At 30.3% G+C, this 115,343-nt stretch carries 113 protein-coding genes, 2 tRNA genes and 3 pseudogenes (1 of these 118 running past the window's edge); 43 read left to right on the top strand and 75 right to left on the bottom strand.

What is annotated here, in order from left to right; all coding sequences use genetic code 11:
- Window positions 1-743, top strand: the 3' portion of a protein-coding gene (gene rsmH, locus AJN70_RS06295) for a 16S rRNA (cytosine(1402)-N(4))-methyltransferase RsmH (protein WP_079396977.1). It extends 196 nt beyond the left edge of the window; the window shows 743 of its 939 coding nt (coding positions 197-939); the start codon falls outside the window, past its left edge; the stop codon is at window positions 741-743.
- Entirely contained in the window at window positions 743-1,681 is a 939-nt protein-coding gene (locus tag AJN70_RS06290) for a hypothetical protein (protein ID WP_004305554.1), read from the top strand. The genes rsmH and AJN70_RS06290 overlap by 1 nt, the downstream gene beginning before the upstream one ends.
- Here AJN70_RS06290 and AJN70_RS06285 read toward each other — a convergent pair.
- The 3 genes from AJN70_RS06285 to pta form a co-directional block, all read right to left on the bottom strand.
- Complete coding sequence (locus AJN70_RS06285) at window positions 1,669-2,160, bottom strand: hypothetical protein (RefSeq protein WP_002855147.1); 492 nt, start codon at window positions 2,158-2,160, stop codon at window positions 1,669-1,671. The two genes, AJN70_RS06290 and AJN70_RS06285, sit on opposite strands and share 13 nt — an antisense overlap.
- A 70-nt stretch (window positions 2,161-2,230) precedes the next feature.
- The gene (locus AJN70_RS06280) at window positions 2,231-3,418 is read right to left on the bottom strand and encodes an acetate kinase (protein ID WP_044778948.1); all 1,188 of its coding nucleotides are present in this window, start codon (window positions 3,416-3,418) and stop codon (window positions 2,231-2,233) included.
- A 13-nt stretch (window positions 3,419-3,431) separates the two neighbouring features.
- Complete coding sequence (gene pta / locus AJN70_RS06275; RefSeq protein ID WP_072225830.1) at window positions 3,432-4,937, bottom strand: phosphate acetyltransferase; 1,506 nt, start codon at window positions 4,935-4,937, stop codon at window positions 3,432-3,434.
- An 89-nt stretch (window positions 4,938-5,026) separates the two neighbouring features.
- Between pta and flgH the strand changes: the two genes are divergently transcribed.
- The gene (gene flgH, locus AJN70_RS06270) at window positions 5,027-5,725 is read left to right on the top strand and encodes a flagellar basal body L-ring protein FlgH (RefSeq protein WP_002861373.1); all 699 of its coding nucleotides are present in this window, start codon (window positions 5,027-5,029) and stop codon (window positions 5,723-5,725) included.
- Window positions 5,726-5,754: 29 nt separating this feature from the next.
- Here flgH and ispG read toward each other — a convergent pair whose 3' ends face one another.
- Window positions 5,755-6,828 carry a flavodoxin-dependent (E)-4-hydroxy-3-methylbut-2-enyl-diphosphate synthase gene (gene ispG / locus AJN70_RS06265; protein ID WP_002861372.1) on the bottom strand — a complete coding sequence of 358 codons (1,074 nt, stop codon included), beginning with the start codon at window positions 6,826-6,828 and terminating at the stop codon, window positions 5,755-5,757.
- A gap of 145 nt (window positions 6,829-6,973) precedes the next feature.
- On the opposite strand from ispG, the pseudogene AJN70_RS06260 reads away from it, so the two are divergent.
- Window positions 6,974-8,369: pseudogene (locus AJN70_RS06260) on the top strand (DUF2972 domain-containing protein).
- 9 nt (window positions 8,370-8,378) lie between these two features.
- Here AJN70_RS06260 and AJN70_RS06255 read toward each other — a convergent pair.
- Genes AJN70_RS06255 through AJN70_RS06240 form a run of 4 tightly spaced genes read right to left on the bottom strand, consistent with a single transcriptional unit; the run spans window position 8,379 to window position 11,110 of the window.
- Window positions 8,379-10,232, bottom strand: a complete 1,854-nt coding sequence (locus AJN70_RS06255) for a primosomal protein N' (RefSeq protein ID WP_004305540.1) — start codon at window positions 10,230-10,232, stop codon at window positions 8,379-8,381.
- Complete coding sequence (locus AJN70_RS06250; RefSeq protein WP_002893056.1) at window positions 10,214-10,651, bottom strand: prepilin-type N-terminal cleavage/methylation domain-containing protein; 438 nt, start codon at window positions 10,649-10,651, stop codon at window positions 10,214-10,216. Before AJN70_RS06250 ends, AJN70_RS06255 begins: the two co-directional genes overlap by 19 nt.
- A complete protein-coding gene (locus AJN70_RS06245) occupies window positions 10,648-10,890 on the bottom strand; it encodes a hypothetical protein (RefSeq protein WP_070295609.1) in 243 nt (80 codons plus the stop codon). The genes AJN70_RS06250 and AJN70_RS06245 overlap by 4 nt, the downstream gene beginning before the upstream one ends.
- Window positions 10,880-11,110, bottom strand: coding sequence for a hypothetical protein (locus AJN70_RS06240; protein WP_002852327.1), 231 nt, complete (start codon window positions 11,108-11,110; stop codon window positions 10,880-10,882). Before AJN70_RS06240 ends, AJN70_RS06245 begins: the two co-directional genes overlap by 11 nt.
- Window positions 11,111-11,263: 153 nt before the next feature.
- Here AJN70_RS06240 and uvrB point away from each other — a divergent pair, with 153 nt between their 5' ends.
- Window positions 11,264-13,237, top strand: a complete 1,974-nt coding sequence (gene uvrB, locus AJN70_RS06235) for an excinuclease ABC subunit UvrB (protein ID WP_002861369.1) — start codon at window positions 11,264-11,266, stop codon at window positions 13,235-13,237.
- Here the strand turns inward: uvrB and AJN70_RS06230 are convergent.
- From AJN70_RS06230 to AJN70_RS06190, 10 genes and pseudogenes are all read right to left on the bottom strand, one after another.
- Entirely contained in the window at window positions 13,232-15,163 is a 1,932-nt protein-coding gene (locus tag AJN70_RS06230; protein ID WP_002877682.1) for a sensor histidine kinase, read from the bottom strand. The genes uvrB and AJN70_RS06230 overlap by 6 nt on opposite strands.
- A gap of 2 nt (window positions 15,164-15,165) precedes the next feature.
- A complete protein-coding gene (gene kdpC, locus AJN70_RS06225; RefSeq protein WP_004305531.1) occupies window positions 15,166-15,774 on the bottom strand; it encodes a potassium-transporting ATPase subunit KdpC in 609 nt (202 codons plus the stop codon).
- Window position 15,775: 1 nt separating this feature from the next.
- A complete protein-coding gene (kdpB, locus tag AJN70_RS06220; RefSeq protein WP_002871324.1) occupies window positions 15,776-17,821 on the bottom strand; it encodes a potassium-transporting ATPase subunit KdpB in 2,046 nt (681 codons plus the stop codon).
- Window positions 17,822-17,830: 9 nt separating this feature from the next.
- Window positions 17,831-19,522 carry a potassium-transporting ATPase subunit KdpA gene (gene kdpA / locus AJN70_RS06215; protein WP_004305525.1) on the bottom strand — a complete coding sequence of 564 codons (1,692 nt, stop codon included), beginning with the start codon at window positions 19,520-19,522 and terminating at the stop codon, window positions 17,831-17,833.
- A 9-nt stretch (window positions 19,523-19,531) separates the two neighbouring features.
- Window positions 19,532-19,719 (bottom strand): annotated as a pseudogene (gene kdpF, locus AJN70_RS09380) (K(+)-transporting ATPase subunit F).
- Window positions 19,720-19,860: 141 nt separating this feature from the next.
- Complete coding sequence (locus tag AJN70_RS06210; RefSeq protein ID WP_004305519.1) at window positions 19,861-21,285, bottom strand: anaerobic C4-dicarboxylate transporter; 1,425 nt, start codon at window positions 21,283-21,285, stop codon at window positions 19,861-19,863.
- A gap of 165 nt (window positions 21,286-21,450) precedes the next feature.
- A complete protein-coding gene (locus AJN70_RS06205) occupies window positions 21,451-22,701 on the bottom strand; it encodes an RNA polymerase factor sigma-54 (RefSeq protein WP_053872598.1) in 1,251 nt (416 codons plus the stop codon).
- Window positions 22,701-23,429 (bottom strand): LPS export ABC transporter ATP-binding protein, encoded by a 729-nt coding sequence (gene lptB / locus AJN70_RS06200; RefSeq protein WP_002855252.1) that lies wholly within the window; start codon window positions 23,427-23,429, stop codon window positions 22,701-22,703. Before lptB ends, AJN70_RS06205 begins: the two co-directional genes overlap by 1 nt.
- The gene (tsaE, locus tag AJN70_RS06195) at window positions 23,422-23,829 is read right to left on the bottom strand and encodes a tRNA (adenosine(37)-N6)-threonylcarbamoyltransferase complex ATPase subunit type 1 TsaE (protein WP_002854905.1); all 408 of its coding nucleotides are present in this window, start codon (window positions 23,827-23,829) and stop codon (window positions 23,422-23,424) included. Before tsaE ends, lptB begins: the two co-directional genes overlap by 8 nt.
- A complete protein-coding gene (locus AJN70_RS06190; protein WP_070210754.1) occupies window positions 23,826-24,071 on the bottom strand; it encodes an RNA-binding S4 domain-containing protein in 246 nt (81 codons plus the stop codon). The genes tsaE and AJN70_RS06190 overlap by 4 nt, the downstream gene beginning before the upstream one ends.
- Before the next feature lie 154 nt (window positions 24,072-24,225).
- Here AJN70_RS06190 and AJN70_RS06185 point away from each other — a divergent pair, with 154 nt between their 5' ends.
- The 13 genes from AJN70_RS06185 (at window position 24,226) to AJN70_RS06130 (ending at window position 35,410) form a co-directional block, all read left to right on the top strand.
- Complete coding sequence (locus tag AJN70_RS06185; RefSeq protein ID WP_002861361.1) at window positions 24,226-25,446, top strand: argininosuccinate synthase; 1,221 nt, start codon at window positions 24,226-24,228, stop codon at window positions 25,444-25,446.
- Between the two features lie 12 nt (window positions 25,447-25,458).
- Window positions 25,459-25,902, top strand: a complete 444-nt coding sequence (rplI, locus tag AJN70_RS06180) for a 50S ribosomal protein L9 (protein WP_002781628.1) — start codon at window positions 25,459-25,461, stop codon at window positions 25,900-25,902.
- Window positions 25,902-26,444 carry an ATP-dependent protease subunit HslV gene (hslV, locus tag AJN70_RS06175; RefSeq protein ID WP_002776411.1) on the top strand — a complete coding sequence of 181 codons (543 nt, stop codon included), beginning with the start codon at window positions 25,902-25,904 and terminating at the stop codon, window positions 26,442-26,444. The genes rplI and hslV overlap by 1 nt, the downstream gene beginning before the upstream one ends.
- A complete protein-coding gene (hslU, locus tag AJN70_RS06170) occupies window positions 26,441-27,760 on the top strand; it encodes an ATP-dependent protease ATPase subunit HslU (RefSeq protein ID WP_004305504.1) in 1,320 nt (439 codons plus the stop codon). Before hslV ends, hslU begins: the two co-directional genes overlap by 4 nt.
- Window positions 27,757-28,632: a GTPase Era gene (gene era / locus AJN70_RS06165; RefSeq protein WP_004305501.1), complete on the top strand. Its 876-nt coding sequence runs from the start codon at window positions 27,757-27,759 to the stop codon at window positions 28,630-28,632. Before hslU ends, era begins: the two co-directional genes overlap by 4 nt.
- On the top strand, window positions 28,619-29,725 hold the full coding sequence (locus AJN70_RS06160; RefSeq protein ID WP_079264390.1) for a hypothetical protein: 1,107 nt from the start codon (window positions 28,619-28,621) through the stop codon (window positions 29,723-29,725). The genes era and AJN70_RS06160 overlap by 14 nt, the downstream gene beginning before the upstream one ends.
- Window positions 29,718-30,266: a hypothetical protein gene (locus tag AJN70_RS06155; RefSeq protein WP_004305497.1), complete on the top strand. Its 549-nt coding sequence runs from the start codon at window positions 29,718-29,720 to the stop codon at window positions 30,264-30,266. Before AJN70_RS06160 ends, AJN70_RS06155 begins: the two co-directional genes overlap by 8 nt.
- Window positions 30,267-30,391: 125 nt before the next feature.
- Window positions 30,392-30,673, top strand: a complete 282-nt coding sequence (locus AJN70_RS09625; protein WP_032599933.1) for a hypothetical protein — start codon at window positions 30,392-30,394, stop codon at window positions 30,671-30,673.
- An 8-nt stretch (window positions 30,674-30,681) separates the two neighbouring features.
- Entirely contained in the window at window positions 30,682-30,987 is a 306-nt protein-coding gene (locus AJN70_RS09870) for a peptide transporter (RefSeq protein WP_126253410.1), read from the top strand.
- Complete coding sequence (locus tag AJN70_RS09865; protein WP_083262322.1) at window positions 30,968-31,393, top strand: hypothetical protein; 426 nt, start codon at window positions 30,968-30,970, stop codon at window positions 31,391-31,393. The genes AJN70_RS09870 and AJN70_RS09865 overlap by 20 nt, the downstream gene beginning before the upstream one ends.
- 18 nt (window positions 31,394-31,411) lie before the next feature.
- Window positions 31,412-31,717 carry a hypothetical protein gene (locus tag AJN70_RS09860; protein ID WP_315940639.1) on the top strand — a complete coding sequence of 102 codons (306 nt, stop codon included), beginning with the start codon at window positions 31,412-31,414 and terminating at the stop codon, window positions 31,715-31,717.
- A gap of 315 nt (window positions 31,718-32,032) precedes the next feature.
- On the top strand, window positions 32,033-33,604 hold the full coding sequence (locus AJN70_RS06135) for a peptide MFS transporter (RefSeq protein WP_052794811.1): 1,572 nt from the start codon (window positions 32,033-32,035) through the stop codon (window positions 33,602-33,604).
- Window positions 33,605-33,619: 15 nt separating this feature from the next.
- Entirely contained in the window at window positions 33,620-35,410 is a 1,791-nt protein-coding gene (locus AJN70_RS06130; protein ID WP_070295608.1) for an aminopeptidase P family protein, read from the top strand.
- Window positions 35,411-35,532: 122 nt separating this feature from the next.
- Here the strand turns inward: AJN70_RS06130 and mrdA are convergent, their stop codons facing one another.
- The 12 genes from mrdA to AJN70_RS06070 form a co-directional block, all read right to left on the bottom strand.
- Window positions 35,533-37,338: a penicillin-binding protein 2 gene (gene mrdA / locus AJN70_RS06125; protein ID WP_002861350.1), complete on the bottom strand. Its 1,806-nt coding sequence runs from the start codon at window positions 37,336-37,338 to the stop codon at window positions 35,533-35,535.
- Complete coding sequence (locus tag AJN70_RS06120) at window positions 37,339-37,833, bottom strand: hypothetical protein (RefSeq protein ID WP_004305492.1); 495 nt, start codon at window positions 37,831-37,833, stop codon at window positions 37,339-37,341. It lies immediately after the preceding gene.
- Entirely contained in the window at window positions 37,830-38,426 is a 597-nt protein-coding gene (yihA, locus tag AJN70_RS06115; RefSeq protein ID WP_004305491.1) for a ribosome biogenesis GTP-binding protein YihA/YsxC, read from the bottom strand. The genes AJN70_RS06120 and yihA overlap by 4 nt, the downstream gene beginning before the upstream one ends.
- Complete coding sequence (locus AJN70_RS06110) at window positions 38,423-38,884, bottom strand: LptA/OstA family protein (RefSeq protein ID WP_002871339.1); 462 nt, start codon at window positions 38,882-38,884, stop codon at window positions 38,423-38,425. Before AJN70_RS06110 ends, yihA begins: the two co-directional genes overlap by 4 nt.
- On the bottom strand, window positions 38,866-39,381 hold the full coding sequence (locus AJN70_RS06105; RefSeq protein WP_004305490.1) for a hypothetical protein: 516 nt from the start codon (window positions 39,379-39,381) through the stop codon (window positions 38,866-38,868). Before AJN70_RS06105 ends, AJN70_RS06110 begins: the two co-directional genes overlap by 19 nt.
- Window positions 39,372-39,860 carry an HAD-IIIA family hydrolase gene (locus tag AJN70_RS06100; protein ID WP_002866504.1) on the bottom strand — a complete coding sequence of 163 codons (489 nt, stop codon included), beginning with the start codon at window positions 39,858-39,860 and terminating at the stop codon, window positions 39,372-39,374. The genes AJN70_RS06105 and AJN70_RS06100 overlap by 10 nt, the downstream gene beginning before the upstream one ends.
- A 5-nt stretch (window positions 39,861-39,865) precedes the next feature.
- Window positions 39,866-40,693, bottom strand: a complete 828-nt coding sequence (locus AJN70_RS06095) for a septal ring lytic transglycosylase RlpA family protein (RefSeq protein WP_070295607.1) — start codon at window positions 40,691-40,693, stop codon at window positions 39,866-39,868.
- Window positions 40,653-41,771, bottom strand: coding sequence for a lytic transglycosylase domain-containing protein (locus AJN70_RS06090; protein ID WP_002852087.1), 1,119 nt, complete (start codon window positions 41,769-41,771; stop codon window positions 40,653-40,655). The genes AJN70_RS06095 and AJN70_RS06090 overlap by 41 nt, the downstream gene beginning before the upstream one ends.
- Window positions 41,771-42,586, bottom strand: a complete 816-nt coding sequence (locus AJN70_RS06085; RefSeq protein WP_002876707.1) for a TatD family hydrolase — start codon at window positions 42,584-42,586, stop codon at window positions 41,771-41,773. The genes AJN70_RS06090 and AJN70_RS06085 overlap by 1 nt, the downstream gene beginning before the upstream one ends.
- The gene (gene cbrR / locus AJN70_RS06080) at window positions 42,577-43,821 is read right to left on the bottom strand and encodes a bile resistance response regulator CbrR (protein ID WP_002876704.1); all 1,245 of its coding nucleotides are present in this window, start codon (window positions 43,819-43,821) and stop codon (window positions 42,577-42,579) included. The genes AJN70_RS06085 and cbrR overlap by 10 nt, the downstream gene beginning before the upstream one ends.
- A gap of 102 nt (window positions 43,822-43,923) precedes the next feature.
- Window positions 43,924-45,447 (bottom strand): AAA family ATPase, encoded by a 1,524-nt coding sequence (locus AJN70_RS06075; RefSeq protein ID WP_002876701.1) that lies wholly within the window; start codon window positions 45,445-45,447, stop codon window positions 43,924-43,926.
- A complete protein-coding gene (locus AJN70_RS06070) occupies window positions 45,447-46,307 on the bottom strand; it encodes an NAD(+) kinase (RefSeq protein ID WP_002876698.1) in 861 nt (286 codons plus the stop codon). The genes AJN70_RS06075 and AJN70_RS06070 overlap by 1 nt, the downstream gene beginning before the upstream one ends.
- A gap of 90 nt (window positions 46,308-46,397) precedes the next feature.
- Between AJN70_RS06070 and aspS the strand changes: the two genes are divergently transcribed.
- From aspS to msrA, 4 genes are read left to right on the top strand one after another with little or no spacing between them, the layout of a single operon-like run.
- The gene (aspS, locus tag AJN70_RS06065) at window positions 46,398-48,149 is read left to right on the top strand and encodes an aspartate--tRNA ligase (protein WP_002854803.1); all 1,752 of its coding nucleotides are present in this window, start codon (window positions 46,398-46,400) and stop codon (window positions 48,147-48,149) included.
- Window positions 48,146-48,724: an adenylate kinase gene (locus AJN70_RS06060; protein ID WP_002855137.1), complete on the top strand. Its 579-nt coding sequence runs from the start codon at window positions 48,146-48,148 to the stop codon at window positions 48,722-48,724. Before aspS ends, AJN70_RS06060 begins: the two co-directional genes overlap by 4 nt.
- Window positions 48,725-48,733: 9 nt before the next feature.
- Window positions 48,734-49,252 carry an inorganic diphosphatase gene (gene ppa / locus AJN70_RS06055; protein ID WP_002855031.1) on the top strand — a complete coding sequence of 173 codons (519 nt, stop codon included), beginning with the start codon at window positions 48,734-48,736 and terminating at the stop codon, window positions 49,250-49,252.
- A 40-nt stretch (window positions 49,253-49,292) separates the two neighbouring features.
- Window positions 49,293-49,790 (top strand): peptide-methionine (S)-S-oxide reductase MsrA, encoded by a 498-nt coding sequence (gene msrA / locus AJN70_RS06050; protein WP_002876697.1) that lies wholly within the window; start codon window positions 49,293-49,295, stop codon window positions 49,788-49,790.
- Window positions 49,791-49,965: 175 nt separating this feature from the next.
- Here the strand turns inward: msrA and AJN70_RS06045 are convergent, their stop codons facing one another.
- Genes AJN70_RS06045 through ilvC form a run of 5 tightly spaced genes read right to left on the bottom strand, consistent with a single transcriptional unit; the run spans window position 49,966 to window position 54,085 of the window.
- A complete protein-coding gene (locus AJN70_RS06045; protein WP_083262324.1) occupies window positions 49,966-50,805 on the bottom strand; it encodes an RsmB/NOP family class I SAM-dependent RNA methyltransferase in 840 nt (279 codons plus the stop codon).
- A 28-nt stretch (window positions 50,806-50,833) separates the two neighbouring features.
- The gene (ruvX, locus tag AJN70_RS06040) at window positions 50,834-51,217 is read right to left on the bottom strand and encodes a Holliday junction resolvase RuvX (protein ID WP_002856861.1); all 384 of its coding nucleotides are present in this window, start codon (window positions 51,215-51,217) and stop codon (window positions 50,834-50,836) included.
- Window positions 51,214-51,987, bottom strand: coding sequence for a DNA-processing protein DprA (locus AJN70_RS06035; RefSeq protein ID WP_070295605.1), 774 nt, complete (start codon window positions 51,985-51,987; stop codon window positions 51,214-51,216). The genes ruvX and AJN70_RS06035 overlap by 4 nt, the downstream gene beginning before the upstream one ends.
- On the bottom strand, window positions 51,977-53,059 hold the full coding sequence (locus AJN70_RS06030; RefSeq protein WP_070295604.1) for a divergent polysaccharide deacetylase family protein: 1,083 nt from the start codon (window positions 53,057-53,059) through the stop codon (window positions 51,977-51,979). Before AJN70_RS06030 ends, AJN70_RS06035 begins: the two co-directional genes overlap by 11 nt.
- 3 nt (window positions 53,060-53,062) lie before the next feature.
- Window positions 53,063-54,085 (bottom strand): ketol-acid reductoisomerase, encoded by a 1,023-nt coding sequence (ilvC, locus tag AJN70_RS06025; RefSeq protein ID WP_002921147.1) that lies wholly within the window; start codon window positions 54,083-54,085, stop codon window positions 53,063-53,065.
- Between the two features lie 118 nt (window positions 54,086-54,203).
- Here ilvC and AJN70_RS06020 point away from each other — a divergent pair, with 118 nt between their 5' ends.
- From AJN70_RS06020 to AJN70_RS06010, 3 genes are all read left to right on the top strand, one after another.
- Window positions 54,204-56,138, top strand: a complete 1,935-nt coding sequence (locus AJN70_RS06020) for an RNB domain-containing ribonuclease (protein ID WP_057042592.1) — start codon at window positions 54,204-54,206, stop codon at window positions 56,136-56,138.
- On the top strand, window positions 56,131-57,096 hold the full coding sequence (holA, locus tag AJN70_RS06015; protein WP_002919844.1) for a DNA polymerase III subunit delta: 966 nt from the start codon (window positions 56,131-56,133) through the stop codon (window positions 57,094-57,096). Before AJN70_RS06020 ends, holA begins: the two co-directional genes overlap by 8 nt.
- A 92-nt stretch (window positions 57,097-57,188) precedes the next feature.
- Window positions 57,189-58,232: a type I restriction endonuclease gene (locus AJN70_RS06010; protein ID WP_002799865.1), complete on the top strand. Its 1,044-nt coding sequence runs from the start codon at window positions 57,189-57,191 to the stop codon at window positions 58,230-58,232.
- Window positions 58,233-58,253: 21 nt separating this feature from the next.
- On the opposite strand, the gene hypA is transcribed toward AJN70_RS06010, so the two are convergent.
- The 14 genes from hypA to AJN70_RS05940 all read right to left on the bottom strand — a co-directional run bounded on the left by hypA (window position 58,254) and on the right by AJN70_RS05940 (window position 73,666).
- Complete coding sequence (hypA, locus tag AJN70_RS06005; protein WP_002876687.1) at window positions 58,254-58,598, bottom strand: hydrogenase maturation nickel metallochaperone HypA; 345 nt, start codon at window positions 58,596-58,598, stop codon at window positions 58,254-58,256.
- Window positions 58,598-59,572 (bottom strand): hydrogenase expression/formation protein HypE, encoded by a 975-nt coding sequence (gene hypE, locus AJN70_RS06000; RefSeq protein ID WP_002787379.1) that lies wholly within the window; start codon window positions 59,570-59,572, stop codon window positions 58,598-58,600. Before hypE ends, hypA begins: the two co-directional genes overlap by 1 nt.
- The gene (gene hypD / locus AJN70_RS05995) at window positions 59,569-60,660 is read right to left on the bottom strand and encodes a hydrogenase formation protein HypD (RefSeq protein ID WP_002785902.1); all 1,092 of its coding nucleotides are present in this window, start codon (window positions 60,658-60,660) and stop codon (window positions 59,569-59,571) included. The genes hypE and hypD overlap by 4 nt, the downstream gene beginning before the upstream one ends.
- Window positions 60,644-60,925 (bottom strand): HypC/HybG/HupF family hydrogenase formation chaperone, encoded by a 282-nt coding sequence (locus tag AJN70_RS05990; RefSeq protein ID WP_002776342.1) that lies wholly within the window; start codon window positions 60,923-60,925, stop codon window positions 60,644-60,646. The genes hypD and AJN70_RS05990 overlap by 17 nt, the downstream gene beginning before the upstream one ends.
- The gene (hypB, locus tag AJN70_RS05985) at window positions 60,925-61,668 is read right to left on the bottom strand and encodes a hydrogenase nickel incorporation protein HypB (protein WP_002888492.1); all 744 of its coding nucleotides are present in this window, start codon (window positions 61,666-61,668) and stop codon (window positions 60,925-60,927) included. The genes AJN70_RS05990 and hypB overlap by 1 nt, the downstream gene beginning before the upstream one ends.
- 72 nt (window positions 61,669-61,740) lie before the next feature.
- Entirely contained in the window at window positions 61,741-63,927 is a 2,187-nt protein-coding gene (gene hypF, locus AJN70_RS05980) for a carbamoyltransferase HypF (protein WP_070295603.1), read from the bottom strand.
- Window positions 63,908-65,428 (bottom strand): hypothetical protein, encoded by a 1,521-nt coding sequence (locus AJN70_RS05975; protein ID WP_070295602.1) that lies wholly within the window; start codon window positions 65,426-65,428, stop codon window positions 63,908-63,910. The genes hypF and AJN70_RS05975 overlap by 20 nt, the downstream gene beginning before the upstream one ends.
- A 41-nt stretch (window positions 65,429-65,469) precedes the next feature.
- Complete coding sequence (locus tag AJN70_RS05970) at window positions 65,470-66,117, bottom strand: M48 family metallopeptidase (RefSeq protein ID WP_070295601.1); 648 nt, start codon at window positions 66,115-66,117, stop codon at window positions 65,470-65,472.
- Window positions 66,093-67,409: an MATE family efflux transporter gene (locus tag AJN70_RS05965; RefSeq protein WP_070293713.1), complete on the bottom strand. Its 1,317-nt coding sequence runs from the start codon at window positions 67,407-67,409 to the stop codon at window positions 66,093-66,095. The genes AJN70_RS05970 and AJN70_RS05965 overlap by 25 nt, the downstream gene beginning before the upstream one ends.
- A gap of 2 nt (window positions 67,410-67,411) precedes the next feature.
- Window positions 67,412-69,853, bottom strand: coding sequence for a hypothetical protein (locus AJN70_RS05960; protein WP_070295600.1), 2,442 nt, complete (start codon window positions 69,851-69,853; stop codon window positions 67,412-67,414).
- 71 nt (window positions 69,854-69,924) lie between these two features.
- Window positions 69,925-70,665: a phosphate ABC transporter ATP-binding protein PstB gene (gene pstB / locus AJN70_RS05955; protein ID WP_002776307.1), complete on the bottom strand. Its 741-nt coding sequence runs from the start codon at window positions 70,663-70,665 to the stop codon at window positions 69,925-69,927.
- Complete coding sequence (gene pstA / locus AJN70_RS05950) at window positions 70,662-71,750, bottom strand: phosphate ABC transporter permease PstA (protein WP_002892320.1); 1,089 nt, start codon at window positions 71,748-71,750, stop codon at window positions 70,662-70,664. Before pstA ends, pstB begins: the two co-directional genes overlap by 4 nt.
- On the bottom strand, window positions 71,747-72,661 hold the full coding sequence (pstC, locus tag AJN70_RS05945) for a phosphate ABC transporter permease subunit PstC (RefSeq protein WP_002776292.1): 915 nt from the start codon (window positions 72,659-72,661) through the stop codon (window positions 71,747-71,749). Before pstC ends, pstA begins: the two co-directional genes overlap by 4 nt.
- 9 nt (window positions 72,662-72,670) lie before the next feature.
- Complete coding sequence (locus AJN70_RS05940; protein ID WP_002892318.1) at window positions 72,671-73,666, bottom strand: substrate-binding domain-containing protein; 996 nt, start codon at window positions 73,664-73,666, stop codon at window positions 72,671-72,673.
- Between the two features lie 179 nt (window positions 73,667-73,845).
- On the opposite strand from AJN70_RS05940, the gene ctf reads away from it, so the two are divergent.
- From ctf to AJN70_RS05920, 4 genes are read left to right on the top strand one after another with little or no spacing between them, the layout of a single operon-like run.
- Window positions 73,846-74,349, top strand: a complete 504-nt coding sequence (gene ctf, locus AJN70_RS05935; RefSeq protein ID WP_002852256.1) for a non-heme ferritin — start codon at window positions 73,846-73,848, stop codon at window positions 74,347-74,349.
- A gap of 42 nt (window positions 74,350-74,391) precedes the next feature.
- A complete protein-coding gene (locus AJN70_RS05930; protein ID WP_002892316.1) occupies window positions 74,392-75,768 on the top strand; it encodes an MBOAT family O-acyltransferase in 1,377 nt (458 codons plus the stop codon).
- Window positions 75,769-76,779 (top strand): GDSL-type esterase/lipase family protein, encoded by a 1,011-nt coding sequence (locus tag AJN70_RS05925; RefSeq protein ID WP_022552253.1) that lies wholly within the window; start codon window positions 75,769-75,771, stop codon window positions 76,777-76,779.
- Window positions 76,766-77,944 (top strand): SGNH/GDSL hydrolase family protein, encoded by a 1,179-nt coding sequence (locus AJN70_RS05920; RefSeq protein ID WP_002859110.1) that lies wholly within the window; start codon window positions 76,766-76,768, stop codon window positions 77,942-77,944. Before AJN70_RS05925 ends, AJN70_RS05920 begins: the two co-directional genes overlap by 14 nt.
- Before the next feature lie 2 nt (window positions 77,945-77,946).
- Here the strand turns inward: AJN70_RS05920 and AJN70_RS05915 are convergent, their stop codons facing one another.
- The 5 genes from AJN70_RS05915 to ppk2 form a co-directional block, all read right to left on the bottom strand.
- Window positions 77,947-79,317 carry a TolC family protein gene (locus tag AJN70_RS05915; protein WP_070295599.1) on the bottom strand — a complete coding sequence of 457 codons (1,371 nt, stop codon included), beginning with the start codon at window positions 79,315-79,317 and terminating at the stop codon, window positions 77,947-77,949.
- A 1-nt stretch (window position 79,318) separates the two neighbouring features.
- Window positions 79,319-81,244, bottom strand: coding sequence for an ABC transporter permease (locus AJN70_RS05910; protein WP_002892309.1), 1,926 nt, complete (start codon window positions 81,242-81,244; stop codon window positions 79,319-79,321).
- Window positions 81,244-82,416, bottom strand: coding sequence for an efflux RND transporter periplasmic adaptor subunit (locus AJN70_RS05905; protein WP_002892307.1), 1,173 nt, complete (start codon window positions 82,414-82,416; stop codon window positions 81,244-81,246). The genes AJN70_RS05910 and AJN70_RS05905 overlap by 1 nt, the downstream gene beginning before the upstream one ends.
- A 78-nt stretch (window positions 82,417-82,494) precedes the next feature.
- Complete coding sequence (locus tag AJN70_RS05900; RefSeq protein ID WP_002892305.1) at window positions 82,495-83,685, bottom strand: M20 family metallopeptidase; 1,191 nt, start codon at window positions 83,683-83,685, stop codon at window positions 82,495-82,497.
- Between the two features lie 8 nt (window positions 83,686-83,693).
- Window positions 83,694-84,575: a polyphosphate kinase 2 gene (ppk2, locus tag AJN70_RS05895; RefSeq protein ID WP_052798510.1), complete on the bottom strand. Its 882-nt coding sequence runs from the start codon at window positions 84,573-84,575 to the stop codon at window positions 83,694-83,696.
- Between the two features lie 94 nt (window positions 84,576-84,669).
- Between ppk2 and dsbD the strand changes: the two genes are divergently transcribed.
- Genes dsbD through AJN70_RS05880 form a run of 3 tightly spaced genes read left to right on the top strand, consistent with a single transcriptional unit; the run spans window position 84,670 to window position 88,432 of the window.
- Window positions 84,670-86,373 carry a protein-disulfide reductase DsbD gene (dsbD, locus tag AJN70_RS05890; RefSeq protein WP_070295598.1) on the top strand — a complete coding sequence of 568 codons (1,704 nt, stop codon included), beginning with the start codon at window positions 84,670-84,672 and terminating at the stop codon, window positions 86,371-86,373.
- Window positions 86,370-87,038 carry an MOSC domain-containing protein gene (locus AJN70_RS05885; RefSeq protein ID WP_044780010.1) on the top strand — a complete coding sequence of 223 codons (669 nt, stop codon included), beginning with the start codon at window positions 86,370-86,372 and terminating at the stop codon, window positions 87,036-87,038. The genes dsbD and AJN70_RS05885 overlap by 4 nt, the downstream gene beginning before the upstream one ends.
- A gap of 50 nt (window positions 87,039-87,088) precedes the next feature.
- A complete protein-coding gene (locus tag AJN70_RS05880; RefSeq protein ID WP_044794055.1) occupies window positions 87,089-88,432 on the top strand; it encodes a sodium-dependent transporter in 1,344 nt (447 codons plus the stop codon).
- Here the strand turns inward: AJN70_RS05880 and AJN70_RS05875 are convergent.
- The 5 genes from AJN70_RS05875 to peb4 form a co-directional block, all read right to left on the bottom strand.
- Complete coding sequence (locus AJN70_RS05875) at window positions 88,424-89,299, bottom strand: 1-aminocyclopropane-1-carboxylate deaminase/D-cysteine desulfhydrase (RefSeq protein ID WP_044780008.1); 876 nt, start codon at window positions 89,297-89,299, stop codon at window positions 88,424-88,426. The two genes, AJN70_RS05880 and AJN70_RS05875, sit on opposite strands and share 9 nt — an antisense overlap.
- Entirely contained in the window at window positions 89,286-90,239 is a 954-nt protein-coding gene (locus tag AJN70_RS05870; protein ID WP_044780007.1) for an OmpA family protein, read from the bottom strand. Before AJN70_RS05870 ends, AJN70_RS05875 begins: the two co-directional genes overlap by 14 nt.
- Entirely contained in the window at window positions 90,236-91,678 is a 1,443-nt protein-coding gene (locus AJN70_RS05865; protein ID WP_053872868.1) for a MotA/TolQ/ExbB proton channel family protein, read from the bottom strand. Before AJN70_RS05865 ends, AJN70_RS05870 begins: the two co-directional genes overlap by 4 nt.
- A 94-nt stretch (window positions 91,679-91,772) precedes the next feature.
- Window positions 91,773-92,837: a class II fructose-bisphosphate aldolase gene (gene fbaA / locus AJN70_RS05860; protein ID WP_070295597.1), complete on the bottom strand. Its 1,065-nt coding sequence runs from the start codon at window positions 92,835-92,837 to the stop codon at window positions 91,773-91,775.
- Window positions 92,837-93,658, bottom strand: coding sequence for a peptidylprolyl isomerase PEB4 (gene peb4 / locus AJN70_RS05855; protein WP_002931939.1), 822 nt, complete (start codon window positions 93,656-93,658; stop codon window positions 92,837-92,839). The genes fbaA and peb4 overlap by 1 nt, the downstream gene beginning before the upstream one ends.
- A gap of 80 nt (window positions 93,659-93,738) precedes the next feature.
- Between peb4 and nth the strand changes: the two genes are divergently transcribed.
- Genes nth through AJN70_RS05830 form a run of 5 tightly spaced genes read left to right on the top strand, consistent with a single transcriptional unit; the run spans window position 93,739 to window position 96,378 of the window.
- Complete coding sequence (gene nth / locus AJN70_RS05850; RefSeq protein ID WP_044779333.1) at window positions 93,739-94,365, top strand: endonuclease III; 627 nt, start codon at window positions 93,739-93,741, stop codon at window positions 94,363-94,365.
- On the top strand, window positions 94,362-95,012 hold the full coding sequence (locus AJN70_RS05845; protein ID WP_044780003.1) for a DNA/RNA non-specific endonuclease: 651 nt from the start codon (window positions 94,362-94,364) through the stop codon (window positions 95,010-95,012). Before nth ends, AJN70_RS05845 begins: the two co-directional genes overlap by 4 nt.
- Before the next feature lie 10 nt (window positions 95,013-95,022).
- Window positions 95,023-95,655: a trimeric intracellular cation channel family protein gene (locus AJN70_RS05840; protein WP_070274912.1), complete on the top strand. Its 633-nt coding sequence runs from the start codon at window positions 95,023-95,025 to the stop codon at window positions 95,653-95,655.
- 58 nt (window positions 95,656-95,713) lie between these two features.
- Window positions 95,714-96,154, top strand: a complete 441-nt coding sequence (locus AJN70_RS05835) for an EexN family lipoprotein (protein WP_070295596.1) — start codon at window positions 95,714-95,716, stop codon at window positions 96,152-96,154.
- Window positions 96,151-96,378 (top strand): EexN family lipoprotein, encoded by a 228-nt coding sequence (locus tag AJN70_RS05830; protein ID WP_070295595.1) that lies wholly within the window; start codon window positions 96,151-96,153, stop codon window positions 96,376-96,378. Before AJN70_RS05835 ends, AJN70_RS05830 begins: the two co-directional genes overlap by 4 nt.
- Here the strand turns inward: AJN70_RS05830 and cmoA are convergent.
- From cmoA to AJN70_RS05780, 10 genes are read right to left on the bottom strand one after another with little or no spacing between them, the layout of a single operon-like run.
- Window positions 96,368-97,078 carry a carboxy-S-adenosyl-L-methionine synthase CmoA gene (cmoA, locus tag AJN70_RS05825; RefSeq protein WP_079396330.1) on the bottom strand — a complete coding sequence of 237 codons (711 nt, stop codon included), beginning with the start codon at window positions 97,076-97,078 and terminating at the stop codon, window positions 96,368-96,370. The two genes, AJN70_RS05830 and cmoA, sit on opposite strands and share 11 nt — an antisense overlap.
- Window positions 97,065-97,919 carry a bifunctional riboflavin kinase/FAD synthetase gene (locus AJN70_RS05820; protein WP_044779336.1) on the bottom strand — a complete coding sequence of 285 codons (855 nt, stop codon included), beginning with the start codon at window positions 97,917-97,919 and terminating at the stop codon, window positions 97,065-97,067. The genes cmoA and AJN70_RS05820 overlap by 14 nt, the downstream gene beginning before the upstream one ends.
- Window positions 97,885-98,646, bottom strand: coding sequence for a TlyA family RNA methyltransferase (locus tag AJN70_RS05815; protein ID WP_044779337.1), 762 nt, complete (start codon window positions 98,644-98,646; stop codon window positions 97,885-97,887). Before AJN70_RS05815 ends, AJN70_RS05820 begins: the two co-directional genes overlap by 35 nt.
- A complete protein-coding gene (locus AJN70_RS05810; protein ID WP_079396331.1) occupies window positions 98,643-99,647 on the bottom strand; it encodes a hypothetical protein in 1,005 nt (334 codons plus the stop codon). The genes AJN70_RS05815 and AJN70_RS05810 overlap by 4 nt, the downstream gene beginning before the upstream one ends.
- Complete coding sequence (gene ligA, locus AJN70_RS05805) at window positions 99,628-101,571, bottom strand: NAD-dependent DNA ligase LigA (protein WP_070295594.1); 1,944 nt, start codon at window positions 101,569-101,571, stop codon at window positions 99,628-99,630. The genes AJN70_RS05810 and ligA overlap by 20 nt, the downstream gene beginning before the upstream one ends.
- On the bottom strand, window positions 101,572-102,714 hold the full coding sequence (folP, locus tag AJN70_RS05800) for a dihydropteroate synthase (protein WP_070295593.1): 1,143 nt from the start codon (window positions 102,712-102,714) through the stop codon (window positions 101,572-101,574).
- Window position 102,715: 1 nt separating this feature from the next.
- Window positions 102,716-103,315: a DNA polymerase III subunit delta' gene (locus AJN70_RS05795; RefSeq protein ID WP_002921223.1), complete on the bottom strand. Its 600-nt coding sequence runs from the start codon at window positions 103,313-103,315 to the stop codon at window positions 102,716-102,718.
- Window positions 103,316-103,320: 5 nt separating this feature from the next.
- Complete coding sequence (locus tag AJN70_RS05790; RefSeq protein ID WP_002861289.1) at window positions 103,321-103,857, bottom strand: HobA family DNA replication regulator; 537 nt, start codon at window positions 103,855-103,857, stop codon at window positions 103,321-103,323.
- A complete protein-coding gene (locus AJN70_RS05785; RefSeq protein ID WP_002880294.1) occupies window positions 103,858-105,060 on the bottom strand; it encodes an aspartate kinase in 1,203 nt (400 codons plus the stop codon). It lies immediately after the preceding gene.
- Window position 105,061: 1 nt separating this feature from the next.
- The gene (locus tag AJN70_RS05780) at window positions 105,062-105,532 is read right to left on the bottom strand and encodes an RNA pyrophosphohydrolase (protein WP_044794063.1); all 471 of its coding nucleotides are present in this window, start codon (window positions 105,530-105,532) and stop codon (window positions 105,062-105,064) included.
- A 101-nt stretch (window positions 105,533-105,633) separates the two neighbouring features.
- Between AJN70_RS05780 and hemW the strand changes: the two genes are divergently transcribed.
- The 4 genes and pseudogenes from hemW to queA all read left to right on the top strand — a co-directional run bounded on the left by hemW (window position 105,634) and on the right by queA (window position 108,926).
- Window positions 105,634-106,701, top strand: coding sequence for a radical SAM family heme chaperone HemW (hemW, locus tag AJN70_RS05775; RefSeq protein WP_070283609.1), 1,068 nt, complete (start codon window positions 105,634-105,636; stop codon window positions 106,699-106,701).
- Window positions 106,702-106,759: 58 nt separating this feature from the next.
- A pseudogene (gene tatB, locus AJN70_RS05770) lies at window positions 106,760-107,175 on the top strand (Sec-independent protein translocase protein TatB).
- The gene (tatC, locus tag AJN70_RS05765; RefSeq protein ID WP_002856930.1) at window positions 107,168-107,905 is read left to right on the top strand and encodes a twin-arginine translocase subunit TatC; all 738 of its coding nucleotides are present in this window, start codon (window positions 107,168-107,170) and stop codon (window positions 107,903-107,905) included. The pseudogene tatB and the gene tatC overlap by 8 nt, the downstream one beginning before the upstream one ends.
- Complete coding sequence (gene queA / locus AJN70_RS05760; protein ID WP_044794066.1) at window positions 107,898-108,926, top strand: tRNA preQ1(34) S-adenosylmethionine ribosyltransferase-isomerase QueA; 1,029 nt, start codon at window positions 107,898-107,900, stop codon at window positions 108,924-108,926. Before tatC ends, queA begins: the two co-directional genes overlap by 8 nt.
- Here the strand turns inward: queA and lpxD are convergent.
- The 5 genes from lpxD to AJN70_RS05735 are packed head-to-tail and all read right to left on the bottom strand — an operon-like array spanning window position 108,915 to window position 113,530.
- Window positions 108,915-109,880 (bottom strand): UDP-3-O-(3-hydroxymyristoyl)glucosamine N-acyltransferase, encoded by a 966-nt coding sequence (gene lpxD / locus AJN70_RS05755; protein WP_070233249.1) that lies wholly within the window; start codon window positions 109,878-109,880, stop codon window positions 108,915-108,917. The two genes, queA and lpxD, sit on opposite strands and share 12 nt — an antisense overlap.
- Window positions 109,877-110,341: an acetolactate synthase small subunit gene (ilvN, locus tag AJN70_RS05750; protein WP_002852211.1), complete on the bottom strand. Its 465-nt coding sequence runs from the start codon at window positions 110,339-110,341 to the stop codon at window positions 109,877-109,879. The genes lpxD and ilvN overlap by 4 nt, the downstream gene beginning before the upstream one ends.
- Window positions 110,338-112,038, bottom strand: coding sequence for an acetolactate synthase large subunit (locus AJN70_RS05745; protein ID WP_070295592.1), 1,701 nt, complete (start codon window positions 112,036-112,038; stop codon window positions 110,338-110,340). The genes ilvN and AJN70_RS05745 overlap by 4 nt, the downstream gene beginning before the upstream one ends.
- Window positions 112,039-112,055: 17 nt before the next feature.
- Window positions 112,056-112,499 carry a GatB/YqeY domain-containing protein gene (locus tag AJN70_RS05740; protein WP_002852081.1) on the bottom strand — a complete coding sequence of 148 codons (444 nt, stop codon included), beginning with the start codon at window positions 112,497-112,499 and terminating at the stop codon, window positions 112,056-112,058.
- 11 nt (window positions 112,500-112,510) lie between these two features.
- Window positions 112,511-113,530, bottom strand: coding sequence for a bifunctional 3,4-dihydroxy-2-butanone 4-phosphate synthase/GTP cyclohydrolase II (locus AJN70_RS05735; RefSeq protein ID WP_070233245.1), 1,020 nt, complete (start codon window positions 113,528-113,530; stop codon window positions 112,511-112,513).
- Window positions 113,531-113,622: 92 nt separating this feature from the next.
- Here AJN70_RS05735 and AJN70_RS05730 point away from each other — a divergent pair.
- Both AJN70_RS05730 and AJN70_RS05725 read left to right on the top strand, forming a co-directional pair.
- Window positions 113,623-113,697: transfer RNA gene (locus tag AJN70_RS05730), tRNA-Gln, on the top strand.
- 33 nt (window positions 113,698-113,730) lie between these two features.
- Window positions 113,731-113,806 (top strand) — tRNA-Met (locus AJN70_RS05725).
- Between the two features lie 233 nt (window positions 113,807-114,039).
- Here the strand turns inward: AJN70_RS05725 and AJN70_RS05720 are convergent.
- A partial coding sequence (locus AJN70_RS05720; RefSeq protein ID WP_083262316.1) for an autotransporter outer membrane beta-barrel domain-containing protein occupies window positions 114,040-115,343 on the bottom strand: 1,304 nt, incomplete at its 5' end.

Raw genomic sequence — 115,343 nt, 5'->3', positions numbered from 1 at the left:
GTCTTAAAGATTTTCACAATAGGATAACTTTTATACAAAGTAATTTTAGTGAAGTTTTAGAAAAAATTTCACATAAAGAAGAATTAAGAGGCATTTTAGCAGACATTGGAGTTTCTTCATTTCAACTCGATAATAACGAAAGAGGTTTTAGTGTAAATTCTGACTTTTTGGATATGAGAATGAATCAAAACTCCAAAATATCGGCTTATGAGATTATTAATACTTATACAAAAGAGCAATTAACTTCCATTTTTAAAGATTATGGAGAATTGCACGATGCACATTTTATTGCTGAAAAAATTTGCCTAGAAAGAAGTAAAAATCCAATCAAAAGCGCCAAGGAACTTTATCAAATCATAGGAAAAGGCAAACAAAATCATAGAAAAATTTCCAAAGCCACTTTAGCATTTCAAGCCATTAGAATAGAAGTAAATCAAGAACTTAAAGTGCTTAAAGATTTTCTTGGGCATTTAGAAAATTTAAAACCAAAAAATTGCATTTTAGCAATCATTAGTTTTCATTCTTTGGAAGATAGAATAGTAAAAAATTTTTTCAAAAAATGGTCAAAAAACTGCATTTGTGATGAAAAAATAATGCGTTGCGAATGTGGAAATAACCATAGCCTAGGGCAAATAATAACCAAAAAAGCTATAAGTGCAAGCAAGGAAGAACTTTTAAAAAATTCTCGCTCTAGTTGTGCTAAAATGCGGGCTTTTTATTTTAATAATTTGGACAATAAATAATGCTAGAAGATGATTTTATAAAAGAACGCCAAAACATACGCCAAAAAATGCTGAAATTTTCTCGCGCTATAAATCAAGGCAAACCGCTTGATGATGATTTAAGAGATGAAATTTCTAGCGATGATATTTTAAGACGTCGTTTTAAAAAAAAGACTCCTAATAAATTCTTAGAAGAACTCGATGAAGAGTATGAGTCAAAACATACTAAAAAATCAAATATATATTTAAAAGAAGATCTGATCAATGTTAAATTAGAAGAAAAGCAATCTCTTGCTAAAAAATTTTTTTCCAAAATGAAAGAAAGGAAAAAAGAAGAAAATAAAAAAACTAAAAAGATTTTTTCGTTTGGAAGAAAAAAAATAAACGAGATAAAAAATATTCAAACCAAACCAAAAATTCAAACAAAAAATGATCAAAACCCTATCCAAGATAAAAAAGAAAAAAAAGAATCTATAAAATCTATAGAAAAAATTCAAAAAACTGAGCCTAAAATACAAAATTCCCAAACTATAGAAAAACGACCTGATATTAAAAAACAACCCGATATTAAACAAAGTTTGGAAAATTTACAAAAAAAGATAACACCACAAGAAAATAAACAAGAACTTCCAAAACCATCCAATCAAGCCCAAGAAAAACAACAAAATGATGAAGATGCTCAAAAGGCAAAAAATGTTTTATTAGAAGGCTACTCTAATGCCACCAAAGAAGATAGAAACCTAAATTTCAATCATCTTCTTTTTGCGGCTTTACTTGTTAGTTTTGCGTTATTTTTATTTGCTCCACAAATTTATATTAGAAATCAAATTTATTATCTTAGTAGAGAAATTGCTACATTAAGAACAGAAGAAAGCGTTTTAAACGAAGAAAATAAAGATTTAAAAAGAAGGCTTGAAAATATGCGATTCCAAAATCAAATTTTAGACTATTTAGAATGAATAATCTTATCTAAAACATACTGCTCTAAATTTGCTTTTGGAATTTCCTCTTTTAAGGCTTCCTTATAAATTTCACCTGCCATTATAGAGTATTTTTCATAAGCAAAATAAGGGAAATGCAAAGCCCAGGCTTTTTGTATTATTTTTTTTGAGATTATTTTGCGAGTATAAACTTTAAAAATATCATATCCTATAAATACACAAGCAGTAACCATAACAGCACTCACTATGCTTATATGAAAGTCAAGTTTTGTTAAAAAATAATGAGTAATTAAAAGCAATGGTAACAAAACCACAGCACAAAAAACACCAAAATAAATATAAGAATTTAGAATTTTGAAATTAAAATTTAGCTTAGAAGGATCTACAAGCATACCGTCATTAAAAAGTGCATTTGCCTCTAATAAATCCTTCACTAAAACAGGTTGTTCTGATACTTTAAATAAAAAACGAAGGCTAAATTCTTTAAATTTTTTCATAATCCATGCTTTATTTTTTAATTAAAATTTTATCTAAAGAAAATTAATTTTTACTAAATATAAACCTCTTTCAATTGCTTATTAATTCTTCTGTAATTCTAGCGATTTCTAATTCTTCATCTGTAGGAATAACAAGCACTTTAACTTTAGAATTTGCATGATTTATCATTCTTTCGCCCGAAATCCTTTGTTTGTTAAGTTCAAAATCTAACTCGATACCAAGATGAGCTAATCTCTCACATACTTTTTGTCGAACCAAACTATCATTTTCTCCTATACCACCTGTAAAAATAATAGCATCGGTTTTTGGCAACACGGCAAAGTAGGATCCTATATATTTAACAAGACGATAACAAAACATATCAAGAGCCAAGCGTGCTTTATCATTACCTTGTTCTATCTCTCTTTCTATATCTCTAAAATCATTATAACCGCAAATTCCATATACTCCACTTTTTTTATTCATCAGTGTATCTATTTCTTCTATAGTTAAACCTTTGATATGACTTATAAAAGGTAAAATAGCAGGATCTATATCCCCACAACGCGTTCCCATAATAAGTCCTTCAAGTGGAGTAAAGCCCATAGAAGTATCTACACTCTTACCTTTTTCTATAGCACATACACTTGCGCCATTTCCAAGATGAGCAGAGATGACATTTAATTCATTTTGATCTTTTTGAAGAAATTTTGCCGCTCTAGAACTAATATAAGCATGAGAAGTCCCATGAAAACCATATCTTCTAATATTATGCTTATCATAAAAATCATAAGGCAAAGCATACATATAAGCAAAATCAGGCATAGTGCGATGAAAAGCTGTATCAAAAATAGCTGCATTAGCAACACTAGGTGCAGCTTTAATCATTGTTTTTATACCTGCTAAATGGGCAGGATTATGCAAAGGAGCAAAAATACTAACCCTATCTATCTCTTTAAGAACATAGTCATCTACTAAACAATGCTCACTTAAATTTCTTCCCCCATGAACTATACGATGACCACAGCCATCAAGAGCATTTAAATCCGCTAAAATTCCTGATTCTTTAAAAAGCTCATTAACTATACTAAGTCCTTCTTCGTGATTATTTATTGTTAATTCTCTTTCAAAACTTTCATTATTTAAAACATTTTTTAATATAACTTTTGAATTTTGCTCTCCGATTTTCTCTACTAAGCCACTGGCTTTAACGATTTTATTATCAAAAAATTTAAATTTAATCGATGAAGAACCTGAATTTAAAACTAAAATTTTCATTTATTATTCCTTTCTATTGAGCTTGTATAGCACTTAAAATAACAGTATCTACAATATCATCTACCAAACATCCACGACTTAAATCATTAACAGGTTTTTTAAGACCTTGTAAAATAGGACCGATTGCTAAAGCATTAGCGGTTCTTTGAACTGCTTTGTAACAAATATTTGCTGCATTAAGATCAGGAAAAATATATACATTTGCATGGCCTGCTATCTTAGAATTTGGCATTTTCTTTGCCGCAGTCTTTAGATCATAAGCGCAATCAAACTGCATAGGACCATCTATATTTAACTCAGGGTATTTTTCTTTAGCAATTTTTAATGCTTCTTTTACAAGATCTACACTTTCCCCTTTACCGCTATCACCACTAGAATAAGAAAGCAAAGCTATTCTTGGTTCAAGTCCAAAAGATTTAGCAGTCATAGCACTTACATAAGCACTAGTTGCAAGCTGTTCAGCAGTTGGACTTGGATTTACAGCACAATCAGCAAAAGCTAAAACTTGATCTTCAAGCCCCATAAAGAAAATTCCCGAAACAGAACTAATACCTTCTTTGGTTTTAATAAGCTGCAATGCAGGGCGAATTGTTTCAGCCGTAGTAGTTGATGCTCCACTAACCATAGCATCAGCTTTTCCAGTATGTATAAGCAAAGTTCCAAAATAAGTTTTATCCTGAACTAGCATCTTAGCCTCTTCTAAACTCATTCCTTTAGATTTTCTTGCCTCATAAAGAATGGAAGTAAATTCTTGATTATATTCTGAATTGAGCGGATTCATAATTTGTATAGTACTTAAATCAAGACTTAATCTAGCAGCATCTTGTTTGATTTTTTCCTCATCACCCAATAAAATAAGATCAACAACTTTACTTTTTAATAAAATTTCAGCAGCTTTTAAAATTCTCTCATCATTACTTTCTGGCAAAACAACAGTTTTTTTATTTTTTACGCTTTGTTTAATCAATTCATATTTAAAACGATGCGGAGTTATAAAATCATACTCTTCAAGCTTTTGCACTTCTTCAAAATTAAAATTTTCATTAATCAAAACATAATTACGACCATCTAGGGCATGATCGAAATATTTTTGAGCTATAAGTTTATCTTCATCGTTAATAATAGCAGCGATAGGGGTATTAAGATTTTTAGCCAATTTTATACTAAGATCAAATCCATCAAGTATTCCAAATTCGCAAAAGCTATTTACAAGCACAAAATCGTATTTGCGTTTTAACTCTTCATATTCTTCTAAAATAACATTAAAAAAATTATGAGGATCTTTGCTAAATTCCTCCATTGCCTCTCTAAAGGTAAAACCATAAGCGCTTTTTACAGTTTGATTGATATTAAATTCTTCCAACCAACCTTGCAAAACAGGGACGCGATGTATGTATATTACAGGGCAATAAATTGCGATATTTTTGTAAATTTTGCTATAATTTTTAAGCAAATTTGTACTAATAATAGTATTTAACTCATCACTTCTAGATCTCATCAAATAAAGATTTGCCATCATTTTCTCCTTAAATTTATAAATGTGGAACACTCTTTGCTTTTTCTAATTTTAACAAAGAAAAATAAAAATTCATATTTTAAAGGACGAAAATGAAAAAAGTTTTATTTTATGTGTTACCGTTTGCATTTTTTGGTTGTTCTGCAACGGTTGATCCGCAAATTTCAATGAAACCACCTGCTTATGTAGAAGAACTTGCACCAAAACAAAGTAATAATGTAGAAAGTGCACCAGGATCACTTTTTGGCAAAGGGGATAATCCTTTATTTTCAGATAAAAAAGCTATGAATGTAAATGATTTAGTTACAGTTGTTATACAAGAAAGTACCACTCAAAGCACACAAGCTAATAAAGCAACAAGTAGAACTAATACCTCAAATTTAGGCGGAGGTGCTTTAACAGGAAGTTCAGGAGTGGTAGCCAATGCTCTTAATAAAGTCAATGCTTATTCTAATATAGGCTTTCAAACCAATAGTTCAAACAAGTACACAGGAACAGGCTCACAAAGCAGAAATGAAAGTTTCAATACTACAATTTCAACGCGTGTAATTAAAATTTTATCAAATGGTAATTATTTTATCGAAGGCTCAAGAGAGCTTTTAATCAACGGAGAGAAACAAATCATACAATTAAGCGGTGTTATTCGTCCTTATGACATCGGTCAAGACAATACTATAGATAGTAAATATATAGCAGATGCTAAAATTCTTTATAAAACAGAAGGTGAAGTGGATAGAAGCACAAGAAAACCTTGGGGTAGCAAAGTTATAGAAGCGATATGGCCATTCTAAAAGCAAGGTTAAACCTTGCCTCTTGGCTTTTATTCTTTTACAGCCCTACTTTTAACCTCATCTTCAACTTCAGCTAAAAATCTATCTACAAGTTCACTTTCTTTTAATTTGGCTACAACTTCACCATGTCTTATAACAAGCCCTTGATTTTTCCCAAAGGCTATAGCCACATCAGCGCCCTTAGCTTCACCTAAAGCATTTACTACACAACCCATAACACTGATATTTAAAGGTTCTTTTATATGCTTGGTTTTTTCTTCTACGATTTTAATCGCGCTTAACAAATCACTTTGAATCCTACCGCAAGTTGGACATGAGATGATATTTACTCCGCTTTTTTGCACTCCACTATCTTGCAAAATCGCTCTTGCTACACGAATTTCCTCTTCAAGCTCACCCGTCATAGAAACACGCATAGTATCGCCTATACCTTTAAGAAGTAAATTTCCTAAAGCTATAGAACTTTTTACAGTGCTATGAAATTTAGTTCCTGCTTCAGTCACCCCTAAGTGAAAAGGATAATCACAAAGCGGTCTTAATCTCTCATAAGCTTCTATAGTTTTTTGAGCATCTGAAGTCTTCATGGAAATTTTAATATCAAAAAAGTCTAAATCCTCTAAAAGCTTGATATTATACATCGCACTTTCTAGCATAGCATCGACACCATAGCCAAATTTATCACTAAATTGTTTTTCTATGGAGCCGTGATTTACACCGATACGTATAGGGATACCCCGTTCTTTACATGCTTTTACCACTTCTTTGATATTTTCTTTAGAACCTATATTGCCAGGATTTATACGCACTCCATCAATAAATTCAGCACAATATACAGCCAAATTATGATTAAAATGAATATCTACGATTAAAGACAAAGGACTTTTAGCTTTAATCTCTTTTAAAGCCCTTGCATCAGCCATATCCAAGCACGCCAAACGCACTATATTTGCTCCTGCAAAATAAAGACGATTGATTTGCTCCAAAGAACCTTCTATATCTCTTGTTTTAGTAAAAAGCATAGATTGAACTGAAATAGGTGCATCACCGCCTATTAAAACATCTCCTACTTTGATTTGTCTGGTTTTAAATCTTTTATACTCCATAACTTCACTCTTTGAAAAATTTTAATATCAAATTTTAACTTTTTATTGCTTTAATTAAAGTTTATTTTTGATAATATATTTAAATTTCATGACATTTAAATATTTATGAATTATATATAAATTAAATACAATTAAAAGAGGTTATATGCAAAATCTTTTACTCTATATAAACAATAACCTAACTCCAACCCTAGCTCAAATTCTTTTACAAGCTTTAAAAAATTCGAATAATGAAAAATTTTTTACCTTTGTTTTGGAAAATATTGAAATAATTTGCACTTGGCTCAATTCTAGCGAATTTAAGAATAGATATTTATCAATAAAACATCCTTATCCACCTTTAATCAATCCTAATTTTATAGAAATAGATGCTAGTCGACATTGTGCAGAATTAGCCTGGGATTTAAATTTACCCCTACCTAAACACTATAAATTTATCTATATTTCTCCACATGGCGTTGGAGCAGCAGCATTTTTAAGATACCTTAATCAATGTTGCGATGTAACTTGTTTTGCCTCCTGGGTTTTACCACCTGATGCCAAAGAAAGATATTGTCTTAATTACATGTGTCTAAATGACAATACGATTACTCAATATGCTATTAATATATCAGAAATCAATCTACCTTATTTTGATAAATATCTATCTTTATTGGATTTTAACTCTAAAATTATTTGCGGAGTTCGCGATCCAATAGGAATTTTAAAGCATAACTGGGGAAGAGATTGGAGTAAAGTTTTAAGAAACTATCCCTCTGAATTTAATCTAACTTATGATTGGCGTTATTATATCGACTATCTTACTCATCAAAATCATAAAATTAAAATCGATATAAACGAACTACAACAAGGAGTTTTTATCATCTCTTATTTATTAAAATATTTTAACAAAAACAATGTATACTATCTTGATATGGAAGAAATCCGCCAATCAAAGGCCTTCGATACTATGAATTTACTTGCTATAAATTTTAATTTTACCCCCCCCCCATAAAGATAAATTAGATTTATTTAAAATTAAAGAATTTAGAGGTTATATTCGCTATCTTTTTCCTATCACACTCTATGCAAATTCTAAAGATATTAATAACACCTTTTATCTTAATACTCCTAAAAATAATAAAAATTTCAATATTGATAAAACTTCTAGCATTCCCATAATTTTAGACAGAAAACATATCAATCATGAAAAAATAGACATAATACAAGAAATTATAAAAAACGACCTATGTAATGATATGGGTGTATATATTGATAAAAATGATTTTAAACAATTAGAACAAAACAATCTTTTATTTTCAACAATTAAACATTATTTGTATGATTTTTTATATCAAATTAAAATAACCATAGATGAAACAGAATCAAAAATGATGAAAGAAAAAGATGTAATAGATTATTTTATAAAAAATAAATCACTTATTTATACTTTTTTTAATATATTTGAAAATGAACTAAATCATTTAAAACAAACACATCCTCATATTATTGACTCTTGGAAATATTATAAAGAATTTGAAAAGATATACAAAGATAAATAATTATCTTACTTACACAAAATCAATAGGATCAATATCTGCACTTACATTTTTAAATTGCAAAATATAATTTTCAATTGCCACTAAAACTTTATGATTTTCACTTCTAAGTAATAAATAAAAACGATATTTTCCATGTAGCATTTCAACTCCACAAATTCCATAGCCTACCAATTTTACCTGTTTGATATTTTTAAATTGAGAAGCAAATTTTTCACAAAGTTTTTGTGCACTTTTTTGATCTTTATCTTCTATAAGAACTCTTAAAAGGCGTTTAAATGGGGGGTAAAGATCTTTTCTATTTTCTAACTCATCTTTTAAAAAAGCATCATAATTCTCTATATACCTTTCAAAAAAAGCTCTATTTTTTGTTTGTAAAAGTACTCTTGCTTCGCCTTTACGCCCTGCCCTGCCTGCAACTTGCATAGCTAAAGCTAAAGTTTCTTCACTCGCTCTAAAATTAGGACGCAACAAATATTCATCAAGCCCTAAAATCACACTCAAATCCACACTATGATAATCATGCCCTTTAGCAAGCATAGAGGTGCCAATAAGTATATCGATCTTATCTTCATTAAAGTCTTTTAAAATAGTATTAAGCTTTTTAACGCTTGTGATTTCATCGCTATCAAATTTTGCTATTTTTGCTAAAGGCAAAGCATTTTGCAAAAGCTCTAAAAGTTCAGCAGTCCCCATTTTTCTAGCTTCTAACATTTCTCCTTTACAACTTGGACAATTTTGCTCTATTAAAGAAGTATAATTACAATAATGACATTTTAAAACATTTTTCTTTTTATGCATACTCATAGCAATAGAACAAAAAGGACATTTTATCGTTTCTCCGCAATCCTTGCAAATGATTTGCCTAAAATTAGCCCTTGTAGGTAAAAACACTATAGCTTGTTTTTGATGTTTTAAACTTTTTTCTAATTCGCTTAAAAGCATAGGTGTTATACCAAGCTCATTTTCATCATATAAAAAATGTTTTTTGCTCTCAAAAAAAGTTCCTTTTAGTCTAAAACTTTTTTGTTTGTAAAAACTCGTCAAAGATGGGGTTGCAGAACCTAAAACCACTTTAATATTATTTTTTTGACCCAAAAAAAGTGCTAAATCTCTTGCATTGATAAAAGGCTGATTAGAAGCCTTGTAAGAATTATCATGTTCTTCATCTACTACAATAAGTCCTAAATTTCTAAAAGGCAAAAACAAAGCCGATCTTGCACCCGCTACTAAAAGCACTTCTCCCTTGCAAAAACGCTCTAAATATTCTTGCTTTTTTTTCTTTGAAATTTTAGAATGCCACAGGAAAAAATTATCCTTAAAATACACTTCCAAACGCTTTTTCATTTGTGGAGTAAGTGCGATTTCTGGCATCAAAAGCAAAGCTTGCTTACCCTGTTCCAAACACTCTTTTATCAAAGAAATATAAATTTCAGTCTTGCCACTACCCGTATCAGCAAAAAGCAAGGAGTTGTTTTCTTTTTGAAGAAAACTTAAGGCATTTTGTTGTTGATTGCTTAGCTTAGGGGTATCTTTAAAAAACATTTTTTGACATTCATACTTAGGACTAGTTTCAAAAAATCCCAAAACAAAACCAAGTTTTGAAGCATAATAATAAACAATAAAATTTGCTAATTCAAATTGCAAAGGAGTTAGAAAATACCCTGTAATTTCTTTAATTTCTACGGTTTTAAAATCAGGTTTTTGACATTCTTTAAGCACGATAGCTTTAAGGTTTTTTTTAGTTTTTAAATCCACTAATACTTGTGTTAAAGGTTTGATTTCATCAAAACTATGAAAAGTTAAATTATCCAAATACAAACCACAAATTGCAAGTTCATAATATCTTATATCAAATCTTTGCATCTAGAACTTCCTATACACTTTAACAAACCTTCTTTAGAATCATAAATAAATTCAATCATCTCTTTGGCGTTTAATGCAAATCTATAGTGATTTTTACCTATTTTTATCCAAGATTTAAAATCAGAATAAATAGGCGTATCAAGCAAAGAATAATCACAATCATTTAAACAATAAAAGAGTTTTTCTTTGGCTTGATTGTTTTGCGCATTATCTAAAATTTCTGGAAAATTTAAATTTTTAAGTCTCATTTGACTACGCATTAAAGCAAGAGCCGAGCTTAGCATTTCATAGTCCATTTTTAATTTTAAAATTTTAACCTCATCTTTTGTAGTATTGATAAAAGATAAAGATAAGCTTGATAAAATTCCCAAAATCAAAATCACAAAAACAAGCTCAAGCAGAGTAAAAGCTTTATTCATTTTGTCGGGAGTTCTTCATTGATTGCTTTTATTAGTTTCTTAAGTTCTCTTTCTAAAATATAATTTTCATAACTTTTTTTAACAAACGCATCTACAAAGCGTTTAAGTTCTATTTTGTTTGTACCGCCAGAAATCAAAGCGATATCATCTTCTAAAAAATTTGCAAATTCTTCACTGCACTTAACAATGAAATCTTTTGCATTGACATTAACAATGACTTGTTTTAGATTATCTGCCAAGAACAGCCTCTATTTTCTTATAAATATCTTCGCTTTCTATATTGCGAGATTTAAGTTCTTCTTCTAAACGCATGATTTGATTACTTTTTGCTTCATTTTGTGCTTTAACGCTTACAAGCTCATTTCTTAAAGCCTCATTGGCTTCGCAAACTTCGTTATACTTTTCAATTAATTCATTTACTTTATCTGTCATAGTATTGATTATTTTTTCATCAAACATATTTTTGCCTTCTTAAGAAATTTGTAATTTATGGAAAATATTATTTGATATTGTAGCAGAAAAAAATTTAAATTTAGGTTTTTATTGTCAATTAATTTTTAATTAAAGCATTTTCTTTTAAAATTTTTTCAAAAATAAAAATAAAGTAGAAAAATGTTAGAACTTACCAGCGAATTTAAACCCAGTCCCGATCAACAAGAAGCCATAAAAGGCATAGTAAAAAGTATAAAAAAAGGCAACAAATATCAAACCTTACTAGGCGTTACAGGAAGTGGAAAAACCTTTACCATGGCAAATGTCATTAAAGAACTTAATATACCCACTCTTATCATGAGTCACAACAAAAGCCTTTGTGCACAACTTTATAGCGAATTTAAAGGCTTTTTTTCTAAAAATCATGTGGAATATTTTATATCTTATTATGATTATTATCAACCTGAAGCCTATATCCCACGCACTGATGTTTTCATAGAAAAAGACAGCTCTACTAATGAAGACTTAGAACGTTTAAGACTGAGTGCTACTGCTTCTCTTTTAAGTTATGAAGATGTAGTTTGCATAGCTAGTGTTTCGGCAAATTATGGACTTGGCAATCCAAATGAATACATAGGCATGGTTTTAATCTTTGAACTAGGTATGCAAATTTCACAAAAAGAACTTTTAAAAAAACTTGTAGATATGGGTTATAAAAGAAATGATAATTTTTTTGATCGTGCAGATTTTAGAGTTCAAGGAGATATTATAGACATTTATCCAGCTTATTATGAAGATGAAGTAGTAAGGCTTGAATTTTTTGGCGATGAGCTTGATGCTATGTATCATTACAATGTTTTAGAAAATAAAAAAGGCAAAGATTTAAAACGCTTCATACTCTATCCTACAAGCCAGTTTAGCGTGGGCGAAACAAGACTAAAACAAGCGATAAAAGATATCAAAGCAGAACTTAACGAACGCCTTGCTTATTTTGAACATGAAAATAAACTCGTAGAATATCAACGCCTTAAACAAAGGGTTGAATTTGATCTTGAAATGCTTACAAGCACAGGAATGTGTAAAGGTGTTGAAAATTATGCAAGGCATTTAACAGGACTTAAAGAAGGTGATACTCCTTATACGCTTTTTGATTATTTTGCGATTAAAGATAGAAAATTTCTTGTTATAGTCGATGAAAGCCATGTATCTTTACCACAATTTAGAGGTATGTTTGCAGGAGATAGAAGCAGAAAACAAACCTTGGTTGATTATGGTTTTCGTTTGCCTTCAGCCTTGGATAACCGTCCTTTAATGTTTGATGAATTTATCCATAAAAATTGTCAATTTCTTTTTGTTTCAGCCACACCTGCACCTTTAGAACTTGAACTGAGTAAAGAAAATATCTTTCATCAAATCATGCGTCCTACAGGACTGCTTGATCCTTTAATAGAATTAAAAGATAGTGATAATCAGGTTGAAATTTTATTTGATGAGGCTAAAAAAGTCATACAAAGAAACGAACGGGTTTTAGTAACCGTGCTGACTAAAAAACTCGCTGAAGAACTTACAAGGTATTATTTAGAACTTGGTATAAAAGTCAAATACATGCACTCAGATATCGATGCTATAGAACGCAATGAAATCATAAGAGGTTTAAGAAGCGGTGCTTTTGATATGCTAATTGGCATTAACTTACTTAGAGAAGGACTTGATTTGCCTGAAGTTTCACTCATTGCCATTATGGATGCAGATAAGGAAGGTTTTTTAAGAAGTACTACAAGTTTAATCCAAACCATGGGAAGAGCAGCTAGAAATGTCAATGGTAAGGTTTTGCTTTTTTGCAAAAAAATCACAAAATCCATGCAAGAAGCTATGGATACCACCAATGAACGTCGCAAACTTCAAATGGCTTATAATAAAAAATATAATATCACGCCAGCTTCAGTCAAACGCCATATTGAAGAAAGCTTGAAAAATGAAGAGGATTTAGGCGAAATTTATCGCAAAGGTAAAAAACTAGAAAAAATGCCTGCTAGCGAAAGAGCAAAACTTGTCAAGGAATTAAGAAAGCAAATGCTTGAAGCAGCAAAAGCACTTGAGTTTGAAAAAGCTGCTGCAATTAGAGATGAGATTAATAAATTAAGGGATTTATAATAAAAATATATCCCTTGTTCTAACTCCCGCCTCATTAAGTAAAGCACTTAAAATTTCATACTGAAAGTCTTGTAAGGGACGTTTTTCTTTTAAAACTATACCTATGACCCCTTTAGTTTTTTCCCCATCTTCTATAGGTAAATACATAGCATTGGCATTAGGCAGGGTATTTGTGCAAACACCTGCTCTTTCTTTATTTGTTGCAACCCATTGAGCAATAGCAATCTCATCAGCACTAAAACAATTTTTTAACATTTGCTTATCATCGTTAAAAAACAACAAAGGTTTCGATAAAATATTGTTTTTATTTATAGGATAAATAATAATAGGTAAATTTAATAATTTTAAAGCTTGATTTCCAAGTTGTTCCCAAAGCTCTTGTTTGCTTTTTACTCTTGCTAACTTTTCACTATTTTCAAGCAAAATAGCTGTTCTATAAGCTCTTTTAGTGAGTTCTTTAGATTGCAATTTTAATCTTCTAGTAAAAACAGCTGTTAAAAATCCAACTATAAACATAGTTGTAAAAGTAATAATATTTCCACTATCATGAACTTTAAGACTAAAAATAGGTTCTAAAAAGAAAAAATTATAAATCAAGACACTTACCAAAGAAGAATAAAAGGCGAAAATTTTATTATCAGAAATAAAAGAAGAAGCAAAAACTGCTAAAATAAAAATCATAACTATATTACTTGGCTGAGTATTAAATTTATGAAATACAAAAGCTATAAAAGTTGCTAAAAGCAAAACTCCTGTGATTTTTAAAAAACCTAAAAAATCAAAACCTTTTTTACTTCGTATTTTAGGAGTAGAAATTTGATTTTCATTAACAAGATATAAATCAATATTGGGTGCTTTTTTAGCAACAGCTTCAAAAATCTCTTCTTTAAACTTTTTTTTATCTTTATTTTTACCTAAAACAATTTTAGAAACATTGCTAAGGCTTGAATACTCTGCAATTTGTCTTGCTATATCATCATCATATACGCTAATGATTTCAGCATCAAAACTTTTAGCTAGTTCTATATTTTCTTCTAAGGCTTTTTCTTCTTTAATATTGGGATTTTTTATATAAAGCGCACTCAATTTAGCATGAAAAGCTAAAGCAAGTCTTGCAGCTGCACGAATAACCTTTGCATTTGAAGCATTAATACAAACTAAAATATGCTCTCCAGTATGATAAGCTAAATCATCATTAATAAGCCTTTGTTCACTTGCTCTTAAATTCACTCTTGAAGCAAGTCTTCTTAAGGCAATCTCACGCAAAGCTATAAGTCTTTCTTGGCGAAAGAAATTTTCAAGTGCTAGTTTAGCTTGTTTTTCCTTATAAATTTTGCCATCTTGCATTCTTTTTAAAAGCTTATTGGGTTCAATATCAACAAGTTCAACCTGATCAGCCTCATCAAAAATACGATCAGGGATACGCTCTTTAACTTCTATCTTACTGATATTAGCGACTAAATCATTTAAACTTTCTAAATGTTGTATATTTAAAGTAGTATAAACATCAATCCCTGCTTTTAGAAGTTCTTCTATATCTTGAAAACGCTTTTCATTACGCAAGCCTTTAGCATTAGTGTGTGCAAGCTCATCTACTAAAACCAAAGCAGGTTTTCTCTTAAGGGTAGCGTCTAAATCAAATTCTTTTAATACTATATTTTTATAAGGAATTTCAAGATTAGCTATACTTTCAAAACCTTGTGTTAAAGCCATTGTTTCAGGTCTATCGTGAGGCTCTATATAGCCTAAAACAACATCAACTCCATTATCCCTTAAAGTTCTAGCTTCACTTAACATAGCATAAGTTTTTCCAGAACCTGCAGCATAACCTAAGAATATTTTTAATTTTGCAAGTTTGTTTTTTTCTTCTTCCTTGGCTTTAACCTCAAGTTTTTTAAGAATTTGTTCAGGACTTTGTCTTTGCATGTTTATTCTTTTTTCATGGCTTTAGCAATAGCTATATTAACAGCTAAAACATTAACCTTTTCTTCCCCAAAAATCCCTAAAAATTTAGACTCGGTATTTTCTTGAATGATTTTTTCTAGTTCTTCTTTGGTGATTTTTGAAGATTGGCTTATCCTAGGAATTTGCACTAGGGCTGCTTGAAGACTGATATGAGAATCAAGTCCTGATCCTGAAGCGCTTAACAAATCCAAAGGAATTTGTTCTTTTGTAATTTGCGGATTTTCATCTAAAAATTTTTGCAAATCTTTTTGCACACGCTCTTTTAAAGCAGGATTTGACATAGCATAATTAAATCCACCTGAACTTACACTGCTTTCATTTGTATCACTTGTATTGTAATTTAATACAGATGCTCTTGAATGTAGAAAATAAGGTTTATTAAAATCTTGACCCAAAAGCTTTGAACCTACCGCTTTACTTATATCCAAAGTCGGACGACCTTCTTTATCCACTAAACTTCCACTTGATTGATAAGGAAAAATAAATTTTGCAACTGTATTTAAAGCAAAAGGATAAACAAGAGTACACAATATTAGCATTACCACAAAAAAACTAAGCAAAGTTCTAAGCATATCACACTCCTAAAATTCTAAGTATCCAAGCTGTAGGAATATCAATTATTTTTATCCCTATAAAAGGTGCTATCATACCACCTAAACCATAAATACTCAAATTTCTTAAAAGCAAATGCTCACTTTTCATAGGCTTAAATTTAACTCCACGCATAGCAATAGGTATGAGCAAAGGTATAATAATAGCATTAAAAATAAGTGCTGATAAAATAGCGCTTTGCGGGGTAGCCAAATGCATAATATTTAAAATTTGCATTTGAGGTAAAACCACACTAAACATAGCAGGTAAAATAGCAAAATACTTAGCAATATCATTTGCCATACTAAAAGTTGTAAGACTGCCTCTAGTAATAAGCAAACCTTTTCCTATTTCAACCACTTCTAAAATTTTAGTAGGATTAGAATCAAGATCTATCATATTGGCTGCTTCTTTGGCTGCTTGAGTTCCTGAGTTCATAGCTATACCTACATCAGCTTGTGCAAGAGCTGGAGCATCATTGGTTCCATCTCCTGTCATGGCTACTATCTTACCTTGGGCTTGTTCTTTTTTAATGGCTTCTATTTTATCTTCAGGCTTGCATTCTGCTATAAATCCATCAAGCCCTGCTTCTTTGGCTATAGTAGCTGCTGTTAAAGGATTGTCTCCAGTACACATTAAAGTTTTTATGCCCATTTTTCTAAGCTCATCAAAGCGCTCTTTAAGTCCTGGTTTTACTGTATCCTTTAAATAAATCACTCCTAAAATTTTTTCATTTTTACACACTACCAAAGGAGTGCCACCAAGATTTGAAATTTCCATTACCTTAGTTTCTAAATCGCTAGGAATTTTTCCATTCATTTCGCTTATATAAGCTCTTATAGCATCGAAAGCACCTTTGCGAATTTTTGTATTATCTTGCAAATCCACACCACTCATTCTATTTTGAGCGCTAAATTCGATAAATTCTTTAATATCATTACCTTTTAATTCATAACCCATTTTTTGAGCCAATGCAACTATGCTTTTGCCTTCTGGAGTTTCATCTTTTAAAGAGGATAAAACACAAGCTTTAATCATTTCGTCTTTGCTTATACCTTGAACTTCATAAAATTCATTTGCCAAACGGTTTCCAAAAGTAATCGTTCCTGTTTTATCCAAAATCATAGTATCAACATCACCACAACTTTCAACAGCCTTGCCTGAAAGTGCGATCACATTAAAACGCGTTACCCTGTCCATACCTGCTATTCCTATAGCTGATAAAAGCCCCCCTATAGTTGTAGGAATAAGACATACAAGCAATGCTACTAACCACGAAATAGGCAAGCTCACGCCTAAAAATTGCATAAAAGGATATAAACTTACAACCACTACTAGAAAACTCAAACTAAGCACAATTAAAAGAGTATTAAGAGCAATTTCATTTGGAGTTTTTTGACGCGCAGCGCCTTCTACAAGATTGATCATTTTATCTAAAAAACTTTCCCCAGCTCCAACTAAAATTTTAATCTTTAAAAAATCAGTTAAAACCGTAGTCCCACCTGTAACAGAAGAAAAATCACCGCCCGCTTCACGCATAACAGGAGCACTTTCACCTGTAATAGCTGATTCATCAACACTTGCAGCACCTTCTATAATTTCTCCATCATTAGGTATAAGTTCACCTGCTTTAACTAAAACTATATCACCTATTTTTAACTCGCTAGAATTAAGCATTTCTTCACTGCCATCACTTTTTATGCGTCTAGCTTTAGAATCCTTTTTACTTTGTCTTAAGGTAGCTGCTTGGGCTTTACCCCTTCCTTCTGCAATACTTTCTGCAAAATTTGCAAAAAGCAAGGTTACAAATAAAATAAAAGTGATTAAGATATTATAAATTCTTTCATCAGAATTTCCATTAAACAAAGTAGGAAAAATACTTAAAATCAAAGTAAGAATCAATCCAACTTCCACCATAAACATAACAGGATTTTTTATCATAAAGCGTGGATCAAATTTTAAAAATGCTCCTTTTATGGCATTATTTAAAATTTCTTTTGTAATGAGTTTATTTTGTTTTTTAGACATTGACTCTCCTTAATGCCATAAAGATAAATATTCTGCAACGCTTGATAAAGTAAGCACTGGAAAAAAAGTAAGTGCAGCAAAAATATATATAATACAAACAAGCACAAACATAAAAGTTAAATTATCCGTTTTTAAAGAATTTGCAGTATTTTCTTGTGTATTTTTAGCCAAAAGCGATCCAGCTATAGCAAGCTGAGCTATTAAAACCAAATAACGCCCACAAAACATAGCAAAAGCTGTACTTAAATTCCAAAATAAATTATCATCTTTTAAACCTTCAAGTCCTGAACCATTATTTGCTGCCGAAGAACTAAATTCATACAAAATTTGAGCCAAGCCATGAAAGCTAGGATTGCTTATACTATCTTTTGCAAAAACAACAGCTAATGCACTTAAAACAAGGATTAATAAAGGATGGATAAGAATTACCAAAGCTATAAGCTTCATTTGTGCGCTTTCTATTTTTTTACCCAAGAATTCTGGAGTTCTGCCTATCATTAATGCACAAATAAACACGGTTAAAAGCACATAAATAATCATATTCATAAGCCCTACTCCTTCGCCACCAAAAGCTACATTTAACATCATATTTAACAAAGTAGCACTGATGCTTAAAGGATTTAAACTATCGTGCATATTATTGACGCTTCCTGTAGTAAAAGCAGTAGTTACAGCACTAAATAAACTCGAACCATCTGTGCCAAATCTTATTTCTTTACCTTCTAAATTTCCCAAATTTGCATTTAAACCCAAAGAATCCAAATTTGGATTTGACATTTTTTCGCTAAAATAAATTAAAAGCAAAGAAATGATAAAAATAATCCCCATTGCACCAAAAATAACTCCCCCTTCTTTTCCCATAAGAGCAAAACCTTGTCTTTCTTTTCTATGATAAACCATCAATCCAAAAGCTACAACACAGGCGCTAGGAATAAGCATCATGGATAAAATTTGTAAAAAATTTGTAAGTAAAGTAGGATTTTCAAAAGGCATACTTGAATTAGCACCAAAAAAACCACCCCCATTTGTCCCTAAATGTTTTATAGACTCAAGAGCTGCAACAGGACCTGTGGCAATACTTTGAAATTTATTTTCTAAAGTAAGCACGCTAAAATTTGCGTGATAGTTTTGCACTACGCCTTCAGAGATAAAAATTACAGCCAAAATAAAACTTAAAGGCAACATCAAACGCGTAATAATACGCGTAAAATCTTCATAAAAATTTCCCATTTGCATGCCACATAAAGCACGACAAAAAGCCATACAAGCAGAATATCCACTTGCACTTGAAACAAACATAGCAAGTAAAATGCCTGTATTTTGCGAAAGCAAACTTAAAGCACTCTCTCCACTATAATGCTGAAGGTTTGTATTTGTAATAAAACTAATTACAGTATTTAAATTCAAATCCCCTTTCATAGAATTTATCGAATTGGGATTTAAAAAAAGTTTATCTTGCAAATAAAAAATCACGAAAGAAAAAATAGCCACTAAGGCATTAAAAGCAATTAAATGCAAAGAGTATTTTTGCCAAGTCATATTTTTTCTATCAATCGCACAAATTTTATAAATTAAGTTATCAATTGGATTAAAAATAAAATCAAAAATAGTTTTTTTACAGCTTGCAATTTTATAAAGATAATTTCCAAAAATTAAAGCTAATATAAAAGCTATAATCAGTGTTATTAAAATTTCTAGCATATTTTTCCTTTAAAATTTTTCAGGATATAATAGAGCATAAAATAAATAAAGAGCAAGTATTAAGCTTAAAACTAGTAAAAATATCATCCGCGTGTCCTAGTTTGAATTTCACAAAAACGGATAAAAAACCATAAACTACCAAAAGCTAAAAACAGAAGCAAAGCAAAGATAACATCCATAGGATAGCCCTTTCTCATTGATTCAAAATAGGATTTATTCTATCCTTGTTAAGCTTATATTTTGATTAATACTAATTTTATGATTTATTTATAATTTTTATTTACATTAAATAAAAAGACAAATGAAGAATTTAGCAGGAAAAATCCTGCTAAAAATTGTTAAAGATAACCCGCTGCCATAGCAATAAAATATCCTGCTATACAAGAAGTGATTACACCTATAAGACCTGGTAAAATAAAACTATGATTGATAACAAATTTACCAATGTGAGTAGTACCTGATCTATCAAATTGTATAGTAGCTAAATCGCTTGGATAGGTTGGTAAAATATAATACCCATAACAAGCAGCCGCAAAGGCAACAATTACACCAGGTTCAACACCAATTCCTAAAGCCAAAGGAACAAAAGCCGAAATAGCTGCTGCTTGAGAGTTTACAAATTTTGAAATTAAAAGAAGCATTACAGCATAAGTCCAAGGATGCTCTTTTACTATATCTCCAAGTGCTGCTTTCATCATAGGAGTGTGAACTGCAAACATAGTATCAGCCATCCAAGAAATTCCAAAAACCGCAACAAGCGCTATCATACCTGATTTAAAAATTTCATTAGAGCCGATTTTCTTTGCATCTGTTTTAGTAAAGATGATAATCAAAGAACCTGCTAAAAGCATAAACATCTGAATAACTGAAACCATGGATAAAACATCCATTTTAGGGTTACCTAAAGCATCTACTTGAGGAATGCCATTTTTTACAACTTGTCCCCAGTTTGGACGCAAAAAATCAAATACACCCAATAAAGCCACTAAAGCAATAGCTCCTAAGAAAATCCACATTGCGACCCAATTGCTTTTTGGAAGTTTAACACCTAAAAGTGTTTTAGAATCCCCATAAACATATTTTTTAAATTCAGGATCTTTAAGTTTTTCTTGAAATACTTCATCTTTATCCAAATCTTTTCCTCTAAACCAAGAAAAAATTCCTATACACAACACACCAAATAATGTACTAGGTATGGTAATTTGAAGAAGATTAATATAACCATCAAAACCTGCTAATTTATGATTAGCATTTAAAAGCAAAGCAGTCAAACTCACAACAGCCACAGATACAGGAGATGCAATAATACCCATTTGTGATGATATAGAAGCTGCTGCCATTGGACGCTCAGGACGAATACCGTTTTTAATCGCTATATCATAAATAATAGGCATAATAGTATAAACCACATGTCCTGTTCCACAAAGTATAGTCAAAAAGCAGGTTACAAAAGGTGCTAGTATTGTTAAAAACTTAGGATTGCGTCTTAAAATTCTTTCTGCTATTTGAAGCATAACATCTAAACCACCACTCGCTTGCAAAGTTGCACTCGCAACCACCACCGCTAAAATTGTAAGCATAACATCTATGGCTGGTTTTCCAGGCTTTATATGAAAAGCAAATACAAGCATTAAAATACCTATACCACCAAGCAAACCAAGCGCTATACCGCCTTTTTTTGCACCGTAAAAAAGACAAATTAAAACGATAATGATTTGGACTGCAAATTGCCCTCCCTCGGTAAGGCTTGTTAAAAAATCCATTTTAACTCCTTTGAAAATTGATATTTAAAAACAGTTATTATTGTATCACATTTTTAAATTAAAGAATAATATTTATAAAAATAAAAATAACAATTTTTTAAATTATTTAAATTAAATTTAAATATAAAACACAAGCGTAATGGGTTTGACAGATTGTATAGAATTTTATCCTTCAAGTTCATATATTTTTTTTCTATCTGTAGAGCTTGCTATATTAAGATGTTTGCGATATTTTGTAATAGTTCTTCGTCCGATATCGACCTTAAATTCTTCTTTGATTAATTCTAAAATTTTACTATCGCTTAAAGGTTTATTGCGATCTTCATTCTTTACTAAATTTGCCACGAATTCTTTAACACCTACATTTGAAGTCTCTCCCTCTTCATCAAGAGCAAAAGCAAAAAAATCACGCAAGGGAATAAGTCCTCTTTCACAACTTAAATATTTATTTGCCACAGCTCTTGATATAGTCGAAGCATTACGTTCTAAATCAAGTGCTAAATCCTTAAAAGTCATAGGTTTTATCTCTTTTCCCATGAAAAAATCATATTGATATTCTACTATCATAAGCCCTATTTTATAAAGAGTAGCTTTTCTCATCGCTAGAGCATCGACTAAATTTTTTGCTTCTTTGATGTAATGACTTAAAAAATCATGCTCTAAACCATCAGTTTGAATTGAAATTTCAGGATAATAATCATCATTGATTTTTACTTTAATTTCACCATTTTCTTTATAAACAAAAATATCAGGAACAATTATACGAGAATCTTCAAAATATTCCAAAAAAGGAGGAGTGCTAAAGCGCTTAAGTACAGCCAATGCTTCTTTATATAAAGGCTCTTTGGTATAGTTTTGTATATTTTCAAAATCCATAATCAACATTCTACAAAACTCATCAATATCTTCATCTAATTCCATATTTTCAAGAGCAAATAAAAATGCTTCTTTATAATCTTTAGCTCCTACTCCTACAGGATCTAAAAATTTAAATCTTGCTCTTACTCGCTCAATTTCTTCTAAGGAATACTCTTTTAAAAATTCTTCATCGTATTCAAAATATCCTTCCTCATTTAAGCATTCTATAATTTTTTTTGCAAGCTCTTGAGATTTGTTTGTAGGAAACAAAGGAGGAAGAATCTGTTCATTTAAAAGCTCATAAACACTTTTTTTGGCAAGTCCTTTACTATCCACAAAAGCCGAATTTGCATTATGTTTATAAAATGAATCAAAATAATTCTTATCCTTATCATGAGTTTGTATCGAATCTTGAACATTTAAGAAAGGATTATCCTCAGCAAATTTATCTAAATTTTCTTTTAAATCCTCTATGTTTGCTTGTAAAATCGGCAACCAAGAGCGTAAAGTTTGAGAAATTTTAGTCTTGGGTGCTTGAGTGATTTTTTGCTTTAACATCAATCAAGGAGTTTAAACTCCGCTCCTAAATAATACTTTTTCACGTCTTTATTGGTTGCAATTTCATCAGCATTCCCACTAGCAAGTAAAGAACCTGATCTTATAACATAAGCTCTATCACAAATAGCCAAAGTCTCACGCACATTATGATCAGTAATTAAAACCCCAATCCCTAATCTTTTAAGCTCTTTAATTAAAGTTTGAATTTCAGCCACTGCTATAGGATCAACACCTGCAAAAGGCTCATCAAGAAGCAAAAACTTAGGTTCGCACATCAAGCTTCTAGCGATCTCGCAACGCCTTCTTTCACCTCCACTTAAACTTAAACCTTTCCTTAAACGAATAGGTTCTATACTTAAAAGTTCAAGCATTTGCTCAACTTTATCATGTAAAATTTTTTTATCTTTATAAAAAATCTGAGCCGCTAAAAGCAGGTTATCTTCTACACTTAAATCCTTAAAAATACTACTTTCTTGAGGTAGATAACCTATCCCTGATCTAGCTCTTTTGTTTAAAGGATCTTTTGTTACATCCAAACCATCTAAAAGAACTTTTCCACTACTTGGAGAAATAAGTCCACATATCATATAAAAAGTTGTTGTTTTTCCTGCGCCATTTGGCCCTAAAAGTCCTACAACTTCTCCGCTATTAACCTCTAAAGAAATTCCATGTATAATCTTAGTTTTTTTAATAATTTTTTCTAAATTTACAATTTCTAATTTACTCATAAATTTCATACTTTCTTTTGTCGTCTTTAATGCTAATTTTAATCTGGATAGTAGAAATTCCAAATTTCATTAAAGTTTTTTTCAAATTTTCACCGCCCCATTCAACCAAATGTAAACCTTTTTCAAAAAAATTTTCAAATAAACCATTCGCTAAAAGTCCTTCTAAACCTTCTTGATAAATATCATAATGATAAATGCAAATATCATGATTTTCATATTTTTGCATAGTGGAAAAAGTTGGAGAATCTACCCTTGCATCAAGACCAAGAAATTTAACCCAAGCTTGCACCAAGCTTGTTTTTCCGCTAGCCAAATCTCCTTGAAGCAAAACAACACCTTCTTTAGGCATTATTTGAAGCATCGTTTTGATCTCATCTTTTGCTAAAATAAATTCTTTCATAATTTTACCACATATTCATTTTGTGCATTTTTAGGAATGCTTTTCGTGCTAGGTATAGCTAGGACTTTATATTTTTGAGTGTATTCAATAAAATGTAAAGTGATAATATCACCCACCTTAATCTCTTTACTCGCTTTAACAATAACGCCATTAATCCCCACTATGCCACTTTTACACATATCTTCAGAAATAGCTCTTCTTTTCGTGATATTAACTACATTTAAAAATTTATCTACTCTCATAAAAGCAATTTTAGCAAAAAAAATCAATTTTTGGAACAAAATTTGCTTACGCCTTTGCTTTATTTTTTAAGAAAATAGCAAGTAAAAACTTTTCTTTAATGAAATTTGGATACAATTTTACAATTTTCAAATCTATTTTAGCAAAGGATATCTTATGAAAAATGAAGTAAAAAAAGTAGTTTTAGCGTATTCTGGGGGGCTTGATACGAGCATCATTTTAAAATGGCTTCAAGATGAGTATAATTGTGAAGTTGTAACTTTTACAGCAGATATTGGTCAAGGCGAAGAACTCGAACCTGCAAGAAAAAAAGCCCTTTCTTTAGGTATAAAAGAAGAAAATATTTTCATTAAAGATTTAAGAGATGAATTTGTTAAAGATTATGTATTTCCTATGTTTAGAGCCAATGCGATTTATGAAGGAGAATATCTTTTAGGAACAAGTATAGCAAGACCACTTATAGCAAAAACTCAAGCACAAATTGCCCTGCAAACAGGTGCTGATGCGGTAAGTCATGGTGCCACAGGCAAAGGAAATGATCAAGTGCGTTTTGAACTTGGTTATCTTGCTTTTAATCCCGATTTAAAAATCATCGCTCCATGGCGTGAGTGGGATTTAAACAGTCGTGAAAAACTCCTTGCTTATGCACAAAAACACGGTATTGATATTTCTAAGAAAAAAGGAAAATCTCCTTATTCTATGGACGCAAATTTACTTCATATTTCTTATGAAGGACTTGTTTTAGAAGATCCTGCACACGCACCCCAAGAAGATATGTGGAGATGGAGTAAAAGCCCAAAAGACGCTCCAAATGAAAGTGAAATTATAGAACTTGATTTCCAAAAGGGAGATTTAGTAGCGATAAATGGAGAAAAACTAAGTCCTGCAGGACTTTTAACCAAACTTAACGAACTAGGCTGCAAACACGGTATAGGACGCCTTGATATAGTAGAAAATCGCTATGTAGGAATGAAAAGTCGTGGTTGTTACGAAACTCCAGGCGGTACTATACTTTTAAAAGCACACAGAGCGCTTGAAAGCATCACGCTTGATAGAGAAGCAGCACACTTAAAAGATGAACTCATGCCAAAATACGCAAGTTTAATTTATAATGGCTATTGGTTCTCGCCTGAAAGAATGATGCTTCAAGCCTTAATCGATGAGTCTCAAATTCACGCCAATGGCAGAGTAAAACTCGAGCTTTATAAAGGCAATGTGATGGTTATAGGACGTGAAAGTGCGAACGATAGCTTGTTTAACGCAGCTTATTGTACTTTTGAAGAAGATGAAGTGTATAATCAAAAAGACGCAGCAGGCTTTATCAAGCTTAATGCTTTGCGTTTTATCATTGCAGGAAAAAATGGAAGAAAATTTTAATAAAGGAATAAAATGAAAGTATTATTAATCAAAGATGTAAAAGCACTTGGAAAAGCAGGAGAAATAAAAGAAGTAAAAGACGGCTACGGACAAAATTTCTTAATCGCTAAAGGCTTTGCTAAAGCAGCTACTAATGAAGTTTTAAGAAAATACGAAAGCGATAAGAAAAAAGAGGCTGAAAATTTACGCTTTGAAATCGCAAATTTAGAAAAACTCAAAGAAGAACTTAGCAAAATCACTCTTGAAATTTCAAAACCCGTAGGTGCAAATGGAAGTTTGTTTGGTGGTGTAACCAAAGATGAAATCGCTCACGCCCTAAAAGAACAAAGCCATATAGAAATCGATAAAAAAAGTTTAGAATGCGACACCTTAAAAAGCTTAGGAATTCACGAGGTAAGCGTAAAACTTGGACACGCAATCCATGCTAAATTTAACATAAACATAAAGGCAGAATAATGTTTCACGCAACAACGATTTTAGCTTACAAAGGTAAAAATAAATCCGTAATCGGCGGAGATGGACAAGTAAGCTTTGGAAACACGGTACTAAAAGGCAATGCTGTAAAGATTAGAAAACTTAATAATGGAAAAGTTTTAGCAGGTTTTGCAGGATCGACAGCTGATGCTTTTAATCTTTTTGATATGTTTGAAAATCTCCTTCAAAGTTCTAAAGGCGATCTTTTAAAAGCAGCGATTGACTTTTCTAAAGAATGGAGAAAAGATAAATACCTAAGAAAACTTGAAGCCATGATGCTTGTACTTGATAGAAATCACATTTTTCTACTTTCTGGTACAGGCGATGTGGTCGAACCTGAAGATGGGCAAATCGCAGCCATAGGAAGTGGTGGAAACTATGCACTTTCAGCTGCTAGAGCCTTAGCAAAACATGCAAATTTAGATGAAGAAGAACTTGTAAAATCAAGCCTTCAAATCGCAGGTGAAATTTGCATTTACACCAATACCAATATCAAAACTTATGTAATCGAGGATGAGAAATGAATCTAACTCCAAAAGAAATTGTTAAATTTTTAGATGATTATGTTATAGGACAAAAAAAAGCTAAAAAAATCATAGCTATAGCTTTAAGAAATCGCTACCGCAGAATGCAACTTAGCCCTGAATTACAAGATGATATCGTACCTAAAAATATCTTGATGATAGGTTCTACAGGTGTAGGAAAAACAGAAATCGCTAGGCGTTTAGCTAAAATGATGGGCTTTCCTTTCATCAAAATCGAAGCGAGCAAATATACTGAAGTGGGTTTTGTAGGTCGTGATGTGGAAAGCATGGTAAGAGATCTTGCCAATGCAGCTTTAAATTTGGTAAAAAATGAGCAAAGAGAAAAAAACAAAGATAAAATCGATGAATTTATAGAAAATAAAATTTTAGAAAAACTTTTACCACCTTTACCAAAGGGTATCAGTGATGAAAAACAAGAAGAATATAAAAACAGTCTTGAAAAAATGAGAACTAAACTAAGAAATGGCGATCTTGATGAAAGCACCATAGAGATAGAAATTTCACAAAATATGTTCGATACCAATCCTAACCTACCTCCTGAAATGGGTGCAATGCAAGATATAGTTAAGGTTATAGGCGTTGGCAGTAAAAAAGTCAAAAAAGAAATGAAAATCAAAGACGCTAAAAATGCTTTAAAAAACGAAGCAGGAGAAAAAATCCTAGATCAAGAAAGTATCAAAAGCGAAGCCTTAAAAAGAGCGGAAAATGAAGGGATTATTTTTATTGATGAAATCGATAAAATCGCTGTTTCAAGCGGAAATTCAAACCGCCAAGATCCAAGTAAAGAAGGGGTGCAAAGAGACTTACTTCCTATAGTAGAGGGATCAAATGTACAAACAAAAATAGGTACTTTAAAAACCGATCATATTCTTTTTATCGCCGCAGGGGCTTTTCATCTTAGCAAACCAAGCGATCTTATCCCTGAACTTCAAGGACGCTTTCCTTTAAGAGTGGAATTAGATAGTCTTGATGATAAAGCTCTTTATGAAATTTTAACACGTCCTAAAAATTCACTTTTAAAACAATACTCTCAGCTTTTAAAAACTGAAAAATTAGAACTTGAATTTAATGATGAAGCCATTAAAGAAATAGCAAAAATAGCTTCAAGAGCTAATGAAGAAATGCAAGATATAGGTGCTAGACGCTTACATACTGTGATAGAAAAATTACTTGAAGATCTAAGCTTTGAAGCTGATGAGTATGCGGGTAAAAAATTCGTAGTGGATAAAAAAATGGTAGAAGAAAAACTCGGAGATATCATAGAAAATAAAGATCTTGCAAGGTATATTTTGTGAAAAGTGGCTTTGTTAGCATCATAGGGCGCACTAATGCAGGAAAAAGTACTTTAATCAATTCCTTATTAGAAGAAAAAATTGCCCTAGTTTCTCACAAACAAAACGCCACAAGACGTAAAATCAAAGCCATAGTGATACATGAAAAAAATCAAATCATTTTCATCGATACCCCAGGACTTCACGAAAGCGGTGCTAGGCTTAATCAACTGCTTGTCCAAAGTGCTATTAAATCCATGGGGGATTGTGATGTGATTTTATTTGTGGCGAGTATTTTTGATAGTACAAAAGACTATGAAAATTTTCTTAGTCTAAACCCACAAGTACCACATATCATCGTTTTAAATAAAGTAGATTTAACCGACAATGCTACGCTTTTAAAAAAACTTGGCGAATATGCAAAATTTAGCCAACATTTTAAGGCTATCATTCCTTATTCTTCTAAGAAAAAAAGCTATAAAAAAGGCTTGTTAGATGAGATAGTAAAATATCTTGACGAACATGAATATTTTTATGATCCTGAATTTTTAAGTGCGAGTAGCGAAAAAGAACTTTATAGAGATTTCATACTTGAAAGTATTTATGAAAATTTAAGCGATGAGCTTCCTTATAGTAGCGAAGTGCTTATCCATCGCACTAAAGACACACCTAATCTTTTAATCCTAGAAGCCAATATCATCACCGATACAAACTCTCACAAGGGTATGCTTATAGGAAAAGAAGGGGCAACTTTAAAAAGAATAGGCAAAGATGCACGCTTTAAAATTTCAAAACTTGCACAAAAAAAGGTACTTTTAAAGCTTTTCGTAACAGTGAAAAAAAACTGGCAAAAAGATGAAGAATTTTTAAAAAAACTTTTAAATGATGAAAATTAATTCATTAAATAAAATAAATTTTATAAAATCTACAGATTTGCTTTATACTCAAAGAACAGGAATATTCAAAGAAGACGAACTTTTTAACAATTTAACCGCAGATTTTAAGCTAAGCAAACCCTTTGACTACCAAATAGCTTTTTTTAAACATAATGAAATTTATCATTGTTTTTTAGCACCTGTTTACAAATTGAAAAAAAGTCGTTTTTGCTTTCCTGAGCCTTTAATTTTTCAAGCTTTATTTGATGAAAGATTTATTGAGGAAAGTGATTATTGTGTTTTAAATTTATATGATCAAACTTTATATTTATATTTTTACCAAGAAGGAAAATTTATCAATCTTAAAAAAATCGAAAATTTCAACCCAAGTAATATGGATTTATTTTTTAAACAAAATCGATTTATAGAACTTTTAAAACACTATGAAAGCAAATTGCTACTTTATCAGGATTTGGATACAATCAAACATTACTTCTCGTCTCAAATAAAATGTTTAAATCTAAATGATATTCTTGATAAAAATAGTTTATTGAAATTAAGTTCATATAGCATAAAAAATCTAGATCAAAATTGTAATTTTATCAAGTATAATAAAATAAAAATATCTATTTCTTTTAAAATTATATTAATATTTATTTTTAGCTTTAGTCTTAGTATGATGATTTTATTATTTAAAGATTTTATAGAGTACAAACAAAATAAGGAAATTCAAAATAAAAATTTTATCATACAAGAAGAAATTTCTAAACTAAAACAAGATAAGCAAAAATTATTAACAAACATACAAGATTTAAACTTTACTCTTTCCAATAAAATATCATCTACACAACAACAATTTCATATTTTATCCATCATAACAAAAGAAATCAATTTAGATAAAAATAAAGCAATCATTCTAAATCAAATCATATCATGGCTTAACTCCAATGAACTTAAAATCACAAATCTTGAATTTGAACAAACAAAAATCATTCTTTCTTTTATCGATGAAAACCACTTTAAAAGAGCATTAGAAAATCTAAATTCTGCTTTTAAAATTCTTGATAAAAATAAAGAAACATTTAATATCATATTAGAAGTCATACATGAATAAAATAGAAGTATTTTTGCAAAATTTAAATCCTAGGGAAAAATTTCTTTTTATTTCTTTTATCTGCCTTTGTGCTTTGTTTTTAGCTTTTAAAATTCACGATCACTTTTTGGAAGATATTTTTCAAAAAACATTAGTAGAACATAATTACCTTGCATTAAATGAAGCAAAAATAGAAAATTCACATCTTAAAGAAATAGAGACAAAGCTAACAAAACAGATAAAAACAGAGGAAGAAAAATTAAAATACTATAAAGAAAAATTACATTTATTTTCTTATGATAAAGATTTTTTCAATAAAAAAATCAATAATTTATCCAAAAATTTAATCATTAATGAAATAAAATTTTCCCAAGAAAACAAAAATTTTATTCACTATAATTATGTTTCTCTAAGTTTAAATGGCAACTTTAAAGACTTGCTCAATTTTATACAAAATTTAGAAAATCTTCCTATAGCTTTAAAAATTGATAAAATAAAACTATACAATACACAGGGTTTAAAATTAAAGCTTGATTTAATGTTTAAATTTATTAATTTATAATAATATTAAAATGTTATATTTTTAAATATTATTATAAAAAAATATTTAAAAATATTGTAATTTAATTATTTTTCTATTACTATTAGTTAAAATATTTTAAGCATAAAAAAGAAAGGTGTTGGGAAGTGACTAAGCAAGAAATACAAAAACTCGATACAAATTTCCTAGGTCATCCCAAGCCTTTATTCTCTCTATCAATGGTAGAACTTTGGGAAAGATTTGCTTTTTATGGCATACGATCTTTACTTGTGCTTTTCATGGCAACAACCATAAGCAAAGGTGGACTTGGAATAAGTACTGAATACGCCTTGGCAATTTATGGCATTGCAGGATGCTTGTATTTAGCAGCACTTCCTGGAGGCTGGATTACTGATAATTATTTAGGGCAAAAAAGGCTTTATTTTTAGGTTCTTTTATTATAGCTTTAGGACATATTAGCATAGCCTTATCTATTTTAAGCACACCTATGTTTTTCTTAGGGCTTACTTTTATCGTTATTGGTACTGGATTTTTTAAAACTAGCGCTTCTGTAACAGTTGGAATGTTATACAAACAAAATGATACAAGATGCGATACTGGCTATACGATTTTTTATATAGGAATTAACATTGGAGCATTCATTGCTCCTCTTATATGTGGTTTTGTTCAAGCAAAATGGAATTATCATTTAGGATTTGGCATAGGAGGTTTAGGTAATCTCTTTGCTTATTTTATATTTTAAAGCTATCCCTGAGCTTGAAGAATTTCATAAAAATTACACTTTAAAGCGAAACTGGGAACAACCATTTAAAAAAAGTAAAAATTTAACTCTTATACTAAGTATAAGCTTGTTAAGTATTATTGGATTTTTTCTAATTTTTATTAATCTTGCAGATATTAATCCCATAATACTATCAAAAAAACTTCTAATTGTAATTTTACTATGTTTGGTAATTTATTTCATATATCTTTTTGTTTTTAAAACCTTAAATAAAAGAGAAAAACAGCAATTAACAATTTTAATTGTTTTATTCTTTGCAGCCACTTTTTTTTGGAGTACTTTTAAACAAAAACCTACTGCTTATAATCTTTTTGCGCAAGATTTTACAAATAGAAATATTTTTGATTGGAAAATTCCAACAAACTGATTTCAATCTTTTAATCCAATTTTTATCATAATACTTACTCCTATAGCAAGTTATATTTGGATATTTTTAGAGAAAAAAAATATATATTTTTCTTCCATTGGAAAATTTACTTTAGGAATATTATTTGCCGGTATTGGTTTTATGATGATGACCTTTGCTTCACAAAATCTAATAAACAACAATGGTTTACCAATATCCATGGCTTGGATTATCATAAGTATATTCTTTTTAACACTTGGGGAAATATGCGTGTCTCCTATTGGACTCTCTATAATGGCTAAGGTTGCCCCTGATTTAATCGAAAATCAAGTCATGGGACTTTAGTTTGTAGCAAGTGCGCTTGGAAATTTTGTTGCAGGATTTATGTCAATATTAAAAACATCGATCAACTTCCCAGTATTTTTGGACAATGCATGTGGATGCTTTTTATTGCTAAAAAACCAATTTATAAAATTCTTAACGAAAAAATAAGCAATTATCTAATTAAACTTAAAATACAAAATACACCAAAGTTGAAAATTGATCTTAATATTTCTTTTTTTATATTTGCAAAAAAGTAACATTATGATATAAATTATTTAAAAATATTACAAAGTTATACATATTTTTTAATTTCTTGTCTATAATTTATAAATAAAAATACATAAAGGATATAAATTAAGTAAAAATGTAAAAAATTTAGATACTTCATTTTTTGGACATCCAAAACCACTTTTATCTCTTTCGCTTACCGAGCTTTGGGAAAGATTTTCTTTTTACGGAATTCGTCCCTTGCTTTACCTTTTTATGATAGCAAGTTTTGAAAAAAGTGGAATGAACTTAAAACCTGAAGAAGCAAGTGCAATTATGGGAATTTTTGCAAGTTGTTTATATCTTGCTGCTTTGCCAGGTGGGTGGCTTGCGGATAATTACTTAGGACAAAAAAGAGCAATTTTACTAGGTGCTTTAACTATAGCATTTGGACATTTGTGCATAGCCTTTTCTTATTTTAACAATAAAATGATTTTTGTTGGTATGGTTTTTTTGGTTATAGGTACAGGACTTTTTAAAACTTGCGCTTCTGTAATGGTTGGAATGCTTTATAAAAAAAATGATGCAAGGCGTGATTCTGGTTTTACTCTTTTTTATATGTGTTTTAATTTTGGTGCTTTTGTAGCTCCTTTAATTTGCGGCTTTTTACAAAAAGAATACGGATGGCATTTTGGTTTTGGTGCAGGTGGGATTGGTATGCTTTTAGCGGTAATTATTTTCTACCTAAAAACTATGCCTGATTTAAAAGAATTTGATGAAAAAGTTGGCATAGACTCTACTTGGGATAGACCAAGCAAAAAAAGCAAAAACGCATTTTACATCATCATTGTATCAGGTATTGTTTTGCTTGGAGCAATATTTTTAATCCTTGGTGGTTTTATAAAATTAGATGCACAAGTTATTAATAAAAATATTATTCTAACTATCTTAGCTTGTGCTGGAATTTATTTTTTATATCTTTTCGCTTTTACTTCTTTAAAAATAGAAGAAAAAAGAAATTTAATTATTTTTATTGTTTTATTTTTAGCGGCTGCGTTATTTTGGTCAGTATATGAGCAACAATACACTTCTTTTAATTTTTTTGCAGAAAAATTAACAGATAAAACCATATTAAATTATGAAATTCCTACAATATGGTTTCAATCTCTTGGAGGTTTATTTGTTATACTTTTTGCACCTTTTAGTGCTTTTATATGGACTATATGTGCCAAAAATAATAAAGAAATTTCATCTATTATTAAATTTGCATTAGGACTTTTGGGTGCAGCTTTGGCATTTTTAATAATGGCTTTAGCTTCAAATCATGCAATTAGTTTAAATGGCGATGCTAATACATTAAGAGAAAATTTAGAAAATTCATCACAAATTATTTTAGTTTCACCTTGGTGGCTTGTCAGTAGCTTTTTGCTTATGGTTTTAGGAGAGCTTTGCCTTTCCCCTGTGGGACTTTCTATAATGACAAAAATTGCACCTAATTTAATTAAATCTCAAGTCATGGGACTTTGGTTTGTAGCAAGTGCATTAGGCAATGCTTTAGCTGGATTCATAGGTGGTAAAGCAAGTAAAGAAAATATAGCTTATTTGCCAAATTTATTTTACCAATGTATGTGGATATTACTTGGTGCTGTTATAATTTTACTTATACTCAAAAAACCTATCAATAAAATACTAAAAAATTAATATTAAGGAGAAAATATGAGTATTTACAAACAAAGAGTATTAGAACTTAGAAGATTAATGAAAGAAAATAATATTGACGCCTATCTCATCTTAAGTGCAGATCCGCATTTGAGCGAATATTTACCAGAATATTACAAAAACAGAATCTTTATCAGTGGCTTTAAGGGTTCTGTTGGAACAGTTCTTATCACACAAGAAGAGGGCTTTTTGTGGGTAGATGGAAGATATTGGCTTCAAGCACAAAAGGAATTAGAAGGTAGTGGCATACTTTTACAAAAGCAAGATGCTAAAAATACTTTTACCAAATGGTTGGAAAAAAATTTAAGCGAAGATCAAATTTTAGGCATCGATTTTGCACTTTTACCTTTATCTTTGCAAAAAGATTTAAAGATTAATTGCAAGGCAAATTTAAAACATATAGATTTAATAAGTCCACTTTGGAAAGATCGTCCCACTTTACCACAAGAAAAAATTTATGAACACGAACTAGAATACTGCTCTTACTCAAGAAAAGAAAAATTAGCATTAGTGCGTCAAAAAATGAAAAATTTAAATACTACCTCTCATTTAATCTCCAGCCTTGATGATATAGCTTGGCTTACAAATTTAAGAGGGAATGATGTAAATTATAATCCTGTATTTTTAAGTCATTTGCTAATCTTGGAAGACAAAGCTTTGCTTTTTGTTGATCAGAAAAAAGTAAATTCAGAACTTAAAAAAAAATTAAATTTAGATGGGTTTTGGCTTAAAAATTATGATGAAATCATCATGGAGCTTGAAAAACTTACAAATACAAATTTGCTTATTGAACCTTCAAAAATGACCGCTTTACTCATAAATTCTTTAGACAAAAGCGTAAAAATCATCCAAGAAATTAATCCAAGCACTCACTTAAAAGCAGCTAAAAATACAAAAGAAATAGCGCATATACAAGATGCTATGATAGAAGATGGAGTGGCTTTATGTAAATTTTTTGCCTGGCTTGAAGAAGCGATAGAAAATAAAGAATTAATAAGCGAATTGGACATAGATGCTAAAGCAAGCGAATTTAGAGCACAAAGCAAGTACTACATAAGTGATAGTTTTGCCACTATAGCAGGCTTTAACGAAAACGCAGCATATCCACATTATAAAGCCACAAAAGAGAGTTTTGCTTATCTTAAAAAAGATGGGCTTTTACTTATTGATTCTGGTGGACAATATAAAAACGGTACAACAGATATTACACGCGTTGTACCAATAGGAAAGGCTAATGCAGAACAAATTCATGACTATACCTTGGTTTTAAAAGCACATATTGCCATTTCCAGTGCAATTTTTCCAAAAGATATAGCTATGCCCTTACTTGATGCAATCACACGCGCACCTTTATGGAAAGAACAAATTGACTATATACACGGCACAGGACATGGCGTGGGATATTTTTTAAATGTCCATGAAGGTCCACAAGTTTTATCTTATCTATCCCCTGTGCTTGAAAAAACAAAAGCTAAAGAAGGTATGCTAACCTCCATAGAGCCAGGTATTTATAAAGTAGGTAAATGGGGTATAAGACTTGAAAATTTAGTTATTCATACCAAAGTAGAAAATCCTAAAAATAAAGATTTTGGAGAGTTTTTATACTTTAAACCTGTTACCCTTTGTCCTTTTGAAATATCTTGTATTGATATAAAAATGTTAGATGAAAAAGAAAAAGAATGGTTAAACAATTATCACAAAGAAGTATTTGAAAAACTTTCTCCTAAGCTAGGTGATTATCCAAAAGCTCTAGTTTGGCTTGAAAAAAAAACAAAAGCCATCTTTTAAGATACTTTTTTGTTAACATAGATAAATTTTCCTTGTATTAAACTTATAATTTGTTTAATACAAGGTTTTTAAACCAATTGCTAAAAAAGTTTTTTTTGAAAAACTCGATTTACAACTAAAAATTATTTAAAATATCCAAGTTCAATCATTTTTTGATAAATTTTAGCTACAGTTGCCCCTGAAGTAATATTTCTCCCACCATGTTCCAAAAGAACGGTAACTACATATTTTGGCTTAGAATAAGGAGCATAAGAAGTGAGCCACGCATGAGATCTAGTATAATACTCAAATTGTTTTTCATCAACCCTATTTTTATCTGTCTGTGAAAATCCCACAACCTGAGCAGTTCCTGTTTTTGCTGCAACTTTCACATCAAGATTATGCAAATAACGATAAGAGGTTCCTCCTTGCTCATTGGCAACAGCATACATTGCATCTCTTATATAAGGCAATTGACTCTTTTCAAATAAAGTAAAAATTTCTTTTTTATTTTCATCCATTTGATTTTCTATAGTTGTATTGTTATTTTCTATGCTTTTTAAAAAATGAGGTATAACCTCTCCACCTTTTGCGATTTGAGCTGTATATCTAGCAATTTGCATAGGTGTTGTAAGAAAACTACCTTGACCTATAGCCGTATTTAAAGTATCACCTTGAAACCAAGATTGTCTATATCTTTGCATCTTCCATTCTTTGCTTGGTAAAGTTCCTACAAATTCACTAGGTAAATCTACCCCTGTTTTCGCTCCAAAACCAATGCGAGATAAAGTTTCACTTATTTGATCGATTCCAACTTGCAAACTGCCATTATAAAAATAAACATCACAACTATATTTTATCGCATGTTTTAAATCCACAGGTCCATGGCCCGATCGATTCCAACATCTAAAAAACCTGCCTCCAAGCTCAATGCTTCCATTGCAAACATATTGAGTCGTCGGGCTAATATTTTTAGAATTTAAAAAAGAAAGCCCTACTCCCATTTTTACAACAGAACCTGGAGGATAATATCCATTTATAAGTTTATTTGTAAAAGGATGATCAAGACTATTTGAAAGCTCGTCCCAATCCTTAAAAGAGATCCCTGTTACAAAAGGATTAAGATCATATTCAGGGAAACTCCCTGCAGCTAAAATAGATCCATCATTTACATTCATAATTATAGCAGCTCCAGCATTCCCTTCAAATAATGAAGTTAAATAAGACTGAAGCTCTATATCTATCGTAAGTTCTATATCATTAGACATAGCAGGAGTGTAAGAAAGCTGTTCTACTTCTTGATTTAAGGCATTAACCTTATAAACCCTAGTTCCTTTTTCTCCTTGTAAAATATCATTATAATAGCGTTCTATACCGCTTTTTCCCGTATAGTTAGAAAGTTTTGCTATTTCATTTTCTTGAACATCTTGCAAATTTGCCTTACCTACATACCCAATAATATGCGAAGCCAATTTTCCAAAAGGATATTTTCTTTTTACAACAGGATCTATTTTTATTGTTTTATTAAGATTTAACTCTGAATAATGCGGAATAATCTCATCGTAGGGTATAAAATCTACAACTTTAATAAAATCTTGATTATAGTAAGAATCATTTCTCTTATAAATTTCTGCTAATTTACTAGCATTTAAATCAGGAAATAAATTTGCAAGTTCAGATAGTTCTTTATCTAGAATTCCTTTATTTGACTTTTTAATACTTAAATAAGGTTTAATAGAAATACTAAAACCCAAATCATTAATAGCCAATAAAGTTCCATTTCTATCTGTAATTTGACCCCTAACAGGTGCTAAAAATTCAGTTTTTATGGCATTTTGTTTAGCAAGTTCTTCATAATATACATTTGATTTTATACTCAAATAATACACACGACTTAATAAAAATATAAAAAACAATAGTATAAATCCAACAACTAAACGCATTCTCATTTAAATTTTGCCTTTAAAAAACACATAAGCTAAACAACATTCTATAAAAACTGAAACAATATACGCCCATCCTAAAATTTTAATTTTTTCATCTCCAATATAAGACAATATCATATCCAAAAACAAAATAATGCCGTAAGCACAAAGCACAAAAACAACAGGGATAAATTTACCAATTTTTAAATTTGTCTTAATCCAATCCGCACAAAGATAATAAAAAATAAAAAACGCCAGCCAAGATGAAAAAATAAAAAAATTATAAGTTATATCAGTAAAAAATAAAAAAAATAAAGAAAAATACCATCTAAAATCAAGCTTTGAAAAAGTCCTTTCTCTCTCTTCTAGCAAGCAAAACATATAACAGAAAAAAATCCCATAAAGTAACGGAGTATATACAAAAGTCGAACCAAGAATCTGATAAATTAGAAAAAAAAATCCTAAAAAGACATAAGATCCATTAAATTTTGCCTTATAAGCATTTAAATTTCTTCTCATTTATCAAGACCTAAAGTTTGATTGATAATAATATCTTCTAAAGAATCAAGGCCAATTTTATTCAAATTTGAAACTAAAATAGAATCTTTAAATTCATTTTTTAACTTAGCTTTTTCACTTTGATTTAATTTATCGCATTTGGTAAAAACTTTTAAAATTTTTTGATCAGGTCGTAAAAATCTTTTCAAATAGTCATTTAAATTTACATCGATCTCTAAATGAGTATGTCTTGAGTCGATTAAATGTATAAATAACTTTATCGAGGTTCTTAATTTTAAAAATTCATCTAAGTTTTGATTCCATATTGCTTTTAAATTTTTAGAAACCTTTGCATAACCAAACCCTGGTAAATCGATAAAATTGATATTAAATTTTTCTTCATTTCTTTTGCAAGTTACTTGGAAAAAATTTATAAGCTGAGTTTTTCCAGGAGTTGCTGAACTTTTGGCTAAATTTTTTTGTTTACACAAAGAATTGATTAAAGAACTTTTTCCGACATTGGAACGCCCCAAAAATGCTACTTCACTAAAATTTGAGCTCAATTTCTCATCAAATTTCACTAAAGAAGTGATAAATTTAGCACTAATTATCATTTGTCTTTAAGATCAAACACAAAACGAGCAGGTTTTTGATCCTTACTCTCCACTCGATAAATATTAGCTTTTCTATCGACTATTATTTTATCACCAAAAAGTTTTTGATTACTTCCAAGCTCATTTATATAAGCATGACCATTAATCTCGTAAGTATCTTTAATAACATTATAAATAAATTTATCTCCACTACCTTTATAAGTTTTACCCTTTAAAACAATCTTAAACGTAGCATTTTGCATTGCTTCATAACGAATAGGTTTGCGATTTTTATCCGTATAAATAATCAATTTTTCAGAATTTAAAATATCATCACCCCTAATTACTTCTACATTTCCACTAAGAATACTTTCACCCTTATTTTCATCTGAGTAAAAATTTAAAGCTTTTACTTCAATTTGAGTTGCCCAAGTTACACTTACACAAGCTAACAATAAAATTATTTGTCTTGCAACCACGCATTTACTCCTTGGATATTTAAAATTTTGTTTTTTGTATCATAGTTTAAAGTATTTCCATTAATAATACTTCCATTGATTAGAGCTTTAAAATTAGTATTTGTGTGTAAAATTTTATCCTTAGGTTGGTATTCTACCTCTTGAGAAATAATTTCGACATTATTAGAACCTATATAAGTAACATTTCCTTCAAACAAAACCTTGCTCATATCTTTATTGAAAAACTCTAAACGATTCGCACTAAGATTAAAATCTAAATTTAAAGTAATAAAATCATTAAATTCATCTCTATCTGCATATCTCACCCAAGAATTTGCCTTATAATATGCCTTAATTGTACTAGCATTACTCTCATAAGCTTTCAAATTTTTAGCCTCAATATTTTTAAAATTTAAAGCATTAGTTTGCAAATTCAAAGAATACGGATCTTGCAAACTTAAAATCGTAAAAGTAATTGTAAAAAGAGCAATTAAAATTCCAAAAATTTTTATAGCCAAAGCTTATTCCATTCTTCTTCTAAATGATTTTTTTCTACTAAAATTTCTATCATCTGTGCTACAGCAGCCTTACCACCTTTTTTGCTAAGCACTATGTCTACATTTAAATCTTTATGACCATCTTTTGGCTTAAAACTAAGTCCTACACTTTCAAGCAAAGCCTTATCGTTAAAATAATCCCCAATAGCCGCACACTGAGAAAAATCTAAATTAAGTTTTTGTAAAATTTCTTTTGCACAAGCTAACTTATCCTTGATGCCTTGATATAAAATTTCTATTTTTAAATCTTTAGCTCTTTTTTCAACACAAGGACAATTTCTACCTGTAATAATAGCAATTTTTTTACCAAGCTTTAGCCAAGCCTCGATAGCCGCTCCATCTTTTACATCAAATTCTTTAATAAATTCTCCATTAGAAGTATAAATAATCTTCCCATCAGTTAAACAGCCATCTACATCCAAAAAAATCAATTCTGTCATAATTTCTACTCTCTTACAACAAATGCACCTGCAAATGCACCACTTGCAGCAAAATCCCTTGCTTCATCTTCACTTCTAAAGCCTGTTAAGAAAACGCGATTTAACCCATCCACTGAGCTTGTGCGTATAGTAGAGCTATAAGTTCTATAAGTTTTATATCTTGCTGCTATCGTTTGTGCTCCAGCTGGGTTTTTAAAGGCTCCAATTTGAACCATGAAATTTCCACCTTCATAAATTTGTCCATTATTTGCAATCTCTCCACTATTTCCATAGTTTACATTAGAATGTACAATATTATTACCCGAGCTACTTGAACCAAATCCTATAACCTCAAGCCTTACTGGAGCTGTTCCTGAAGCAATCATATCAATTTGACTAGCAGCTCCTTTTGATAAATCTATAATACGATTATTTACAAAAGGACCTCTATCATTCACACGAACGGTAACTTGACGATTGTTATTTAGATTGGTTACTTTTAAAATGGTATTCATAGGTAAAGTTTTATGAGCCGCGGTTAAACCGTTTTGATTATAGGTTTCGCCATTAGAGGTTTTTTTACCATGAAAACCTGGACCATACCAACTTGCAATACCATCAGCAGTTTCACCTACTGCTACAACAGTAGGATAATAAGTTTTACCGTTGATAGTATAAGGCTTCATCGTTCCTTTAGTCCCTGAAGAACTAGGACTGCTTTTAAAATCATTTGAAGGATAATACACTTGAGCATTATCCAAGCTAGAAAAAAAACTAGTGCCTAAACAACCACTAAAAAATAAAGCCCCTAGACTAACGGCTGACAACTTTAGTGTAATTGTTTTTATTTGCATTTTTATTCTCCTTAATTGGTATAATTAATTTTTGATTAATGCTAAGATGATTTTTTGCTATTTTATTGAATTCTCGAATTTCATCAACACTTATATTGTAATTTTTTGCTATTTTATATAAAGAGTCACCAGACTTAACGGTATAAGTTCTTGTCATAGGTATAGTTGTATCAACCTTCGCAAGTTTTTCTGCTTTAAAATTTTTATCAAAAAATGCTACTTTATTAAGTGGTATATACATATAATACCCTTTACCAGGAGGCGTAAAATTATGTTTAAATTGTGGATTATATTTCTTAAATGTTGCAAGATCCATATTTAAATTTTTAGCTATTTCTTTTAAAGATGCAGAAGAAGGCACATCAACTTTTGCAAATTCATTGCTTAAAGCATAATTCATTAAAGACGCATCTTTATCTAGTAAAAAATCTCTATCATTGGCCAAAAAAGCAAGCGTTAAAATCTTTCTTATAAAATTTCTAGTTTCTAAAGAAAGATATTTCTTATCAGGGTTCAATAAAACACTTAAATCATCACTTCCTGCTTGCTTGATAGCTTGTCTTAGTTTGCCATTTCCGCAATTATAAGCTAAAAGCGCTAAATACCATTTGCCAAATTCTTCTTTTAACTCTTTTAAATAATTTGTAGCAGCATAAGTTGACTTGACTGGATCACGCCTTTCATCAACATAAGCATCGATTCTTAAACCCAAATTTCTAGCTGTTGGTTGCATAAATTGCCAAACCCCTACAGCCTTGGCATTAGAAACGCTATGAGTTTTCAAGCCTGATTCAACCATAGCTAGATACAAAATCTCATCAGGAACTTCCTGCTGGGCTAAAATTTTTCTTATCATAGGAGTAACTTTTGAAAAATTTTGCATACTATCTATTAAAGTTTGAGCATGTTTTGATTTTATATCTTGTTGAGTTTGCACAAAAATCAAATCACTAATAAAACTTGGATTAATATCTAAATTTCTTAAAACATTCATTTGTCTTTCATAAAATTCAGGAGTATTAATTTGTGCAAAAAGAAAATTAAAACATATTAAAAAACACAATAAAATTTTTTTCATTAATAACCTTTAAAAAATAATTTTTCAGAATTGTTAAAACAAATTTCTAGAAGCTCTTTTCTTGATAAATTCAATACTTCACACATTTTGTTTGCTATAAATTGAGTTAACAAAGGTTCATTTCTTTTACCGCGATAAGGCTCTGGAGTAAGATATGGAGCATCAGTTTCAAGTAGTAATCTATCTCTTGGAATTTTAGGCAAAATCTCAACTAATTTCTTAGCATTTTTAAAAGTTAAAACTCCCCCGATACCAAAATAAAATCCCTCTTCAAAAAGAGTTAGCAAATGTTCGCTTGCATTAAAGCAGTGTAAAACTCCTCCTACAAGATCCTTAGAATACCCATGTAAAATCTCATAAGTATCATGATTTGCTTCTCTTGAGTGAATGATAACAGGTTTTTTAAATTCAATAGCAAGCTCAAGCTGTGCAATAAAAATCTTTTTTTGATTTTCTTTTTCTTTTTGAATTTCTTCAGCAAGATCACTTTTAAAACGGAAATAATCAAGCCCACATTCACCTACAGCTACACACTTTTCATCGCATAAATACTGCCTTAAAATTTTCTCATCATAATTATCAATTTCATAAGGATGCACCCCTGCTGCAAAAAAAATATTTTTATATTTATGAGCAATTGTAGCTGCATAAGGCAAGTCTTTTATATCAGCACCAGGTATGATAATTTTCTCTATACCATTTTTAAAAGCACGATTTAAAGTTTCATCTAAATCATCTTTAAATGCTTCACTGTCTAGATGGCAATGTGTATCAACAATCCTTAAACCATCTTGAAAATCAAGATTTAAGAACATACTTCAACTCTATCCTTGCCATTATCTTTTGCTTGAGACAATATTTTACTTGCTTTATCAACCAAAGAATCAATCTTATCTCCACTTTTTCCAAAAACCACGCCTATAGAAGCTGTAAAAAAGACTTCATCTAAATTAACTAAAACACCAGCTTTTTTTATATTTACTCGTATACGAGAAAAGATTTTAATCGCTCTTTCTTGGGATATATTTTTAAGTAAAATACAAATTTTTTCTGCGCTATATCTACCTACAAGATCTCTTCCTTTAGTTTCATTAACTATTTCATTAGCACAGATTTTAATTACTTCATCACCAACTTCACGACCGTATTCATCGTTAATCATTTGAAGATTATCTATATCTAAGAAAGCAAAAGCAAATTCCTCGTCTTTTGTTGCTATTTCGTTAAAATAATCATCTATTCCATCGATTAAAGCATTATAATTTTTAACCCCAGATACAGGATCTAAAACATTATAAGTGCTTAAAAATTTTTTATCATCCATGTAAGATAAACAACGATCTAAGCGACAATTAAAACTTTCTTTGTTTAAAGGCTTAAACAAATATTCATTAACTCCATTTTTAAAAGAATTCGCTTCAAATGAATTATTATGATCCCCTAAAAGAATCACACCTAATTCATCATCGCTAAAACGTTCTCTTACTTGAGTCAAAAGCTCAAAACCGCTAATTACTGGCATATTGACATCTGCTATAATAAGCTTAACATCATTATTATCATTTAAATAACTCATTGCTTCTTCACCATGAGCTGCAGCTAAAACATTAAATTGTCTTTGAGTAAGTATTTTTTTAATTTCATTACGTTCAGGTAGCTTGCTCATAGCTAAAATTACTTTAGTTTTTGCATATTGATTAAGTTTTACAATAGAACTAATAATCTCATCAATGCAAGTTTCACTTTCTTTAAAAATATAATCTAATATATCTTTATCCATAAATTTTTCTTTAGTAGCCTTATCACCACTAGCTGTAAGAACAATAGCAGGAATTTTCTTTTCTATAACATAATCCACAACTTCACCATTTGGGGCATCTGGCAAACATAAATCCACAAAAGCTAAAAAATAATCATTATTCACTAATTCCTTAGCTTCGGCGAAACCAAAAGCAATATCTACCTCATAATCTAAAGTCATTTGAATTTTTTTAGCTAAAAGTTTGCCGAGCATTTTATTGTCATCAATAATTAAAATTTTCTTATTCATAGTGTGTAAAATACCTTTATATCTAAAATTTTTAATATATTTGTTTCAAAGAAAGGAAATTTTATAGTTATATATTCTAACATAGTAAAATAAAAAATCCGCTTAATTCTTAAACAAGGTCTTAGCAAATTCGATTGCTTCATCACTAACAAGCTCTCCGCTTACCATCCTAGCAAGCTCTTTAATTCTTTCTTCTTGATCAAGCTTTTTTACCTTGCTTTCTTCGCCATTTTTTTCAACTAAAAAATGATTATGTGCCTTAGAGGAAAGTTGAGGCAAATGAGAAATAGCAAAAATTTGATAAAACTTAGAAAGCTCTTCTAAAACCTTGGCTATACTCATAGCCTCTTTTCCACTTAAATTTGCATCAATTTCATCTAAAAATAATATCCCTTTACCTGCATTTAAAATTTTACATTCTGTGGCTATAAAAGCAAGTCTTAAGCGATTTAATTCACCCGAACTTAAATTTTTTAAATGAGCTAAATTAATATCTAGCATTATCTCATCTTTGCCTAAAATTGAAATTTTTTCATTTTCTTTAAGTGTCAAACTTGCGTCTTTCATATAAAGATCTTTAAGATAATTATTTAAACATTTTTCTAATTTTTTAAGGTTTTTCTTTCTTGTTTGACTTAAAATTTGCGCTTTTTCTTCTAATTTTTGTTTTAATTCTTGAAATTTTTTTTCAAGTTCTTTTTTTTCAAAACTTAAATTTTCATAATGTTCTAGTTCATGTTTTTTTTGTTTTAAAACCTCTAAAGCATTTTCTATGCTTTCATAACGCTTGATGAGATAGGACAAATTTTCAATGCGATCTAAAAGCGTCTCCACATCAAAATCCAAATCTTCCATTTTTTGATTTTCACAAATCACGCGTAATTCATTTAAACATTCACTAAAAAAACTTGCATCAACTTCGCTTAAATTTAAAGCTTCAATAACAACTTTTTCAAGCTCAAAAATACGCTCTGCCTTACTCCAAGCTTCTTCTAATTTATCTTTTTTAGAAAGCTTTTTTTTAAGTATTAAAAGCTCTTCATACTCACCTATTTTAGGATTAATGCTTGAAATTTTTTCAATTTGCACTCTAGCTAATTCTTTTAATTCTTCTACTTTTTTTTCTTCTTCCAAAATTGCATTAAGCTCATTAGAAATTTGACTATAAGCATTAAAATCTTTTTTAAAATCTTCTAAAAAGGAAATAAAATTTGTATTTTCTTGCATTTCTAAGGCATCTAAGAGATTTAAAAATTTTTCATTTCCAAATTCGTTATTTTCCTTTGCACTTAAATACTTAATAAAAGTTTTACTTAAATTTTGCAAACTTTTTTTCGCTATGCTTTGATTGTTAATAAAATATTTTGTGTTTTTTTCTTTTAAAAGCTTAAAAACATTCTCCTCTTCGCTTTCTATGCCAAAACTTTCTAAATCTAACTTATCATCTAGTTCTATTTCGACAATTTTAGCCTCACTTTCACTCAAAGAAAATGCGGATAAAATTCCTTTAAACAAAACTGATTTTCCAGCTCCACTTAGGCCTGTAAAAACGGTAAGCCCTTTAGAAATTTCAAGCTCAGCCTTTTTAAAACCAAGATTTTCTTTCATAAAAATTCTATTTATCATCAATTTCCCCAGTGTAATTTTTCTTTTAAAATTTGAAAATAATCCCTATTTTTTGGGTGAATTAAAGCCACATTTTTATCACTTAAACCCACTTTTATACTTTTAAAATCATTCATTTTATAATTTTCTTGCCCATCAATACAAAGTATGCAATCCTTTGCCATAATCTCTATTTCAAAACCTTTTGGCAAAACAATAGGGCGTTGTGTTAAAGAATGAGAACAAACAGGAGTTAAGATAAAAGCTTGAGCTAAAGTATAAACTATGGGTCCATTTGCGCTTAAATTATAAGCTGTTGAACCCGCAGGAGTTGCAACAATAAGCCCATCTCCAAAATATTCATTAAATTTCTTTTCTTTTCTAAAAACTTCTATATGAGCCATAGAAGCTTGATTGTTTTTACTGATGACCACATCGTTAAAAGCTAATTTTTCTAAAATTTTTCCTTGCTTATCTTCTAAAAAAACACTTAATAAATAAGGCTTTTCTATTCTAAATTCTCCTTGAAAAAAAGCTTGAAAAAAATTTTCAGCTTCATCAACTTTAAAATCTGTTAAAAAACCTAAATGTCCAGCATGAATTCCTAAAACTGCTTTATCATATTCACAAGCTTTACGACATAAAGAAATCAAAGTTCCATCTCCACCTAAAGAAATAACAAAATCAGATATTTTAAACAAATCATCCAATCCATACTTTGGCAAATCTAAAATTTCAGAACTTTCTTTAAACAATACAAGTTCAACTTTATATATAGATAAAATCGATTGAAGTTTTAAAATTTCCTTATCTAAACTCACATTGGGTCGTGTAACAAGTCCGATTTTTTTAATATTTTTATAATCCATTTTATTTTGCATAAAAAATTATATCAAATCTTAGCAAAGCAAAAGAATAAAAATACTATAATTTTGCTCATTATCTTAAAAAATCTTTTTCAAGGAATAAATTTGCGAAGTCATTATAATACAGACTTGGGAATTTCCCATGTTGGTCAAAGCGTTAAACTTTGCGGTTGGGTAAATAGCTACCGCGATCATGGTGGAGTTATTTTTATAGATTTAAGAGATAGAAGTGGTATTATCCAACTTGTTTGCGATCCAAATGATAGCAAAGAAGCTCATGAAATCGCTTCCAATGCAAGAAATGAATTTGTACTTATTGCAGAAGGTGCTATTCGTCCGCGTGGCGAAGGACTTGTAAATCCTAAATTAAAAACAGGAGAAATCGAAGTAGTTGTTTCTAAACTTACCATAGAAAATGAAAGTGCCGTACCTCCTTTTGCTATCGCCGATGAAAGTGTAAATGAAGAATTACGCTTAAAATATCGCTTTTTAGATTTAAGAAATCCTAAACTTTATGAAAATTTTGCCTTGCGTTCTAAAGCTTGTATAGCAGCTAGAAATTCTTTGGCAAATATGGGATTTTTAGAAGTTGAAACCCCTATTCTTACCAAAGCTACTCCCGAAGGCGCAAGAGATTATCTCGTGCCTTCTCGTGTGCATCAGGGTGAATTTTATGCTCTTCCACAAAGCCCTCAGCTTTTCAAACAACTTTTAATGTGTAGCGGTTTTGATCGTTATTTTCAAATCGCAAAATGTTTTAGAGATGAAGATTTAAGAGCTGATCGCCAACCTGAATTCACACAAATTGATGTTGAAATGAGTTTTTGCGAACAAAAAGATGTAATCAATGTAGCTGAAACTTTTTTAAAAGATATTTTCAAAGCTTGCGGCAAAGAAATTCAAACCCCTTTTAGACAAATGCAATACAAAGATGCTATGGAGAATTATGGCTCTGATAAGCCAGATTTAAGATTTGATCTTAAATTTATTGATGTGATTGATATTTTTGCTAAGTCAAATAATGAAATTTTTGCAAATATTGCCAAAGATACAAAGAAAAATCGCATCAAAGCCATACGCGTTCCAAAAGGCGATACTATTTTTTCAAAAAGACAAATGCAAAGATTTGAAGAATTTGTGCGTAAATTTGGTGCTCAAGGCTTAGCTTTTATACAAGTTAAAGAAGATGGACTTAAAGGTCCGCTTTGCAAATTCTTTAGCGAAGAAGATTTAAATGAGCTAAGCAAACGCTGTGAACTTGAAGTAGGAGATGTGGTATTTTTCGGTGCAGGAGCTAAAAAAACCGTGCTTGATTATATGGGAAGATTTAGAATTTTCTTAGCCAACGAGTTAAATCTTATAGATCCAAATGCCTTAGAATTCTTATGGGTTGTTGATTTTCCTATGTTTGAACAAAATGATGATGGAAGTTATTCTGCGATGCACCATCCTTTTACCATGCCAAAAAATATCGATGAGACTGATTTAGAAGAAATTTCATCTATTGCTTATGATGTAGTGTTAAATGGCGTTGAGCTAGGTGGAGGTAGTATAAGAATCCATAAAAACGATATTCAACAAAAAGTATTTAAACTTTTAAATATCGATGAAGAACAACAAAAAGAAAAATTTGGCTTCTTACTTGATGCTTTAAGTTTTGGTGCTCCACCACATGGAGGTATCGCTATAGGACTTGATAGACTCATCATGCTAGTTACAGGAGCAAACAGCATAAGAGAGGTTATAGCCTTTCCAAAAACCCAAAGAGCGCAATGCTTAATGACAGATGCACCATCGCCTGCCAGCAATGAAGCAATGAGAGAATTAGGAATCAAATTAAGGGAGAATATAAAATGAAAGAATTGTTTTTAATCATAGGTGCACCAGGTAGTGGAAAAACTACCGATGCTAGTTTAATCGCACAAGCAGATGCGACAAATATCACACACTATTCAACAGGAGATCTTTTAAGAGCTGAAGTAGCAAGTGGGAGTGAGCTTGGAAAAACTATAGATAGTTTTATATCCAAAGGCAATCTTGTTCCTTTAGATGTTGTTGTAAATACTATAGTTTGCGCACTAAAAGCTGCTCCAACTAAAACTATTATCATCGATGGCTATCCAAGAAGCGTAGAACAAATGATGGAATTTGACAAGGTTTTAAGTGAGCAAAATGAAATTTGTCTTAAAGGTGTTATAGAAGTAAGAGTAAGCGAAGAAGTTGCCAAAGAAAGAGTTTTAGGCAGAAATCGTGGTGCAGATGATAATGAAGAAGTGTTTTATAATAGAATGAAAGTTTATACAGAACCTTTAAATGAAATTTTAGATTTTTATCAAAAGAAAAAACTTCATTTTATTATCGATGGGGAACGCACTATCGAACCTATTGTTGCAGACATGAAAGAACTGATTAAAAAAATTCAAAGTATATAAGGAGAAAAAATGGATTTAAGCAAAATCAAAATCGGAGATATTCCAAATAAAATCAATGCCGTAATTGAAATTCCATACGGATCAAGCATCAAATACGAAATCGATAAAGATAGTGGTGCTATCATGGTAGATCGCGTTATGGCTAGTGCGATGTTTTACCCAGCAAACTATGGTTTTATTGCCAATACTTTGGCTGATGATGGTGATCCTGTGGATATTTTAGTGCTTAATGAATATCCTATCCAAGCTGGAGCCGTGATTCCTTGCCGCTTAATTGGTGTTTTAATCATGGAAGATGAAAGCGGAATGGATGAAAAACTTCTTGCAGTTCCAAATTCAAAAATAGATGCAAGATATGACAATATAAAAACTTACACAGATTTACCACAAGCAACTTTAAATAAAATCAAAAATTTCTTTGAAACTTATAAAATTTTAGAGCCAAACAAATGGGTTAAAGTACAAGATTTTAAAGATGAAAAAGCTGCAATTGAAATTTTAGAAAAAGCAATCAAAAACTACAAATAATCCTAGCCCTTCAAAGGGCTAAACTCAAGGAAAACTCGCAATGAAAAATATCGTTTTAGGTGGTGGTTGTTTTTGGTGTGTTGAAGCCGTATTTGAACGCCTAAAAGGTGTAATCGATACTGAAGTTGGATATAGCGGAGGAAATCCAAATCCTAGCTATGAAAGCGTGTGTAATGGTGATGGTAACATAGAAGTTGTCAAAATAAATTACGATGAAAAACAAATCTCTCTTCTTGAAATCTTAACACTCTTTTTTAAAATTCATGATCCAACAAGTATAGATAAACAAGGTGGAGATATTGGTATACAATATCGCTCAATAATCTTTTACGAAAATGAAGAAGATAAAATTTTAGCTCAAAATTTCATCGAAGAACAGCAAAAAATATTTAGCAAAAAAATAGTTACTAAAATTTCAAGATTGCAAACTTACTACAAAGCTGAAAACTATCATCAACATTATTTTATAAATAATCCCAATCAAGGATATTGTCAAGCTGTAATAGTTCCAAAACTGCAAAAAATACAATCAGACTAATTTCATCTTTTTAAGGTTAAAAAAATTTCAACTTTATTCACAGCCTTTTCACGCTGTGATTTTCTTTTCAAAGTACTTAAAAATAGAACTTTAAGCTTTAAAATAAAGAAAAAATTATTTATTGTTTTTTAAGTTTTTTTATGAATTTGTATTTAAATGTGAATAATTTTATCAATTAACATAATTTCCTAAGCTTAGCTATAAAAAATCCATCATAGTCTAAGCTTGGTAAAATCCGTCTGCATTTTGAAATTTCAGCAAATTCTTCACTTTGCCCTGCTTTAGCCTCAACATTTTCCAAATCAATATCTAAAAGCTCTAATTTAAACTCGCTTTTTAAAGCATTCTCTATCACTTCTTCATTTTCTTCTTTGGTAAAGGTGCAAGTACTATATACAAGCTCTCCGCCTATTTTTAATGCCTTTAAAGCAGAATGTAGAAGTTTTTTTTGAGTTTTTGCAATATTTTTGATTTCTTTATAACTTTTTTCCAAATCAAAACCTATTTTAGCAAAAGTTGAACAAGGTGCATCAAGTAAAATTTTATCAAATTTTAAAGGACATAAATTGCCTATATTTTTACCATCTTTCATAAAAACTTTAGCAATCACGCCGTAATTTTTAAGATTTTTTTGCAAAATAAAAAATCTATCCCTACTCATCTCATTGCAAGCTAAATAACCTGTATTTTGCATAAAATTTGCAAGATTGATACTTTTACCACCCGGAGCTGCACACATATCAAGAACACTTTGCCCTGCTTTAACTTCTAAATTTAAAGCACACAAATAAGAAGAATAATTTTGTATATAAAAGTGCGCCTCATTAAAAGCTTTCATAGAACTTAAGATAGCCTTATCTTTGGCGTCAAACAAATAACAATAAGCGTTGATCTTTTTAAATTTTAAATTTTGTTTTAAAAATTCTTTTTCTAATTCTTCAATGCTGGTTTTTAAAGCATTTGCAAATACACAAACATTTTTTTCTTGAGTAAAAGAAGATAAAATATTTTGCATTTCATCTTTGGTATAAAGTTTTTCTATTCTAGAGAGCAAAATAATCCTTTATCATGATAAAAGCGGATAAAGAGTCTAATTTACCATCTTTTTTGCGTGTATTGGCTACACCGTATCCTAAAGCTTCTTTACTTGTTCCACTTTCATCTACAAAGCAAATTTCTTTATCAAATTCAAGCAAAGAAACAAAATGCTTAATGCGTCTTGTCATTTCTTCTTCGCTTGATCCACCCTTAGGAATGCCTACAATTAGTAAAGAAATTTCATGTATTTTAAGTAAATTTTTGATTTCATTGGCGGCTTGATTGCGATTTTTTCTTAAAACTGCATCTAAAGGCAAAGCGATCTTTTTATCTACGCAAAGCGCTACACCTATGCGTTTTAAACCTACATCTAAAGCCAAAGCTCTCATACTAAAACCCTTATAAAAAGCCCTTCTATGGAAATTTTTCCCTCAAGTTCGTATTCATAAACTTTTTGTCCATAAATTTTTAAAGCCTCATCAACACTCACACCTTTTTTACAAAACTCTAAAAGTTCATCTTGATTTGTATCTATACTTGCAAACTCACTTACAAATTCTTTGAAATCACAAATCAATTTTGCTTTATTTTCTTTTAAAAGCAAATTAGTTGCTGTGCTTTCTCCTAGTCTTTGCGGTAAAACATATAAAGGTTTATTGAGTTCTAAAGCAAGTTTTGCACTTTGCATAGAACCACTTTTTATATCTGCTTGTGCAACTACAACGGCCTTACTTAAAGCAATAACCAAACGATTTCTTAGTAAAAAGTCATAATTTTTTGGCAAATAATCATCTTCGTATTCGCTTAAAGCCAAAGCATTTTCATAAATTTGTTTAATGATTTTTTCATTAGTTCTTGGATAAATTTGATCTAAACCATTAGCAAAAATACCTATAGTATTTGGCATAGCCGCCACACTTGCGGTGATATCCACACCCAAAGCACCGCCACTTACCACACAAAGATGAGCATTTTTAAGCATACTCGCTAAAGAAAAAACACAATTTTTCGTATAAACACTCATACGCCTTGAACCTATAATAGCGATTTTATCTTGTTTTAATAAAGATAAATTTCCTTTATAGTGTAATTTTTTAGGAGGCTTTTTTAAATCTTTAAAAAGTTCTAAAAATTCATCAGGCAAAATTTCACTTGCCATAAATTTCACTCAAATACACAAGATCAACGCCTTTTAACAAATCCTTACTTTGCTCTAAAGCTTTAAAAGTATTTTTCCTAGGATGTCCTATGGCTATAACAAAACCTTTTTTTTGTGCAAGTTTTACTGCACTTTCGAGTTGTTTTTTAACATAATTAACATCATCCTCATTATCCAAAAACACATCTCTTTGTATATAAGGCATACTGAGTTCTTTAGCGATTTTATTTGCCTTAGAATTTCCTATAGTTTTAGAATCTACAAAAAATATATTTTGATTTTTTAAAGCCTCGTAAAGCTTTCTCATAGCTTCTTCATTGCTTGTAAATAAACTTCCTGTGTGATTATTGATATATCTTAAATCCTTAAAATCTTTTTTAATTTGCTTGATTTTTTTAAAAATTCTTTCTTTGCTATCATTTGGATTTAAAGTATCAAGCTCGGGTTTATTGTAATTAATCGCTGCTAAAGGTAAATGCACCATATAAAAATCAAATTTTAAAGCAAGTTTTGGCGTTTCGCTATGGTTTTTATCTGGCGGGAAAAAAGAAGGATTTAACTTTAAATTTAAAGCTTTTAAACCTCTAACCTGACTTGCATTTGCCATATCATCGATAATAATAGCAAGTTTTGGTTTTTTAGAAATTTTATTTAAATGAATATCTTCATCAAAAGTTAAATTTTGATCTTGAGTTAAATTTGTATCTTTTGGAATAAAATTGTGTTCCAAACTCTGATTTTGTTCTAAACTTAAATTCTGCTCTACATTGCTTAAATTTTGCTCATTTAAACTTATATTTAAATCATCAATTTCTTGAATTTTTTGCTCTAAAATACTTACAGATTTATTATTATCAAACTCATTCTCTTGAAAAATACCAATTTCATAATGATCTTTATTTGATGAAATTAAATCTTCTTGTTTATCAATAAAATAATCCGGCTTAACAGAAGAAACATCTTGGGAATTTTGATATTTTACTAAAATTCCCAAAGCTAAAGCTATACAAAGTAAAAAAAGTATAGCTATGATTAAATAACGCTGAATTTGAACTAATTTTTTCTTTGACAATGTTTAGTTCTTATCTTTATCTACTAATTTTTTAGCACTGATCCAAGGCATCATCGCACGCAAATTACGCCCTGTTTTTTCTATCAAAGAATCATTCATATTTTTGCGTTCTGCATGCATTCTAGCAAAACCTGCACGGCGTTCTAAGATAAAATCTTTTGCAAAAACACCATTTTGTATATCTTTTAAAACACCTTTCATCGCTTTTTTAGTCTCTTCAGTAATAATCTTTGGCCCTGTAATATAATCGCCGTATTCTGCAGTATTTGAGATAGAATAACGCATATCTGCAATACCACCTTGATAAATCAAATCCACAATGAGTTTCATTTCATGCAAACACTCAAAATAAGCCATTTCAGGTTCATAACCTGCTTCAACCAAAGTCTCAAAACCTGCTTGAATCAAAGCACTAAGCCCACCACAAAGCACAGCTTGTTCACCAAAAAGATCTGTTTCTGTTTCGGCTTTAAAGGTTGTTTCTATAATACCTGTGCGTCCGCCCCCAATCGCACTTGCATAACTTAAGGCTAAATTTTTAGCATTTTTACTTTCATCTTGATGGATGGCTATTAAACAAGGAGTTCCACCTCCTAAAGTAAATTCATTTCTTACTGTATGTCCTGGTGCTTTAGGTGCTATCATGATAACATCTATACCTTTTGGAGCAACAATTTGACCATAGTGGATATTAAAACCGTGCGCAAAAGCTATAGCCTTGCCTTCACTTAAATTTGGTTTTATTTCGACATTAAAAATATCTGCTTGAATTTCATCAGGAGCTAAAATCATAACCACATCTGCTGTCTTAGAAGCTTCACTTACACTCATTACTTCAAAACCAGCATTTTTTGCTTTAACAGCACTTACACTACCTTCACGAAGTCCGATAATTACATTTACGCCATTATCTCTTAAATTCATCGCATGAGCGTGTCCTTGAGAGCCAAAGCCTATAATTGCTACTTTTTTTGATTTGATTAAATTTAAATCACAATCTTTATCATAATATACTGTAATAGCCATATTCACTCCTTAAAAATTCAAAAATTAAAGGTATTATTATAGCAATTAAAGTATAAATTTCATATTTTTTTTATAAACTTTATGTAAGAATTTTACAAAAAATCATAAAGTATCAAAAGTGAAAGAATTTTTAAACAGTCTTAGTTATGGCATTAGCTCTCATGAAGTAAGCAATGAATTTAAACAAATTTTAAGAGAGCTTTTAGCTAATCATATCATCAAAGAACACAAAAACAAATACTATCTTAACAATGGTTTTGCCTTTGGAGTACTTGATATTTCAAGCAAAGGCACAGGTTTTTTACAATGCTTTGATGAAAGTTTTAAAAAAGATCTTTTGATAGAAAACAAAAACCTAAAAGGTGCAAACTATAAAGATATAGTCGCGGTAAAACTTCTACCTTTAAAGAAAAAACGCCCCAGTGCAAAGGTGATTTTGGTTCTAAAAAGAGCCAATGAAACCTCTTTAGTGATCACCAAAAGGTATGGCGAAGCCGTGCTTGGAATGAATATCAAAACAGGATTAAGCACTGCCTTAAAAGCTTCTCAAAAATCTTTAAAAGCACTACCTTTAGGGACAATTTTAAAAATAGAAAATGAAAATAACAATATCATAGAAGTTTTAGGACATATCGATGATGAAAGCGTAGATGAAAAAATCTCCCTAGCTCTTTTTAATAAAAATAACGAATTTAGCGACGCTTGTATCAAAGAAGCTCTAGCAAACGGCGATAGTGTTGATGCGAGTATGTATGAAAATCGCATGGATTTAAGAGCCTTGCCTTTTTGCACCATAGATCCTATACATGCAAAAGATTTTGATGATGCGATTTATTTTGACATCCAAAAACGAGAAATTTATGTAGCTATTGCTGATGTTAGCGAATATGTTTATGCTTATAGCGCTATAGATAAAGAAGCAAGAAATCGTGGATTTTCTATTTATTTTCCACATATTGCTATACCTATGCTGCCTCATCCTTTAAGTGAAAATATCTGTTCTTTAAAACCTCATTTAGATCGCTTAGCGTATTGTTTTAAAATCACACTCGATCATGAAAATAAAGTCATCAAAGAAGAACTTTTTGAAGGTATTATCAACTCAAAACGCCGTTTTAATTACGATGAAGTTGATGAAATTTTAGTACAAAAACCTGATTTAAAAGAGCTTTCATGGCTTTATGAGCTTTTTGAAATCACAAAAAATTTACGCAAAATGCGTCTTAAAAATGCCTTTGAATTTCGCACCGAAGAATTAAGAATGAATCTAGATGAAAACTTAAGTCTAAAAAGCACAGTTTTTGAAAAAGACACACCTTCGCATAATTTGATCGAAGATTGTATGCTTTTAGCCAATAAAGCCGCAGCAAAACTCATAGATATAGGCGTTTTTAGAAATCACTTAAGCGCTGATGTAAGAAAAATCGATAAGCTTTTAAATGAATTACGCGAACTCGGAATCGATGTAAATTTTAAGCCCAATCTTCCTGAACTCATACGAGACATACAAGCTTTAGCCGATGAGTTAAATTTAAGAGCAGAAGTAGATAAACTCATCATCAAAGCACAAAAAAAAGCGGAATATTCTAGTGTAAATGCGGGACATTTTGGCTTAGGTTTTGATAAATACTCACATTTTACAAGCCCTATAAGAAGGTATTCTGATCTTATTTTACACAGACTTTTAAAAGCCAAACAAAAAAACGATGAAAAACTTTTTAATTATCTACTTTTAAACATAGAAAGCACTTGCGAGAATCTTAGTACACTTGAAAGAGAGGCGGATAAGGTTGCTTTTGATTTTATGGATAGAAAATTTGCTAGATGGGCGGCTAAAAATATAGGCAAAAAATTTAAAGCTTTAGTTGTGCAAAATGATGGAGTTTGCATAGCTAAACTAGATGATGAAATCAAAGGAGCGGATATAATCCTTTATGATACGCGTGTAAATTTGCTAGAAAGTGTTGAAGTGCAAATCATGGAAGCGGATATAGTTATGGCAAAAATTTATGCTAAAATCACCCAAAGACTCATAAAGGAAGAAAATGTATAGAAAAGAGCTTCAAATCTTACTTTCTAAAGATTCAATACCTAATTTTTTCTTTCTTTATGGAGCAGATAATTTTCAAAGCGAACTTTATGCTGAATTTATAAAAGAAAAATATAAGCCCGATGAAACTTTGAAACTTTTTTTTGAAGAATACAACTTCACTCGTGCGAGTGATTTTTTAAGCGCAGGATCGCTTTTTAGCGAAAAAAAATTACTAGAAATCAAAACTTCTAAAAAAATTCCAACAAAAGATCTTAAAGTTTTAGTAGATCTTTGTAAAAACAATGCGGACAATTTCTTTCTTTTAGAGCTTTATGATGAAAGTTCTAAACAAAGCGATATAGAAAAAATTTTCTCTCCTCATTTTGTAAGATTTTTCAAAGCTAACGGAGCTAAAGAAGGCGTGGAACTTTTAAGCATAAAAGCAAAACAACTAGGGGTTGAAATCACTCAAAATGCTTTATTTACTCTTTTTACAAGTTTTGATGAAAACTTATATCTTGCTGCGAGTGAGCTTAATAAATTTAGTGGTTTAAGAGTAGATGAAAAAACCATAGAACAATACTGCTATAGTTTGAATACAGGAAGTTTTGAAAGCTTTTTTGAGAAAATTTTAAAAAAACAAGACTTTAAAAGCGAACTTGAAAAAATTTTAGATAATTTTAATGAAATTGCTTTAACCAACTCTTTGTATAATTCTTTTTATCGTTTGTTTAAAATCGCACTTTATGCTAAAGTCAATGGTAAAATTGACTTTAAAGATCTTTTAGGCTATACTCCACCTCCTCAAGTGGGACAAAATTTAAGCTCTCAAGCCTTTAGTTTAAAAATCGAACAATATAAAGAAATTTTCACTCTTTTGCTTAAAAGCGAATACGAGCTTAAAACCAATTCTAAGCTCGTAAAAAAAGAATTTTTGATTTCAAATTTGCTTAAACTTGCAAGGATTTTGAAAAGCTAAATAGTAAAATTATAAAAATTAAAATCACTTTTTTTATTATAAAACTAAAAAATGTTGCTATAATACTTTTAATAAAAACAAAAGGAATGAAAATGGATTTTGAAAATCAATTAAATGCTATCGTTGAAACAATAGCTGAACGCAAAACACTTGTCAATACTGAAGAAGCTACAAAAATGACTTTTATAATGCCCTTTTTAAAAACATTGGGTTATGATGTTTTTAATCCTAGTATTGTTGTGCCAGAATATACAGCAGATATAGGAACTAAAAAAGGCGAAAAAGTGGATTATGCTATTTTCAAAGATTCAAAACCTTTTATTTTAATTGAAGCTAAAAATCATACTGAAAATTTAGATAATCATAACAATCAGCTTGTAAGATATTTTAACACTAATCCTAGTATTAAATTTGCCATTCTTACCAATGGTATTGAATATAGATTTTTTACAGATATTGAACAACAAAATCTTATGGATAAAATACCATTTTTAGTTGTTAATCTTGAAAAACTTAAACCTAGAGATATTAAAGATCTAAAACGTTTTATTTGCACTGACTTAAACTTAGATGAAATTCTAAGCATTGCTATGGAGAAAAAATATTACCGAAGTATACAAGAAATTTTTAAAAGCGAAATAGAAAATCCAAGCGATGAATTTACAAGTTTTTTTGCTAAACAAATGACAGAAAAAAGAATGACTAGTGCTGTTTTAGAAGAATTCAAAAATTACATTAAAAAATCTTTTAAAGAAATTATTAATGATTTAGCTTATGAAAAAATCACAAGTATTAAAAACAATCTTCAAAACATAAACGATGATGAAAATGATGAGCAAATTGATGAAAGTAAAGATATTGTCACAACAGAAGAAGAATTACAAGGTTTCTATATAGTAAAATCAATTCTTGCTAGTGTCAGTGCCAATCTTGAAGATGTAAGTTACAAAGATACTTTAAGCTATTTTAGTATTTTATATCAAGGCAAAGTTACTAAGTGGATATGTAGATTATATTTTAATACAAGCAAAAAATCTATTAGTTTTCCGGATGGAGCAAGTTATAATATAGAAAAATTAGAAGATATTTATCAATATAAAGCAGATATTATCAAAGCATTTGAAAGCAGAAAGTAAAATCATTTATTGATTTTACTTTCACTCCATCACAAGTCGCATAAGGTGTAAGTCCTCACCTTGTGTGATTTTATATTCTATACTTTGACATTTAGGACACTTAAAAACATTTTCTTCTAAAATGCTTACTTGATCACATTTTAAGCATAAAATTTCAAGTGGAGCAAGTTCTATAAAAAGTTTAGCATTTTTACAAATATTTGAGTTTTCTTTAAAAGTTTCAAAACAACGCTTAAAAAGATCCACTTCTATACCACTCAAACGCCCGATTTTTACATAAATTTCTTGCACATTGTAAGCCTTATTGTTTAAGGCATTTTCTTCACAAAGTTCGATTAAAGATTCTACTATACTTAATTCGTGCATTAGCAAATTCTTGGTAAAAGTTCGCCTTTAGGACTTTCTAAAAAGCGTTTTGCCCCATAAGCGTTTTGTAAGATCACACGTGCTTTTTTCTCTTCTAAAACTTCTCCTATAATACTCGCATTTACATTGTATTTTTTTAGAATTTCTAAGGCTTTTAACTCATCTTCTTTTTCCACGCAAAGTATGAAAGTGCCTTCATTTGCAAGCTCATAAGCTTCATAACCAAAAAGCTCGCAAAGTCCTAAAACCTCATCTTGAACGATGATTTTTTCTTCAAAGATCAAAAGATCATTTCCGCTTTGCTTTGCCCACTCATTTAAAACCGCACTAAGCCCCCCACGAGTAGCATCTCTCATTGCTACAACCTTTATATCTTTTTCTAAAAGCTCTAAAACCTCTTTATCCAAAGCCTTACAATCACTTTTAACATCAGCTTCTAACTCATTTCTTTTGATTAAAACACTAGCTCCATGCCTTCCTATATCACCTGAAAGAAGTATGCTAAGCCCTGCTTTGATATTTTTACTTTCTTTTTTAGAAATAATTTCACCTAAGGCCGTAGTGTTGATATAAATTTCATCTGCTTTGCCCTTAGGAACAACTTTAGTATCGCCACAAACTAACATAACTCCGCATTTTTCACATTCTTCTTTAATGCTTTTTAAAATGCGTTCTAGTTTTTCTAGCTCAAAACCTTCTTCTAAGATAAGCCCTAAACTTAGATATTTTGGCTTAGCACCTACCATCAAAACATCGTTAATAGAACCACAAACACAAAGTTTTCCTATATTAACCTCTTCATCTAAAAAAATCGGACTTAAAACAAAAGAATCTGTGCTTAAAGCCAAATTTCCTAAAATCGCTGCATCATTATTTGCGTTTAAAATTTCATTATCAAAGATCTTAAAAAGCTTAGTTAAAAGCTCGTTCATCTCTTCTCCGCCACCTCCGTGGGCTAAGGAAATATTTTTCATACATTCACCTTTGAGTATTTATAATACGCCGCACAAGCACCCTCGCCAGAAACCATACAACTTCCTATAGGACTTCTTGGCGTACAAGCCTTACCAAAAACTTTACAATCATAAGGCTTGGCCAAACCTCTTAAAATTTGCCCACAAATACAGGCTTTGCTTTCATTTTTACTTTGCACCGTACAATCAAATTTTTTACTCGCATCATAAGCACTAAATTCTTCTTTTAGTTCCAAGCCCCCATCTTTAATAAGCCCTAAGCCACGAAATTCAAAATCACACACCCTAAAGTATTTTTTTACTAAATTTTGTGCTTTAACATTACCTTCTTTACTTACGGCTCTTTTGTATTGATTATACACTTTAAAAGTGCCTTCATTGCTTTGTTTTATGATATTTAACACACTTTCTAAAATATCAACTGGCTCAAAACCACTCACCGCTATAGGGGTTTTAAACTTTGCTGCTAAAGGCTCATAAATACCATAACCTGTAATCACACTCACATGAGAAGGGCCTAAAAAAGCATTGATTTTTACATTTTCATCATTCATGATCGCTTCTACAGGCGCTGGAACTGTGATATGATTGATATGAAAAAAGACATTATTTATTTTTTCTTCTATAACCTTTTGAAGAAGTAAAGCACTCATAGGCGTAGTAGTTTCAAAACCTATAGCAAAAAAGATGATATTTTTGTTTAAATTTTGCTTAGCGATTTCCAAAACCTCAAGTGGAGAATAAAGCGCTCTAACATCAGCCCCTTTAGCTCTTAAATCAAGCAGAGAAATTTCACTTCCAGGCACCCTTAAAAGATCTCCTAAAGTACAAAAAATCGTATCTTTCATGGAGGCTAACTTGATAGCTGTATCAATGCGAACTCTTGGCATAACACAAACAGGACATCCTGGCCCATGGATAAAGTTAATTTCCTTTGGCAAAATAGAAGGTAGGGCATATTTCATAATACTATGCGTATGCCCACCGCAAATTTCCATGATATTGATAGGATTTTTAAGTTCTTGTTCTATGAGTTTTTTTAAAGCTAAAATGCTTTCTTTATCTCTAAATTCATCGATGAAATTCATTTAAACCCAAATCTCCTTCATCACTTTTTATCTCTCCACTATTCATTTTTTCTACTATTTCTTGATAGGTTTTAATGCTTTCTAGTGCAGCTTCTTTGTCGATTTTTTCCATAGCAACGCCTACATGGATTAACACATAATCGCCTTGTTTTAAAGGCTCATCAATCAAATCCAAATTAACTTTTCTTTTCACACCTAAAGTTTGCACTAAAGCATTGTTTAACTCATCGATTTCTAAAATTTCAGAAGGTATAGACAAACACATTAAAAAAGCTCCTTTTTAAGTTTAAGCACCTTATACCAAAGCTCCATATTGGTGCCATTTTTTGCATCAAGAGTGATAATATCTGCTCTAGGATTTAATTCTTTAATCAACCTAGTCGCCTCTTTAACATCAAAATCAAAATGATGAGCCAAATCTGCCTTTGTGATTAAAACTATATCAGCCTTTTTAAACATCACAGGGTATTTTTGCGGTTTATCACTTCCTTCGGTTACTGAAAGCAAAACCACATTTAAATGCTCTCCTAAATCATAACTTGCAGGACAAACCAAATTTCCAACATTTTCTATAAAAAGCAAATCCACATCATCAATGACTAAATGATGCAAAGCCTCATGCACCATAAAAGCATCCAAATGACAGCTTTGCCCTGTAGTGATTTGATACGCCAAAGCTCCGGCATTTTTTACTCTTAGGGCGTCATTATTGGTTTCTAAATCCCCTTCAATCACAGCAATTTTAAGTTCATTTTTCAAAGCCTTGATCGTGCTTTCTAAAAGCGTGGTTTTTCCGCTACCTGGAGAACTCATTAAATTGATACAAAGCGTGTTAGCCTCATTAAAATGCGCTCTATTGTGTTTAGCTTCTTCATCGTTTTTGCTTAAAATTTTAGAAATTACTTCTATGGTTTTACTTTCTTTTAAACTTGGATTTTCATGGTGGTGATCGTGATGATGATCATGCGTATGGCTTGAATTTATAGAGCAGCCGCAATCTTTACACATTTTCTTTCCTTTATATTTTTTGTTTCATTTTAACCTTAAAAGCATTAAAAAATTATGAGTTTAAAGATAAAATCACTCTTTTTTTAAAAAATGCACCATTTGTCCTAAAGCTATGGAGCTATCATTGCAAGGGTATTTTAAAGGTATAAAAAAATCAAAATTTTTAGCTTTTAAAATTTCAAGCAAGGTTTTGTTTTGAAAAACTCCTCCACTTAAAAGCACTTTTAAATCATAACCTTTGCTAAAATCTATGATAAAATTTGCCAAAGCATTAAACATACCTGTAATTGCTTTAGTTTTTTCATCTTGCAAAGCCCCTAAAATTAAATTTTTAAAATTAACCTGCCCTTTTTCTACAAAAAGCTTATAAGAAAAATCAAGATTTTTATCATAAAAAGCTTCACACATCAAGCCAACTTGAGCCTCATAAGAGCTTTTTTCTAAGTTAAAAACAATACTTCCAAAAGCATCGATAATGCGTCCTAAAGAACTTGTTTGTAAGTTAGAATGTGAATAAATTTTTTTAAGATTTTCAAGTTTGATTTTTGGAATTTTTGCTAAAAAATCTTTAGCCTTATCTTCTAAATCATAATGAAAAATAAGACTTAGAGCCAAATTTTGTATATTTTTAATATCACTATTTATGAGAGTGAAATTTTCAAAATGTGCAATTCTTTCATATTCTTTTAAATTTCCTATAAAAACTTCTCCACCCCAAATTTTACCATCTTCTCCATAACCTGTTCCATCGCAAATAAAAGCTAAAGCCTTTTCATCTTTTGTAAAATTTTCTTCATATTCAAAATAAGCCGCACAAAAATGCGCATAATGATGAGAAATTTTAATCCTTTCTTTAAATTCTTTTGCATAGCTAAAATGCGGGTGTTTATCGCACAAAATCGCATCAAATTTCAAATCATAATTTTTTTTAAAAAATTCTAAAAGTTTAAAAAATCTCTCATGTACATCAAAACTTTTCAAATCCCCTATATAAGGAGAAATTAAAAGTTTATTTTCATAAAAAATCACAAATTCATTTTTAAGCTCCGCGCCCAAAGCTAAAAAAGTGCCTTTTTTATTAAAATTTCTTTCCAAATAAAAAGGATTTAAACCCCTTGAAGTACGCAAAAACATAGTTTTACCATTTAGCACTTGAGCTATGCTATCATCACTTGCATTGATAATTTCTCTATCATAATCCAAATAAAAATCAAAAACTTTATCAAGTTTTTGACACAAATTAAACTCATCTTTAATGATACTTTCTCCGCTTAAATTCGCACTTGTTGCCACAAGACTTCCTTTAAAATACTCAAAAAGCAAAAGATGTAAAGGCGTATAAGCTAGCATAATACCGATTTTATCAACATCAGGTGCGATTAAAGAAAAGGCTTTTTTTGCCTTTAAAATCACAATAGGAGCTAAAGCTCCACCAAGCAAGGCTTCTTCATTTTCATCTATAAAGGCAAGTTCTTTAGCACTTTGTAAATCTTTACACATCAAAGCAAAGGGTTTTTTAGGGCGATTTTTTCTAAGTCTTAGAGTTTTTAAAGCCTCTTCATTAAAAGCATCGCACATGAGATGAAAACCGCCCATGCCTTTAATGGCTAAAATTTTACCTTCCTTTAAAAACTTCGCACTTTTCATAAAAGCTTCTTGATCTTTGGCTAAAATTTCACCCTTTGAATTTTTAAGAAAAACATTGATTTTACACTTAGGACAACTAATAGGCTGGGCATGAAAACGCCTATTTTTAGGATCTTCGTATTCGCTTTTGCAAAACTCACACATCAATAATTCTTGCATGGAAGTATGGGCTCTATCATAAGGAAGACTTTTTATAATACTAAAGCGTGGCCCACAATGTGTGCAAGTGATAAAGGGATACAAAAAGCGTGGATTTTTTTCATCAAAAAATTCTTTTTTACATTCCTTACAAAGTGCAAAATCACTTAACATAGGTGTGCTTTTTATGTTCTTTAAAGAAGGAGTGATACTAAAATTTTCATAGTTTGAAATAGAAATTTGCGTGATTATAAGCTTGTCTATTCTTGCTAAAGGTGGGAGATGATTTTTTAAATTTTCTATGAAATTTTCACATTCTTTTTGAGTACAAGCAAGGATGATTTCTACCCCAAAACCATCATTTCTTACCTCTCCAAAAAGCTTTGATTTCAAAGCTAGTTCATAAACTAAGGGGCGAAAACCCACCCCTTGAACTAAACCTGAAATTTTGATCTTATATCCTAAGTGGCACATCGCTTAACTGACAATTTTTAAGATGTTTTAAGGTATTTTTAAGCAAAGATTTATGTTCAAACAAAGATCCACTTATAAGCGCTAAATCACTTTGCTTTTTCTCTCTTAATTCATCATAAGTATCACGCAAGAAATAAGCCAAACTCTCAACTGCTCCATAAGCGATATTAGCACTATCTACACCTGCTAACATAAAACTCATAGTAGATCTTAAAGTTCTTGTATAATCAAAACTTTTATCTTCTTTCAAACGATAATCAATCTTTACTCCACGAGGCATTTTTGACTCATCAGCGATTTTTAAAAGCTCACTAGCACTCTCTTGTAAATTTTTACCTAAATTTAGCACTCTACCCACTAAGCCAAGCAAGGAATAAAAATTATTTTGAAGTTCAAAACTTTCATCTAAAAGAGGAAATTCCTTGCTAAAATTTTCTAAAAGCCTTACACCAATTTCATCTTTTTTAATCCCTTCATAAAGTTCTTTGCTGTGTTTTGGTAAGCAAAGTTTAAGCAAATTAAGCTCTTTGTTAATAAGCAAAATATCTTCATCATCTTTGCTAAGCTCTAAAATAAAAGCCTTTTCTTTATAACGGCTTACAAGATAAGAAATTCTTGCCATATTTTTATCTTCTTTAGAAAAAATAAGCTCTCTTGCCTTAGCATTGATAAATTCAAAGCCTTCCAAAACCACCACTTGCTCATCTAAAGCACTGATATAAAAATCTTTTTGGTATTCTTCTATTTTTTTTACGCTTAAAAATTTATATTCATTTTCAAAAAGTTTTAAACTTAAAGCAAAGCAAAACAAATCTCTAGCAAGTCTGATTTTAAAATCATTAAAATCAAGATTGTGATTTTTTCTAAACATGGCATTAAGCCTTAGCTTCATCAAAGGTTTTTCTAAACTTGCAAGAAGTTTTAAATTTTCATTTGAACAAACAAAAACTGAATTTATAGCCTTAATATCACAAGGAAGTAAAAAATCTCCTATAAATTCGTTCTTAAACAAAGAAAATTCATAAATACCATTTTTATCTTTTAAATAAATCTTTTTTTCTTGACTTAACAAATCAAAGGCAAGGTTTAAAAAAGTGTTGAAATTTTCTTCATCGATTTTTTCAAATTCTGATAAATTACTTGAAAATTCACACTCACAAAACACACCCCATTCGTTTTTGTTTAAAAGTTTTTTTTCTTGATAGGCATTAGAATTTAAATGAGTAATATAAGAAAATCTTGAAAATTCTTTATCTTCTGGCATACAAGGGTTAAAATCCTGTCCCGCTTTTACATCAAATTTTTTCAAAAAAACACTATGACTCATGAAATTTAAAGAATCGCAAAAAGTCTTTAAATTTTCTTCATCTGCATCAATAGAAAAATGATAAATATTTTCTTCTTTGCTAAGGGTGTAATTGTAATTTTTCGCATAAAAACGCAATAAATATTCAAAAATATCATTATCCGCATTATAAATAAAATCAAAATCCAAAGTCATATTATGCCTTTTTTGAAAAATAAACTATTAAATATAACATTTTAACTTAAAAATTCTTTCTCTCTTTGCCTAAAATCACTCATAAAATGCTCCATAAAAGCGTAAAATTCTTTGCTGTGATTAGGAAATTTTAAGTGGCTGATTTCATGCAAAATCACATATTCAATAGCTCTTAAACTCTTTTGAACGAGTTTTAAATTTAAATTAATATAAGCTTTATTATGATTGCAAGAACCCCAACGCGTTTTCATATTTTTAATGCTTAAATGCGTGTAAAATAAACCTGTTTTTTGGCTCCATTTTTTAAGATAAAAAGTAAAAATCTTTTTGGCATTTTGTCTTAAAAATAAATCTAATTTTGCTTTATTTTGACAAAGAATTTTATCTTTATCAAAATAAGTTTTTTTAGCATTTTCATCAAATATAATTTTATATTTTTTAGCTAAAAAGATTAATTCATCATCTTTTAAAACTTTTTTTTCAAATCTTTTTTTTGCCTCATTCATCCAAGAACTTGATTTATCTAAAAACTCATAAACACTTTTAAAAGTGCAAAAATAAGGAATGCTAAGAACAAATTCACCCCTTTCATTTAGCCTTAATCTTAAAGTTTTTATGCATTTTTTAGAATAAAAATAGCACTCATCTTTATAAATAAATGATTTTAAACTAGAGCTTTGCCTTGCCATTTTTTACTTTTCCATCTGTATGAATTTACCATTCCACGCAAAAACTCATCCACACAAAATCCTATCCAAACACCTAAAATTCCAAGATTAAAATAAAAACAAAGCACATAACCCACAGGCAAAGATACCCCCATCATAAAAACAAGTCCACTAAAAAATGGAAATTTCGCATCGCCACTTGCACGCAAGGAATTGACCATGACTATATTGAAAGTTCGTGAAATTTCAAGAAAGATTGAAAGGACAAATAAAGGTATCATTAAATTTTTTAGCTCTTCTTTAAGCCCTAAAATTTGCATAGTAAAATCTTGACAAAGATAATTTAAAAGTGCCACTAAAGCACTCGCTATCACACTAAAATACAAAGCACGCCAAGCATGTTTATAAGCGATATTTTCATATCTAGCACCGACTAATTTACCTACTATGATTTCATTAGCTATGCTTGTAGCTTGCCCTATAAGCATGATAAGCATTGAAATTTGAAAATAAATCGTTTGCACACTCAAACTCGCCTCGCCTAAGCTTGCTACAAAAGCAAAAGCTATAGTGTATTGGACTATCCACAAAAGATTTTCCCCTGCTGAAAATCCGCCTATATTTAAAACCTTTTTTAATACCTCTTTTTCAAGTTTTATCATTTCTTTGATTTTAAGATGAATTTTAAGTTTATAAAAAAGTATCACAAGTAAAGCCACTATAGCAACAATACGGGCAAAAATATTACTAAGCCCTACTCCAAAAAGTTCTGATTTTGTATAATGCAAAACATAATAATTTCCACAAATCACCACTATATCCATCAAAAAGCCTATAAGCATAACCCAATAAGCCATATTATAAACCCTTACAATAGCAGCTAAAACAATTCCTATGGCATCAAAAAACAAACAAATTGCAAGCATGTTTAAATAAATTTCGCTATCTTTAAGCAGTTCTTGTGGGATTTTTAAAAGATAAAGCAAATACTCTCCATGCCATAAAATAAGCGCACCACATACAAAGCCTAAAAGTGCATTTAAAAATAAGCTTTGATGGATCACTTTTCTTGCTAAAACATGATCTTTTGCACCAATAGCCTGAGCTATCACCACACTACAACCCACACTTAAAAATGAAAAAATAGTGATAAAAAGATCTAAAATTTGATTTCCAGCCCCCATAGCACCGACAAGAAAATTAGAATAATGCGACACCATAGCGGTATTGATAATCACGGTTAAATACTTAGAAAGCAAGTCCCAAAATATAGGAATACTAAGCCTTGTTAAAGAAAGTTGTTTTTTTGCCATGATTATTCCTTTAAAAAGCCGTATTCATAAATTTTTGGCTCTAACTTTTTAGCTAAAGCATTTAAAGCTATGTTTAAATCACTTAGTAAAACTTTATAATGCTCATCCTTTGCCTTGGAAGGATGCTTCATCCTGCCTTTTTCATCTCTACCTTGAAAAAATTCTTTGATATCATAAAGCGAAGCATTGACTAGATAGTTTTTATCTTCGCTATGGGTATGATAGTATTTAAAAAGTTCTTTTCCAGCTTTTAAAAGCTCTTTTGCTTGGAAGCTAAATTCTATCTTTGCTAACTCATCATCAAAAAGCGAGTTTTCATCTTTTATCTTGCCCTTTATAAATTTATACATAAAATCACTCTCAAAAGCTGATTTTTTTACGCCTAATTCTTTTTCACTAAAAGGTATAAAATGATTTATACCTTCTTTTGAGCTTATGCGATTTTGTCCGTGAAAAAGCATAAAAGCTAAACAATCACTTTTAAACTCATCATCATTTTCATATAAATCATTAGGATATAAAAACTGATCCCTATCATTTACCCAAGTAGCACTTATAGCATGACGCACTGAGAAGAATATAGAACAAGCTAATAAATTGTCATAATTTAAAAATATAGAATGTCCAGCATCTCTTGTATCGTGCATAATATAAACAAGATTTTGGTGCTGAAAATCCATTCTACCAGTATTCATCATTCCTAAATTCAATAATATATTTTTGTTTTTAAACTTAGATATCCATTTACCAATATGTAAATTATTATTACAATAAAAATTTTTCTTACCTAAAAAATTTCCATTTTCATTAAATACATCAAGTTTTATTTTTTTAAGATCTTCTTTTTTACTTGTATTCCATATCAAAAATCCTATGGGGAAATTTCCTTTTACATTATCAAAAGTATAAGCAGGCACTATAAAACCTTTTAAAAACTTAGCCTTAAAAGCTTGTCTAAATTTTATAAAATTTGTAGAATTTACATATTTTAAAGTCGAAAAACTAGCTAGTATAGCTCCTTCGATTTCATTATAAATTCTTATAAAAAATTGCGCAAAAAGTTCATTTCTAGCACTACTTAAAATAACTTTATATTTCTTATAAACATAATTATCAAGACTAACACCAGTTTTATGTTTTCCGGTTCCAGACATAGTAGAGCTATTTCCAGCTTCTGCATAAGGTGGATTTATAAAGATTATTAATTTTTTGCGTTTATTTTCATCCTTTAAAATCTCTTGCAAAATTAAAGGTAGTTTTGATTTTTGGATGATTTTACCCTTATCATCCACTTCATCAAAGAATTCATCATTTAAAAAATCAAATTGAAAAACATGATTTTCAAACAAATTCGCACCATTTTTTATACGCTCATGTATCACATCTATATCGGCTTTATCAAGAGTAGAGCAAAAGATATTTTTTTTATTTGTAAAATTTGCTAGTAAATTTCCTGTTCCACCCGCTAAATCCCATATATAATACCCCTCTTCATAATCCTCCCCAAAAGTTTTAGAAAGATACTCGCAAGCCTTATCCACCCAAATTCTTGGGGTAAAAAATGCTCCTTTTCGCTCTCTTACATCTTGATCTACAAGCAAATCTCTGCGTTTTATAATATAATCCCAAAATTCTTCCCTTGGAGGACGCTCATAAATCGCCCAAAATTCATGATGAGCTTTTTGATTATCTTTAAAAGAAGTGCGTTCGTTAATGATAGAGCCTAAATCACTTTTTGTTTTATTAAACTCATAATAATCTTTTTTAAGAATGGCAAATAAATTTTGACTGATGGTTTCATTTTCACTTGAAAGCAAATCAGCCAAATAAAAATCAGCATCTATGATCCCGCTTTTTTTAGCCAAATTCCAATCAATACTGATAGTATCTTTAACCATTTTATTCCATTTATGATAAATGCTTACAAAATTGTTTTTATCGATTTTAATTTTACTTATATTTTCACTTGTAAGATTTTCTTTTATGAAAGTTTTTAATTCTTCATCATTTTTTTCATAATAAAAAATTTGTGCTGTATTTAAAATACTATCTAATTCTTTTAGAAGTTTTAAAAATTGCTCACTTGTATGATTGCTAGGCGTTACACTAAAGTTTATATCGCTTTGATAAAAAATTTCTTGCAAACAAGCAAAGGGTAAAAAAGCTATCTTTTCTCCATCAAAAGCACAAAGTAAATTTGGAGTTTGCTCTGTATAAAATTTATATTTTCCTATGGTAAGCACAAGCTGTACAAAAGATTTTTTAAGCTCACTTTTTCCTTGTTTAGCTTCAGCCCAAAGCAAATTAATTTCACCTAAAAGTCCTAAATTTTGAGTGATACAAAAATCAATCTTAGCACCTACATAATTAAATTTAGAAAAATACAAATCCTTAATCTTGCTTTTTAAAGGTTCTTCGCTTAGTTTTAAAAGTGTTTCAAACAAAACTATATCCTTATAAAATTCTTTTTTAAGGATATAATTTTAATACAAAGATACTTGTTTTTGTATAAATCTCACCCAAAAGCACCGCTTAAATAAGCCTTGGTTTTTTCTTGTTTTGGATTTTCAAAAAATTCTTTACTTTCACCAAATTCTATAAGCTCTCCAAGATGAAAAAATGCTGTATAATCAGCTACGCGTTTGCCTTGTTGCATATTATGCGTAACCATGATCATAGAAAGATTATGACTTAATTCTTTTAAAAGCTCTTCAATCACGCCTGAACTTATAGGATCAAGTGCAGAAGTTGGCTCATCTAAAAGCAAAAGTTTAGGTTTGATCGCTAAAGCTCTTGCGATACAAAGGCGTTGTTGTTGTCCGCCTGAAAGAGCTAGGGCATTTTGCTTTAATTTATCTTTAACCTCTTCAAAAAGCCCCACTTTTTGCAAGCAATCCACCACCAAAGCTTCTTCTTCATCTTTGTTTTTAATCATACCATGAAGTTTTGGTGCATAAGAGATGTTTTCATAAATGCTTTTTACAAAAACATTAGGTTGTTGAAAAACCATGCCTACATTTTTACGCAAGGCTACTACATCTTGATTTTTAACATCTTTTCCTTCAATTTCCACTAAACCATCGATTTTTGCAATTTTATCATTCATTCTATTAAAACAACGCAAAAAAGTGGATTTACCACATCCTGAAGCACCGATGAGTGCAGTAATTTTGTTTTGCTCTATTTGCATATTGATATCAAATAAAGCTTGTTTTTTTCCATAAAATAAATTTAAATTTGTTGTTTTTGCTATCACTTTAATTTTCCTTGAAAATATTTTCTTAATAATATTGCACTAAGATTTAACACGACTAAAAGTCCTAAAAGCACAATAATACCCGCTGCTGTTCTTTCTAAAAATGCACGCTCTGGCATAGCCGACCATGAGTAAATTTGAGCAGGTAAAACGCTAGTTGGATCAAAAATCGAACTAGCTACATCAGGGATAAATGCTATCATACCGATAATCATCAAAGGTGCAGTCTCGCCTATAGCTTGAGCTAAAGTTAAAATAGAACCTGTTAAAATCATAGGCATAGCCAAAGGTAACATAATACCTTTTACCATTTGAACCTTTGTCATACCTAAGGCATAAGCAGCATTTTTCATATTGATATCCACACTTTTTAAGGCCGCTTTGGTTGAAACAATGATAATAGGCAAACTCATGATCGCCAAAGTAAGCCCACCCACTAAAGCACTTGAACGAGGCATTCCAAAAAGATTGATAAACACTCCAAGTCCTAAAAGTCCAAACAAGATACTAGGAATACTTGCAAGGTTGTTAATACACACTTCTATAAAATGTGTAAGGATATTTTGTGGTGCAAATTCTTCTAAGTAAATTGCCGCTGCAACGCCTATAGGAACACTCACAACCATACAAACAAGCATAACAAGCAAAGTCCCTATAACTGAAGATAAAATTCCTGAATTTTCAGGAGATTTTGAGTCCCCATTTAAAAAGAAATTGCTATTAAATTTAAGCTCTATCTCGCCTTTTTGCACAAGATCATCGACTAAAGTTCTTTGTTTTTCACTAAGGCGATTATATTTTTGCTTCATATATTGATCTACTTCTGAATTTGCCAAAAGCCAAGTTTTTTCAGTGATTTGTCCTGTTCTTATTTTTCTTTGTTCTGCGCGAGATAAAAGATCATAAGCAGGAGAATTTCTATTAGCCTCTACAAAAATATAAGTTTGCTTAAAAGCAGGAAATCCAAGATAAGCTACACTTCCTAAAAAGATACAAAGAAAAATTAAATTAATATAAAGCCCCATTTTACAAAGTCTTTTAAAAGACTTTGAAGCTTTTTGTCTTTTTTTAAAAAGTTTTTTCATAAATTTTTCCTTTTGTGAAAGCGATTGATAAGATAAACGCTAAACATATTGATGATTAAAGTGATGACAAAAAGCACCAAACCTAAAGAAAAAGCACTTAAAGCCAAAGAACTATCAAAAGCTTGATCTCCACTTAAAGCTTCTACGATTTTTACCGTTACCGTTGTCATATCTTCTAAAAAATTTAAAGTTAAATTTGGACGCAAAGAAGCTGCCATCACCACTATCATAGTTTCGCCTAAGGCTCTTGAAAGTCCTAAAAGACAAGCTGCAACTATACCAGGAATAGCCTCAGGTAAAATCACGGCAAAAACCACTTCTTTTTTTGTCATACCTAAAGCATAAGCGCCATTAATCCTTTTCTCGCTTACTGCTTCAATGCAATCTTGAGATAAAGAAGCCACTATAGGTACTATCATGATCCCCATGATAAAACCTGCGCCTAAAGCACTTTGAAAGCTTGCTTGTATGCCAAATAAAGAAAAAAACCACACTATAAAAGGCGCTACAACTATAGCCGCAAAAAATCCAAAAACAACAGTAGGAATCCCTGCAATGATTTCTAAAATAGGTTTTAAGTAATTTTTAGATTTTTTGCCAGCAAAAACACCTAAATATATAGCACACATAACCCCTAAAGGTAAAGCCGTTAGCATAGCAATCAATGAAATATAAAAAGTTCCCCAAAAAAGCGATAGCGCCCCAAAAACACCTTGTTTACTCGTGCCATCTGCATTCATAAAAGCTGCATCAGCTGCCCACTGACTTGAGAATAAAAAGGTAACAACGCTTTCTTTTTGAAAGAATTTTAAAGCTTCAATTAAAATTGTAAGCATGATAGCAAAACTTACTATCACGCTTACAAAAGCACATAAAAAAAGTGCAAATTTGATTATTTTTTCTTTTAACAAAGTTTTTCCTTAAAAAACTTTTCCAGCTTTTACAAGCTCATCATTTAAAATTTTTCTATCTTCTACGTGTTTTTGAGAAGCTTTTAATTTATCATCACTCAAAGGAACAAGTCCTATTTTTTCAAGCTCTCCACCACTTTTTGCCAAATCATCACTCATATAAATTTTTGCAAAATCAAAGGCTTCTTTTGGATTTTTCTTAGCATTGATATAAATAAACAAACTTCTTGCAAGTTCGTATTTTTCATCTGCGATGCTTTCTTCGCTTGGCGTAACACCATCTATATTAGCAGCATTGATTTTGTCTGAATTGCTCACTAAAAAGCTATAACCAAAAATTCCAAAAGCATCCTTATCAATAGTAAGTTTTGAAACGATTAGATTATCATTTTCACCACTTGGGATATAAGCACCATCTTGGCGTATGGTTTTATACTCGCCTTTATACTCAGGAATTTTTTTAGACACATCACTCATTACAAGCTCTTCTATAGTATCTCTTGTTCCTGAACTTGATGGTGGACCATAAACACTAATTTTACGATTTGGTAAATTTTTATTGATTTGATTCCAGTTTGTATAAGGATTTGGTATAAGTTTTCCATTTTGTGGAATTTCTTTTGCCAATGCTAAGAAAAGTTCTTTTTTTGTGATATTTAATGGAGCATTGGTTTTATTTTGAGCTAAAACTATACCATCATAACCTATCATCATCCCTACTATATCAGTTACCCCTGCTTTTTTGCAAGTTTCAAATTCGCTTAATTTCATAGGTCTTGAAGCATTAGAAATATCAGTAGTTCCTTCACAAAATACCTTAAATCCACCCCCTGTTCCCAAGCTCTCTACTATAGGAGTTTTTGTATTTTTGATCGAAGCATATTCTTCAGCTACAAAAGAAGTAAAAGGATACACAGTCGATGAACCTGCGATTTTTAAATCTACTGCATTTAAAGCACCACAAAGTGCAAGACTTGCCACACTTAAAGATAGAATTTTTTTCATTTTTTCTCCTTAACTTTAAAAAAGTAATGGAAGTTTAAAAAAACTTGGAAACATTTTGGAAACATTTTTTATTTTGTATTTTTCTTAAATATAATTTTTAACTATCAAAAAATTTAGCTTGTTTTTAAAAAAATAATATATCATTATAAAACATTTTAAATTTTAATAAGGAGATAAGAATGCTTTCTAAAGAAGTTGTAAAATTACTCAATGAACAAATAAACAAAGAAATGTATGCAGCAAACTTATATCTTAGTATGAGTTCTTGGTGCTATGAAAACAGTCTTGATGGAGCTGGAGCCTTCTTGTTTGCACATGCAAGCGAAGAAAGCGATCATGCTAAAAAGCTTATCACTTATCTTAATGAAACAGATTCTCATGTAGAGCTTCAAGAAGTAAAACAGCCTGAACAAAATTTCAAATCTTTACTTGATGTTTTTGAAAAAACCTATGAACATGAGCAATTTATCACAAAATCAATCAATACTTTAGTTGAACACATGCTAACACATAAAGACTATTCTACTTTTAATTTCTTACAATGGTATGTAAGCGAACAACACGAAGAAGAAGCACTTTTCCGCGGTATAGTTGACAAGATTAAGTTAATCGGAGAACACGGAAATGGACTTTATTTAGCTGATCAATACATCAAAAATATTGCATTAAGCAGAAAAAAATAATCTTTGCCCTACTATGGGCAAATCTCGCTTTGGATTGAAGGTATGACTTATTTTTCTCTAGAATTTAGTATTTTAATGATAGCTTTTTTTGCTATTTATTGGACTTTTAAAAATGATTACAAAATACAAAATATTTTAATTTTAATTTTCTCTTATATTATTTATATTTTAATCAATCCTTATTTCGCCTTAGTTTTATTTATATATACCTTTTTTATACACTATTTTGCCTTGCTAATTTTTGTGCGTCGCAAGCGTTATATTTTCGCTACTTGCATGGCTTTTATTATTTTAAATTTATGTTTTTTTAAATACTTTCCTAGTATCAAAGGAAGTGTTGATGAGATATTAAATTTTTTCGGTTTAGAATTTTTAAATATTGATTTAGTATTACCAATAGGAATTAGTTTTTATACCTTTACTTCTATTACTTATCTTGTAGAAGTTTATCAAAAACGCCGTTTAGAAAGTTTTTTAAATTTAGCAACCTTCTTATCATTTTTTCCAACACTACTTTCAGGGCCCATTATGCGAAGTTCTTTTTTCTTTGAACAGGCCTATCAAAAACGCGAATTTAAACATGCAAATTTAATCATCATCTTGCTTGTTTTTGGTATAGTTAAAAAAGTTTTAATAGCCAATTACCTTGGAATTTATGCTAAAAGTATTTTAGACTTTCCACAATCTTATAATTTCATACAACTTTTAAGCGCAATTTACGCCTATGCAATTCAAATATACTGCGATTTTAGCGGATATGTTGATTTAGTTTGTGCTTTTGCTTTAATGTTAGGTTTTACCCTTCCGCCTAACTTTAACATGCCTTATCTTGCAAAAAACCTAAAAGATTTTTGGGCTAGATGGCATATCAGTCTTTCAACCTTTATAAGAGATTATATCTATATACCTTTAGGGGGCAATAGAAAAGGAATACCACGCACTGTAGCTAATATACTCATCGCTTTTATACTTTCAGGTATGTGGCATGGCAATACACTTGCTTTTATTGTTTGGGGTTTATTGCATGGTATTGGCATAGTTTTTATACATTTGCTAGCTTTAAGCAAATTTAGTTTACAAAAAATTCCAGCTTTAGGAAGATTTTTAACCTTTCAATTTGTATGTTTTACTTGGATTTTCTTTTATTATAGCAAAAATCTAGAAGATGCAATAGAATATTTTAAAGCTTGTTATTATAATTTCTTCCAAATTCCATCTTATAACGATATCTATATGTTGGTTGCTTTTGGGGTTCTTTTTATGATCTATCCTTTATTTATTAATTTTAAAGAATATTGCATTAAGATTTTAAATCTTACTCCATTTTTACTAAAACCTTTTATCATAGCTTTTATTTTACTTTTGGTTTTTGCTTTTATGCCAGATGGAATTCCTGATTTTATTTATTCGAGTTTTTAGATGAGTGTAGTTAGATTTTTCTTCATTTTGATTATGGTGCTTGGCTTGGTTGTTGTAGTTATGAATCAGAGCATTAGCTCTTATATAGAACAAAAATATCATTTTGCATTCTATCCTCATAATGATCTTTTAAAAGAAGCCAATGGCTTCAAAATTAAATTAGAACAAATTCGTGCAATTTTAAGCAACGAACCCTTGCCTCAAACCAATGAAGAAACTACAAATCAAGAAAGTAAATCAACAGATGAAAACTTAAGTAAAATAGATAAAGTTCTAAACACTTTAGAAAATGATGAAAACACTTCTCATAAAGAAACAAATCTAACCTTAATCCAAGATGCAAATATTAGTTTTATCGACAATACCAAATTAGAGCTACAAAATGGAGATGAGTTTTTATTTATCGGAGATTCTTTAATGCAAGGTGTTGCAATAGCCTTAAATAGAGATTTAAGAAATTTAAATCTTAAGGTAACCGATCTTAGTAAACAAAATACAGGCCTTTCTTATAAATCCTATTTTGACTGGTCAAAAGCCACCAATGAAGCTTTTATTAAAAACTCAAATATTAAATATCTTGTTGTTCTTCTTGGCGCTAATGATCCTTGGGATATTAAAAAAGGAGGAAATTACCATCGTTTTGGCTCCCCTTCTTGGATAGATATTTACACAAGTCGTGTAGATGAAATCATTAAAATCGCTAAAAAACATAAAGCCAAAGTTTTTTGGTTTGAAATCCCTCCTGTAAAAAAAGAAGATTTGAACAAAAAAATACAAGTGCTCAATAAAATTTACAGCGATGAAATTCTTAAAAATAAAGAAATTTTTATCAACACTAAGCTATTTTTTAGTGTCAATGATGAATACTCAGCTTATATAAAAGATGAAAACAATAGAAGTATAAAAGTAAGAACAGATGATGGGGTTCATTTTACTCCAAGTGGCGCAAGAGAAATGTCTAAACTTTTATTAGAACACATAAAACTTAAGGAAGAAAATGCTAGTAAATAAATTTAAAATTATCTTATTGTTTTTTATTATTTTTACTAGCTCTTATGCACAAAATTTAAATACAAATGACACAATAGATTCCATACTCAATCAAAACAAAAATCACTCTGCTTTAACAAGTTATGTATTAAAAAAAGATCTTAAAAATCTAGAAAAAAAATTAGAAAAAAATCAAAACATAGGAATTAGAATTTATGGAGATTCTCATATGGCGGCTGATTTCTTTCCGCGTGTCATAAGAGGATATTTAATCCGCTCTAACTCTATAGGTTTTGCCTATCCTTTACAGCCTAAATATCAACAAAATCTTAATCTTGTTTATTCTTATAAAAACTTTGAAATTTTAAACTCAAGAAATCCTGCTAATGCTGGACATAATTTTCCATTAGGTGGGATAATAGCCAAAGCAAAAACTAAAGGCGCAAAAATCAACCTTGATACAACCCTAGATAAAAAAAATTTCAAAATAGGATTTTTATTTAAAGCCAAGCAAAATACCAATGCTTTTAGCATCAAAGATGCAAAAAACCAAAGCTATGAGTTAAGAACTACACAAATTAACAAATGGTCTTATAAAGAACTAGAACTTGATCTTCCTTTGCAAATTTCAGCCTTACAAAAAGATGCTGAGCTAGGAGGATATTTCATCACAAATAAAGATAATAATGTTTTCTTAGATACCATTGCAATCAATGGTGCCAAAAGTGATTTATGGCTCTCTTGGAATCAAACAGTTGTAAAAAAAGAACTAGGACTTTTACACAATGATTTAATTATTCTTGCCTATGGTTCTAATGATGCACTCTTTAAAGGGTTTGAAAAACAAAAATTCAAAAATAATTTAAAAAAATGGATTAGTATTTTAAAAACTTACAATAAAAACGCTGTTATCATGCTAATCTCTCCACCAACTGTAGTTCAAAAACAAGGTAAAAACTACAAGCTTGCTCCTGATTTTTTTACCATACGCAAAGCATTATATGAAGTTGCTAAAGAAGAAAAAACTCTTATTTTTGATATGCATCAGTTTATGCAAGATAGTGGGGGAAAAAACAAATGGATAGAACAAAAGCTTTCGCTCAATGATGTACATCTTACTATAAAAGGCTATGAGCTGATGGCTAAAAAGTTACTCGAGGATTTAAAAAATATCATTGATTATTAAATTTAATACTTAAGAAATTCTAAGTTTTCATCATTAAAACTTAAAGCTGTGATTTGATAGTAAGAATTAATGGTTTTTAAAAGATTAAATCTAGCTCTTAAAAATTCTTGCTGGGTAGAATTTAAAGTATTGTTTGCATCCAAATAATCTTTTAATTCACTTTTTCCTAAAATATATTTTTCATAATACGCCTTAGTGATAAGCTCTTGTTTAATGTTAATATTTTGCAAATTTTGCAAAAGCAAGGTGTCGCTTTGATAATCTTTATAATTCAATGCAAATTCATTCATCGCACTTTGCAAGGCTTGCTCATAAGAAATTAAAAGTTGCTCATAAGTAAATTGTGAAATTTTGATATTTTGCTTTACTCTACCATAATCTAAGAAAGGTAAAGAAATCTTAACATTGCCACTTAAAATTTCAAATTTAAAACTATCATCGATTTTTTTATCACTTCCGCTTAATGCTCCACCTAAAGAAATACTAGGCAAAATAGATTTTTGCATGGAAGAATAATCCTTAAAGGCTGATTTTAAGCTATTGAGTTTAGATCTCACATCTGCACGGTACGCTAAAGCTTTTAAAGGTATATTAAAATCAGGACTTAAGGTTTTAAAATCATTTAAAGATAAAGTTTTAAAATACTCTATGTAAACAAAACCTTCTTGCTTTGCCAATAAATCTTGTAAATTTTTTATGAGTAAATTACGATTTTGATCATTGCTTAATAAATTTTGTTTAGCTCTTAATAAGCTTTGTTCTATGTTTAAAAGATCTAATTCTTCTATTTTTCCAAGCTTGTATTTATAACTATAAAGCTCTTTCATTTGTTCTAAATTTGAAAGATAAGCTCGAAGCAATTTATCTACATCGTTAAAATAAGCCAGCTCAAAAACATCATTTAAAGCTGTATTGATCATGCTTATTTTTAAATTTTCAAGATCATAAGCACTTGCTTTTGCACTAAATTCACTCGCACTTGCACTATCTCTTAATTTTCCATAAATATCAAGCTCATAGCTTAAATTTAAAGAATTATTGAAATTTTTACTTTGTTTGCCTGAATTTAAATCTTTATCTCCACCAAAACCCAAATTTCCACTTAAAGTCGGATATAAATCATAATCAATCAAATCGGCTCTAGCCAAAGCTGAAAGCAAAGTTTTTCTAGCTATATTAATATCACTATTATTCAATAAAACAAAATTTAGAAATTCATTTAATTTTGCATTATCATAAGATCTATACCAATCATAAGTGAGATTTAAATCTTTCATTTGTTCTTGAGTTAAATCAACTTCTTTAGGCAAGCTAAGTTTTACTCCACAAGCACTCAAGAAAAATGCTAAAAAAATGCTAAGTATTATTTTCATATCATTCCTTTGATAATGCACTAATAGGATTTAAATTTGCTGCATTTCTTGCAGGGAAAAAACCAAAAACCACACCGATAAACATAGAACTTAAAAGTCCCAAAAGCACAGAATAAGCATTTAAAATCATAGGAAAATCAGTACTTAAAGTATTAAAAGCAAAAATAACAAAAATCGATAAAATCACACCTAAAATCGCCCCTATAGTACAAATCATAACCGCTTCGATTAAAAACTGCATCATAATATCTTCTCTTCTAGCCCCTATAGCCATGCGTATGCCTATTTCTCTTGTTCTTTCACTTACAGAAACAAGCATGATATTCATCACTCCTATACCCCCAACAATCAAAGCAATCACAGCCACACAAGCTGTAAGTATCGTTGTAGTGCGTTTATTTGCTGTAATAGCTTGCTTAAAGGTGTCAGAATTAAAAGTAAAAAAATCCTTTTGTCCGCGTTTAATTTCTAAAATTCTTATGATAGCATTTTCAGCCAAAGTTGAACTCACATCATCTTTAACCTTAACTATGATTTCACGCAAATTTCTATCTCCTGTAAGCTTATTCATCAGTGTTGTATAGGGTATATAAAGACGCACTACATTATCTTCTATAGGCTTGTCTGTATCTTTTTGCAAAACTCCTATAATCTTAAAAGGTTGAGAATTAAAAAGCACCACACGACCTAAAATATTTTCACTTTTTTCATCAGGAAAAAGATTTTTTTTAGCATTAAAATCTAGCACAGCAACATTGGTACTATTTTTTACATCATCATTATTTAAAATTCTTCCCGCATCTATCCTTAAACCTTCTATAGCAAAATTATTTACCCCCACTCCTTCAGCTCTTGCACTTAAAGAAATATTGGTATAAGTTGCCACTCCTGAAGTATTTGAATGAGCATCAACTGCTTCTAAATATTCTAAAGATCTTAGCGTTTCTAAATCACTAAAATTAAGCCTTGTTTTACCTGAACGCAAATCTCCAAAACCCCTTCCAGGACGAATTTCAATAGTATTTGTTCCAAGTCTTGCAATAGACTCAAGCACCTTAGCTTGAGAACCCAATCCTAAAGCTACAACGCAAACTACAGAAGCAATACCTATGATGATTCCAAGCATAGTTAAAACAGAACGAAGTTTGTGTGCAAGTATGGAAGAATAAGCTATCTTAAAACACTCAAAGGCTTGATTTTTAAGCAAAGTAAGTGTTTTTTTCTCTTTGGGCATTGTTTTTAAAGTGAGTTTTTCTTGAGCTTTTTCCTTTTTAGTATCACTTAAAATTTCTCCATCTTTAATCTCTATAACCCTTTTAGCTTGTGCTGCAATTTTTGGATCGTGAGTTACTAAGACTATAGTATGACCTTGTGCGTTAAGTTTTTGTAAAATTTCAAGCACCATAATACCACTTTTACTATCCAAAGCTCCCGTTGGCTCATCAGCCAAAATAAGCTCTCCGCCATTCATCAAAGCTCTTGCTATAGAAACGCGTTGTTGCTGTCCTCCGCTTAATTCATTCGGTTTAGAATCTAACTTATGAGCTAGTTCTAAATCATTTAAAAGTTTTTTAGCGTTTTGACTTCTTTCTTGTAAATTTTTTCCCGCATAAACTGCAGGTAAAGAAACATTTTCTTTAGCACTCAGCAAGCTTAAAAGATTGTATCTTTGAAATATAAAGCCTATTTTTTCACGCCTTAATCTTGCTTTTTCATCGTTATTAAGTTTAGTGACTTCATGCTCATCAAAAACATAAGTTCCACTACTCGGTGTATCTAATGTTCCTATGATATTCAAAAGTGAAGTTTTACCACTTCCACTTTGTCCTATAATAGCAACAAATTCACCTTTTTCTATACTTAAACTTACATTTTTTAAAATGGCATTTTCACCTATATTTTTGCAAATATTTTTAAGAAAAATCATTAAAATCTCAACTTCATTTTAGGAGCTAAACCATCAGCACTTGAGCTTACTATCAATTCTTCATTTTCATTTACACCTTCTAAAATTTGAGTATTGATAGAATCTTTAATGCCAAGTTTGACATATTTTTTAACAGCTTTTTGATTTTCCAAAATTTCAACATAATAGCCTTTTGGATCACTTTTAATTGCATAAGTTGGCACTGCTAAAACAGCCTTTGCACTTGCTACGACAATTTCATTTTGTATACTCATACCAATACGCAAAAAATCATCTTTATTAGGTACATAAAATTTTGCGTAATAATAAATAGCATTTGATGAGCTTGAGCTTGAAGAACTCGAACTTGATGAGCTTGAGCTTGTACTAGAATCACTCACTTCAGTATCAGCTGGATCTATACTTGCAATCTTAGCATGATAAGTTTTTTGAGGATCATTAAGCAAAGAAAAATCAAGCTCTGTTCCTACTTTTATCTTACTCACATCAGCCTCTGCTATTTCCATTCTTACTTCCATTTCATCTAAATTAGCTATACGGACTATAGTAGGAGTGTTTTGATTAGCATTAACTGTTTGTCCTTCATCTACAGCTACATTAATCACAACACCATCCATAGGAGCAGTAATGGTTGTATAACCTAAATCTTTTTGTGCATTTTTAAGAGTGATTTCAAGCTGAACTACTTGAGCATTAAGCTCTGCAACATTAGCTTTTAAAGTATAATAATTATTTTTTTGAGTTTCTAAATTTTCAAGAGAACTTGCTTTAGCTGCATAAAGTTTTTGCTCTCTTTGATACTGCTTACTCGCAATCTCAAGAGCAACTTTTTTACTCTCTAAATTAGCCTTAGCGCTTTCAAGCTGAGCTTTTGTAATATCTAAATCGTTTTGTTGTTTATCTTTGTCAATTTGAGCGATCAAATCACCTTGCTTTACATGAGTTCCCACATCCACATAAAGTTTTATAATTTGTCCGCTAACTTGAGCACCCACATCGACTTGATCTTTGGCATATACCTTTCCTACTGCCTCTATGGTTTGAGATATATCTTTTTTTTGTATTTTTTGAGTTAAATAGCTGATTTTTTCATCATTATTAAAAAAAATAAAATAAGCCCCAACACTTCCAAGTATTGCAATTAAAATGATTAAAATAACTTTCTTTTTCATAATAACAAATCCTAAAGAAAAATCAAGATTAAATTTTACTCATTTTTTGTGAATTTTTTGTGAATTTTTAATTCTATTTTATAAATTTAAAAATTCTAAAGCCATCATCACATCACCCTGCATTAAAACTTTTAAATTTTCATCATCCCAACAAAAAGTAGAACTATGGTGCAAAGCTGGATGATTTAAATCCTTTGAAATTCCAACAAATACATAAGCTCCCATTCTTTCTCGTGTTAAAAAAGCAAAATCTTCAGCCCCCATGTCAGGTTTAGAAGAAACAATGATATTTTCTTCTCCTAAGACCTTTGCAAAAGCTTTTCTTGCTATTAAAGCAGCTTTTTCATCATTAATCAATGGAGGAAATTCTTTAGTATATTTAAGCTTATAATCTCCACCATTAGATTTTGCTGTAGCAGCAGCCACTTCTTCTAGAGAACTTTTTAAAATATCTTGTGTTTTATCATTTAAAAAACGCACAGTTCCTTTTAAATAAGCATTTGCAGGAATAACATTATAAGTAGTTCCTGCACAAATTTGACCTACGGTAATCACCCCTGCTTCATAAGGGGCTAAACGCCTAGAAACAACACTTTGTATATTATTTACAAATTGCGTTGCCATAATTATAGGATCTATACAAGTGTGCGGATGAGCTCCATGTCCTCCTCTGCCAATAAATTCCAAATCAAAAATATCCGTTCCAGCCATCATTTCGCCACTTACAATTTGAGCAGTATTTTCAAGCAAAGGCCCCCATAAATGACAACCAAAAACTGCGTCAACATAAGGATTTTCCAATACACCTGATTCTATCATAGGTTTAGCTCCACCGCTTCCCTCTTCTGCGGGCTGAAACATAAATTTAATCGTGCCACTAAATTCATCTTTGAGCTCATTTAACATCAAAGCAGCTCCCAAAAGTCCTGCTGTATGTCCATCATGTCCACATGCGTGCATCTTACCGTCAATTTTTGAAGCATAACTTAGATTAGTTTTTTCTTGCACAGGCAAAGCATCCATATCCGCTCTTAAAAGAACGCATTTTGGTTTTTTCTGACTCTTCTTTTTTCCTTCTATAATAGCTAAAATTCCTGTTTTTGCAATATTTTTTTGATATTTAATGCCAAACTCATCTAAAATTTTACACACTAAATGAGCTGTATTTTCTTCTTCAAATTCAAGCTCAGGATGCATATGAATTTGATGTCTTAAATCAACTATTTTATCATAGTACTTTAGTGCTAAATTTTCAACCAGTTTATGCATTCTTTTCCTTAATCTAAATCTTTTATTTTCTCATCTGCTTTTTTACTGTCAAGTTTTTCCAAATTCGCCTCCATTTTTCGTATTTCTTCTTCTCCACTACGCACTAATTTGGTATCAATTTTGGAAAAATCTCCAGTTTTTTTATTTGGATATTCTACCTTAGAAAGTATAAAACGCAATAAATTTAATCTTGCTTTTTTCTTATCATCAGAAGAAATAATAGTCCAAGGACAAGTTGGAGTATTAGATGCTAAAAGCATAGAGTATTTAGCTAAAGTATATTTATCCCATAATTCTTGCGATTTTTGATCCACAGGAGATAATTTATATTGTTTAAGTGGATCACTTCGGCGTTTTTCAAAACGTTTTTTTTGCTCGTCTTTTGATACTGAAAAATAAAATTTAAAAAAAATAATATCACTATTTGAAATCATATTTTCAAACAAAGGCACTTCTCTTAAAAAATCTTTATGTTGTTGCGGTGTACAAAAACCCATAACTGGTTCTACTCCTGCGCGATTATACCAAGATCTGTCAAAAATCACAATCTCACCGGCTGAGGGCAAATGTGCTATATAACGCTGAAAATACCACTGTGTTTTTTCCACATCACTAGGTTTTTCAAGAGCCACAACGCGGCAACCACGCGGATTTAAATGCTCAATCAAACGTTTAATCGCCCCACCTTTTCCAGCCGCATCACGCCCTTCTATAAGTATAAGAACCTTTAAACCATTGGCTTTAACATGATTTTGAAATTTCAAAAGCTCAATTTGCAAATTCTTTAAATCTTTTTCATATTCTATTGTACTTTTCTTTCTTTTAACAGAAACATAAATTTCATTCTTTTTAACAGCCGCTTGCGTTTTTGGAGAATTATTTTCTTGCATTTTCAAACCTTTATAAAGTATTTAAAGCAAATTTACCATAATAAATTATAATTGAAGCTAAAAATAAAGGAAAAAATAAGTTTTTAGGAAATTTATGCGTATTTTTGGTATTATTTTATTAAGTTTTTGTTTATGTTTTGCTTCTATATTGTCTTTAAATGAAGCTTTTAATGTAAAATCAAACTCTTATAATAACTCTATCTCAATTGATATTGAACTTGGAAAAGATATTTATCTTTATTCTAATAAACTTAAATTATATATAAATGAAAAAGATATAAGTTCTTTGATTAATCTACCTCAAAGCTCTACAAGAGGCAATGAAAATGTTTATTATCAAAAATTAAATTTAGCTTTGCCAAATTTATTACTAGAGCACTTTGCAAAAAATACTACAAATTTAATCAAACTCGAATTTCAAGGTTGTTCTGAACAAGGCTTGTGTTATAATCCTCAAACTTGGTACTTTGATCTCATTTCTAAAAAAGATACTTTTGAAATTTCAAAACCTTATAAAGCTCAAAAAACAGATAAAAAAACTAAAATTGAATCTGAAGAAAGCTCTATAGCAAATTTTTTAGCAACAGATAACTTTTTTTGGATTTTGCTAAGTTTTTTTGGCTATGGACTTTTACTCTCCTTAACACCTTGTATTTTACCTATGATTCCGATTTTATCTTCTCTTATCATAGCAAAAAGTAATGCTAAATTTTCAAAAAAACATAGTTTTTTTCTCTCTTTTATCTATGTTTTTTTCATGTCATTGGCCTACGCTATTGCTGGAGTTATAGCAAGTTTTCTAGGAGCAAGTATTCAAGGAATTTTACAAAAACCTATTATTTTAATTCTTTTTGCTCTAATTTTCATAGCTTTTGCTTTTGCTATGTTTGGAGCTTTTCGTTTCGAATTACCATTAAGATTTCAAACCTTTATACATAAAAAAAGCGAAAAAGGGAAGGGAGTTGTAGGTATAGCCATCATGGGATTTTTATCTGCTTTAATAGTAGGTCCTTGCGTAGCAGCTCCTTTAGCAGGTGCTTTAATTTATATAGCCAATACAGGCAATGCTTTATTAGGTGGTAGTGCGCTTTTTATCATGAGTTTTGGCATGGGTATACCTTTGCTTTTCATAGGCTTAGGATTAGGTTTTATTAAACCTGGTTTTTGGATGGAAAAAGTAAAAATTTTCTTTGGTTTTGTTATGTTGGCTATGGCTATTTGGATACTTTCTAGAATTATTGAAGAAAATTACATTTTAATTGCCTATGGAATTTTAGGTGTATTTTTTAGTGTTTTTATGGGAATTTTTGAAAAAAATTTTACAATAATTTCTAAAATTAAAAAAAGTATTTTAATTCTTATTTTAGCTTATTCTCTAAGTATTTTCCTAGGGGGACTTTTTGGGGCTAAAAATTTCTTAAATCCTTTAAATTTCAATACTATATCTGCCTCAAAATCTACTTTAAGCTATGATTATATCAACAATTTTGAACAATTAAAGCAAGAAATACAAACAAATACAAAGCCCATAATGCTTGATTTTACTGCATCTTGGTGTGAAAATTGCAAACTTTTAGATGAATTAACCTTTAGCGATGCAAGAATCATACAAAAAATACAAAATTACAAACTTATCAAAGTTGATGTAAGCGAAAATAATAATGAACAAATTAAAACCATGAAAGAATTTAATGTTTTTGGCCCACCTGTTTTAATTTTCTTTGAAAATGGAAAAGAAAAATTAAAAATCACGGGTTTTATCAGTGCTGATGATTTATTAAAAAAACTAGAACCATGAAAATTCAAAGTTTGCAAATAGGGAAAATTAAAAACTATAAAAATTTCCAAAGTGCATTTATTAAAGATACTTACCTAGAAGAAACGCAAATTGATTTTCTAGGTATTTTAGATGATCAAATAGCTGATAAAATTCATCATGGAGGCCACCATAAGGCTATTTTTGCCAACTCTTGTCAAAACTATCCTATATGGGAAAGATTTCTTAATAAAAAGCTAAATTTTGGCTCAATGGGTGAAAATTTGAGCATCGATGGGCTTTGTGAACAAAATGTTTGCATAGGTGATATACATCAAATTTCAAATGCAATACTGCAAGTAAGCGAACCTAGAAAACCTTGTGTAAAAATTTCTAAAATTCACAATAATCCAAATTTTACACATGAAATTTTTAAAACGGGCTTGAGTGGATGGTATTATAAAGTTTTACAAGTTGGACAAATACGAAAGCATGAAAATATTAAAATTTTAGAAAAAAATTCTACTTCACTTAGTGTATTTGAACTCAATCAACTTTTTTACTCCCCGCATCAAATTCTTAAGCAAAATCCGAATTTATTAGATAAATTAGAAAAATTAAACTCTCTCATATCTCAAAATTGGCACGAAACGATACACAAACGCTTAAAAAATACTTACGATATAAGCTATATGGATAGCTTATAAGTTTTTAAAGTTATTTTTAGGTAAAATAATTCTTTTTCGAAAGGATAATCATGCAAAGACAAACATGGAGTAGCACACTAACTTATATTCTAACAGTTGCTGGAGCAACCATAGGATTTGGAGCAACTTGGCGTTTTCCCTATCTTGTAGGAGAAAATGGTGGCGGTGCTTATGTATTAGTTTTTTGTATAGCTATGATTATCATAGGCATTCCTGTTATTTTAGTTGAAAATGTCATAGGCAGAAAAGCGATGACAAATAGCGTAGATGCTTTCAAACAAAAATGGCAAAGTATTGGATATATGGGACTTTTAGGAAGCTTTGGCATAATGGCTTACTACATGGTACTTGGAGGATGGGTTTTAGTTTATATTTGGGAATTAACCCTAGGGAATTTTAGTCTTGCCAATGTAGTAAGCAAAGAATTTACTCATCAGTTTTTTAACGACAAAATAGCCTTCAATCCTTTAGGAGTTGGTATTTTTACCACTGTTTTTGTAATTATTAATTATATTATTTTAAAAAGAGGCATTATAGATGGTATAGAAAAATCCGTCAAATTTTTAATGCCCTTATTATTTATCTGTCTTATTGTTGTTGTGGGACGCAATTTAACCCTTGATGGAGCTATAGCTGGAGTTAAATTTTATCTTGAACCTGATTTTAGTAAAATTTTATCATCAAAACTTTTAATCGATGTTTTAGGGCAAGTCTTTTTTGCTTTATCCCTAGGTTTTGGGGTGATGATAACACTTTCATCTCATCTTAATAAAAATGAAAATATGGCAAAAACCGCTATTTATACAGGGGTTTTAAATACCATTATAGCTGTTTTGGCTGGTTTTATGATTTTTCCAGCACTTTTCTCAGCAGGACTTGCTCCAGATAGCGGGCCTTCTTTGGTTTTTGAAACTTTACCTATAGCATTTTCTCATATCCATTTTGGTACCATTGTGTGTATTTTATTTTTTGTCTTACTCTTGATTGCAGCTTTAACCACAAGCTTGCCAATTTATCAAGTTATTATTAGCGTATTAGAAGAAAAATTTAAATATTCTAAAAATCTTTCTATTAACCTAACTCTAGGGTTTATCTTCATACTTGGCAATCTTCCTTGTATTCTAACTTATGGGCCTTGGCGTGATATTGTTATCATCAAAGGAAAAAACATTTTTGATAGTTTTGATTTCATTAGTGGAAATATTTTGTTTGTTTTAGCTGCATTTTTTTGCTGCATTTATGTAGGTTGGATTTTAGGCAAACAAGAAAGTCTAAAAGAACTTAGCAATAACAATACACTTAAAAGTTCATGGTTTGGAATTTGGTTTTATTATATAAAATATATAGTACCTTTGATTATTTTAATCATTTTTATCTATGGAATTTTAAACTAATTTTTTAAATTTATATCTCTCTAACATAGTGGAATTTCCTAAAATTCCACCTTGATGTATATAAAGCATTGGTTTTTTCCACTCTTGTTTTAATGCTATACTTAATCCTAAAATATCATACAACAAGTCAAATTCTATATTGCACTTTAACTTTAAATCCATATAAAGCTCATAAAATTCTTTATATGGCTTAGCAAAGTGATATTTTTTATCACTTGTTAAAAATTCTAAATTTGAAAAATCATAGCTTGGATCTAATGTTAAAATTTGTTTTTTAAGATATTTAATATCACCCACACAAGCACAAGTAAATACTTTAAATTTAGAATACTTTGCCAAAAAAGCTGCCGAAGTGCCTGTACCAGAAGGTAAAAAAATATCAAAATCAAGCTTTAAACTTTGACTTTGCATTTGAATTTCTTGAGCAAGTTCCATATAGCCATATTGAGCTTCTAAATTAGCTATGCCTTGTTCTATAAAAATATCATCTTTTTTACACAAAGACAAAGCAAATTGCTTTAAGGATAAAGAATGGATATTTTCTACAAAATCAACACCATTTTCTAAAGCTAAAGCATAGTTTCCACAAGGATTATTCTTAAGAAAAGTAGAAATTTTTTCACAAGCAAAAACAAGCTTATATGATCTTTGTTTAGCAAAAATACTTAATGCCGCCAAAGCATTACTTTGGCTTCCTCCATAACTTATAAAAGATTGATTTTTAGGATATCTTTGATGGATATAAAAAGCAAGTTTCCTAGCTTTATTTCCATTAATTTCTCCTAATAAATCATCTCTTTTAATATAAAATTCAAATCCGTTAAAATTGATTTTTTGTATAGGACTAATTGTTTTAATGAAATTCAAAGAATTTTTCTACATCTTTTAAAGCATTATCATTTTTAATGCTAAATTTTATTTCTATGCGACGACTCTTATCCTTATCTTCAACTCCGTTGACAAACACAGGATCTGAAAAAGAACGTCCACTTGCCATTAAAAGCTTTTGAAGCTTATCACTCTTATAAAAAGTATAGATAAAATTCATCACCTCATAAGCTCTTTTTTGTGACAAATCTAAATTATAAATATAAGATCCATCACTATCAGTATGTCCTTCAATAATAATATTTTCAATGTTAGAAAAAATTTTTGGATCTTCAAGAATAGCATCAAAATATTCGCTTAAGATTTTTCTCAAACTTGCCTTTGCCTCATTTTTTAACACATAAGAATCTTTATCAAAAAGTACTTCAGCAGGCAAAGAAATAGATCCTGTCTTTTCATCTATAGTGATATTATTATCAAGTTTGCTTTGCAATTCCTTGCTTAAATTTTCACGAATCAAACCAAGATTTTGCACCTTTTCTTTAGCTTTTTGAAAATCTTCTTGTAAATTTTTAAGCTCTTCATCTTTTTTCTCTAGTTGACCTAGTAAAATCAAAATTTGCTTATCTTTATTATCTAAAGTTGAGTTCAAATCTTTACTTAACTGCTTGTAATTTGTAATATTAGCCTCTAATTCTGCTTTTTGAGAATTAGCAAGATTTAAAGCACTAGAAGCATTGTTTAAATCAGAACTTAGTTTAAACACTATAGCTTCTTTATTTCTAAGCTCTTCTTTGCTCTCCTCTAAGCGTGCCTCTTGTTTATTGAGATTGTCTTTAATTTCTTTTAAATCACTTTGAGTTAAAACATATTTTACAACAATAGCACCTATTAGCAAAATAAAAACAAACAGCAATCCTGCCATTAAATCAGCATAAGCTATCCAAAAATTGTTATCTTCTTTTGACTCATTTTTCATTTATTTTCTTTATCTTCATTTTTTAACTCATCATTGCTTTCTTGCTTAGATATTTCTGCTTGAATTTCATCTTGATTTTCTTCAGTCTTAGACTCTGAAAAATCTTCTATTTGTTTGGTTTCATTTTCTTTATTTTGATTTCCATCCCCAGAAAGCTTGCTCATCATTTGACTTGTTTCTTCATCAAGTGCTTTCATTTCTTTTTTAAGCTCATCCATCATTTTGATTTTAGCATCGATACTTTTTTCTTCTTCGTATACTTCTTTAAATTTATGCATACCTTCAAACAAGCTTGCTTTAAATCCCTCAAAAACCTTTTCTTGACTTTCCAACATTGCTTTTTCATAAAGTTCAAAATTTTTACCAAAACGCTCTACTTTTTCATCGAATGCACTTAGCGTCTTATCAAGATGATGAATTTTATCACTACTGATATCGAGCAAGCGATTATATTGTTCTGACATTCTTGTATTGATTTCTTTCAAATTTTGATTGAGCAAACCTATGCCATTTAACATTTCACTATAAAGCTTTCCAAGATCGCGTTGATCTCTTTGTGCTTTACTAAGCTCACCCATGGTTTGTTTGATGTGTTCACTACTTAATCTAATAGCTTTTTCTTCTACATTTAGCATATCTTGAAAAATGCCAAATTTTCTATCAATAGCATGATCAAGCTCTGCAAAAAAATCATCATTGCTAACTTGTTTAAAAATTGCTCCAATTTTTTCAAAATGTTGCAAACTCTCAGTTAAATATCTTTGATCAAGCTCTTCTTTTGTCCAAAAAAATCCACTTGTAGCGTTTTTTTGACGATTTAGCAAACGATCTATTTTACTTTTACCATATTTTTCAAAAAACATCCACCATAATGCAAGAAAAATTCCATAAATTGAAACATAAAAAGCAGTTCCTACTCCACTTAACAAATCTGCAATTTCTTGTTCTAAAGCGGCTGTATCACTAGAACTAAAATTTGGCATTGAAAAAGCTATGCTGATAAAAGTTCCTAAAATTCCCATCATTGGAAAAATTGCCGAACCTATACTAGCAAAATTCTCATTTCTTGCACCTTTAATATATGTATAAGCAAAGTCATCAAAATTGGCATTTGATTTCGTGTCTTTCCCTATGGCAAGAAAATGCCTCATAATATGTCTTTTTAAAGCCTGTTTAAATTCATCTTTTTGTTGTTCAAAAATACTATACGCATACTCAGCACTATGTCTAGCAAAAATCAATGCTGTAAAAAAAATCACACCTGTCATAATAACCGTATGTAATTCAACCTTAAAGTCAATTACATTAAAATAACCTAATAAAATCAAAATATAAAGAAAAGCTGGAATAAAAATAATTTTAAAATAAACCAAAGAACCTCTTGCATCTTTGCCTTCAGGCAAAACAAGTTCTGAAATTTCATCTGATTTAATATCCATGAAACCAATACCTCATTAAAAATTTTATTTTAAAGATTGCTACTTAATTTGATAAAAATTTTTAAAACAAAATAAAACTAAGCTTTTAAAATGCTTAGTTTTTGTTTATACAGTTTAAATCTTCAAAAGCGACTTCAAGACGCTTTATCATGCTTTCTTCACCACTCCTTAACCAAACACGCGGATCATAGTATTTTTTATTTGGCTTGTCATCACCTTCTGGATTTCCAATTTGTCCTTGCAAATAAGCCCTATTTTTAAGTTCATATTCACGTACCCCATCCCAAAAAGCCCACTGGGTATCTGTGTCAATATTCATCTTGATTACGCCATAGCTTACTGCATCTTTAATATCTTTTAGCTCGCTACCGCTACCGCCATGAAATACAAAATTTATAGGTTTATCATTTTTTAAAGCAAATTTATCTTTTACAAATTTTTGCGAATTTTTTAAAATTTCAGGTTGTAAACTAACATTTCCTGGCTTGTAAACTCCATGTACATTTCCAAAGCTTGCTGCGATTGAAAATTTATCACTAATTTTTCCAAGTCTTTCATATGCAAGTGCCACATCTTCTGGTTGGGTATAAAGCTTGGAATTATCAATGCCTGTATTATCCACTCCATCTTCTTCACCACCTGTACAACCTAGTTCTATTTCAAGTGCGACACCTAAAGCATCAAGTTTTTGAAGATAAACTTCACAAGTGTTAAGATTTTCTTCTAAACTTTCTTCGCTAAGATCAAGCATATGGGAACTAAATAAAGCTTGTCCATGGGTTTTTTTATATTGTGCATTTGCCTCAATAAGCCCATCAATCCAAGGTAAAAGTTTTCTTGCGGCATGATCAGTGTGTAAAATCACAGGTACACCATAAGCTTTAGCAAGTAAATGTACATGTTTAGCCCCACTAATTGCACCTAAAACTTCTCCATTAGGACAATTTTTCCCTGCATAAAATTTTGCCCCACCATTTGAAAACTGGATAATAACTGGAGAGTTAACTTTTTTTGCAGATTCTAAAACTGCATTAATAGAATCAGTTCCTACAACATTAACAGCAGGGATAGCAAAACCCTCTGCTTTAGCATAGTCATAAACTTTATTAAGCTCATCTCCGCTAATCACCCCTGCTTTTACAATGTCTAAAACACCCATTATTTATATTCCACTTTAGCACTATTTAAAAGATCTTGGCCTTTTTGATTGATAACTTTTTTAAATTCTTCAAATTTAAGTCCGTTTTCAATACCTTGTTTTACTTCATCAAATTTGATTTGACCTTTAGCCTGCGAATTTTCTTTTAAGATTACATGATAGCCAAAATTCGTTTTTATTGGAGTTGTAGTAATAGTACCATTTTTAAGTGCAAAAGCAGCATCTGTAAAAGGCTTTACCATAGTTGATTGATCAAACCAACCAAGCTCACCACCTTGGTTTTTTGAACCTGGATCAATTGATTTCTCTTTAGCAAGCTCACTAAATTTAGCATCTAGTTCTTTACCTTTTAAACCTTTAAGTTCGTTAATAATATCCTTAGCTTCTTTTTCTGTCGCTACTAAGATATGTTTTGCTTGCACTCTCGCAGGTTTTACGTATTTGTCTTTATTTTGATCATAAAAAGCTTTAACTTTAGCCGCATCAATTTTAATTGTATTTAAAATTTTCTCTTGATAAACATTAACAAGTATTGCATCTTTTGCACGATCAAGTTCTTTTGTGTATAAAGGATCTTTTTCTAAATTTTGTTTTTTAGCATCTTGCAAAATTAAGTCTTGCATAATATACTGCTGAATAAGAGCTTTTTTTTGATTATCTGGCAAAGTTTTAAAATCCTGTCCTCTAAGCATAGGGGCAAAAAATTCACTTACTTCTGTATCACTAATGCTCTTGCCATTAACAGTGGCTACTGTAGCTGCATTTACATTTAAAGCTACACCTGCAATCAAAGCTGCTGCAACTAAAGAAATTTTTTTCATTGGGTTTCCTTTTTAATAAAATGTATATAAAATCGATTATATCTAAACTTGGTTTAAAGCTAATTAACTAAAATTAAAAAATGAAAAGAAATTTAGAAATCAAAGAGCTTTTTTTAAAACATTTTGAGAAACCTGTAACAGAACTTAAATTTTCAAATTTATACGAACTATTAGTCTGTGTGATGCTTTCAGCCCAATGCACTGATAAAAGAGTTAATCTCATCACTCCTGATCTTTTTAAAGCTTATCCTGATATCAAATCTCTTGCAAATGCAAATTTATCAAGCCTTAAAACCTACATACAAACTTGTTCATTTTTTAATAATAAAGCACAAAATCTTATAAAAATGGCAAAATCAGTTTGTGAAAATTTTGACGGAGAAATTCCCCTTGAAGAAGAGAAATTAAAATCCTTAGCAGGCGTGGGACAAAAAACCGCCCATGTGGTTTTAATAGAATGGTGTGGAGCAAATTTCATGGCTGTAGATACTCATGTTTTTAGAGTTTCTCACCGCTTAGGACTTAGCAAAGCAAAAACTCCAGAAGCTACAGAAGAAGATTTAACACGCATATTTAAAGATAATCTTAACTATCTTCATCAAGCCATGGTTCTTTTTGGACGCTACACTTGTAAAGCTAAAAAACCTTTATGTAAAGAATGTTTTTTAAATCATCTTTGCAAAAGTAAAGATAAGGAACTTAAATGAAAATTTTCATCTTTTTACTCGCTATATTTCTTAATATTTTCGCCTTAGAATCTTACGAGCCTAGTGCTGTTTTTTCTTCTTATTTTAACAACATAAATTGCTCGCAAATCTTAGATAAGTTTTTTTATCTAAATTGCTATGATTATAAACTCAAAGGTACAAAAGCCGTTGCTTATAAAGTAGAAGCTTCAAATTTAAAAAATAAACAAATTAAAAAACGCCCTCGCTTTGAAGATGATACAAATATTCCTAAAAAATACCGCACTACTTGGAGTGATTATAAAAACAGCGGCTACACGCGAGGACACACTGCACCCAATGCTTCTTTTAGCTTTAGTAAAGCTGCCCAAAATTCAGTATTTTTAATGAGTAATATTACCCCACAAAATGCGCAAATAAATAATATAATTTGGAATGAAATCGAACAAAGAGAAAGAAATTTGGCTTTAAAATTTCAAAGTATTGAAGTTTTAAATTTAGTACTTTACGATAAAGAACCACAATACATTAAAAACCGTATTGCTATACCAAGTTTTTATGTAAAAATTATTAAAACTCCGAAATTTAAAGAATGCTATCAAGTACCAAACCACGAAGTAAATGATGAAAATATTAAACAGTATCAAATAAATTGTGATAAATTTTAAGGTATAAATTATGGAGATAAATGCTCTTACAATAACCACTCTTTATATCATAGGTATTTCCGCAGAAGGAATGACAGGAGCTTTAGCTGCAGGACGCTATAAAATGGACCTTTTTGGAGTTATTTTTATTGCTCTCGTAACAGCAATTGGAGGCGGAAGCATACGAGATGTGCTTTTAGGACATTATCCTTTAACTTGGGTTAAACATCCTGAATATATTATTTTAATCTGTTTTTGCGCCCTTATAGCCACAAAAATTCCACGTGTAGTAACCAAACTTGAAACTTTATTTCTAACTCTTGATGCTATAGGACTTGTTGTTTTTAGCATACTTGGAGCTCAAATAGCCATAGATCAAAATCATGGGTTTATCATAGCCGTTGCTGCTGCTGTAATTACGGGTGTTTTTGGTGGAATTTTAAGAGATATTTTATGTATGAGAATCCCTTTGGTATTTCAAAAAGAAATTTATGCAGGAATTGCCATAATTGCAGGAGCAATCTATTATTCTCTAATAATGTGGCTTGAGCTTAATGCTCTAGTTTGCACACTTTTAACTCTTTTTATAGGAGTTATTGCAAGGCTTTTAGCTATCAAATATCAATGGTCTTTACCTATTTTTTCTTATAATGAAGAAAAATAATTTATCGTTGCTTTATACAAGTTTGCTAAGATGCTAAAAATTTTTAGGAGATTGATAAATGCAAAGACTAAGTATTTTACTTACAATTTTAATAATTATTAATATAACAGCTTGCGATAGCAAAACAGAAAATTACTACAAAAATCATCCTAGCGAAGCAAAAGAAAAAGCAAAAGAATGCAAAGAAAGCGGAACTCTTAGCGAAGATTGTATTAATGCATTAGAAATTGGTATTAAGCCAACAAATGAAGAGAGTAAATACAGTCCAAACACACCAAAAAAATCTGATAATCAGATATTAGAAGCTTTAAAACAAAATGATTTAAAAAAAGAAAAAATCACAAAAGATATTAACCAAAGTTCAGAAAATAATGAAAGTATTATAATGCCGCCCATAGCAGAAACACCTTCTGAAATTTATCCTTCTAAAACAAAGGATGACAATCAAAGTTCTATCTTTAGTGATGATATTAACATAACACAGGAAAAGTTACCATGAAAACAGCTATTTTTTTAAGCCTTATTGGGATATTTTTTGCAGCATGCGAACAAACCAAAAGTGTAGAATATTATCAAAATCACCCTGAAGAAGCAAAAAAAAGAAGTTTGGAATGCAGACACAAAGCTATCATCAGTCAAGATTGTGTTAATGCGTATAAGGTAGGTTTTCCAAAAGATGAATGGGAAGATGAATGGGAAGATGAAAATATTTCTAATCCTTAAAAGCTATAAAAGTTTCAAAATTTGCCCATTTAAAAATACTTTCTATTTTCTTAAAACCTGCCTTTTCTAGCATGTTTAAATTTTCTTTTTGACTATAAGGAATTAAAACATTTTCTAAAGCTTCTCTTTTAGCTGCAATTTCAAATTTAGAATAGCCTTGTTTTTCTTTATAATCGGCATAAAGTTCTATGATATTTTTAGACAAAAAAGCATCTTCATAAAGGATTTTTTCACTCATAATCAAAATGCCTTTAGAGTTTAAATTTTTATAAATTTTATCAAGCAATTCTTGTCTTTTAGGAGGGCGAATAAACTGCATGGTATAATTTGCCACAAAAACATCGCAAGTAAAAAAATCAAATTCGCATAAATTAGCTTCAAAAAAACTTATATCAAGTCCATAAGCTTTAGTTTTTGACTTTGCAACTTCAAGCATAGAAGCAGAATTATCCACGCCAAAAAGTTTAAAATCCTTTCTTAGATTTGCCAACAAAATCAAAAAATTAGCACTTGAACAGCCCAAATCACAAACACTTGCATTTGCAAGTAAAATTTTAGCCAATAAATTACCACAAAGTTCTAAATTTTCTCTATAAAATGGCACAGAACGATTGATCATATCATCAAAAACACTAGCCACGCTTTTATCAAATTCAAATTGTTTTTTAGGGCTTTGTTTAAAAAGTTCATCTTTCATCATTTTTCCTTAATAATTCTCTAGCTTGTTCTATGTCTTTGGCAATTTGATTTTTAAGTTTTTTTAGATCTTGAAATTTCTGATTCTCTCTTAGAAAAGATATAAACTCAAGTTCGAAAAACTCCCCTTGTGTGAAATTTTCACCCAATTCCTCTAAAATATGACTTTCTATGGCAAAATTTTCATCGCTTGATCTTACACCTAAAAAACTCACACTTTTATAAATATTTTTTTGGCTTTTTAACAAAGTAGCATAAACACCATTTTGAGGCAAAAAATAGCCTTTACAATCTAAATTTATAGTCGCAAAAAGTTCTTTAGAGCCCAAACCTTGTCCTTTAATCAACTTTCCTTTAATACTATAATCTCTTCCTAAAAATTCTTTTGCTTTTTGTAAATTTGCTTTTGATAAAAAATCCTTAATTAAACTTGCATGAACACCTACTCCGCCTATACTAAATTCATCAACTATTATAGTTTTTATCCCACTTAAAGACTCAATATCTTTAGCACTATAAGCCCTATTTTTCCCGAAAGAAAAATCATATCCCACTACTATAAATTTCAAATTGACAAATTCTTTTTTCAAAAAGCTTAAAAAATCTTTACCATCTAAAGATTTTATACTTTCAAAATCCACTTCTATAACTTTTTTTCCTGAAATTTCTTCTTTTTGACGATTTGAACAAAGAAATTGACCTTTAAATTTATTAATAACTAACAAAGCCCCATTCTCATCTAAACATTTTACAAGTTTTAGATGCCCTAAATGTATACCATCAAAACAACCTATAGCTAAAGAAGTAATATTAATTTTTGATATAGTAGTAAAAATATTCAACATTACCTTCCTTTCCTTTAATGCTTGATTTTTGCGTATTTTTTAAAAGCCAACCTAACTTAGCACATGCTTTTTCAAAATCCATTCTTGCCTTTAAGATTGCCTTGTCATCTTTTAAAACACCTTTTTTATCTCTTTTGATATTTTTTCCCACTTCAAACTGAGGTTTAAAAAGTAAAATAATTTCCTTTAAAGCTAAATTATCGATATAATAAAGTAAATTAATAAGAGAAATAAAACTCACATCACAAGTAATAAACTCAAATTTTTCTTCACTTTTAAAGGCTCTAAGATCTGTATTTTCATGCAAGATGACTTTTTCATTTGTTCTTAAATTTGAATGGAGTTGATTGCTACCTACATCAAGAGCAGTGATTTTTAAAGCCTGATTTTCAAGTAAAATTTGCACAAAACCACCCGTGCTAGATCCTATATCAAGGCAATTTTTTTGTTTTATTTCAATATCATTTTCTTCTAAGAAATTTTTTAATTTTAAAGCCGCTCTTGAAACATAAATTTCACTTAAAAGATCCAATTTTAACTCATTGGCTAAAAGTATATCTTCAGGATTTAAATCTTGCGTTTTTTTTAAATTTTCTAAAAAATTTTTCACATCAAAAGAAGCTTTAAAACTTTTACCATTAAGTAAAACCTCTTCACTTTCTATAAGCTCCAAGGCTTTATTTCTGCTGATATTTAAACGCTTTGAAACAAAAAAATCAAATCTCATTTTAAACTCTCATTTATTCTTTTTTCCAAGTCTTCTTTTTCTTTAGAAAACCACCAAATGCCTATTTCAAAAGCATTTTTTTTAAAAATTTCTCTAAGATCTTTAAGATCTTTTTCAAAAAGATCTTTTTCTTTTTGAATTAAACTTAAATTATAATCTTTTAAAAAATTAAAATTATTCATCCATAAAAGTATTTGTTCTTGTTCAGATTTTAAGGTATTATTTCTTTGCTCTTTTAAAAAATAACTTCCTAAAACCATGATAAAACATAAAAATAAAACAATTATTTTTATGTTTATTTTCAAAACAAAATTAAAAACAAAAGCCAAAAGAGAGCAAAACATAAAAAAATTAAAAAAATCAAAAATAAAATTTAAAGCTCTAAAGCTCAAATATCCAAAATAAGAAAAAATAAAAAGTTTTAAATTTGAAACAAAATACAAAAATTCAGATAAAAAATCAAAATAAACAAAAGAAGCACTCTTATAAGCAATGATTTTCCTAGAAAAAAGTTCTAAATTTAAAAGCTCATTGTAAGTAAAAAAAAGCCCATAAAATGCATAAAATAAAGCGGTAAAAAAACTAGCGATAACAACTATTCTAAAATCATTATAAGCATTATTTACAAATTGCAAATGCAATTCTTTTTTTAAAAATATCATCAATAAAGGCAAAATTATAAATATAAAAACTAAATCAATTTTTTCAAGATTTAAAAAATTTAAAAATAAAGAAACAAGTCCAAAAATCGCCAAGAAAAAACTAAAAATATAAAGATAAAAATCCCCCATACTAATACGATAAAACAAACTTCCCTTAATCAAAGTAGCTTCTTTTATAATATTTTTTCTAAGCTTTAAAAATAAAAAGAATTCCCAAAAAAGTGTTAAAAAAATAGGAATTAAAAAAAATAGAGAAAAAGCACTCCTTTGCCAAGTTAGCAAAAAGCCAAAAAGGCTTAAAAGCGTTAAAATATAAGAACTATTCTTTAACAAGTTCATTAAAAGCACTTTCATCTATACATTTTACTTCAAGCTCTTTAGCCTTGCTAAGCTTAGAACCTGCCTCTTCTCCAAAAAGCACATAGTCAGTCTTTTTAGAAACTGAGCCGCTTACCTTACCCCCAAGTTTTTCTATCAAAGCCTTAAACTCATCTCTTGGACGCGAAAGAGTACCTGTAATCACAAAAGTTTTACCAAAAATCACACTATCGCTTTTAATTTCAAGTTTTTCTATTTTCAAATTTAAAAGCTTGTAAAATTCATCAATTCTTGTATGATTAACACGCGTAAATTCGCAAAGACTTAAAGCCATTTGCTCTCCAAAACCTTCTAAATTGACATAAGCTTCAAAGCTTTGCTTGTGCCACTCTTTATTAAAACTTAAGCTTAATTTTTTAGCCGCAACCTCGCCAATATGATCTATCCCTAAAGCTGTGATAAAACGAAAAAGCTCACATTCTCTTGCTTGTTCTATAGCATTTAAAAGATTGTTAATTTTCTTTTCTTTAAAGCCTTCCAAACCTTCAAAATCACTAAATTTTAAATGAAAAATACTCTCAAGTGTAGTGATTTTTTTGTGTTTATATAAAAGCTCTACTATATTTTCTCCAAGTCCGTCGATATTAAGACATTTTTTAGAAACAAAATGAATGATAGAATTTACAAGTCTATCTTCACAGTCTATATTTTGACATTTTATTAAAGTTCCTTCATCTAAAAGCTCACTTTGGCAAGTAGGACAAAGTTTAGGGCGTAAAATTTCCATCTCTAAACCTTCTCTACGCTCTTTAAAAACCTTAGTAATTTTAGGGATAACATCGCCACTTCTTATCACGCTTACAAAATCATTGATTTTAACATCAAGTCTTGCAATCTCATCAAAATTATGAAGGGTGGCTGATTTTACTACAACCCCATCTAAATTTACAGGCTCTAAAACCGCCACAGGAGTGATCACCCCACTTCTTCCTACTTGTAAATTTACCCCTATTAAACGCGTGGTTTTTTCAAGTGCAGGAAATTTAAAAGCTGCCATAAATTTTGGAAATTTTACCGTATAGCCTAATTCTTCACAAAGCTCAAGATCATCAACTCTTACCACCATTCCATCCATCATCATAGGCTTTTTTTCTCTTAAAGCTAAAAGTTCATCATAAGCTTTTAAAACCTCATCTAAATTAGCGCAAAGTCTTACAAAATCATCCTTTAAAAAACCAAGCTCTCTGATAAATTGCATCACCTCACTGTGTTTGGTGAAATTTAAGGTATTTTCCCCTACTCCCCAAGGATAAAATTTCAAATTTCTTTCTTTAGTGATGCTTGTATCAAGCTGCCTCAAACTCCCGCTTGCAGCATTGCGTGGATTAGCAAATAAACTTTGATTTAAAAGAGCTCTTTTTTCATTGATTTTCTCAAAATCATCTTTTAAAATCACCACTTCTCCACGAATTTCTATTCTTTCTTTATAGGCTATATTTTTAGGTATATTTTCTATCTCAAAAACATTAAGTGTTATATCCTCGCCCACTTCGCCATCACCTCTAGTGGCACCGCTTACTAATTTACCATTTTCATAAAGCAAATTTAAACTCGCTCCATCAAATTTAGGCTCTATAAAAAAGTTTTTTTCACATTTTGCACGTTTTGCCCAAGCCCTAAGTTCACTCTCATCAAACACATCTTCCATCGACCACATACGCTTTAAGTGAGCTATTTTTTTAAACTCGCTTTGTATGATAGGAGCTATTTTTTGCGTTGGAGAGTCTTTTGAAATTTCATCTTTGTTTTGTTCTTCAAAAACTCTTAATTCTCTGATTAAAGCATCGTATTCTTCATCGCTAGCCAAGGGTTCATCTTTTTCATAATATGCCCTCATCCACAAATTTGCTAAAGCAACTTTTTCTAAATACTCTTCTTTTTTCATCTAAACTCCTATATTATCCATTGCCTGCGCTAAAGCAAAAAGTTGTTTGTGCTCGTATAAATCATGCACTCTTATAATACTAGCACCATTTTCAAAAGCCTTTAAATGCAAATACAAAGTTCCTGCTAAACGATCTTTAATCTCGCTTTGAAAATACGCATTAATCACACTTTTGCGACTCGCACCTATAAGTAAAGGTTTATTAAATTGCAAAAAATGTTCTAAGTGTTTGATTAAAATCATATTATGCTCCGCACTCTTTCCAAAACCAATACCTACATCTAAAATACTTTCTTTTACTCCAAAACTTTCTAAAAGTTCAAGTTTTTCTTTAAAAAACAAAGTCATCTCATCGAGCAAATCTTCATAAAAAGGATTATCTTGCATGTTATTTGGATTGTTTTGCATGTGCATTAAGCAATATTTTGCCTCATATTTACTTGCAAGTTTAGCCAGATTAAGATTTCTTAAACTTGTAATATCATTTATAAGTTTAAAACCCTTATTTAAAGCATATTCTAGACAATATTCATCAAAACTATCTAAACTAAAAATCGCTTTTTCATGATAATTTTTCTCATAAATTAAGTCAAGTATTTTTTTTAGTCTTTTAAATTCCTCTTCCTTGCCACAATACTCACTCCCAGGTCTTGAACTAACCGCACCTATATCGATATACTCAGGCCTTAAAGCAAGAAAGTCATTAAGCCTTTTTTCAAAGTCTTCTTCACTCACACGACTTTTTGCATTAAAACTGTCTTCATTGACATTAATCACTGCCATAAGCTCAGCTTTTTTTGGTTTTAAAAAATCTTTTTGCAAAAAAAGAGCCAAATTTTTAAGTCCAAAATCTTGAAGTTTTTCTTTAGCAATAAGTTTTTGAATTTGTTCTTTACTTGCCATTAAAAGTGCATTTGAATGAGTGATTTTTGCGGTAATTATTTCTTTATGGGTGATGAGCTCAGCTCCTACTCTTAAGGCATCTTGTTTTAAAATATTTGCTGCAGGAGTAGAAATATCTTTGATAAAAATAAAATGAATTTTTGTTTTTTTACTCATAATCTTTTGCCCCATTTTATGAGGGTTTATGAAAGAACAAAGTAAATTAAAATCGGTATTTGGATTGATTTTAAAAAATTTCATTTTATTTCTTTGTATAGTAATTTAGCAAAAGAGTAGCCAAAAGCACCCCACTTTTAGAATTTAATTTTGCAAGCTCATAGCTTTCATAAAAAAACTCTAATTCTTCAGCGTTAAAATCTTTATATTTCACACATTCTTTAGCAAGTAATGCAATTTGATCCATAAGTTCATTTTTATCCAAATTTTCATTTTTTTGCAAAAAATCAAAAAGCATTCTTAAATCCATTCTTTTAAGATCCAAATCAAGTTTTTTAACTTCCTTTTCAACTTTTCTTTTTTCACAAATAAGACGTGATTTTATAGTAGGCAAAAGTAAATTTTTAGAAGGTACCACGATAAGAAATTTAATATTTTTTGGAGGTTCTTCAAGAAGTTTAAGTAAAAAATTTTGTGCTTCTATCCTATAAGAATCCGCCATTAAAACAATAATTTTTTCTTCAGTTTCTGCGATATAGCTTTCTTTTTCAACTGCTCTTGCATCATCAAGTAAAAATTCATTTTGTGGCATAAAAAATCTTAATTTTTTAATACCAAAATTATTAATCATTTCTTCTTTAATACCTAAAAAATCTTCACTGATAATAATCTTACTAATAAACAAAATATTTATCCTAATTGCACCTTGGAAAATAATATTGCATCCAAACTTACATCAAAAAGTTGATATAAACTAATAAGCTTGATATCCAAGTCTTTATCTTTAGAATTTAAATAAAAACTATCTTGCAACTGCTCATCAAAAAGCCACAATAAACTATCATCTCTTGATTTAGCGATTAAAGATTTATTATCAGAAGCACTTCCTATATAAAAATACACATAACCATTAGGAAAAGAAATGTCAAGCAAGTCGTTAAGCAAAGCTATATCCTCTGAACTTTGCACTTTCTTTTTACATAAAGAATTTAACGACACAAAAGGAAGCATGGGACGAGCGGCTTTTGAATTTATATTTTTTAAAAAATACTCTTCATACCAAGATCTTTGTTCATCACACATTAAGACAAAAGTGCGTCCCTCTAAAAGATATTTAAGTCTTGCAGCCATCAAAGGAGCCCATTCTAAACGACGCGACTCCAACCATGCCATAAAAGCTCCGCCATTGCGAATATTTTCAAGAGTAAAGCTTAAAAAATCACTCATTTATTTATCAAGCCCATAGCACTCATGTAGTGCTCTAACTGCAAGTTCTCCGTATTTTTCATGAACTATCATCGAAATTTTTATTTCACTAGTAGAAATCATACCGATATTAATACCCTCATCAGCTAAAGCTTTAAAAGCCTTGCTTGCCACCCCTGAATGCGACTTCATACCTACACCCACTATGGAAACTTTTACCACAGCGCTATCGCTTTCTATGGTTGTTTTTGGACTTAAAATTTTTTGCATAGCATTTTTGACTAATTCAAGTTCATTTTGAGGAACTGTAAAACCTAAATTTGTAGCACCATCAACTCCAACATTTTGTATAATCATATCTACATTAATATTTTCATTTGCTAAAACAGAAAAAATTTCAGCTGCGATTCCAGGTTTATCTTCTACATTTCTTAAAGTCACTCTTGCTTGATTTTTATCTAAAGCAATACCACTTACTAAAGCTTGTTCCATTCCATCTTCCTTTGTTATCATTGTTCCTTCGTTATTGTTAAAACTACTTCTGGTTACTAAGTTAACATTTAATTTTTTTGCAAGCTCTACAGAACGATTTTGCAAAACTTTTGCACCCAAACTTGCAAGTTCAAGCATTTCTTCATAAGAAATTTTATCCAATTTCTTTGCCTTTGGTTCAATTCTTGGATCTGTTGTATAGACCCCATCAACATCGGTATAAATTTCACACAAATCCGCATTTAAGGCACCTGCTACTGCCACAGCACTTAAATCGCTTCCGCCACGCCCTAAAGTAGTTACATTACCTTCCTCATCTACACCTTGAAAACCCGCTATAACGACTATTTTACCATTTTGAAGTTCTGATTTTATCGCTTTTGTATCAATATGATGAATTCTTGCCTTTGTAAAAACACTATCTGTAATAATTCCTGCTTTTCTCCCAGAAAATGATATAGCAGGATAACCCTTTTCATTTAAAGCAATAGAAAGTAAAGCGCTTGTTACACGCTCTCCGCTACTTAAAAGCATATCCATATCTTTGCCATTAGGAGTTTTACTAAAATATTCAGCTTGCTCGATAAGAGTATTTGTCACCCCACTCATTGCAGATACTACAACAACAAGTTGATTACCCTGTTGCGCACTCTGAATAACCCTATTGGCTACTGCTTCGATACGCTCAAGTGTTCCAACGCTTGTTCCACCATATTTTTGAACTATAAGCATTTTAGATATAACCTTTCTCTTCAAAATATTTGATCACTTTAACATAAATATTTTTTTTGAAATGATTAATCATTTCAAAAATTTGTTTAACACTCACAAATTGATAATCATCAAATTCAGGATGCTTGGTATTGATATTGATTGTAGCACTGTGCTTTAAACGCACTAAAAAATATTTTTGAATCTGTCCATCATAAGGATACATTTTTTTAACAATTTTACTCGGAAAATCATAACTCAACCATTCTGGATACTCAGCAATGATTTCAACCTCATCGGTGCCTATTTCTTCTTTTAGTTCTCTAAATAAAGCGTTTTTGACACTTTCACCTTTATCAATACCTCCTTGTGGAAATTGCCAAATATTATCCATATCACTTCTTCTAGCTATAAAAATCTTACACTCAAAAGGATAAGAACTTGACAAAATAACAGCTGCAACATTTGGTCTATAATTTTTCTCGTTTTCCACAATATTTTTCCTTAATTTAAAGGAAATAATTTTAACCTAAATCAAATCAAATTTTTATTAAAATACATTAAAAAAATTTAATAAAATATTTTAGGGTTTTTATGCATTTTTATATCCATATTCCATTTTGTGAAAGCAAATGTAATTATTGTGCTTTTACAAGTTTGAAAAAAAATGATTATGAAAAAGCCTATTTTAAGGCTTTAAAAGAAGATATTGTTTTTCAATTAAAACAATTTAACATTCAATCAAATCAAATTAAAACCTTATTCATAGGCGGAGGAACACCAAGTTGTGTTGATGCGTATAATTATGAAGATATTTTTAAAATTTTATATCCTTTACTAGATAAAAATGTAGAAATTTCATGCGAAGCTAATCCCAACTCAGCAACATTAAATTGGCTTAAAAATATGAAAAATCTAGGAGTTAATCGCATTTCTTTTGGAGCTCAAAGTTTTCATCCTAAAAAACTTCACTTTCTTGGAAGAATTCATAATCAAGAAATGATTATCAAAGCATTAGAAAACGCAAATAAAGTAGGTTTTAAAAATATCAATTTAGATCTTATTTATGATACAAAATTAGACAATAAGAAAATGCTTGAATTTGAACTCTTATACTTAAAACAAATCAAGGCTTTAATCACACACCTTAGTGCTTATAATTTAACCATAGAATCAAACACAGCCTTTGCCAAAAAAGAACATTTCAAAAAAAATGCTCCTAATTTAATGAAATTTTTCATCAAACAACTCCTAGAACTTGACTTTTTTCAATATGAAATCAGTAATTTTTCAAAAACCAAAGCCCAAATTTGCAAACATAATCTTGCTTATTGGCAAGGAAAAAACTACCTAGCTTGTGGATTAAGTGCGGTAGGATTTTATGAAAATAAGCGTTTTTATACAGCAAAAAATTTAAAAAATTACATAGAAAATCCCACTTTTAGATCTATAGAGAAACTAAGTTCTAAAGACTTGAATTTAGAACACCTATTTTTAGGACTTAGAAGTATAGTAGGGATTGATGAAACAAAACTCAATCAATGGCAAAAAGACAAAATAAATATATTATTAAAAGAAAAAAAACTTTTTTACAAAAATAAAAGATATTTTAATCCTAATTTTCTCATTAGCGACGAACTTGCTTTATATCTCTCATCTTAAATTTAAGTTTTTTAAGTAAAATATTTATTTAAAATATCAAATCAAAGAGTAACGATTAATGAGTTTTGGTGAAATTATAGTTATTTTAGTTGTAGCGATTTTAGTCTTAGGGCCTGATAAACTTCCAGAAGCTATAGTACAAATAGCAAAAATTCTAAAGGCTGTAAAACGCAACATAGATGATGCAAAATCAAGCATAGAAAAAGAAATACGCATCAATGACTTAAAAGAAGAAGCTAAGAAATACAAAGATGAATTTTCAAGCACTAATGAAAACATACGCAAAAAACTCAGTTTTGAAGAATTTGATGACCTTAAAAGAGATATTTTAGATAAAACAAAGGTAGATTTAACCTTTGATAGCAGAGATGATAACACAAAAAATAACCTTAGCGGACAAAATTTAAATACAGAAGAAAAACCAAATCTTAGCAAATTAGAAACACAAGATAAAACGGAAAAATAAATGTTTGAAGAATTAAGACCTCATTTAATAGAACTTAGAAAACGCCTTTTTATAAGCGTTGCTTGCATTGTAGTTATGTTTATTGTATGTTTTGCTCTACGAAGCTATATCTTAGATATTCTAAAAGCTCCACTTATAGCTGTTTTGCCCGAAGTAGCCAAACATGTGAATGTAATTGAAGTACAAGAAGCCTTATTTACTGCAATGAAAGTTAGTTTTTTTGCAGCCTTTATCTTTTCTTTACCTGTAATTTTTTGGCAATTTTGGAAATTTGTAGCTCCAGGACTTTATGATAATGAAAAACGCCTTGTGGTGCCTTTTGTTAGCTTTGCAAGCATTATGTTCGCCTTAGGGGCTTGTTTTTGCTATTTTGTTGTAGTGCCTTTGGCTTTTAAATTTTTGATTAATTTTGGTTTAAATGAAGATTTTAATCCTGTGATTACCATAGGAACTTATGTAGATTTCTTTACAAAAGTTGTTGTGGCTTTTGGTTTAGCTTTTGAAATGCCTGTAATTGCCTTTTTCTTTGCTAAAATCGGGCTTATAGATGATAGTTTTTTAAAACGCCATTTTCGCATAGCTGTTTTAGTTATTTTTGTTTTTTCAGCCTTTATGACTCCACCTGATGTTTTATCTCAATTTTTAATGGCAGGACCACTTTGCGGACTTTATGGACTTTCTATTTTAATTGTTCAAAAGGTAAATCCTGCCCCAAAAGATAAAGAAAGTGATGAATAAAGACTTACTTCTTTCAAGCTATGATTACACTCTAGCTAATGAACTCATAGCTAACTATCCTGCAAATCCAAAAGAAAATGCTAGGCTTTTGGTTTTTGATCGCAAAAACAAAGAAATTTTTCACACTACTTTTAAAAATTTACAAGACTTTTTACCCAACTGCGCGATTTTTTTCAATGATACTAAAGTTATTAAAGCAAGAATTTATGGCAATAAAGCAAGCGGAGGAAAAATAGAGCTTTTCTTGCATCAACCTTTTTTAAATTCTCACAATCCACTTTTTCTAGCTCAAATTAAAGGGCGTGTTAAAAAAGATGAAATCTTATATTTTAGGGAGGATTTAAAAGCACGCGTTGTAGAACTTTTAGATGATGGTCTTCGAAAAGTTCAATTTTTTCAAAATGATAAAACCTTAGACACCTCAAATCTTTACAACCTGCTTGACAAGATAGGACATATACCCTTGCCTCCTTATATTAAAAGGGAGGATGAAAAAAGTGATTTGAAAGATTATCAAAGTATCTTTGCAAAAAATTTAGGCGCGGTAGCTGCTCCAACTGCAAGTTTACATTTTAGTGAGACTATGCTTGAAAATTTAAGAAAAAAACACGAAATTTATCATTTAACCTTACATGTAGGAGCTGGAACCTTTAAAAGCGTGGAATGTGAAAATATACAAAAGCATAAAATGCATAGCGAATTTTTTAATATTCCGCAGCAAGCATGTGAAATTATAGATTCAAAACAAGCTATTTTAGGCGTAGGAACAACGGTAACAAGAACTATAGAATATTACGCAAGAACTAAAACAAAAAATGGTTTTTGTGATCTTTTTTTACACCCGCAAAATCCACCTATAAGACAAAATCATCTTTTGACCAATTTTCATTTACCAAAATCTACTCTTATCATGCTAGTTTCAGCTTTTATCGGTAGAGAACAGTGTTTAAAGCTTTATGAACTCGCCATAAAAGAAAAATATCGCTTTTACTCTTATGGCGATGCGATGCTAATCTTGTGATTTTTCTTTAAAATTTATTGCTATTTTAGCTTGAAGTTTTAGCCAATCTTTTTGAAGCATGATAGGAAAACCACCATAAACGCGCCCACCTTCTAAATTTTTACTCACACCGCCTCTTGCAGCTATAGTACTAAAATCGCCTATTTTTAAATGTCCACTCGTTGCACTTTGACCACCCATAATAACATTGCGTCCTAACTCACTTGAACCTGAAATTCCAGTTTGTGCTACAATGATACAATTTTGACCTATATTGCAATTATGTCCGATTTGAACTAGATTGTCTACCTTAGTACCTGCTTTGATAATAGTACTATCAAAAACTGCTCTATCTATAGTTGTACAAGCCCCCACTTCTACAAAATCTTCTAAAATCACATTGCCATTATGATAAATTTTATAATGTTCGCCGTTTTTATTGTGCGCATAACCAAAACCATCGCTTCCTATTACACAATTAGCAAGCAAATGACATTTTTTACCAATTTTAGTGTCATTATAAATCACTACATTAGGATGGATAATACTCTCATCACCAATGCTGACATTATCGCCTATATAAGCTCCTGCCATAATGATTACATTTTCACCTATATTTACATTATCACCTATATAAACATTAGGCATGATTCTTGCGCTTTTTGCGATATTTTGTATTTTTTCTTTAACTGTGCTTATCAAAGGCTTAGCAAAAAGCTTGCTTAAAAAAGCAAAATTCAAATGTGGATTTTGAGTAATCAAAGCTTTAGTATCTTTAGGTACTAAATTTTCATATTCTTTAGATACTAAAATAGCAGCAGCTCCTGTGTGAGGTATATCTTTGGTATTTTTCTCACCATCACAATAAGTAAGCTCTGTAAAATTTGCTTTCAATAAAGAATTTAAAGCACTGATTTCTATATCCTCACCTTTATACTCCAAGCTTAAAAATTCTGCTATTTCACTTAATTTCATTTAATCTCCATCAAAACAGATCCACTGCGAACTATATCACTAGGATTGTATTTTTTAATTGTTTTTAAAAAATTATCAATGCGATTTGCATCATCAGCAACCATTAAAAACAAAAAATTCTCATTACTATTTGCAATAGTACCATTATAAGCTTTCAAAACGGCATCAAGTCCACCTAAATTTTCATTTAAAGGAATTTTCACCAAAGCCATTTCTTTGTCAATAAATTCTTCACTTTCTATCACTTTATAAGTAGGAATAAGCTTATGAAGTTGTTTGACTATCTGCTCAAAAGTTCTTTCATTTCCTGAAGTGACTATATTAATACGCGAAAATTCTTTATTTTCCAAAGGTGCTACTGTGAGCGAGTCAATATTATAACCTCTTCCTGAAAAAAGTCCTACTATACGAGATAAAACCCCATGCTCATTTAAAACAATTACCGATAAAACCCTTCTCATTGTCTATCCTTTGCCTTTGGTAAAATCATATTATAAATCGCACTTCCTGCAGGCACCATAGGTAAAACATCTTCAAAGCGATCAATTTTTACATTTAAAAGAGAGGTTTTATCACTTTTTAAAGCTTGGTTAAAAGCTTGAATGAATTCTTCTTTGCTTGAAATTTCATAACCTTCGCAACCAAAGCCTTGAGCAATTTTGATAAAATCAGGCTGAGTGCTTAAATCTGTTTGTGAAAAATGCTCTTTATAAAACATACTTTGCCATTGTCTTACCATACCTAAAAAGGCATTATTTAAAATAATATTTATAGTTTTTATACCATACTCACGAGCAGTCATAAGCTCTTGGATATTCATTAAAACCGATCCATCACCTACGAAATTAATCACCACTTCTTCATCCACAGCAAGCTTTGCACCCAAAGCAGCAGGCAAAGAATATCCCATAGTTCCTTGCCCTCCACTTGTTGCAAGCTGTCTTGGATAATTAAAAGGATAAAACTGTGCTACCCACATTTGATGCTGACCCACATCGGTAATAATCCTTGCATCAGGAGCTATCTTCGCACATTCTTCAATCACCCATTGCGGTTTTAAAACTTCATTGCTATCTTCATAAGAAAGTGGATAAAGTTCATTATAACGCTTTAAAGTTTCGTGCCATTCTTTAAAAGTTGTGTTGAAATTTTCCTTTTTAAGCTCTTCTAAAAGCTCTTTAAGAACTTCTTTAATATCTCCTACTATAGGATAATGCGCATTGATAATCTTTGAAATAGAACTAGGATCAATATCAACATGAACTATAGTCGCATGTTTGGCAAATTCACTTGTTTTTCCTGTAATCCTATCATCAAATCTCGCTCCTACACTCACAAGCAAATCACACTCACTTAAAGCCATATTAGCGACATAGCTTCCATGCATGCCTGCCATTTTGAGATTAAAAACATCATCACTTCTTAAAGTTCCAAGCGCCATCAAGGTTTCAACTGCTGGAATTTTTGTAAATTTTACAAGCTCTCTGATTTGCTCACTTGCATTAGAACTGATACAACCTCCACCCAAGTAAAATAAAGGTCTTTTTGCTTCTTTTAAAAGCTCTGCAAATTTTTTAATTTGCTTTGAGTTACCCTTATAAACAGGCTTATAAGTTTTCATAGAAATTTCTTTAGGATATTCCCAAAGTCCCAAAGTTGCACTTATATCTTTTGGCACATCTATATGCACAGGCCCAGGTCTACCACTTCTTGCTATATAAAAAGCCTCTTTTAAAATGCGTGGAAACTCTTCTATGCAAGTAACTAAATAATTATGCTTTACACAAGGTCTTGAAATACCTACTGCATCAATTTCTTGAAAAGCATCTGTACCAATAAGAGAATTTGCCACCTGTCCTGAAATCAACACCAAAGGGATAGAATCACTATAAGCCGTAGCTAAGCCTGTAATAGTATTTGTAAAACCTGGTCCACTTGTAACTATGGCTACACCCACTTCTCCACTCATTCTTGCGTAAGCATCAGCAGCATGCAAAGCCGCTTGTTCATGACGCACTAAAATATGTTTAAAATACTTTTGATTGTAAATTTCATCATAAATATTAAGCGCAGCGCCTCCAGGATAACCAAAAACAATTTTAACATTTTCTTCTTTTAAAGCCTCGCAAATCATTGCTGAACCGCTTAACTCTTTCATAATAACACTCCAAAAAATTATTGTAAAAGCTCTTTAAGTGCTAAATTAAGTCTTTTGCCATCAACACTCGCACCTAATTTTATTTTAGCTTCTTTCATTACCAAACCTTGTTCTTTTAGTGAACTTACACCCAATTCTTCTATAAGTTGTTTTAAGGCTAAAGTTAACTCCTCATCACTTAGTTGTTTAGGCAGATAAATTTCAAAAAGACTTATTTCATTTTGTTCTTTTTGTGCTAAATCTTCACGATTTGCCTTAAGATAAAGTTCGATTGCGTCTTTGCGTTTTTTGATTTCACTTGCAATGATTTTATAAATTCTTTCATTATCTAATTCTATTCTTTCATCCACTTCTATTTGCTTAAAAGCTGCATTTAGAGTTCTTAAACTATCTCTTTTAAAATCATCTTTTTGTTTCATTGCCTCTTTGATATCGTTTAAAATTTGTTCTTTTAAAGTCATTTTTTTCCTTTTTAGTTAAAATTACAAGCTTTAAGATTTAAACCAAAACCTTCTAAGCCTATATAGTCTTTATCACAACTTTGAGATAAAAGTTTAATTTCTTCTATACCAAAATATCTTAAAATCTGTGCTCCTATACCATAGTTTTTGTATTGAGTGGTACTGGATTTTTCTCCTTGCATGAAAACTATAACGCCACCATTTTCACTAAGAAATTTGATTTGCTCTAAAAGTTTTGAAAATTTATCTGAAGTTAAAAGCTCAAAATCACTACCACTGATATGAAATTTAACATTTTCACATTTTTTTATATCTTTAAAGCAAAAAGCTATATGTTGGGTTTGATTATGATCGCTAAAGATAAATTTTTCTGCTTTAAAGCCTGCTAAAACACTTTGACTTTTTTCTTCAAGCTTAATAAGGCTTTCATGTTTTAGGCGATATTCTATAAGATCACTTACGGCTATCATGTTTAAATCATGCTTTTGGCAAAAAAATTCTAGATCTTCTCTTCTTGCCATATCTCCATCATCTTTTACGATTTCACAAATCACACAAGCACCTTTTAATCCTGCTAATTTACAAAGATCAACCGTACCTTCTGTATGACCTGTGCGTTCTAAAACTCCGCCTTTTTTTGCGATTAAAGGATTGATATGTCCTGGTCTTACAAAATCACTCGCTTTAGCATTATCATCAGCAAAAATTTGTATAGTCATATTTCTTTCATAAGCACTAACTCCCGTTGTAGCATCTTTTGCATCTACGGTTATGGTAAAAGCGGTTTCGTGGTTTGAAGTATTTTTAGGCACCATTAAAGGAAGTTCAAATTTTTTTGCCAAAGTTTCATCTAAAGCTACGCAAACCACACCACGAGCTTCTTTTATCATGAAATTTACTTTTTCTTGAGTGCTAAATTGCGCAGGAAAGATTAAATCGCCTTCATTTTCTCTATCTTCTGCATCTACCATTACAAGCATTTTCCCTGCTTGTAAATCCCTAATCGCTTGTTCTACGTTAACAAATTTCATCTTTATTTCCTTAAAATTTTTAAAATTATAACTTAAATTGCTTGACAAATAAATTAAAATTCACTATAATTACACTTTTAAAAAATATTTATTGGGGTATCGCCAAGCGGTAAGGCAACAGGTTTTGGTCCTGTCATTCAGGGGTTCGAATCCCTTTACCCCATCCACTTCTTATTTTATATTTCAAATATCTTATATGCCGCGAAGTAGAGCAGTGGTTAGCTCGTCGGGCTCATAACCCGAAGGTCGGGAGTTCAAATCTCCCCTTCGCAACCAAATGTATTAATCTTCAATCCTCTTCACTTCTTTTTAATTGTATTAAAATAATTTAAAATGATTGTATTGTTAATCTTAGCTGAGTTTTTAAAATACTTTAAAAGAATGATTGCAATCTAAAAAGAGTTTAACAACCTTAAAAACATCCATCCCAATAATTTTAAAATTATCAGGATGAAATTTTAACAAGTAGGAGAGTAAACTAATCAAACTAAGTATTATCTTTTATAAGATTACCAAAGATAATTAAACTGAGCAAATCCTGTATGGGTATTGCCATCTTTATCAAACATTCCATTATAGTTTAAACTAAAATAGAAAGCTTCATTAACAGGAACGATAAAAGAAGTACTTACAAATTTTTGTATTCTTGGTAAATAAAACTCATCACTTACTTTTATATTACCAAATCTAGCCTCCGCTTCTACTTTAGGATTGATATTAAACTTAGCTCCAAGTTCTACTGAAGTTTTTAAATTAGGCAACCAATCTCTAAACCAAGTAAAGCTTGTTTTAGTAGAGAAAAGATTTAAATAGTTTGCATAGGTTCTTTCTCCACCTTGAACTGTTGCTTGTCCTATAGTGTCTTTCATAGAAAAAGCTTCAGTATAACCTCCTTCATAAGCAAGACCTATTTCAGGGGAGAATATATCTTTATTAGAAATAAAATTCATACCTAAGGCTGTATTGACTCCATAAGCATAAGAATTAGGTTCAGCTTTAGCTTCATTATTTCCTATTTTTTTAGTTAAATCATTTTTAATCAAAGCAGCTTTACTTTGAGCTTTGATATAAACTTCTTGACCTTTTTCTGTAGTAAATAAGGTATTAAAGTATTTTAAACCTGCATAATAGGTTCTATTATTAATATCAAAATAAGTTGAACCCATTTTTGTATCTTCATAACCTGCATACACACCATATATTCCACTGTCTTTTAAAGTAGAATAACCTATAATGGTTCCTTTAGTGTGTCCTTTGCTTTCTTCATTTAAAGAAAGTTCAACATTCTGTGAAGAAGCATAAGGAAGGATGAATAAAGAATGTTCTTTATTAGAACCATAGCTTCCATTATTTAAATCACTCTTTATATAATCACTTGCATCTGCATATAAATTACCCTTTTCAGACATAGCAATGCTTTGAGATTTACTTGAAGAAGCTAAAGCAAAAGTTTGCATAGAATTACCCATAACATTATCTATAAAGGTTGATCTTCTTGAAGTAGTAGAGATTAAAGATCTAAAGGTTGCACCTGATATGGAAGCACTAAGATCAAACCTTTTATGAATTTTTCCTGTTGAAGGATCATAGATTAAATCAATTTCTCCACTACCATTGGTTCCTATATTGCCAATATTACCTGGTTTTACCCCTGAGATGATATCATTTATATCTCCTATTCCATCTAGATCAGCATTGCCTTGATCAACGGTTATATTATCTACTTTTACATTATCCGTATTGCTTCCACCTACAACCACAGTGTCTAATTTACCTGTATCTTTATCTGTAGAAACAACCCAATCTTCTATGA

Origin of the sequence: Campylobacter sp. BCW_4341, from assembly GCF_001764255.1 — a bacterium.
GTDB classification, from domain to species: Bacteria; Campylobacterota; Campylobacteria; order Campylobacterales; family Campylobacteraceae; genus Campylobacter_D; species Campylobacter_D jejuni.
Note: the sequence above shows the minus strand (reverse complement) of the source record. Positions and strands in the feature narration are given on the sequence as shown.

Bases quoted from the DNA above. Each gene is read 5' to 3' on its own strand.
- AJN70_RS06290 (WP_004305554.1), top strand. From the start codon at position 743: ATGCTAGAAGATGATTTTATAAAAGAACGCCAAAACATACGCCAAAAA.
- AJN70_RS06285 (WP_002855147.1), bottom strand. From the start codon at position 2,160: ATGAAAAAATTTAAAGAATTTAGCCTTCGTTTTTTATTTAAAGTATCA.
- AJN70_RS06280 (WP_044778948.1), bottom strand. From the start codon at position 3,418: ATGAAAATTTTAGTTTTAAATTCAGGTTCTTCATCGATTAAATTTAAA.
- pta (WP_072225830.1), bottom strand. From the start codon at position 4,937: ATGATGGCAAATCTTTATTTGATGAGATCTAGAAGTGATGAGTTAAAT.
- flgH (WP_002861373.1), top strand. From the start codon at position 5,027: ATGAAAAAAGTTTTATTTTATGTGTTACCGTTTGCATTTTTTGGTTGT.
- ispG (WP_002861372.1), bottom strand. From the start codon at position 6,828: ATGGAGTATAAAAGATTTAAAACCAGACAAATCAAAGTAGGAGATGTT.
- AJN70_RS06255 (WP_004305540.1), bottom strand. From the start codon at position 10,232: ATGCAAAGATTTGATATAAGATATTATGAACTTGCAATTTGTGGTTTG.
- AJN70_RS06250 (WP_002893056.1), bottom strand. From the start codon at position 10,651: ATGAATAAAGCTTTTACTCTGCTTGAGCTTGTTTTTGTGATTTTGATT.
- AJN70_RS06240 (WP_002852327.1), bottom strand. From the start codon at position 11,110: ATGTTTGATGAAAAAATAATCAATACTATGACAGATAAAGTAAATGAA.
- uvrB (WP_002861369.1), top strand. From the start codon at position 11,264: ATGTTAGAACTTACCAGCGAATTTAAACCCAGTCCCGATCAACAAGAA.
- AJN70_RS06230 (WP_002877682.1), bottom strand. From the start codon at position 15,163: ATGCAAAGACAAAGTCCTGAACAAATTCTTAAAAAACTTGAGGTTAAA.
- kdpC (WP_004305531.1), bottom strand. From the start codon at position 15,774: ATGCTTAGAACTTTGCTTAGTTTTTTTGTGGTAATGCTAATATTGTGT.
- kdpB (WP_002871324.1), bottom strand. From the start codon at position 17,821: ATGTCTAAAAAACAAAATAAACTCATTACAAAAGAAATTTTAAATAAT.
- kdpA (WP_004305525.1), bottom strand. From the start codon at position 19,522: ATGCTAGAAATTTTAATAACACTGATTATAGCTTTTATATTAGCTTTA.
- AJN70_RS06210 (WP_004305519.1), bottom strand. From the start codon at position 21,285: ATGGATTTTTTAACAAGCCTTACCGAGGGAGGGCAATTTGCAGTCCAA.
- AJN70_RS06205 (WP_053872598.1), bottom strand. From the start codon at position 22,701: ATGTTAAAGCAAAAAATCACTCAAGCACCCAAGACTAAAATTTCTCAA.
- lptB (WP_002855252.1), bottom strand. From the start codon at position 23,429: ATGAGTAAATTAGAAATTGTAAATTTAGAAAAAATTATTAAAAAAACT.
- tsaE (WP_002854905.1), bottom strand. From the start codon at position 23,829: ATGAAAGAATTTATTTTAGCAAAAGATGAGATCAAAACGATGCTTCAA.
- AJN70_RS06190 (WP_070210754.1), bottom strand. From the start codon at position 24,071: ATGAGAGTAGATAAATTTTTAAATGTAGTTAATATCACGAAAAGAAGA.
- AJN70_RS06185 (WP_002861361.1), top strand. From the start codon at position 24,226: ATGAAAAATGAAGTAAAAAAAGTAGTTTTAGCGTATTCTGGGGGGCTT.
- rplI (WP_002781628.1), top strand. From the start codon at position 25,459: ATGAAAGTATTATTAATCAAAGATGTAAAAGCACTTGGAAAAGCAGGA.
- hslV (WP_002776411.1), top strand. From the start codon at position 25,902: ATGTTTCACGCAACAACGATTTTAGCTTACAAAGGTAAAAATAAATCC.
- hslU (WP_004305504.1), top strand. From the start codon at position 26,441: ATGAATCTAACTCCAAAAGAAATTGTTAAATTTTTAGATGATTATGTT.
- AJN70_RS06160 (WP_079264390.1), top strand. From the start codon at position 28,619: ATGATGAAAATTAATTCATTAAATAAAATAAATTTTATAAAATCTACA.
- AJN70_RS06155 (WP_004305497.1), top strand. From the start codon at position 29,718: ATGAATAAAATAGAAGTATTTTTGCAAAATTTAAATCCTAGGGAAAAA.
- AJN70_RS06130 (WP_070295608.1), top strand. From the start codon at position 33,620: ATGAGTATTTACAAACAAAGAGTATTAGAACTTAGAAGATTAATGAAA.
- mrdA (WP_002861350.1), bottom strand. From the start codon at position 37,338: ATGAGAATGCGTTTAGTTGTTGGATTTATACTATTGTTTTTTATATTT.
- AJN70_RS06120 (WP_004305492.1), bottom strand. From the start codon at position 37,833: ATGAGAAGAAATTTAAATGCTTATAAGGCAAAATTTAATGGATCTTAT.
- yihA (WP_004305491.1), bottom strand. From the start codon at position 38,426: ATGATAATTAGTGCTAAATTTATCACTTCTTTAGTGAAATTTGATGAG.
- AJN70_RS06100 (WP_002866504.1), bottom strand. From the start codon at position 39,860: ATGACAGAATTGATTTTTTTGGATGTAGATGGCTGTTTAACTGATGGG.
- AJN70_RS06095 (WP_070295607.1), bottom strand. From the start codon at position 40,693: ATGCAAATAAAAACAATTACACTAAAGTTGTCAGCCGTTAGTCTAGGG.
- AJN70_RS06090 (WP_002852087.1), bottom strand. From the start codon at position 41,771: ATGAAAAAAATTTTATTGTGTTTTTTAATATGTTTTAATTTTCTTTTT.
- AJN70_RS06085 (WP_002876707.1), bottom strand. From the start codon at position 42,586: ATGTTCTTAAATCTTGATTTTCAAGATGGTTTAAGGATTGTTGATACA.
- cbrR (WP_002876704.1), bottom strand. From the start codon at position 43,821: ATGAATAAGAAAATTTTAATTATTGATGACAATAAAATGCTCGGCAAA.
- AJN70_RS06075 (WP_002876701.1), bottom strand. From the start codon at position 45,447: ATGATAAATAGAATTTTTATGAAAGAAAATCTTGGTTTTAAAAAGGCT.
- AJN70_RS06070 (WP_002876698.1), bottom strand. From the start codon at position 46,307: ATGCAAAATAAAATGGATTATAAAAATATTAAAAAAATCGGACTTGTT.
- AJN70_RS06060 (WP_002855137.1), top strand. From the start codon at position 48,146: ATGAAAGAATTGTTTTTAATCATAGGTGCACCAGGTAGTGGAAAAACT.
- ppa (WP_002855031.1), top strand. From the start codon at position 48,734: ATGGATTTAAGCAAAATCAAAATCGGAGATATTCCAAATAAAATCAAT.
- msrA (WP_002876697.1), top strand. From the start codon at position 49,293: ATGAAAAATATCGTTTTAGGTGGTGGTTGTTTTTGGTGTGTTGAAGCC.
- AJN70_RS06045 (WP_083262324.1), bottom strand. From the start codon at position 50,805: ATGCAAAATATTTTATCTTCTTTTACTCAAGAAAAAAATGTTTGTGTA.
- ruvX (WP_002856861.1), bottom strand. From the start codon at position 51,217: ATGAGAGCTTTGGCTTTAGATGTAGGTTTAAAACGCATAGGTGTAGCG.
- AJN70_RS06035 (WP_070295605.1), bottom strand. From the start codon at position 51,987: ATGGCAAGTGAAATTTTGCCTGATGAATTTTTAGAACTTTTTAAAGAT.
- ilvC (WP_002921147.1), bottom strand. From the start codon at position 54,085: ATGGCTATTACAGTATATTATGATAAAGATTGTGATTTAAATTTAATC.
- holA (WP_002919844.1), top strand. From the start codon at position 56,131: ATGTATAGAAAAGAGCTTCAAATCTTACTTTCTAAAGATTCAATACCT.
- AJN70_RS06010 (WP_002799865.1), top strand. From the start codon at position 57,189: ATGGATTTTGAAAATCAATTAAATGCTATCGTTGAAACAATAGCTGAA.
- hypA (WP_002876687.1), bottom strand. From the start codon at position 58,598: ATGCACGAATTAAGTATAGTAGAATCTTTAATCGAACTTTGTGAAGAA.
- hypE (WP_002787379.1), bottom strand. From the start codon at position 59,572: ATGAAAAATATTTCCTTAGCCCACGGAGGTGGCGGAGAAGAGATGAAC.
- hypD (WP_002785902.1), bottom strand. From the start codon at position 60,660: ATGAATTTCATCGATGAATTTAGAGATAAAGAAAGCATTTTAGCTTTA.
- AJN70_RS05990 (WP_002776342.1), bottom strand. From the start codon at position 60,925: ATGTGTTTGTCTATACCTTCTGAAATTTTAGAAATCGATGAGTTAAAC.
- hypB (WP_002888492.1), bottom strand. From the start codon at position 61,668: ATGTGTAAAGATTGCGGCTGCTCTATAAATTCAAGCCATACGCATGAT.
- hypF (WP_070295603.1), bottom strand. From the start codon at position 63,927: ATGTGCCACTTAGGATATAAGATCAAAATTTCAGGTTTAGTTCAAGGG.
- AJN70_RS05975 (WP_070295602.1), bottom strand. From the start codon at position 65,428: ATGACTTTGGATTTTGATTTTATTTATAATGCGGATAATGATATTTTT.
- AJN70_RS05970 (WP_070295601.1), bottom strand. From the start codon at position 66,117: ATGGCAAGGCAAAGCTCTAGTTTAAAATCATTTATTTATAAAGATGAG.
- AJN70_RS05965 (WP_070293713.1), bottom strand. From the start codon at position 67,409: ATGGCAAAAAAACAACTTTCTTTAACAAGGCTTAGTATTCCTATATTT.
- pstA (WP_002892320.1), bottom strand. From the start codon at position 71,750: ATGAAAAAACTTTTTAAAAAAAGACAAAAAGCTTCAAAGTCTTTTAAA.
- AJN70_RS05940 (WP_002892318.1), bottom strand. From the start codon at position 73,666: ATGAAAAAAATTCTATCTTTAAGTGTGGCAAGTCTTGCACTTTGTGGT.
- ctf (WP_002852256.1), top strand. From the start codon at position 73,846: ATGCTTTCTAAAGAAGTTGTAAAATTACTCAATGAACAAATAAACAAA.
- AJN70_RS05930 (WP_002892316.1), top strand. From the start codon at position 74,392: ATGACTTATTTTTCTCTAGAATTTAGTATTTTAATGATAGCTTTTTTT.
- AJN70_RS05925 (WP_022552253.1), top strand. From the start codon at position 75,769: ATGAGTGTAGTTAGATTTTTCTTCATTTTGATTATGGTGCTTGGCTTG.
- AJN70_RS05920 (WP_002859110.1), top strand. From the start codon at position 76,766: ATGCTAGTAAATAAATTTAAAATTATCTTATTGTTTTTTATTATTTTT.
- AJN70_RS05915 (WP_070295599.1), bottom strand. From the start codon at position 79,317: ATGAAAATAATACTTAGCATTTTTTTAGCATTTTTCTTGAGTGCTTGT.
- AJN70_RS05910 (WP_002892309.1), bottom strand. From the start codon at position 81,244: ATGATTTTTCTTAAAAATATTTGCAAAAATATAGGTGAAAATGCCATT.
- AJN70_RS05905 (WP_002892307.1), bottom strand. From the start codon at position 82,416: ATGAAAAAGAAAGTTATTTTAATCATTTTAATTGCAATACTTGGAAGT.
- AJN70_RS05900 (WP_002892305.1), bottom strand. From the start codon at position 83,685: ATGCATAAACTGGTTGAAAATTTAGCACTAAAGTACTATGATAAAATA.
- ppk2 (WP_052798510.1), bottom strand. From the start codon at position 84,575: ATGCAAGAAAATAATTCTCCAAAAACGCAAGCGGCTGTTAAAAAGAAT.
- dsbD (WP_070295598.1), top strand. From the start codon at position 84,670: ATGCGTATTTTTGGTATTATTTTATTAAGTTTTTGTTTATGTTTTGCT.
- AJN70_RS05885 (WP_044780010.1), top strand. From the start codon at position 86,370: ATGAAAATTCAAAGTTTGCAAATAGGGAAAATTAAAAACTATAAAAAT.
- AJN70_RS05880 (WP_044794055.1), top strand. From the start codon at position 87,089: ATGCAAAGACAAACATGGAGTAGCACACTAACTTATATTCTAACAGTT.
- AJN70_RS05870 (WP_044780007.1), bottom strand. From the start codon at position 90,239: ATGAAAAATGAGTCAAAAGAAGATAACAATTTTTGGATAGCTTATGCT.
- AJN70_RS05865 (WP_053872868.1), bottom strand. From the start codon at position 91,678: ATGGATATTAAATCAGATGAAATTTCAGAACTTGTTTTGCCTGAAGGC.
- fbaA (WP_070295597.1), bottom strand. From the start codon at position 92,837: ATGGGTGTTTTAGACATTGTAAAAGCAGGGGTGATTAGCGGAGATGAG.
- peb4 (WP_002931939.1), bottom strand. From the start codon at position 93,658: ATGAAAAAAATTTCTTTAGTTGCAGCAGCTTTGATTGCAGGTGTAGCT.
- nth (WP_044779333.1), top strand. From the start codon at position 93,739: ATGAAAAGAAATTTAGAAATCAAAGAGCTTTTTTTAAAACATTTTGAG.
- AJN70_RS05845 (WP_044780003.1), top strand. From the start codon at position 94,362: ATGAAAATTTTCATCTTTTTACTCGCTATATTTCTTAATATTTTCGCC.
- AJN70_RS05840 (WP_070274912.1), top strand. From the start codon at position 95,023: ATGGAGATAAATGCTCTTACAATAACCACTCTTTATATCATAGGTATT.
- AJN70_RS05835 (WP_070295596.1), top strand. From the start codon at position 95,714: ATGCAAAGACTAAGTATTTTACTTACAATTTTAATAATTATTAATATA.
- AJN70_RS05830 (WP_070295595.1), top strand. From the start codon at position 96,151: ATGAAAACAGCTATTTTTTTAAGCCTTATTGGGATATTTTTTGCAGCA.
- cmoA (WP_079396330.1), bottom strand. From the start codon at position 97,078: ATGATGAAAGATGAACTTTTTAAACAAAGCCCTAAAAAACAATTTGAA.
- AJN70_RS05820 (WP_044779336.1), bottom strand. From the start codon at position 97,919: ATGTTGAATATTTTTACTACTATATCAAAAATTAATATTACTTCTTTA.
- AJN70_RS05815 (WP_044779337.1), bottom strand. From the start codon at position 98,646: ATGAGATTTGATTTTTTTGTTTCAAAGCGTTTAAATATCAGCAGAAAT.
- AJN70_RS05810 (WP_079396331.1), bottom strand. From the start codon at position 99,647: ATGAACTTGTTAAAGAATAGTTCTTATATTTTAACGCTTTTAAGCCTT.
- ligA (WP_070295594.1), bottom strand. From the start codon at position 101,571: ATGAAAAAAGAAGAGTATTTAGAAAAAGTTGCTTTAGCAAATTTGTGG.
- folP (WP_070295593.1), bottom strand. From the start codon at position 102,714: ATGAAATTTTTTAAAATCAATCCAAATACCGATTTTAATTTACTTTGT.
- AJN70_RS05790 (WP_002861289.1), bottom strand. From the start codon at position 103,857: ATGAGTGATTTTTTAAGCTTTACTCTTGAAAATATTCGCAATGGCGGA.
- AJN70_RS05785 (WP_002880294.1), bottom strand. From the start codon at position 105,060: ATGCTTATAGTTCAAAAATATGGTGGAACAAGCGTTGGAACACTTGAG.
- hemW (WP_070283609.1), top strand. From the start codon at position 105,634: ATGCATTTTTATATCCATATTCCATTTTGTGAAAGCAAATGTAATTAT.
- tatC (WP_002856930.1), top strand. From the start codon at position 107,168: ATGTTTGAAGAATTAAGACCTCATTTAATAGAACTTAGAAAACGCCTT.
- queA (WP_044794066.1), top strand. From the start codon at position 107,898: ATGAATAAAGACTTACTTCTTTCAAGCTATGATTACACTCTAGCTAAT.
- lpxD (WP_070233249.1), bottom strand. From the start codon at position 109,880: ATGAAATTAAGTGAAATAGCAGAATTTTTAAGCTTGGAGTATAAAGGT.
- ilvN (WP_002852211.1), bottom strand. From the start codon at position 110,341: ATGAGAAGGGTTTTATCGGTAATTGTTTTAAATGAGCATGGGGTTTTA.
- AJN70_RS05745 (WP_070295592.1), bottom strand. From the start codon at position 112,038: ATGAAAGAGTTAAGCGGTTCAGCAATGATTTGCGAGGCTTTAAAAGAA.
- AJN70_RS05740 (WP_002852081.1), bottom strand. From the start codon at position 112,499: ATGACTTTAAAAGAACAAATTTTAAACGATATCAAAGAGGCAATGAAA.
- AJN70_RS05735 (WP_070233245.1), bottom strand. From the start codon at position 113,530: ATGAAATTTGTTAACGTAGAACAAGCGATTAGGGATTTACAAGCAGGG.